The 115,343-nt window shown below is 44.2% G+C and carries 91 protein-coding genes (1 of these 91 running past the window's edge); 54 read left to right on the top strand and 37 right to left on the bottom strand.

All coding sequences use genetic code 11. The features are described from left to right. Window positions 1–138 carry the 3' portion of a molecular chaperone HtpG gene (htpG, locus tag Q0230_RS01155; RefSeq protein WP_298607302.1) on the top strand. Its footprint begins 1,752 nt before the window's first position, so only the last 138 of its 1,890 coding nucleotides appear in the window; its start codon lies off the left edge, out of view; it ends in the stop codon at window positions 136–138. 66 nt (window positions 139–204) lie between these two features. Here htpG and Q0230_RS01150 read toward each other — a convergent pair whose 3' ends face one another. From Q0230_RS01150 to aqpZ, 5 genes are all read right to left on the bottom strand, one after another. Continuing rightward, complete coding sequence (locus Q0230_RS01150) at window positions 205–786, bottom strand: DUF1566 domain-containing protein (RefSeq protein ID WP_298607300.1); 582 nt, start codon at window positions 784–786, stop codon at window positions 205–207. Between the two features lie 51 nt (window positions 787–837). Then, entirely contained in the window at window positions 838–2,892 is a 2,055-nt protein-coding gene (locus tag Q0230_RS01145) for an immunoglobulin-like domain-containing protein (protein WP_298607298.1), read from the bottom strand. A gap of 486 nt (window positions 2,893–3,378) precedes the next feature. Further along, window positions 3,379–3,906: a DUF1566 domain-containing protein gene (locus Q0230_RS01140; protein ID WP_298607296.1), complete on the bottom strand. Its 528-nt coding sequence runs from the start codon at window positions 3,904–3,906 to the stop codon at window positions 3,379–3,381. 93 nt (window positions 3,907–3,999) lie between these two features. Then, window positions 4,000–7,173: an immunoglobulin-like domain-containing protein gene (locus Q0230_RS01135; RefSeq protein ID WP_298607293.1), complete on the bottom strand. Its 3,174-nt coding sequence runs from the start codon at window positions 7,171–7,173 to the stop codon at window positions 4,000–4,002. 461 nt (window positions 7,174–7,634) lie between these two features. After that, the gene (gene aqpZ / locus Q0230_RS01130) at window positions 7,635–8,360 is read right to left on the bottom strand and encodes an aquaporin Z (protein ID WP_298607291.1); all 726 of its coding nucleotides are present in this window, start codon (window positions 8,358–8,360) and stop codon (window positions 7,635–7,637) included. A gap of 695 nt (window positions 8,361–9,055) precedes the next feature. Here aqpZ and murA point away from each other — a divergent pair. The 6 genes from murA to tilS all read left to right on the top strand — a co-directional run bounded on the left by murA (window position 9,056) and on the right by tilS (window position 15,677). Continuing rightward, window positions 9,056–10,315, top strand: coding sequence for a UDP-N-acetylglucosamine 1-carboxyvinyltransferase (gene murA, locus Q0230_RS01125; RefSeq protein WP_298607289.1), 1,260 nt, complete (start codon window positions 9,056–9,058; stop codon window positions 10,313–10,315). Window positions 10,316–10,318: 3 nt separating this feature from the next. Beyond that, window positions 10,319–10,960 carry an ATP phosphoribosyltransferase gene (gene hisG / locus Q0230_RS01120; protein ID WP_298607288.1) on the top strand — a complete coding sequence of 214 codons (642 nt, stop codon included), beginning with the start codon at window positions 10,319–10,321 and terminating at the stop codon, window positions 10,958–10,960. Between the two features lie 2 nt (window positions 10,961–10,962). After that, window positions 10,963–12,030, top strand: a complete 1,068-nt coding sequence (gene aroG / locus Q0230_RS01115) for a 3-deoxy-7-phosphoheptulonate synthase AroG (RefSeq protein ID WP_298607287.1) — start codon at window positions 10,963–10,965, stop codon at window positions 12,028–12,030. A 6-nt stretch (window positions 12,031–12,036) separates the two neighbouring features. Continuing rightward, window positions 12,037–13,335: a histidinol dehydrogenase gene (hisD, locus tag Q0230_RS01110; protein WP_298607285.1), complete on the top strand. Its 1,299-nt coding sequence runs from the start codon at window positions 12,037–12,039 to the stop codon at window positions 13,333–13,335. Window positions 13,336–13,449: 114 nt separating this feature from the next. Next, the gene (locus Q0230_RS01105) at window positions 13,450–14,406 is read left to right on the top strand and encodes an acetyl-CoA carboxylase carboxyltransferase subunit alpha (RefSeq protein WP_298607283.1); all 957 of its coding nucleotides are present in this window, start codon (window positions 13,450–13,452) and stop codon (window positions 14,404–14,406) included. After that, the gene (gene tilS / locus Q0230_RS01100; RefSeq protein WP_298607282.1) at window positions 14,406–15,677 is read left to right on the top strand and encodes a tRNA lysidine(34) synthetase TilS; all 1,272 of its coding nucleotides are present in this window, start codon (window positions 14,406–14,408) and stop codon (window positions 15,675–15,677) included. Before Q0230_RS01105 ends, tilS begins: the two co-directional genes overlap by 1 nt. Here the strand turns inward: tilS and Q0230_RS01095 are convergent. Continuing rightward, window positions 15,674–16,516 (bottom strand): sulfurtransferase, encoded by an 843-nt coding sequence (locus tag Q0230_RS01095; RefSeq protein ID WP_298607280.1) that lies wholly within the window; start codon window positions 16,514–16,516, stop codon window positions 15,674–15,676. The genes tilS and Q0230_RS01095 overlap by 4 nt on opposite strands. 157 nt (window positions 16,517–16,673) lie before the next feature. Here Q0230_RS01095 and Q0230_RS01090 point away from each other — a divergent pair, with 157 nt between their 5' ends. Further along, on the top strand, window positions 16,674–18,125 hold the full coding sequence (locus Q0230_RS01090) for an OmpA family protein (RefSeq protein WP_298607278.1): 1,452 nt from the start codon (window positions 16,674–16,676) through the stop codon (window positions 18,123–18,125). Between the two features lie 110 nt (window positions 18,126–18,235). Beyond that, on the top strand, window positions 18,236–21,433 hold the full coding sequence (locus Q0230_RS01085) for a hypothetical protein (RefSeq protein ID WP_298607276.1): 3,198 nt from the start codon (window positions 18,236–18,238) through the stop codon (window positions 21,431–21,433). On the opposite strand, the gene recG is transcribed toward Q0230_RS01085, so the two are convergent. Continuing rightward, complete coding sequence (gene recG / locus Q0230_RS01080) at window positions 21,434–23,536, bottom strand: ATP-dependent DNA helicase RecG (RefSeq protein ID WP_298607274.1); 2,103 nt, start codon at window positions 23,534–23,536, stop codon at window positions 21,434–21,436. Between the two features lie 98 nt (window positions 23,537–23,634). Between recG and Q0230_RS01075 the strand changes: the two genes are divergently transcribed. Together Q0230_RS01075 and Q0230_RS01070 are read left to right on the top strand one after the other, a co-directional pair. Continuing rightward, window positions 23,635–24,240, top strand: coding sequence for an RNA polymerase sigma factor (locus Q0230_RS01075; protein WP_298607272.1), 606 nt, complete (start codon window positions 23,635–23,637; stop codon window positions 24,238–24,240). Further along, window positions 24,240–25,418 (top strand): formylglycine-generating enzyme family protein, encoded by a 1,179-nt coding sequence (locus tag Q0230_RS01070; RefSeq protein ID WP_298607270.1) that lies wholly within the window; start codon window positions 24,240–24,242, stop codon window positions 25,416–25,418. Before Q0230_RS01075 ends, Q0230_RS01070 begins: the two co-directional genes overlap by 1 nt. Here the strand turns inward: Q0230_RS01070 and Q0230_RS01065 are convergent. From Q0230_RS01065 to Q0230_RS01055, 3 genes are all read right to left on the bottom strand, one after another. After that, window positions 25,415–26,287 (bottom strand): ankyrin repeat domain-containing protein, encoded by an 873-nt coding sequence (locus tag Q0230_RS01065; RefSeq protein WP_298607268.1) that lies wholly within the window; start codon window positions 26,285–26,287, stop codon window positions 25,415–25,417. The two genes, Q0230_RS01070 and Q0230_RS01065, sit on opposite strands and share 4 nt — an antisense overlap. Window positions 26,288–26,414: 127 nt before the next feature. Next, a complete protein-coding gene (locus tag Q0230_RS01060) occupies window positions 26,415–28,853 on the bottom strand; it encodes an FAD-dependent oxidoreductase (protein WP_298607266.1) in 2,439 nt (812 codons plus the stop codon). A 133-nt stretch (window positions 28,854–28,986) separates the two neighbouring features. After that, entirely contained in the window at window positions 28,987–29,913 is a 927-nt protein-coding gene (locus tag Q0230_RS01055; protein ID WP_298607264.1) for a GlxA family transcriptional regulator, read from the bottom strand. A 208-nt stretch (window positions 29,914–30,121) separates the two neighbouring features. Here Q0230_RS01055 and Q0230_RS01050 point away from each other — a divergent pair, with 208 nt between their 5' ends. Then, entirely contained in the window at window positions 30,122–32,350 is a 2,229-nt protein-coding gene (locus Q0230_RS01050) for an NADP-dependent isocitrate dehydrogenase (protein WP_298607262.1), read from the top strand. 68 nt (window positions 32,351–32,418) lie between these two features. Here Q0230_RS01050 and Q0230_RS01045 read toward each other — a convergent pair whose 3' ends face one another. Next, the gene (locus Q0230_RS01045) at window positions 32,419–34,341 is read right to left on the bottom strand and encodes a DUF262 domain-containing protein (protein WP_298607261.1); all 1,923 of its coding nucleotides are present in this window, start codon (window positions 34,339–34,341) and stop codon (window positions 32,419–32,421) included. 121 nt (window positions 34,342–34,462) lie between these two features. On the opposite strand from Q0230_RS01045, the gene tadA reads away from it, so the two are divergent. The 7 genes from tadA (at window position 34,463) to Q0230_RS01010 (ending at window position 41,901) form a co-directional block, all read left to right on the top strand. Beyond that, on the top strand, window positions 34,463–34,993 hold the full coding sequence (gene tadA / locus Q0230_RS01040) for a tRNA adenosine(34) deaminase TadA (protein WP_367274117.1): 531 nt from the start codon (window positions 34,463–34,465) through the stop codon (window positions 34,991–34,993). 53 nt (window positions 34,994–35,046) lie between these two features. Next, window positions 35,047–35,478: a hypothetical protein gene (locus Q0230_RS01035; protein WP_298607259.1), complete on the top strand. Its 432-nt coding sequence runs from the start codon at window positions 35,047–35,049 to the stop codon at window positions 35,476–35,478. 29 nt (window positions 35,479–35,507) lie between these two features. Then, complete coding sequence (locus Q0230_RS01030; RefSeq protein ID WP_298607257.1) at window positions 35,508–36,365, top strand: DUF4743 domain-containing protein; 858 nt, start codon at window positions 35,508–35,510, stop codon at window positions 36,363–36,365. 15 nt (window positions 36,366–36,380) lie between these two features. Next, window positions 36,381–39,020 (top strand): aminopeptidase N, encoded by a 2,640-nt coding sequence (gene pepN, locus Q0230_RS01025; RefSeq protein WP_298607255.1) that lies wholly within the window; start codon window positions 36,381–36,383, stop codon window positions 39,018–39,020. Window positions 39,021–39,153: 133 nt separating this feature from the next. Continuing rightward, the gene (locus Q0230_RS01020) at window positions 39,154–39,972 is read left to right on the top strand and encodes a DUF6502 family protein (RefSeq protein WP_298607253.1); all 819 of its coding nucleotides are present in this window, start codon (window positions 39,154–39,156) and stop codon (window positions 39,970–39,972) included. Then, a complete protein-coding gene (locus tag Q0230_RS01015; protein WP_298607251.1) occupies window positions 39,962–41,212 on the top strand; it encodes a DUF5666 domain-containing protein in 1,251 nt (416 codons plus the stop codon). Before Q0230_RS01020 ends, Q0230_RS01015 begins: the two co-directional genes overlap by 11 nt. A 131-nt stretch (window positions 41,213–41,343) precedes the next feature. Continuing rightward, window positions 41,344–41,901 carry a hypothetical protein gene (locus tag Q0230_RS01010; protein ID WP_298607249.1) on the top strand — a complete coding sequence of 186 codons (558 nt, stop codon included), beginning with the start codon at window positions 41,344–41,346 and terminating at the stop codon, window positions 41,899–41,901. Window positions 41,902–41,983: 82 nt separating this feature from the next. On the opposite strand, the gene Q0230_RS01005 is transcribed toward Q0230_RS01010, so the two are convergent. Beyond that, entirely contained in the window at window positions 41,984–43,594 is a 1,611-nt protein-coding gene (locus Q0230_RS01005; protein ID WP_298607247.1) for a phosphoenolpyruvate carboxykinase, read from the bottom strand. Window positions 43,595–43,836: 242 nt separating this feature from the next. On the opposite strand from Q0230_RS01005, the gene Q0230_RS01000 reads away from it, so the two are divergent. Continuing rightward, window positions 43,837–45,399, top strand: a complete 1,563-nt coding sequence (locus Q0230_RS01000; RefSeq protein WP_298607246.1) for a DEAD/DEAH box helicase — start codon at window positions 43,837–43,839, stop codon at window positions 45,397–45,399. A 65-nt stretch (window positions 45,400–45,464) separates the two neighbouring features. Here the strand turns inward: Q0230_RS01000 and aspS are convergent, their stop codons facing one another. Continuing rightward, on the bottom strand, window positions 45,465–47,243 hold the full coding sequence (gene aspS, locus Q0230_RS00995) for an aspartate--tRNA ligase (protein ID WP_298607244.1): 1,779 nt from the start codon (window positions 47,241–47,243) through the stop codon (window positions 45,465–45,467). 442 nt (window positions 47,244–47,685) lie between these two features. Between aspS and Q0230_RS00990 the strand changes: the two genes are divergently transcribed. From Q0230_RS00990 to Q0230_RS00955, 8 genes are all read left to right on the top strand, one after another. Next, on the top strand, window positions 47,686–48,417 hold the full coding sequence (locus Q0230_RS00990; RefSeq protein ID WP_298607243.1) for a hypothetical protein: 732 nt from the start codon (window positions 47,686–47,688) through the stop codon (window positions 48,415–48,417). A 409-nt stretch (window positions 48,418–48,826) separates the two neighbouring features. Beyond that, window positions 48,827–50,143: a sugar ABC transporter substrate-binding protein gene (locus Q0230_RS00985; protein WP_298607241.1), complete on the top strand. Its 1,317-nt coding sequence runs from the start codon at window positions 48,827–48,829 to the stop codon at window positions 50,141–50,143. Window positions 50,144–50,271: 128 nt separating this feature from the next. Then, complete coding sequence (locus Q0230_RS00980; RefSeq protein WP_298607239.1) at window positions 50,272–51,150, top strand: carbohydrate ABC transporter permease; 879 nt, start codon at window positions 50,272–50,274, stop codon at window positions 51,148–51,150. A gap of 4 nt (window positions 51,151–51,154) precedes the next feature. Then, complete coding sequence (locus Q0230_RS00975) at window positions 51,155–51,988, top strand: carbohydrate ABC transporter permease (RefSeq protein ID WP_298607237.1); 834 nt, start codon at window positions 51,155–51,157, stop codon at window positions 51,986–51,988. A gap of 15 nt (window positions 51,989–52,003) precedes the next feature. After that, window positions 52,004–53,038, top strand: coding sequence for an ABC transporter ATP-binding protein (locus Q0230_RS00970; RefSeq protein ID WP_298607235.1), 1,035 nt, complete (start codon window positions 52,004–52,006; stop codon window positions 53,036–53,038). Beyond that, window positions 53,035–54,429 carry a D-arabinitol 4-dehydrogenase gene (gene dalD / locus Q0230_RS00965; RefSeq protein WP_298607233.1) on the top strand — a complete coding sequence of 465 codons (1,395 nt, stop codon included), beginning with the start codon at window positions 53,035–53,037 and terminating at the stop codon, window positions 54,427–54,429. Before Q0230_RS00970 ends, dalD begins: the two co-directional genes overlap by 4 nt. Beyond that, on the top strand, window positions 54,426–55,211 hold the full coding sequence (locus Q0230_RS00960; RefSeq protein WP_298607231.1) for an L-iditol 2-dehydrogenase: 786 nt from the start codon (window positions 54,426–54,428) through the stop codon (window positions 55,209–55,211). Before dalD ends, Q0230_RS00960 begins: the two co-directional genes overlap by 4 nt. A 25-nt stretch (window positions 55,212–55,236) precedes the next feature. Next, window positions 55,237–56,163, top strand: coding sequence for an AraC family transcriptional regulator (locus tag Q0230_RS00955; RefSeq protein ID WP_298607229.1), 927 nt, complete (start codon window positions 55,237–55,239; stop codon window positions 56,161–56,163). A 57-nt stretch (window positions 56,164–56,220) separates the two neighbouring features. Here Q0230_RS00955 and dsbD read toward each other — a convergent pair whose 3' ends face one another. Continuing rightward, the gene (gene dsbD / locus Q0230_RS00950) at window positions 56,221–58,131 is read right to left on the bottom strand and encodes a protein-disulfide reductase DsbD (protein ID WP_298607226.1); all 1,911 of its coding nucleotides are present in this window, start codon (window positions 58,129–58,131) and stop codon (window positions 56,221–56,223) included. Between the two features lie 242 nt (window positions 58,132–58,373). Between dsbD and Q0230_RS00945 the strand changes: the two genes are divergently transcribed. Further along, on the top strand, window positions 58,374–59,549 hold the full coding sequence (locus Q0230_RS00945; RefSeq protein ID WP_298607223.1) for a low temperature requirement protein A: 1,176 nt from the start codon (window positions 58,374–58,376) through the stop codon (window positions 59,547–59,549). A gap of 26 nt (window positions 59,550–59,575) precedes the next feature. Here the strand turns inward: Q0230_RS00945 and Q0230_RS00940 are convergent, their stop codons facing one another. From Q0230_RS00940 to Q0230_RS00905, 8 genes are all read right to left on the bottom strand, one after another. Next, complete coding sequence (locus Q0230_RS00940; RefSeq protein ID WP_298607221.1) at window positions 59,576–60,274, bottom strand: hypothetical protein; 699 nt, start codon at window positions 60,272–60,274, stop codon at window positions 59,576–59,578. Window positions 60,275–60,399: 125 nt separating this feature from the next. Further along, window positions 60,400–63,225, bottom strand: coding sequence for a valine--tRNA ligase (locus tag Q0230_RS00935; protein WP_298607219.1), 2,826 nt, complete (start codon window positions 63,223–63,225; stop codon window positions 60,400–60,402). A gap of 61 nt (window positions 63,226–63,286) precedes the next feature. Beyond that, window positions 63,287–63,616 (bottom strand): hypothetical protein, encoded by a 330-nt coding sequence (locus Q0230_RS00930; protein ID WP_298607217.1) that lies wholly within the window; start codon window positions 63,614–63,616, stop codon window positions 63,287–63,289. Between the two features lie 45 nt (window positions 63,617–63,661). Further along, complete coding sequence (locus Q0230_RS00925) at window positions 63,662–64,084, bottom strand: DNA polymerase III subunit chi (protein ID WP_298607215.1); 423 nt, start codon at window positions 64,082–64,084, stop codon at window positions 63,662–63,664. Then, entirely contained in the window at window positions 64,085–65,569 is a 1,485-nt protein-coding gene (locus Q0230_RS00920; protein ID WP_298607212.1) for a leucyl aminopeptidase, read from the bottom strand. Between the two features lie 158 nt (window positions 65,570–65,727). Next, entirely contained in the window at window positions 65,728–66,168 is a 441-nt protein-coding gene (locus Q0230_RS00915; RefSeq protein WP_298607210.1) for an RDD family protein, read from the bottom strand. A gap of 68 nt (window positions 66,169–66,236) precedes the next feature. Then, window positions 66,237–66,962 (bottom strand): LrgB family protein, encoded by a 726-nt coding sequence (locus tag Q0230_RS00910; protein WP_298607208.1) that lies wholly within the window; start codon window positions 66,960–66,962, stop codon window positions 66,237–66,239. Continuing rightward, a complete protein-coding gene (locus Q0230_RS00905) occupies window positions 66,949–67,326 on the bottom strand; it encodes a CidA/LrgA family protein (RefSeq protein WP_298607205.1) in 378 nt (125 codons plus the stop codon). The genes Q0230_RS00910 and Q0230_RS00905 overlap by 14 nt, the downstream gene beginning before the upstream one ends. Before the next feature lie 175 nt (window positions 67,327–67,501). On the opposite strand from Q0230_RS00905, the gene murJ reads away from it, so the two are divergent. The 6 genes from murJ to htpX all read left to right on the top strand — a co-directional run bounded on the left by murJ (window position 67,502) and on the right by htpX (window position 75,843). Next, entirely contained in the window at window positions 67,502–69,058 is a 1,557-nt protein-coding gene (murJ, locus tag Q0230_RS00900) for a murein biosynthesis integral membrane protein MurJ (RefSeq protein WP_298607203.1), read from the top strand. Between the two features lie 91 nt (window positions 69,059–69,149). After that, entirely contained in the window at window positions 69,150–70,739 is a 1,590-nt protein-coding gene (locus tag Q0230_RS00895; protein WP_298607201.1) for a DUF945 family protein, read from the top strand. A 12-nt stretch (window positions 70,740–70,751) separates the two neighbouring features. Further along, complete coding sequence (locus Q0230_RS00890; protein ID WP_298607199.1) at window positions 70,752–71,633, top strand: DMT family transporter; 882 nt, start codon at window positions 70,752–70,754, stop codon at window positions 71,631–71,633. A gap of 41 nt (window positions 71,634–71,674) precedes the next feature. After that, window positions 71,675–72,511 carry an alpha/beta hydrolase gene (locus Q0230_RS00885; protein ID WP_298607197.1) on the top strand — a complete coding sequence of 279 codons (837 nt, stop codon included), beginning with the start codon at window positions 71,675–71,677 and terminating at the stop codon, window positions 72,509–72,511. Window positions 72,512–72,638: 127 nt separating this feature from the next. Next, entirely contained in the window at window positions 72,639–74,885 is a 2,247-nt protein-coding gene (parC, locus tag Q0230_RS00880; protein ID WP_298607195.1) for a DNA topoisomerase IV subunit A, read from the top strand. A 76-nt stretch (window positions 74,886–74,961) separates the two neighbouring features. Then, entirely contained in the window at window positions 74,962–75,843 is an 882-nt protein-coding gene (htpX, locus tag Q0230_RS00875; RefSeq protein ID WP_298607193.1) for a protease HtpX, read from the top strand. Window positions 75,844–75,888: 45 nt separating this feature from the next. Here the strand turns inward: htpX and Q0230_RS00870 are convergent, their stop codons facing one another. The 3 genes from Q0230_RS00870 to Q0230_RS00860 all read right to left on the bottom strand — a co-directional run bounded on the left by Q0230_RS00870 (window position 75,889) and on the right by Q0230_RS00860 (window position 77,866). Beyond that, entirely contained in the window at window positions 75,889–76,452 is a 564-nt protein-coding gene (locus Q0230_RS00870; protein WP_298607190.1) for an outer membrane beta-barrel protein, read from the bottom strand. Window positions 76,453–76,530: 78 nt separating this feature from the next. Beyond that, the gene (locus Q0230_RS00865) at window positions 76,531–77,229 is read right to left on the bottom strand and encodes an outer membrane beta-barrel protein (RefSeq protein WP_298607188.1); all 699 of its coding nucleotides are present in this window, start codon (window positions 77,227–77,229) and stop codon (window positions 76,531–76,533) included. Between the two features lie 235 nt (window positions 77,230–77,464). After that, a complete protein-coding gene (locus tag Q0230_RS00860) occupies window positions 77,465–77,866 on the bottom strand; it encodes an FmdB family zinc ribbon protein (protein WP_367274116.1) in 402 nt (133 codons plus the stop codon). On the opposite strand from Q0230_RS00860, the gene Q0230_RS00855 reads away from it, so the two are divergent. The 8 genes from Q0230_RS00855 to Q0230_RS00820 all read left to right on the top strand — a co-directional run bounded on the left by Q0230_RS00855 (window position 77,847) and on the right by Q0230_RS00820 (window position 86,588). Beyond that, entirely contained in the window at window positions 77,847–78,698 is an 852-nt protein-coding gene (locus tag Q0230_RS00855) for an SDR family NAD(P)-dependent oxidoreductase (protein ID WP_298607186.1), read from the top strand. The two genes, Q0230_RS00860 and Q0230_RS00855, sit on opposite strands and share 20 nt — an antisense overlap. Beyond that, window positions 78,695–79,114: a hypothetical protein gene (locus tag Q0230_RS00850; protein WP_298607185.1), complete on the top strand. Its 420-nt coding sequence runs from the start codon at window positions 78,695–78,697 to the stop codon at window positions 79,112–79,114. The genes Q0230_RS00855 and Q0230_RS00850 overlap by 4 nt, the downstream gene beginning before the upstream one ends. A gap of 264 nt (window positions 79,115–79,378) precedes the next feature. Then, window positions 79,379–79,804, top strand: a complete 426-nt coding sequence (locus Q0230_RS00845) for a hypothetical protein (RefSeq protein ID WP_298607184.1) — start codon at window positions 79,379–79,381, stop codon at window positions 79,802–79,804. Between the two features lie 253 nt (window positions 79,805–80,057). Next, on the top strand, window positions 80,058–80,858 hold the full coding sequence (locus tag Q0230_RS00840) for a caspase family protein (RefSeq protein WP_298607182.1): 801 nt from the start codon (window positions 80,058–80,060) through the stop codon (window positions 80,856–80,858). Between the two features lie 93 nt (window positions 80,859–80,951). Next, entirely contained in the window at window positions 80,952–84,209 is a 3,258-nt protein-coding gene (locus Q0230_RS00835; protein WP_298607180.1) for a TIR domain-containing protein, read from the top strand. A 2-nt stretch (window positions 84,210–84,211) separates the two neighbouring features. After that, complete coding sequence (locus tag Q0230_RS00830; RefSeq protein WP_298607178.1) at window positions 84,212–84,643, top strand: hypothetical protein; 432 nt, start codon at window positions 84,212–84,214, stop codon at window positions 84,641–84,643. Window positions 84,644–84,648: 5 nt separating this feature from the next. Then, complete coding sequence (locus Q0230_RS00825) at window positions 84,649–85,902, top strand: caspase family protein (protein ID WP_298607176.1); 1,254 nt, start codon at window positions 84,649–84,651, stop codon at window positions 85,900–85,902. Between the two features lie 11 nt (window positions 85,903–85,913). Next, window positions 85,914–86,588 carry a glycoside hydrolase family 19 protein gene (locus tag Q0230_RS00820; protein WP_298607175.1) on the top strand — a complete coding sequence of 225 codons (675 nt, stop codon included), beginning with the start codon at window positions 85,914–85,916 and terminating at the stop codon, window positions 86,586–86,588. 3 nt (window positions 86,589–86,591) lie between these two features. On the opposite strand, the gene ltaE is transcribed toward Q0230_RS00820, so the two are convergent. The 4 genes from ltaE to Q0230_RS00800 all read right to left on the bottom strand — a co-directional run bounded on the left by ltaE (window position 86,592) and on the right by Q0230_RS00800 (window position 90,708). Beyond that, window positions 86,592–87,653, bottom strand: coding sequence for a low-specificity L-threonine aldolase (gene ltaE / locus Q0230_RS00815; RefSeq protein WP_298607174.1), 1,062 nt, complete (start codon window positions 87,651–87,653; stop codon window positions 86,592–86,594). Continuing rightward, window positions 87,650–88,060 carry a PaaI family thioesterase gene (locus Q0230_RS00810; protein ID WP_298607173.1) on the bottom strand — a complete coding sequence of 137 codons (411 nt, stop codon included), beginning with the start codon at window positions 88,058–88,060 and terminating at the stop codon, window positions 87,650–87,652. Before Q0230_RS00810 ends, ltaE begins: the two co-directional genes overlap by 4 nt. Window positions 88,061–88,168: 108 nt before the next feature. Continuing rightward, complete coding sequence (locus Q0230_RS00805) at window positions 88,169–90,214, bottom strand: VWA domain-containing protein (RefSeq protein ID WP_298607171.1); 2,046 nt, start codon at window positions 90,212–90,214, stop codon at window positions 88,169–88,171. A 188-nt stretch (window positions 90,215–90,402) separates the two neighbouring features. After that, window positions 90,403–90,708: a hypothetical protein gene (locus tag Q0230_RS00800; RefSeq protein WP_298607169.1), complete on the bottom strand. Its 306-nt coding sequence runs from the start codon at window positions 90,706–90,708 to the stop codon at window positions 90,403–90,405. Between the two features lie 294 nt (window positions 90,709–91,002). Between Q0230_RS00800 and Q0230_RS00795 the strand changes: the two genes are divergently transcribed. Both Q0230_RS00795 and Q0230_RS00790 read left to right on the top strand, forming a co-directional pair. Continuing rightward, complete coding sequence (locus Q0230_RS00795; protein ID WP_298607167.1) at window positions 91,003–92,853, top strand: acyltransferase family protein; 1,851 nt, start codon at window positions 91,003–91,005, stop codon at window positions 92,851–92,853. A 99-nt stretch (window positions 92,854–92,952) separates the two neighbouring features. After that, complete coding sequence (locus tag Q0230_RS00790; protein WP_298607165.1) at window positions 92,953–94,359, top strand: MFS transporter; 1,407 nt, start codon at window positions 92,953–92,955, stop codon at window positions 94,357–94,359. 85 nt (window positions 94,360–94,444) lie between these two features. Here the strand turns inward: Q0230_RS00790 and Q0230_RS00785 are convergent, their stop codons facing one another. Together Q0230_RS00785 and Q0230_RS00780 are read right to left on the bottom strand one after the other, a co-directional pair. Next, window positions 94,445–94,921, bottom strand: a complete 477-nt coding sequence (locus Q0230_RS00785) for a hypothetical protein (RefSeq protein ID WP_298607164.1) — start codon at window positions 94,919–94,921, stop codon at window positions 94,445–94,447. A gap of 231 nt (window positions 94,922–95,152) precedes the next feature. Next, window positions 95,153–96,829 carry a glutamine--tRNA ligase/YqeY domain fusion protein gene (locus Q0230_RS00780; RefSeq protein WP_298607162.1) on the bottom strand — a complete coding sequence of 559 codons (1,677 nt, stop codon included), beginning with the start codon at window positions 96,827–96,829 and terminating at the stop codon, window positions 95,153–95,155. A 199-nt stretch (window positions 96,830–97,028) separates the two neighbouring features. On the opposite strand from Q0230_RS00780, the gene panB reads away from it, so the two are divergent. Next, window positions 97,029–97,856, top strand: coding sequence for a 3-methyl-2-oxobutanoate hydroxymethyltransferase (gene panB, locus Q0230_RS00775; RefSeq protein WP_298607160.1), 828 nt, complete (start codon window positions 97,029–97,031; stop codon window positions 97,854–97,856). Window positions 97,857–97,887: 31 nt separating this feature from the next. After that, entirely contained in the window at window positions 97,888–98,763 is an 876-nt protein-coding gene (gene panC / locus Q0230_RS00770; RefSeq protein ID WP_298607159.1) for a pantoate--beta-alanine ligase, read from the top strand. 53 nt (window positions 98,764–98,816) lie between these two features. On the opposite strand, the gene Q0230_RS00765 is transcribed toward panC, so the two are convergent. After that, window positions 98,817–100,772, bottom strand: a complete 1,956-nt coding sequence (locus Q0230_RS00765; protein WP_298607157.1) for a S41 family peptidase — start codon at window positions 100,770–100,772, stop codon at window positions 98,817–98,819. A 160-nt stretch (window positions 100,773–100,932) separates the two neighbouring features. Here Q0230_RS00765 and Q0230_RS00760 point away from each other — a divergent pair, with 160 nt between their 5' ends. Both Q0230_RS00760 and Q0230_RS00755 read left to right on the top strand, forming a co-directional pair. Continuing rightward, window positions 100,933–101,946, top strand: a complete 1,014-nt coding sequence (locus tag Q0230_RS00760; RefSeq protein WP_298607156.1) for a hypothetical protein — start codon at window positions 100,933–100,935, stop codon at window positions 101,944–101,946. A 5-nt stretch (window positions 101,947–101,951) separates the two neighbouring features. After that, on the top strand, window positions 101,952–103,028 hold the full coding sequence (locus tag Q0230_RS00755; RefSeq protein WP_298607155.1) for a hypothetical protein: 1,077 nt from the start codon (window positions 101,952–101,954) through the stop codon (window positions 103,026–103,028). Here the strand turns inward: Q0230_RS00755 and Q0230_RS00750 are convergent. Next, window positions 103,025–103,897 (bottom strand): LysR substrate-binding domain-containing protein, encoded by an 873-nt coding sequence (locus tag Q0230_RS00750; protein WP_298607154.1) that lies wholly within the window; start codon window positions 103,895–103,897, stop codon window positions 103,025–103,027. The two genes, Q0230_RS00755 and Q0230_RS00750, sit on opposite strands and share 4 nt — an antisense overlap. Before the next feature lie 95 nt (window positions 103,898–103,992). Here Q0230_RS00750 and Q0230_RS00745 point away from each other — a divergent pair, with 95 nt between their 5' ends. Both Q0230_RS00745 and Q0230_RS00740 read left to right on the top strand, forming a co-directional pair. Next, a complete protein-coding gene (locus Q0230_RS00745) occupies window positions 103,993–104,376 on the top strand; it encodes a tautomerase family protein (RefSeq protein WP_298607152.1) in 384 nt (127 codons plus the stop codon). 42 nt (window positions 104,377–104,418) lie between these two features. After that, window positions 104,419–105,321 (top strand): Rossmann-like and DUF2520 domain-containing protein, encoded by a 903-nt coding sequence (locus tag Q0230_RS00740; RefSeq protein WP_298607150.1) that lies wholly within the window; start codon window positions 104,419–104,421, stop codon window positions 105,319–105,321. On the opposite strand, the gene Q0230_RS00735 is transcribed toward Q0230_RS00740, so the two are convergent. Together Q0230_RS00735 and Q0230_RS00730 are read right to left on the bottom strand one after the other, a co-directional pair. Further along, on the bottom strand, window positions 105,304–106,272 hold the full coding sequence (locus Q0230_RS00735) for a RimK family alpha-L-glutamate ligase (RefSeq protein ID WP_298607148.1): 969 nt from the start codon (window positions 106,270–106,272) through the stop codon (window positions 105,304–105,306). The two genes, Q0230_RS00740 and Q0230_RS00735, sit on opposite strands and share 18 nt — an antisense overlap. An 80-nt stretch (window positions 106,273–106,352) precedes the next feature. Beyond that, window positions 106,353–107,000 (bottom strand): hypothetical protein, encoded by a 648-nt coding sequence (locus tag Q0230_RS00730; RefSeq protein WP_298607147.1) that lies wholly within the window; start codon window positions 106,998–107,000, stop codon window positions 106,353–106,355. Between the two features lie 485 nt (window positions 107,001–107,485). Between Q0230_RS00730 and Q0230_RS00725 the strand changes: the two genes are divergently transcribed. Continuing rightward, window positions 107,486–108,142, top strand: coding sequence for a lysozyme inhibitor LprI family protein (locus tag Q0230_RS00725; RefSeq protein WP_298607145.1), 657 nt, complete (start codon window positions 107,486–107,488; stop codon window positions 108,140–108,142). A 52-nt stretch (window positions 108,143–108,194) separates the two neighbouring features. Here the strand turns inward: Q0230_RS00725 and mutS are convergent, their stop codons facing one another. After that, entirely contained in the window at window positions 108,195–110,768 is a 2,574-nt protein-coding gene (gene mutS, locus Q0230_RS00720; protein ID WP_298607142.1) for a DNA mismatch repair protein MutS, read from the bottom strand. Window positions 110,769–111,207: 439 nt separating this feature from the next. On the opposite strand from mutS, the gene Q0230_RS00715 reads away from it, so the two are divergent. Together Q0230_RS00715 and Q0230_RS00710 are read left to right on the top strand one after the other, a co-directional pair. Then, a complete protein-coding gene (locus tag Q0230_RS00715; RefSeq protein WP_298607140.1) occupies window positions 111,208–112,197 on the top strand; it encodes an AAA family ATPase in 990 nt (329 codons plus the stop codon). 64 nt (window positions 112,198–112,261) lie between these two features. Further along, on the top strand, window positions 112,262–114,772 hold the full coding sequence (locus Q0230_RS00710; RefSeq protein WP_298607138.1) for a S8 family peptidase: 2,511 nt from the start codon (window positions 112,262–112,264) through the stop codon (window positions 114,770–114,772). Window positions 114,773–114,987: 215 nt separating this feature from the next. On the opposite strand, the gene Q0230_RS00705 is transcribed toward Q0230_RS00710, so the two are convergent. Continuing rightward, a partial coding sequence (locus Q0230_RS00705; protein ID WP_298607136.1) for a transposase family protein occupies window positions 114,988–115,343 on the bottom strand: 356 nt, incomplete at its 5' end.

Genomic DNA, 115,343 nt, shown 5'->3' with positions numbered 1-115,343 from the left:
GCTGAAACGGATGATGAGCGCTTTGCTGAATGGGCGAGTGTGTTGTTAGATCAAGCGATTCTAGCGGAAGGTGGTCAATTAGAAGACCCAGCCGGTTTTGTGCATCGTTTGAATAAATTGATGCTAGCGATGGGCTAAGCCTCAAAGCTAAATTTGGCAAGAAAAACGCCCTCTTTTGAGGGCGTTTGTTTGTTAGCTTCTGAGTTAGTTAGCGGTTAAGTTAGCTGACTCTGGTACGGTACGCACTAAGCGAATCGCTCGGCTGTAAGTTTTCATGTTTTCTGAGATTCCGCCTAAGCCACTAAAGCCTGCTACTAAAGCTCTATCATTGAAATTTCCTGGAGCAAAGTAAGGTGTAGATGACCATACGTCTGCAACATCCGCGGTCACATTCGGGAAGAGCTGTAAGTTAATCGCAGGCGCCATACAACTTCTTTCCATAATAGAGAGTAGCTCTTTGGCATTAGGTAAACGCCAGTCAACAAAACCCGCAAAGCCAGTCGTATTGTTTAAGCTTTCAACACGTTGGAAGGCAGTTTGCCAAGAATAAGTTTGTGTGGTTCCCGTTTCACAGCTAGAACCAGTTTTCCCGTCGACGCATTTTTGCCACATTAAATGGGTTTTAGTATCTATCAGTACGCCATCACCATTATCAATAAAGCGGCTAGCGGGCGTGGTCATCAGCGCGTTTGAATTACACATTTGCGCTAAGCTGGTTAGGGGCAAGAGGCTAGCGAGCGCAAGCACTAGTGTCAGAGCTTGCTGAGTCAATAGTTTAATTTTCATTGTTCACCTTGGCAGAATAGAGTTTGAATACGCTTGCATGGCTGAGGCTGTTTAGGGTTGTCCACGTACTAACCTCACCGGCGAGTTTTGGCCTTTAGTCATGTACTGGATAGAGGTTCGGTCAATTTGCCAAGCAAGATCTGCTGCAGGTGCAAAGGTTTCTGCTCCCCAATAGTAATAGCCTAAATCGGTATTCGGGAAATAAGCAGAATCCAGATTTTGCGTTTGTAAGGAGGTAATACCATATAATTCTTCCGTTGTGGGTAAGCGCCAATCATGGAAGCCGCAGAGATTGCTTGCATTGACCCTTGTTGCATAAGCTGAGGTGTTACAACTGCCTGCTTGATCGCAAGCATCACCTCCATAGGGCGTGGGATAACCGACTAAGCCACCATTTGCACTATTAGGTTGATACCAAGAGTATTTCCAATGCATATCGCGCCAACCGCCATCATTGGTTTTTACTTCCCAGACTAAACCAGTGACTTTGTCTTGCACGCAAGCCCAAGGTGTAGTTGTGTAATCGGTAGTTTGGTCAGGTAAAGCCTGGCCACTCGCATCAAGTTTAGTGAAGCTAAAGCCTAGCTCTCCATCAGTCGCATCATTGTCGGTGAAATCACGCCCATACTCAGCATCTTGATTCGGATAACCGGCTACTGGGCAAGCTAGTAAGTTATTGTTTAGATCCCCACAGGTAAACACGCCAGTGTCATTAAGGCTATAAATTTTTGGTAGCACTACTATTGTTCGTGTAACAGGATCAGCCTGGTTGCCAGCTTGATCCGTGGCGGAATAAACCACGGTATAAGTGCCCGTTTGAGTTGTATCAACTGAGCCAGTGCGGGTTACCGTAACGCTTGCATCCACATCGTCGGTGGCAGTAGCACCTGCCTCGGTATAGGTGTCACCGACAGTCAATTCAATCGAACTTGAACCATTTAAGCTAATCACTGGTTTAGTGCTATCTACCCTCTTAACCGTGATTTTCACAGTAGCTTCAGCCGTGGCTGCTTTATTGTCCGTGACCGTCAGCTTAAAGGTCAGTTCAGTATCAGTGCTAACATCGGGTGCCACAAAAGAGGCTTGAGCTTGAGTAGGATTGCTTAGCTCAACTGTTTCACCACTGATTTGTGTCCATTGATACTGGTCGATAGTTCCATCAACATCTGTGCCAGTACCTAGTAAATTCACAGTAGTTTGTTCATTGACAGTTTGATCCGCCCCTGCATTAGCGGTGGGCGCGACATTAGGAAGTGGCTTAACAGTAACGGTACGAGTGGCAGTGACAGTATTACCGGCTACATCTTTGGCGGTATAAATAATAGTATAAGTACCAGCGGTAGCAGTATCTACCGAACCTGTGGTAGTTACAGTGACTGTGCCATCGAGATTATCCATCGCAGTAGCACTGAGTTCGGTATAAGTTCCGCCTACATTTAATTCGATAGTCGCAGCCCCATTTAAGGTGATCACTGGTGCGGTGGTATCAATTGGTGTAGGCGCGATGACTTTGACTGTACGTGTGATAGTGCTGATATTACCGGAGCGGTCAATAGCTGTGTAGGTGAGCACATACTCGCCTAGTTTATGCGTGTTTACTCGACCCGTACTATAAATTCGCACGACACCACTATCATCTGAAGCTGAAACCCCTAAATCTTTGAAACGACTGCCTTGAAATAAAGTGACTTCAGAGTCACCTAGTAAATTGATACTGGGTGGTGTGGTATCTTTAATGACCGTCACTGTACGTGTAACCGTTGCCGTATTACCGGCACGGTCAGTGGCTCGATAGGTCAAAATATAGCTACCCAAACGGGTTACATTGACTTGGCCTTGTCTAAATACTGGCACACGGCCATCCATGTCATCGACAGCGCGAGCACCCAGATCATTAAAATCAACATATTGGAGGACAGAAACCTTGGTACCTCCATTTAAGGTAATGATAGGGGCGGTGCTATCTCTAGATGGACGCGCTCGTTCAGTTTGAGTTTGAACACCACTAGCCGTTGCTGAGTCAGCGGCTATAGCCAAATAAGGACTCCCTAAGCAGGCAGTCGAACAGGAAATGAATAAAGCTAAACGCTTGACTCGTAGATTCATAGAGATCACTCAATAATTAAATTATTTAATTTAGCGGGGTTATTTTTTAGAAAAAATCAGTTTAATTTTAGAGTGAAAAATGTAAATTGCAGTTTACAAAATTAATAATTTAACAATTATATTTTTTTATAAAAGAAGCAGGTATGATTATTTTATAACGTAGAAATTCAATAATTAATTCAAATTTTTTATTGATTAAAAGATAAATTTAGAAGAATGGTTTATTTATCTGATAAGTGGTCTAAAGTAGATTCAGCTATTAATCATATTTGAGAATGAAATTCTTATCCTTTTTGAACAACCTTGCTCAACATATAATGGATTAGTATTAGGGGTTGATGACTAAAAAATTGATGGTGCAGATAGGCCAGGAAATGCTTTTGGAGGCCTCTATGTTAATTATATTTTTAAATTAAAAATAAAAGAGTCCTCTAATTTAGAGGACTGCTATTGTATTTTTTAAATTAATTGGATCTGCTTATGAATCTACAGGTTACGTACTAAGCGTAACGAACGTGTAGATGTTTTTGAAGCAGCTTCAGGGGTCCCAAAAGTAAAGCTAATTCCGATCACTGATCCAGGGTTGCCGATTAGCGTTGTGGATGTCCAAAATAGTTGATAGCCACCAGTATTAGGGAAGTTTTCTAAATTAATAGCAGGATACATACAACTTCTTTCAACTAGTGTGGAAAGCTCTTTCATATTAGGCATTCGCCAGTCACTATAATTTGCATAATTATTATTATTTAAAGTAACTGCTTTATTTAAAGCATTAAGCCAAGTTAATACTTCTGGCTCACCCGAGCAATCGTTTCCAGTTTGGCCTATAGGGCATTTTTGCCACATTAAGTGAGTTTTTTGATCACTAATAGTGCCATTGCCATTATCTTGAAATTGATTCAAAGAGTTACTGCGTTCCATATTGCTAGAGCAAGATTGTTCCGCATGAACACTATTGGTGATCAATAGAAAAAAAATAAAATTTAGAGCTAGTTTGTGTTTCAGTGTAAACATTGAGTTTAATTCCTATATTGATGAGTTTTCAGCGAGCCTCTACCTATTTTTAGCGGTAAAGGCTCATGAACTAAATTTTGTTGAGATTAAGCTCTAGTATTTAGCTCCCCTGACTAACATAACTCTATTGTTTACGGATTTATCTCCATAAGGATAAGCTGTGCGTGAGCGGAAGTTAATCGTCCACGCATTATTAGAGACACCACCAAATAAATTTGCTGTTGAAGTAGAGGTCCAATAGGTACTTTGTAGCCTGTAAGGGAAATAGTTTGGATCTAGATCAGTAGCCGCTGGTGTATATTGATTGTAGTTGTAGTGGAATAAACTGATCATTTCATTGGCTGAAGGCAAGCGCCAATCATTAGCACCGCAGAGGTTCTCAGCATTCACCGTTTGAACATACTTGAGCGTATCGCAACTAGCAGTATCACTGGTAGTATTGCATACACCATTGGACTCTACCCCTGGATTACGCCCATTCTTGGTGGAGTCAGGGTTGTACCAAGAATAAGTCCAATCGAGGTCGTGTAAACCATCATCATCCGTTTTAATCTCCCAAGTAAGTCCGGTTACATTATCTTTAACACAGCTCCAAGGGGTAGTTGTATAGCTAGCAGTTTGATCCAGTAAAGCTTGACCCTGGGAGTCTAGCTTCGTGAAACTGAAGCCTGCATGTCCATCACTATCATCATTGTGAGTAAAGTCTCGACCCACTTGAGCATCTTGATTTACATGATTACTAGAACAAGTTTCCGTACTAGAGCTTGCACTGGCACATAAAGTAATCCCAGTATCATTTAAGGTAATAGGTGTGATGGTTGTGGAGCTGCCTTTAATTTGTACAAAGGTAGTTTTTGGATCGCTAGCGGTACCTTGATTATCAGTGACTACAAGTTGGAAAACTAGTGTTTGATCTTCAGTTGAGTTGGGTGCTAAGAAACTAGCTTGCGACGTCCCCGCATCGTTTAAGGTTACAGGCGAGCCACTAACTTGTGTCCAAGCGTAGCTCGTGATCGTGCCATCACTATCCGTACTACTACTCCCGTCTAGAATGACTGTTGTATTGCCAGTGACGGTTTGTGGGGAGCCTGTCGCAGCGGTGGGGAGCATATTCGGTGCTGCCACAACTTTTACAAGACGTGTAGCGGTAGTCGAGTTACCTGCATCATCAGTGGCCGTATACGTTAGGGTATAGTTGCCAATTGTATGCATATCAACACTACCTGAGATGGTAACATTAACCTCAGGGTCAATATTGTCCCAACTATTGAATCCTGGTTCGATGAAATTCTCAGAACTACCGACTACAACGGCTTCTTCCTGTGAGCCATAGAGCATTAGATTAGGAGCTGTATTGTCATACTTAACGGTGACTGTTGTACTTGCTTCAGCAGTAGCACCTGCATTATCTGTGACTACTACTTTGAAGCTTAAAATTTGAGGTGGATCATTAGCTGCCATACTAGGTGCTACTGCATGGATCGTATGGGTATTAGCACCTTCTAGAGTAACAGGTGTACCGCCTGTCTGAGTCCAAGCATAGGAGGTGATTGATCCATCGGCATCGTTACTATCTATAGCACTTAGAGAGATATCAGATGCGGCTTCTATGGTGCTCGGCTCACTAATGACAACCGTAGGCGGCAGATTACCAACTGCAATAACGGTAACGGTACGAGTTGCCGTGGCGGTATTACCCGCAGCATCCGTCGCGGTATAGGTAATCGTGTAAGTGCCGGTCGTAGTGGTATTCACTGAACCTGTAGTCGTCACTGTGACGGTGCCATCCACATCATCGGTAGCCGTAGCTCCTGCTTCGGTATACGTATCCCCCACGGTCAGTTCGAGGGTAGCTGCCCCATTTAAACTGATAACGGGTTTAGTACTATCGACGGCTTTAACTAGAACGGTGACGGTATCTTCAGCGGTAGCGCCTTGATTGTCGGTGACGGTCAGTTTAAAGCTCAAGGTAGTGTCGGTAGCCACCTCCGGTGCAGTGAAGCTCGCTTGTGCTTGATTGGGATTGCTTGAGCTTACGGCAGAACCGGCGGTTTGTACCCAAGCATAGCTTGCAATCGTGCCATCGCTATCAGTAGCAGACCCACTCAACGTGACAGCCGTTTGCTCATTCACGGTCTGATCCATACCTGCATTAGCGGTAGGTGCGACATTAGGAAGTGGTTTAACAGTAACAGTACGAGTTGCCGTCGCGGTATTACCGGCTGCATCTTTAGCGGTATAGGTAATGGTGTAAGTACCCGCAGTAGTGGTATTCACCGAGCCTGTAGTCGTCACTGTGACGGTGCCATCCACATTATCCGTTGCTGTGGCACCCAGCTCGGTATAAGTTCCACCCACATTCACTTCGATGGTAGCAGCGCCATTTAGAGTAATCACTGGGGCTACTGTATCAGTAGGGGTAGCGGCGATGACGGTTATTGTACGGGTGGCGGTACTGATATTTCCAGCACGATCTCGTGCTCGATAGGTGAGGGTATAAGTGCCTAAACGACTCGTGTTGACTCGACCATAAGCTGAAATAGTAACTGGTGCAGCACTATTATCAGTGGCGGTGGCTCCAGGATCATTGAAGCTAGATCCTCGAGTGATAGCCATGCTGCTTTCACCATTCAGGGTGATTACGGGAGCTGTAGTGTCTGCAATAACGGTGACAGTGCGGATTGCACGGCCTGTATTACCTGCATTATCAGTTGCCTCATAAGTCAGGGTGTAAGTACCTGGAATATTACGTCTAACTCGGCCAAGCACTCTTAGGCTTGGATAAGCATCTAAATTATCAGTCGCAGTAGCACCCGGGTCAGCAAAAACGCCATTCTCAATCATACTCATGGTGCTGTCACCATTCAGTGTAACCACTGGTGCGATGGTATCTGCAAGGACAATAACTTTACGTTGAACAGTTGCTTTGTTGCCGGTTTTATCAACGGCGCTATAAGTAACTGTATAGGTTCCTGGTCTAGAGGTAAGTGGTGTACCACGAACCGTGACGTTGATAGGGCCGTCTACGGCATCAATAGCTGTGGCTCCCGGATCAATGAAGGCTGTTTCCTGATACACGGTCATGACAGCATCACCATTTAAAGTAATCACTGGCGGTGTTAGATCACGTGGTGGCCTTGCTCTTGCTGCCTGAGTTTGGGTGTTATCTACCGCTGCTGAGTCAGCGGCTATTGCCGAATAGGGGATGCCTAAGCAGGCTGCTGAAAAAGAAATGAATAAAGCCAAGCGCTTGACTTGTGGATTCATAGAGATCACTCAACAATCAAATTATTTAATTTAGTGGGGTTATTTTTTTGAAAAAAATAATACTAAATTAATAGTAGATTGAATTATGTAAACTGAGGTTTACAATTTTTAAAATTATTAAATATTTTTAAGTATATGAAAATTAAAGGTATTTATGCTTATTTTTTATAAGGAAAATAATTAAAATTAATAAATTATTTTTAAGTGAATTCTATTTTTGGATAATAAAATTTAATAAATAAGCATTTTAAAGATTAAATTTTAAAATGAAAGTAGGTAAAGAGACGAGCTAGGACTTGATAATAAGTAAATAAATGGAAGGATTAAGAGCGTAGGAGGATAGGCGGTTAGGTTTTTAAGAGTAGTGTAGTGTAGGACTACAAAGTCAATAACTTTGCTTAGTAACTTTAAGGGAACAACAACCCCCTCTAGCTGCTCACTAGCTAAAGGGGGCTAGATGTTTATGAGTGATCGTTAGCTGTTTGATAATTTTCGACAGCAGGGCTTTCGCTAGCAATAAAGCGATAAGTAACTGCGCCTAAAATACCACCTACAATCGGAGCTACCCAGAACAACCATAATTGTGCAATAGCCCAATTGCCTACAAAGAGTGCCACACCGGTGCTGCGAGCAGGATTGACTGACGTATTTGTAACAGGAATGCTGATCAGATGAATCAAGGTGAGAGCTAAACCAATGGCAATCGGTGCAAAGCCTTTAGGTGCACGTTCATCAGTAGCACCCATAATAATGATTAAGAAGAACATAGTCATGACTACTTCAATCACTAAAGCTGATACTAACGAATAACCACCAGGTGAGTGTTCACCGTAACCATTTGAAGCAAAGCCTTTGGTGACATCAAAACCTACAGCACCACTAGCAATGACATACAGTACTGCCGCTGCTAATACAGCGCCTAATACTTGTGCAGCAATATAAGGGGCTAATTGATTAGTAGGGAAGCGACCACCTGCCCATAAACCAATCGAAACTGCCGGATTCAAATGACAACCAGAAATGTGTCCAATAGTATAAGCCATAGTAAGTACGGTTAGACCGAAGGCTAACGAGACACCTAATAAGCCAATACCAACCTCAGGAAAAGCAGCTGCAAGTACAGCACTACCACAACCGCCCAAGACTAACCAAAACGTGCCGATTAACTCAGCCGCGTAACGTTTCATAGCAAGCTCCTTAATGAATTTATATTAATTAAGTAATAAGAGGGTGAGTGAGCCACCATACTGATCGTTGATTATGATTGATAACGGATCAGTGCCCTGTATATAAGCAAGAGTCACAAAAAATACAAATTAATTTCAATACATGAAGTATTTAGATCACATACTTTAATCAGTCTTTAATGCAAAATTTTCTGAGTATACAAATAGATATTTTAAGTTAAGTGAAAATTTACATTGACTTGGAGTAAACATGCTGATCAAGCAATTAACAAATGCTTAGATAGGTGAATGTAACGCTTTCAAGGCTTAATTCAGGATTAAGATGCATTTTTATTTCCCCATTTTTTTACTTCATGTTGCATCTTAACCCCTAGCAGTTAGGGTAGAGGTCGCGCAGCCTAAGCGCTAAAAGTACCAAGATAAACGGTATTATTCATGCATCAAACGGCAGTAGATCAGGATTAAGTGGTATTCTTATTTAAATAAATTTTGAGATTCAATACTGGCTCGAAAGGGTTACCCCTCAGACTGTTAAGCGGAGAAGGTAAGCTGCACAAGCTTAAGTTTTTAGAAAGTTTTTTGCTTTTTAGCGGCATAAGTTCCGATTCCATGTGAACCTGCAGCAATTTTTCGATATTATGCCATCCTTTCGCTGATACTCAGCATCTTGGACAAGCAGACGGACTAGCCTAACCATGCAAAAATTCATAATCGAAGGTGGCATTGCCCTTGACGGCGAAGTAACCATCTCGGGTGCAAAAAACGCAGTTTTACCTTTACAAGCCGCGACCTTACTAGCTGAAACACCGATGACGATTCGTAATGTGCCACGGCTCAAAGATGTACAAACGCTAGCGGCCGTGATTGAAGGTATGGGAGTCAAGGTTAGTTTTGATGCTGAAAATAATATTCATACTGATACCAGTAGTATTAATCGCTTCAGCGCACCTTATGAATTAGTCCGTACCATGCGCGCTTCGATTCTGGTCTTAGGGCCAATGGTTGCGCGCTTTGGGGAAGCCGAGGTATCGCTGCCGGGTGGCTGTGCGATTGGGACTCGCCCCGTCAATTTGCATATTGCTGGCTTAGAAGCAATGGGCGCGAAAGTAACAGTGGAAGAAGGTTATATTCGCGCGCGTGCGGAGCGTTTGAAGGGTGCGCATATTGTCATGGAAATGGTAAGCGTCACCGGTACTGAAAATATCCTGATGGCTGCAGTCTTGGCGGAAGGTGAAACCATTATTGAAAATGCTGCCCGCGAGCCTGAAGTCACTGACTTAGCGAATTGTTTGAATCTAATGGGTGCGCAGATTCGTGGGATCGGTACAGATAAATTAATTATTGAAGGTGTCAAAAGCCTCAAGGGCATTGACTACACGGTACTCCCTGACCGGATTGAAACGGGTACTTTCTTAGCAGCGGCTGCCATTACCCGTGGTCGAGTGCGCACTACGAAGGCAGCACCAGATACTTTAGATGCAGTCTTACATAAATTCCGTGAAGCGGGCGCTTTAGTACAAACTGGCAAGGATTGGATTGAGGTGGATATGCGTGGCCGCACATTAAAAGCGGTGGATATTCGTACTGATCCTTATCCTGCTTTCCCAACCGATATGCAAGCCCAATTCATGGCGATGAATGCTTGCTCACAAGGGATTGGGGTGATTGTCGAAACCATTTTCGAGAATCGTATGATGCATGTGGCGGAATTAATGCGTTTGGGTGCCAATATTCGCTTGGAAGGGAACACCGCAATTGTAGCAGGGATGCCTTATCTAAAAGGTGCTCCAGTGATGGCAACGGATTTACGTGCTTCCGCTTCCTTGATTTTGGCGGGTTTAGCCGCACAAGGTAAAACGATAGTTGACCGGATTTACCATACTGACCGTGGCTATGAACGCATTGAGCAGAAGCTGGCCGGATTAGGCGCTAATATCCAACGGGTAAATGGTTAAGCGATGAGTAAAACGCTGACAATTGCGTTGTCTAAAGGACGGATTTTTAAAGATACCGTGCCTTTATTAAGGGCTGCTGGCATTGAGCCTTTAGATGATCCTGAAACCAGCCGTAAATTAGTGCTCGATACGAGTCGTAACGATGTAAAAATTGTAATTATTCGTGCCACCGATGTACCGACTTATGTGCAATATGGTGCAGCGGATTTAGGGGTGGCAGGTAAAGATGTGCTGATGGAGCACGGCGGCGATGGCCTCTATGAGATGATCGACCTGAAAATTGCCAATTGCAAATTGATGGTGGCAGGGTTTGCGAATCGCCCTTTACCGGATACCCATTTAAAAGTAGCCACTAAATTTGTGAATTGTGCGCGGCGTTATTTTGCAAGCCAAGGGCGGCAAGTCGACATTATTAAATTGTATGGCTCGATGGAGTTAGCACCTCTAGTGGGTTTGGCAGATTGCATTGTCGATTTAGTTGACACCGGTAATACCTTAAGAGCGAATGGCTTGGAACCGCTAGAACATATGGCTGATATTAGTTCGCGTTTGGTCGTGAATAAAGCAGCGATGAAACTGAAACACGACTCCATTCAAGAACTATTGACCCAGATTCAGTCAGTAGTGGCGCAGAGGAAGCAGTAAGAATGAAATATCAAACCGATGACTTACGGATTATTGGCGTGGATGAATTAGTTCCCCCTCGAGTCTTGCATGAGGAACTGCCACTGAATCAAGTGGCCAGCGAGACTGTGTATAAAGGTCGCCAACAGGCGCATGAAATTATTCATGGCCGTGATGATCGTTTACTCGTCGTGGTAGGGCCTTGTTCGATTCATGATGTAGATGCAGCAATGGACTATGCCCAACGCTTGTCTGAACTGCGCAAGTCTCTCAATAAAGACTTGCACATCATTATGCGGGTTTATTTTGAAAAGCCCCGTACCAGTGTCGGTTGGAAAGGTTTGATCAATGACCCTGATTTGGATAATAGCTTCCATATCAATAAAGGTTTGCGTACTGCACGTAAACTCTTATTAGACTTAGCCAATATGGGGATGCCGGCAGGAACTGAGTTCCTGGATCTCATTAGTCCGCAATATGTCGCTGATCTAGTCAGTTGGGGGGCGATTGGCGCACGTACTACGGAAAGCCAAGGCCATCGTGAGTTATCCTCAGGGATTTCTTGCCCGATTGGTTTCAAGAATGGTACTTATGGCAATGTAAATATCGCGATTAATGCGATTGCCGCTGCTTTACGCCCACATCATTTCTTGTCGGTGACCAAAGATGGCAATACGGCAATTTTCGCAACACGTGGGAATGAAGATTGCCATGTGATTTTGCGCGGTGGTAAAGAGCCTAATTATGATGCGGGCAGCGTAGCCAATACCATATCGGAATTGCGTAAAGAAGGTTTACCCCCTTATTTAATGATTGATTTCAGTCATGCCAATAGTTGCAAGGATTATCGTCGTCAAGTGGATGTTGCCCATGATGTGGCTAATCAAATCGCTGAAGGCCAACGGGCTATTTGTGGCGTGATGATTGAAAGTCATTTGGTGGAAGGCAATCAAAAGGCCGAGGGTAAAACTCGTGAAGAATTAGTTTATGGCCAAAGTATTACCGATGCTTGTATCAATTGGGATACCACGGAACGAGTTTTAAATACTTTAGCGGAAGCAGTGCGCGTGCGTCGGACTAAAAAGGCATAGAGTGTGATGAAGATTCAGCAATTATCCACCCAAGATCAAGGCTTTTGGCAGCAACTCGATACTTTACTGGCTTGGGAGAATGTCTCGGATGATGCCGTGTTTGGCACCGTGAATGAGATTATCAAACAGGTGCGTAGCCGTGGTGATGCCGCTGTGGTCGAATACACCAATCGCTTTGATCGTATGCAAGCAAGTTCTATGCAAGAGCTGGAAATTGCTCCAGAGCGTTTGCAAGCCGCTTTAGCAAAGCTTCCTACTGATCAGCGTATAGCCTTACAACAAGCTGCGGAGCGTATTCGTCGCTATGCAGAACGGCAAAAGCTAGAGTCTTGGTCTTATACTGAGGCAGATGGCACTTTATTAGGCCAGCAGGTGACCGCTTTAGATCGGGTTGGTTTATATGTACCCGGTGGTAAAGCGGCTTATCCGTCTTCTGTATTGATGAATGCAATTCCGGCTAAAGTCGCGGGTGTACCTGAGTTAATTATGGTGGTGCCTACTCCAAATGGGGAGGTCAATGAGTTAGTGCTCGCAGCCGCGGCTACTGCAGGGGTAGATCGGGTATTTGCGATTGGTGGCGCACAAGCCGTTGCAGCTTTGGCTTATGGCACTGAAACGATTCCACAAGTGGATAAAATCGTTGGCCCCGGCAATATTTATGTCGCAACCGCCAAGCGTATGGTATTTGGTGCAGTCGGCATCGATATGATTGCTGGCCCTTCCGAAATTTTAGTCGTTTGTGATGGGCAAACTGATCCTGATTGGATTGCGATGGATTTATTCTCGCAAGCTGAGCATGATGAAGATGCTCAGGCTATTCTGGTCTCCCCAGATGCAAACTTTATTCAAGCAGTGCAGGCGAGTATTGAAAAGCTGGTGCAAACGATGCCACGTCAAGCGATTATTAATACCTCGTTGACAACACGTGGTGCTTTGATTCAGGTGCAAGATATGGCGGAAGCAGCCAAAGTAGCGAATTATATTGCACCTGAACATTTAGAGTTATCCGTCGCTGATCCCCAAGCTTTACTCAAAGAGATTCGCCATGCGGGGGCTATTTTTATGGGGCGCTATACCGCTGAAGCCTTAGGTGATTATTGTGCGGGGCCTAATCATGTATTGCCCACTTCACGTACCGCTCGGTTTTCTAGTCCTTTAGGGGTCTATGATTTTCAAAAGCGCTCATCTTTAATCAATTGTTCAGCACAAGCGGCTAGTGACTTAGGTAAGATTGCTTCAGTACTCGCACGTGGTGAAGGTTTAATCGCACATGCGAACTCGGCAGAGTATCGTATTCAAAACTAATGCTATAAAACAGTGCATGTGGGCGTGAGGGCAGTTAAAATAAACGCCCACATTGCTGTTGAAAGTTTAGCAATGTGACTACAAGTTATTAATTGGTCAGGACTTTTATATATAATGAATCCGGATTTTCTCGACTTTGAGCAGCCGATTGCCGAATTACAAGCAAAGATCGAAGAGCTGCGTTTTGTAGATGATACGCAGATTAATCTCAGCGAAGAAATCGCCAAATTAGAAGAAAAAGCACAAACCCTGACCCGTTCTATCTTCGCGAAACTCAGTCCACGGCAAATCTCTCAATTAGCCCGCCATCCGAAGCGTCCTTATACGCTGGATGTAGTCAAAGCTTTATTCACTGACTTTACCGAGTTACATGGGGATCGTGCTTTTGCCGATGATAATGCGATTGTGGGTGGGATTGCACGTTTCCGTGGGCAATCGATTATGGTCATCGGCCATCAAAAAGGCCGTGATACTGCAGAAAATATTAAACGTAATTTTGGGATGCCGCGCCCTGAAGGCTATCGTAAAGCCTTACGCTTAATGCATATGGCGGAAAAGTTTCAGTTGCCGATTATTACCTTCATTGATACGCCTGGTGCTTATCCCGGTATTGGTGCGGAAGAGCGTGGGCAGAGCGAAGCGATTGCACGCAATTTGTATGAAATGGCGCATTTGCGGACTCCGATTATTTGTACGGTGGTGGGTGAGGGTGGTTCTGGTGGAGCACTCGCGATTGGCGTGGGTGATCGCGTGATGATGCTGCAATATGCGACTTATTCAGTCATTTCTCCGGAAGGTTGTGCGTCGATTTTATGGAAAAGTGCAGAGAAAGCGGCTGATGCGGCGGATGCCATGGGAATTACTGCCGATCGTTTGAAGTCTTTAGGTTTAATAGATCAAATTATCCCTGAGCCTTTAGGGGGTGCGCATCGGAATATGCCAGTCGCCGCACAAGCAGTAGGCGAGGCACTTGAAGCCAATTTACGTGAATTAAAAGCACTGAGTATCGACAAGCTCTTGGAGAAGCGTTATCAGCGCTTATTGAGCTTCGGTCAATACGAAGAGGCCTAATGATTCAGGAAGGCTTACTTTCCTTCCTACAAGCTCAGCCGGCTAATAAGTATTATCTAGCTTATAGCGCTGGTCTCGACTCTCATGTGCTGTTACACGCCTGTGCAGCACTTCAAGCACAATATCCCCAATGCTTCCAATTCGAAGCCATTCATATTCATCATGGTTTACAAGCTGTTGCAGATGCTTGGGTAGAGCATGCTCAGCAGATTTGTACTGGCTTAAACCTGCCTTTAAAACTCATTTATTTAAACCTGAAACCTGTAGCAGGTGAAAGTTTAGAAGCTATTGCCCGTCAAGCTCGTTATCAAGCCTTTAGTTCGTGTTTAGCAGCGGATGAAATCTTGTTAACTGCACATCATCAGGATGATCAAGCTGAAACTTTTTTGTTGAATGCTTTACGCGGTAGTGGTGGAGCGGGTTTGGCAGCGATGCCAAAGGTGCGTAGTTTAGGTTTAGGCCAACTTGGACGCCCTTTACTAGCCTTTAGCCGAGTACAGTTGGAGGCTTATGCTGAACAACATCAATTAGACTATGTAAATGATCCCACCAATGCTGAAACGCAATTTGATCGCAATTATCTACGCCATGAGATTTTGCCGCGTTTACAAACCCGTTGGCCAGCCACTAGCCAAACTTTAAGTCGTGCAGCGGCTTGGCAGGCCGAACAGCAGCAAATTTTGGAGCAGTTACTAGCTCAGCAATTGCCGCCATTCGCGGGTAGCCATGCGCAGACCTTGTCAGTGCAAGCTTTAAAGGCAGTTGATGAGCTTATGCAAAAAGCACTGATTCGACAATGGCTACATAGCTTAAGCTTTACTCTGCCGTCAGCGAAAAAATTACAGCATATCTTAACCGATGTGCTAGGAGCTGCGAGTGACGCTAGGCCCTGTGTGAAATGGCAGGGCTGTGAGTTAAGACGTTATCGCGATGACATATATGCCTTATCACCTTTAAGTCCACATGATCCTAAACAGGTTTTGGTTTGGGAGGATTGGGAACAGGACTTATATATCAGTTCTTTGGATTATTGGCTGAGTAAAGAGTTATTAATACCAAGCTTAAAGCAACAAGCTAAAGCTGAGAATTTACCAATTACAGTACACTTTCGCCAAGGCGGGGAACGCTTGCAGCGAGAGCAAGGCTATTCTTTAGAACTAAAGCACTTGTTCCAAACGGCAGGTATCCCGCCTTGGGAGCGGGAGCGAATACCTTTAATTTATTTAGGTGATGAGTTGCGTCTAGTGGTGGGCATTTATCCGAAAACCTAAGGCTCTCCGGTTGCAATCGGACGTTTTGGATCACGAATCCATTCACTCCAAGAGCCGACATAAAGGCGCGAACCGCTTAAACCGGCAATTTCCATTGCTAGCAAATTATGACAAGCACTCACTCCTGAACCACACATATGCACAATCTCATTAGCTGATTTGCCTGCTAGCTTAGCTTCCCATTCTTGTTTAAGAGTTTCTGCGGATTTGAATTGACCATTGCTTAAGTTATCCGTTAAAGGGCGGTTAAGCGCACCGGGAATATGGCCAGCCATTGGGTCAATGGGTTCTAGTTCGCCGCGAAAGCGTTCTGGACTCCGTGCATCAAGGAGTTGATAAGGATGTGATTGGCTTAAAGCTTCCGTTGTCAGGAAATAATCAGGTTGAATGTGGGCTTTGAAATTACCCATTTGCTCGGGTTTATTTGCTTGATTTTGCTCTAAAGGAGCACCAGCTGCTAGCCAAGCGCTGAAGCCACCATCTAAAACGGCGACAGCTTCATGTCCTAGCCAACGCAAAAGCCACCAAGCCCGCCCTGCGAAAGCTCCACTATTGTCATCGTAAACAATTACTTGTGTATTTCTATTTAAGCCACAAGCTGCTAGTTTATTAACTAATTTTTCTACAACGGGCAGGGGATGTCGCCCAGTGTTAGCCTGAATTGGAGAGGAGAGATCAGCATCTAAATGTAAATAAAAAGCGCCAGGGAGATGGCCAGCTTGATAAGCGCATTCTCCCGCTGACGGATCAGCTAAATTAAAGCGGCAATCAAAAATAATCTGATCTTTTTGCCCAAGTCTTGCGACTAAGCTTTGGGTGTTGATTAAAGTTTTATACATAGGGCTTCACTAGGGTTGAGCTAAATCAATTTTTCTTTAGCTAGCGCTTAAGCTGAGAGTCAAAGTGCTGCTGAGTTAGCTAAGTTTTTATAGAGTGCATTTATCTGCACTATACTTTTAAACAGTTCTTTTGTACGTAATCTATCAAGGAATAGCAATGAGTGAAAAACGTTCGTGTTGTTGTGGTGCATTGCCAGCCTTATGGTGGTGGCTACTCACTTTGTTGGGCTTACCTCTGCTGTTTTGGTTAATGATCCATTCGCGCCAATTGCCAGTAGAAACTGATCTAACAGCCAGAACCACGGACGGTTTAAAGGCAGCCTCTTTAAACGATGTGCAGGTTAATTTAGATCATCGGGGTCGTGATGCACAATTAACCGGAAAAGTTGCTAGTGATGCGGAACGTGAGCAGGCAGTTAAGCTGGTACAAGATACTGACGGGATTCGTGTGGTCGATAATGCAATTGAAGTGGTAGCTCCTGTTGCCACGGCAACGGCTGCAGCTACTGTAGCAACTGAGCCAGTTGCAGCAGCTAATACTCTAGCAGCTACCCCTGCGCCTGCAGCAACTAGTGCGCCCGCTGCTACTCCAGAACCTGTGGTAGCGGCAGCTCCTGTTGTAGTACCACCTGTTGTTGAGCCAAGCTTTGCTTTACTGCCACAAGATGGCAAATGGCTTTTACAAGGCACTTTAAGTTCTCAGGAAGAGATTAAGCAAGCGGTGGCTTCGGCTGAGCAAATGTATGGGGCAGGCAAGGTAGTTAATCAATTAACAGTGGGTACGGTTGCTCCCGCAACTTGGTTAGCTTCGTTAAGTGGTTTAAAAGAGGTATTAGCTGGTTTGGAGCAGTCTGGCTTAAAATTCGCAAATGGGGTTTTTACCTTAATCGGTGTAGCAAGTTCTGACCAAGCTAAAGCAGATGCAGCGGCTAAAATTCAGCAATTATTAGGTAGTGCGCAGTTAGACAATCAACTGACTGTAAAGCTACCTGAGGTCGCCGTAACTGCTCCAGCCGCTGAACCTGCTCCAGCAGCTGCAACTACAGCAACTGCTGCTGTTACACCCGCACCAGCAGCTACTACGACACCAGTAACTACTGAACCTGCAACACCCGTGGTGGCTCCTGTACTCACTGAGCCAGCTGCTACTGCGGCAGCACCGGCTCCAGCAACACCTGAGCCTAGCGCAGCGCCCACCCCCCCAGTTCCTGTACAACTGACCTCTGAGCAGCAATCTTGCCAAGATAGAATGCGTGGCTCTTTAAATGGTCGGCAGATTTTATTTGAGACCAATAAAGCCACTATTAAGGCAGCAAGCCTAGGTTTATTGAATAATCTCGCCAAGGTGGCGAATGAATGCAAAGCGGCTCTGGCTGACAAAGTCATTCGGGTGGGTGGCCACACCGATGATCGTGGCGAAGATGCTTATAATCAAAACTTAAGCCAACAGCGTGCTGATGCTGTCAAGGATTACTTGAGCAAACAAGGCGTGGATGCAGGTTTGATTCAAGGTGTTGGCTATGGTGAAACGCAACCGATTGCTAGCAATGACACTGATGCTGGGCGGGCGCAAAACCGCCGTATTTCCTTTGACATTATTCAGAAGTGAGGCCTTCCCATGATGTATCTATTTTCTAAGTTATTTATCTGGTTACTACTCACCTTTATCTTCGGCTTGGTCATGGGTTGGTTTTCACGTTCAGGCAGAGGGGAATAAACATGACTATGTTCTTAATTCAGTCGCTGTTATGGCTACTGGCTGCTTTTTTCCTAGGTTATGGGCTTGGCCGTTGGCTAAAGGGTAGAGTTTGCAAACACCGTGAAGTTGAGACCCAAACCCAACTTGAAACTCAATCCACTCATTTACGTGTGCCTGTTACTACCGCCGCTGTAGCGGCTGGTACTGCAGCTACGGCGGCTTTAGCGCGCTCACGCGAGCCAGTCAAACCGACAGTTAGCGTTAAAGAACCGGAGATAAAAGCTCCAATAGTAACCGCAAAAGCACCAGAACTTAAAACCACCGTGACACCTTTGAAGGCAGAGATTGAACTGCCAAAAGTTGAGGTCAAAGCGCCAACGGTGAGCGTTACTGTACCTACGGTAGATCTGAAAGCTCCGGAAGTTGATCTACCTAAGTTGGATGTTAATCTGCCGAAAGTTGATGTCAAACTGCCAGCAGTTGATCTACCAAAAGTTGAGCTTGATGTCCCTCCAGTAGATGTAAATCTACCGAAAATGCAGATTCACCCTCCTGAAGTTGATGTGGATTTGCCAAAGCTTGATATCGACTTACCCAAGGCTGAAGTGAAAGCCCCACTGCTGGATTTGCCTAAGGTCGATGTTGAGATTCCAACTATTGATTTGCCTAAAGTCGATGTAAGTTTACCCAAGATTGATATGGATTTGCCGCAAGTGGATGTGAATCTACCAAAGGTAGATTTGAGTTTACCTAAAGCGGATGTTGAGATTCCAACTATTGATTTGCCAAAAGCTGAAGTCAATTTACCTGAAGTCGACACCCCTAAATTGGAAGTGAAAGACATCGCAGCGGGTGTTGTTGGCTTGGGGGCTGCCGCTTTAGGGGTAGTTGCTACTAAAATCAAAGCACCCGATGGTGATATTGATTTAACCGTGAGTGAGCTGGTCAAACCACCTGAAGTGGATGTGGATTTGAAGACGCTGCACTTAGAAGTCCCCGAGTCTAAAGCGAACCTCTCAGCAGTCGAATGGCATGATGCAAAAGCTAGTGTCGATGCGGTAACTGTGAATGTACCTGATGTAGCAGTCGATCTGCCTGAAGCTAAGCTGCCAAATATGGATTTGGGTTTAGCTGCAGCTAATATCCATACCCCAGAAGGCAAAACTGAGCTGACCGCCTTACATGTCGATGTTCCAGCTACCTCGATTCATTTACCTGAAGCGGGTATTGAGCGCGAACAAGTGAAGGTTGGTGCAGGCTTAGTAGAGTTAAATACCCCCGACGGTTTATACACGGTAGAAGGTGCTAAGGTAGAGGCATTGGATTCTCAAGAAATAGCGGCTGCGCTGCGCTTGACTAAGCCGGATGGTAATGTGCAGCTTGCAGGTTTAGCCACTGATCCAAATGGGCAGGTGAGCTTGGCTACTCTAGATAAGACGGCTAGTGGTGTTGAGCTACAGAGTGTTGAACTAGGCACTATGCAAACAGGTTTGGTTAATTCAGATTGGTTAGCAAGCTTAAAAGCCGCTGCTTTAGCGCAAGGAAATAGCATTTTAGCGGGTGCTGCTGAGCAAGCCTTGGCGAAAGCCTCACCATTATCTAGCCTTGAGATTGGCTCAATTGGTGGAGGCTTAAGCGCCGATTTACTGGATACGCTGAAGAAAGCTGCGGTAGGGGTTGGCGTGGGTGCTGTGGCAGCAAAAGCTACTGAGGGGTTAGCAGGTATGCCTAAACCTGTGGATGAGTCTGATTTAATCGAAGTAGGTAAAACACTTAGCGATGATTGGGAGCGCGGTGTCGAGACTACAGCAGTCGGTACGAATCTACCCAGCCAAGTTCCTGCGCAGTTAGCTAGTTTGGATACAACGGCATCTACACATACAACGGTTAAAGAGGTGTTAGCCAACACGGTGGAGCAGACCTTAGCCGCTCAGCCTAAGCCAGTGGATGAATCCGATGTGATTGAAGCTGGTAAAAATGTCGCTGAAGCTGTGCTCAATCCAAGAGGCTTGAGTGTCACTGAGATCGGCAGTTTAGGCCAAGGTTTAAATACGGATGCCCTGACAAGTTTGAAGCTGACTGCTGCAGGTGCTGCGACTGTAGCAGCAGTGCAAGCTAATTTACAATCCGGTGCACAACCAATGATTGTGGATGAGTCCGATGCCATTGAAGCGATTAAATTAGCTTGGGATGGTGAATTGAGTCCTGCTGAATTAGCTGCTTTAGAACACACTTTGATTTTGCGTCTGGGAGAAACAGGGCGCTTAGGCTTGGTGACTTGTTCAGTGCCCGGTACTAATTGCGTGTCCTTAGGGGGCTTGGAAGGTGATTTAAGTGCAGGCGATGCTATGCGCTCGAATCTCTTCAATATGGCGGTTACTCATAATGACGATGGCAATTATGTGTTCTCAAGTCTGTCTAAATGGCTACCCGATTGGATCAAATCAGGTGATTTTTCTGAGCATACTGACGAGCTAGCCAATCTAGTTTGGGATAATGATCCGCAGGCCGTTGAGCATGCTGCAGGTTATCAATTGACCCTCCGTGAAGGTCAATATGGTGATTTAGGTCTAGTATCTTGCGCGGTAAATGAAACCGGCTCAGTCAGTTTAGGCGGGATTGTGGGTTCAATTGCCGAAGGTCAGACAGCTGTCTCAAAACTCTATGGGATTTTTGTCGAGCGCGCCGGTGATGTTTATACCTTTAAACAGTTCTCTAAGCCTAAAGCTACTGGTTCATGGGTAACTAATGCTCAAGCAGCGGTAGCAGCAGTAGGTGCTGGAGTGGCTGCTCAAGCAAACGCTGCTGTCGATGCAGTGCAAGAGATTGTGTTGCCAGTCACTAAATCTCAGCCGACTGATAGGCTTGAGCCGGATCTAGCTTGGACTGAAGATAAGCTACGCATCAATCTGCAACGCTTAATTGAAGAAAGTCATGATCGGCGTGGCTCTAAGTTAGTCAGTCAGCTTTGGGATAGCGACAGTGGTTATGATTGTGGCGTACTTGAAGGTGAGGAAAGCTTAGTGCTTAAACCGGGCTTGTACGGCAAACTTGGTTCAGTACATTGTGGCGTGACTAAGCCTGGACGTGTGGTAGTCAGTGGCGATGTCAGTGCTTTAGCTGAAGGCGAAGGTGTCTTGTTCCATCTGTACAATATTGTTGTCTGTCGTGACGACGAAGATAACTATCGTTTTGAGCGTCTGAAAGATCTAGTCTAGTTAGCTCTGGAAGAAGCGAATTGCGGTATCCCCGCCCGGTTGCTGTAACCAGCGCCGGGTGAGGGCAATTACCTTATCAGGCTCATGCGCCACAATTTGTTTAGCTACTTCTTGCACTAAAGGTAGCCAATGCTGATCCCGTAGTAAGCTCGCCATGCGTAAGCGCACATCCCCCGTTTGTTTAGTCCCCAAAACTTCGCCAGGGCCACGTAGCTCTAAATCAATATTCGAAATTTCAAAGCCATCGGTGCTATTACACAAGGCTTCTAAGCGTTTTTGTGCGGTCTTACCTAAGGGGGCTTGATAAAGCAGTACACAACTACTTTCAGCACTACCACGCCCAACTCGTCCGCGTAATTGATGCAATTGCGAAAGCCCTAAGCGCTCTGCATTTTCAATAATCATAATCGAGGCATTCGGCACATCGACCCCAACTTCAATCACAGTGGTCGCCACTAACAGCTGCAATTGATTGGCTTTAAACGCCTGCATAATCCGTTCTTTCTCACTCGGGTGCAGGCGACCATGAATTAAGCCAATTTCGATACCGGGCAATTCTTCACGCAAGAGTTCGGCGGTATTTTCAGCGGCTTGGCATTGCAAGACTTCAGATTCATCAATCAGGGTACAAACCCAATACACTTGGCAGCCGCGTTGACAAGCTTTTTCAACACGGCGAATCAAACGATCCCGATTGTCATTGCTCAATTGCACCGTTTTGATCGGTGTGCGTCCGGGGGGTAGCTCATCAATAATCGAATAGTCCAAATCACCATAAGCGGTCATAGCTAAGGTACGCGGAATCGGTGTTGCGGTCATGACTAATTGATGCGGATAATAATCGCCTTGTTTACCTTTTTCACGTAGCTCCAAGCGTTGATGTACGCCGAAGCGATGTTGTTCATCAATAATAATTAAACCAAGCTGCAAGAACTCGACTGTGCGTTGAAACAGGGCGTGTGTACCGATGGCAATATGCCCAATACCTAGCAAGAGGTTTTCAACTTGGCGGCGACGTTGCTTAGCCGTTTGATTGCCAGAAATATAAACTACATCCAAGCCTAATGGTTCGAGCCAAGCACAGAAATTCCGATAATGTTGCTCGGCTAATAATTCAGTGGGAGCCATTAAAGCGACTTGATAGCCATTGGTGATCGCATGGAGAGCCGCAGCGACCGCAACCAAAGTTTTGCCTGAGCCAACATCCCCTTGGACTAAGCGATTCATTGGGCTACCCAATTGCAAGTCCCGACTGATTTCCTGGATGACGCGAGTTTGGGCTTTAGTGGGAGCAAAGGGTAACAGTTTAAGCAACTGCTGAAAGAGTCGGTTAGACTCTGGCATGAGCGGCGCTTTAACTTGATTAATTTGATGGCGCGCTTGTTGTACACCCAGTTGATGTGCCAATAATTCCTCAAAAATCAAACGCTGTTGAACTGGATGCTTCCCCTCTAAAAGTTGGCGGCTAGCCACTTCACTCGGTGGTTGATGAAGTAAGCGAATACAATCAGCTAAGGGTGGAAAATTGTACTCACGCACCAGTGGTGCAGGTAGCAGCTCCTCTAATTCATAGACTTGCTCTAAAGCCATTTTAATCAAACGACTTAGGCTACGTTGCTGCATTCCCTCTGTACTCGGATAGGTGGGGGTGAGGGTGTTTTCTAACGGCGGTAAATCCCCTGCATTCACAATCCGGTATTCAGGATGCACCATTTCTAGTTTGCCACCCGCTTGGCGCACTTCGCCAAAACAGCGAATATAAGCACCTTGGCTCAAGCTATGCTTTTGCCCATTGGTGAAGTGGAAAAAACGCAAAGTCAGTAGGCCGGTGCCATCTGAAATATGACAAAGCAGCATTTTGCGCGAGCGATTGACGATTTCAGTCAGCTCAATTTCACCTTCAATAGTGACTTCTTGCTCGACGCGCAAACTACCAATTTGATAGATACGAGTACGATCCTGATAACGTAATGGCAAGTGAAACAGCAAATCGACCACCCGCAAAATCCCTAAGCGCAACAACTTCTCAGCAGTGGCTTCATTCACACCTTTAAGAGCGGTAACGGGTTGATACAAGAGCTTGGGAGCGGCTGATTCAGTCATGGCTAGAGTTTACTACAGTCTGCTGTTTTGGTGTGTATCTGCGTTCTTAGGCGGGTAAAACGGCAGAAATGCGCTAGTATTCAGGCAGTGATTGTTAAATGAGTCTAGGATTGAGCGCGAACCCAACAACAAATGACCTTGTGCAATGCCGTGAAATGCTCTTGCAGTTCGTCGAGCAGCGCGGCGATAAAGGTGCCAAGCTTTTATCCGTACTGACGAGCTATATTCAATCTTGTGCTTATCGCCATTACCCGCTTAGTGCTGAGGATCAGCAGGATATTTTGCAAGAAGTTGCGATTAAAATTCTCAATCATTCTCAGCAGTTACAAGGTAATTGCAGTGCTTGGTTATTTTCAATCGTGCGTAATGAATATATTGATCGTTTGCGTCAATACCAGTCTAAGAAAAAAGTCTTTGAGCCAGATTTAGATGGGACACTGGTGCCTATCGCGGAAGAAAATACCATCTCACTCGCGTTTGCGGATCAGGCCTTATATAACCAAGTCGATTGCTTGGAACGAGTGTTTGATGAAATTGCGCGCCAGCCAACAGGGGAAGCGGATATGGCGATTTATACCGCTTATGTGCAAGGTTTGAGCAATGGTGAAATTGCCGAGCGCACGGGGCGTACGATGGGCGCGATTGCCAAACGTTTATCGGGTTTGCGCGAGCGGGTCTGGCAATTGAAACAGGAGTTGTGCTAATGGCAGGCGAAAATGAGCACGAGCCAAACGATTGGGCTGAAGTCGTATCGGGCAAGCGTTTGCCGGTTGCGGGTAAGCGTGATGATGAAGAGGCTGAAGCGGTGCGCCAAGTTTTATTGTGGCGCCAAGCCCGTGAGCAAACCGCTGTCATTACGCCTGAGCAAGCCGCTACTTTTTATCAGCGCAGTGAAAAGCTACGCCGTGAACGTTTGAAATCCTCGCGTAGCAAAACGATTAGCCTATTGGTTTTAGTCGGGCTTGGCTTATTGGGGGCGGGGTTAGGTTTGGGCTGGTGGTTGTCACATTCTAGTGCTATGCCCATAACGAATGGAGTTAGTTTAAGCAGTCGTGCAATTCCGATTATTCCTCCCGCCACACCACCGACTGATATGCCACAAATGATTGATCTGCCCGCAGGAAGTTTCACCATGGGCTGCACAGCAGGTTGGGATGATCAATTGGGTGGTTGCCGTGAGAATGAGTATCCGGCGCATAGTGTACAAGTGCAGGCTTTTGCCATAGCGCGGCATGAAATTACCGTGCAGCAGTTTAAACGTTTTGCCGATGCGACGAATTATGTGACCACGGCGGAATTTCAAAAGCAGGGCTGTGCCATTCAAGATTTACAGAAACTGAGTGCTTGGGTGATTAGCTCTGAACATAATTGGCGCAACCCTAGTTTTCCTCAAACGCAAGTCCATCCTGTAGTGTGTGTGAGTTGGCAGGATGCGCAGGCTTATACGGAGTGGTTATCCAAAGAAACGGGGCAAGATTATCGCCTACCCACTGAGGCTGAGTGGGAATATGCAGCGCGTGGCGGCAAAATCACCGCATTTTATTGGGGTAACCAGCCGGATCGGCATTTTGCGAATGTGAGTGGAGTAGAGGGTACTGATCAATGGGCACAAACTGCACCAGTTGGTCAATTTGCTGCCAATCCGTTTGGTTTGCATGATATGGCGGGTAATGTCTGGGAGTGGACGGCTGATTGTTGGCAACAAAATTATCAAACCACTGCAAGTACCCAAGATACTTGCAGCCAAAATGCTTTCCGAGCACGGCGCGGCGGTGGATGGGATAATGTGCCCGCCAGCGCTCGGTCAGCAGCGCGCAGCCCCGCATCAGTCTTAGATCGTAGTTATGTATTAGGATTTCGGGTGGTTAGAGTATTGCCTTAACCACCACTACATTGCGCTTGAGTTTTAGCACCCACTTGGCGCAAAGTAGTTATAATTTTTTCATCGCCTCGATCAATAGCTAAATCTAAAGGCATATTAGTTTTACAAGCTTGACCCCGAATATCTAGATTAGGATTAGCCCCTGCACTGAGTAGCAGTTTAATGGCGGGTAAGTTTTGGTGCCTAACGGCTACTGCTAGAGGGGTACCCCCATCAGTGACTTGACTGACTGCATTCGGATCAACGCCATTTTTTAATAGCCATTCAAGCATTTTTAAGTCAGAGGCATTAGCCTTGGGATCAGAGCCGTAACCAATATAGTTTTCTAGTGGATTAGAGCGACCTATATCTAAAGGAATCCCTGCATGCTGTAAAAAGCTTAAGGTTTTTAGTTCGCGAGAACTTAAAGCATAATCCATGATAGTTTCTTGTTGCCCCGCTAAATTAGCCCCTGCTGCAATCAATTGTTGCAAACGCTCTATGGCACCGCGTCCTGCCGCAACTAACATTTCTTGTGTTAGATGGTCACTATCAACAGTTAGGTCATTTTGATTGATGCTGCTGTGTGGATTCATACATTTTAGTAAGAGCTGAGCGCGTGCTTTAGTTTCATTTTCAGTTTCCTTCGGGCGGACTGTGCGACACCAATTATGTTGCCCTGCGCCATCCTCATTCCAACGGGCATCCGCAAAACCACAGTTCAACATTTGTTGGGAGCGAAATTGATAAACCGCTTTAGCCGCATAATCTTTGCAGGGATCATAATTTTCATAAACTTCAGCTGTGCTAGTGCTGCTCCAAATAATGAGGCTGCTGCAGAGCAGTGTATTAGCGATACGGTTTAAGTGTTGGGTAGCTGAGACAAACATAGAAAACTCCTTCGATTATTTGATAGTTGTGCTGCTTAACAGCGCATTCATCACTACAGACGAAGGAGTTTTGAAATCTTTACGGGTGGGATGAAAAAAAATTATATTTTTTCACTTATGCCGTTGTTTAAGAGCGCATTCTTGCACCCGCTGGATCATAGAAGCCTTGTAAAGAAGCTTCCGCTGTAAAGCGTTTGCGGGCAATTTCAAGCTCAAATGAGCCGTTGCGAATTTTCTCAGCGGTTAAATTCGGTAAATTGACATAGCCCATACCGATAGCTGAGCCTAAGCTATGTCCATACATACCTGAAGTTAGATAGCCGACAATTTGATCATCAAGCACAATCGGCTCATGGTGATAGAGCAAGGGTTCAGGATCCTGTAACCGGAATTGCACTAAACGCCGTTCGGATACTCCGGCTGCTTTAGTAGCCAAGAAAGCAGCGCGGCCAATAAAATCCTTAGCTTCTGGTTTTGCCGTAAAGGCTAAACCTGCTTGCTGCAAATTATCCGCAGGCCCTATATCATGTCCCCAATGCCGGAAACCCTTTTCTAAGCGCAAACTATTCACGGCATGCAAACCAACATTGCAGATACCCTCAGCCAGGCCAGCCTGCCATAAGGCTTGGTAAACGCGCGCTGCATTAGAAGCAGGAATCAATAATTCCCAGCCTAATTCACCCGTATACGAAATCCGTTGTAACCAAACCTCAATTCCTGCGACTTTAGTCAAGCAGCCTGTAGCAAAGGCAAAAGCAGGATTAGATAAATCACAATCAGTGACTTTAGCTAATACGTTTCGAGCTTGGGGGCCTTGAATGGCTAGGCAGGCATAGCTAGCACTGACATCTTCAAAAACAGTTTTACCTAAAAGATTTTTGCGTAAATGCCAGCCATCTCGATAAGTCGAGGCTACACCCGTCATCACTAAAAACTCAGTTTCAGCTTGGCGCGCAATCGTTAAATCCGCTTCAATACCGGCACGTTCATTCAGCCATTGGGTATAGACCAACCCGCCCACAGGCACATCAATATCAGCACAAGATAAGCGCTGTAAACTGGCTAAGGCATCCTGGCCAGTCACACGGAATTTACCAAACGACGAAACATCATACAGACCCACGGCTTCACGCACGGCACGATGCTCAGCGGCGGAAAATTCAAACCAGTTCTGACGCTTATAGCTGTATTGATATTCAGGTTTAGCCCCATTACGCGCAAACCAATTCGGGCGTTCATAGCCACCCACTTCACCAAAGCAAGCGCCTGCTGTTTGTAAAGGTTCATGTAAAGGTGAGATGACAGCATTGCGCGCTGTCTTATATTGATAGAATGGCCAATGCATCGCATACGTATGCCCCAGTGCTTCGGGGATACGTGCTTCTACATAAGCTTGGGTGCGTTGTGCAGTTTGGTGGCGGCGTACATCACATTCGAGAATATCTTGGGAGGGATAACCATCGATCAGCCAATCAGCCATGATCTTACCTAAGCCACCACCCGCACCAATTCCTTTGGAATTGAGGCCACAAGCGACCCAGAAATTATCTACTTCAGGGGTCGGGCCAAGTAGGTGCAAATTGTCTGCGGTAAAGCTTTCTGGGCCATTGAAGAAAGTATTAATACCGACTTCACCCAGCTGCGGCACAGTCTCAATGCCTGCCATCAAATACGGTTCAATATGCTCTAAATCACAGGGAAATTCGTCAAAACAAAAATCAGGGCTAATCCGCTCCATTGGGCAGCCTTTAGCATTATGCTCAAACCAGCCGACTAAATATTTACCGGCATCCTCTTTGAAATAGACGCCTTTATCAAAATCGCGCAGCACTGGGCGCTTAGTCAATTCGGGAACCGGCTCAGTGACTACATAGAAATGTTCGCAAGCATACAGTGGAAGTTGCACACCAATTTGACTGGCCAAGGTACGTGACCATAAACCACCAGTGAGCACCACCTTATCTGCCTGAATCACCCCTGTAGCAGTGCGTACACCCACCGCTGTGCCATGCTCAACAAGGATTTCCTCAACGGCCGTATTTTCTAAAATACGTGCACCATAATGGCGAGCACCTTTTGCCAATGCCATGGTGGTATCAATCGGATTAGTTTGCCCATCGGTTTTAATATGTAAAGCACCTAAAACGCCATCCGTACTAATGCCCGGATACAGTTCAGCTAAACGCTCCAAGGAAATCATTTCACATTCGACACCAAAGCCACTGATGACGGAAGCGGTGCGTAATAACTCTTCCAAACGCTCTTCAGTGCGAGCTAGGGATAAACTGCCGGTACGTCGATAACCGGTAGCTTGACCGGTTTCAGCCTCCAGTTCGGCATAGAGTTGATGGCTATATTTTGCGAGATTCGTTAACGTAGGTGTTGGCCATAACATACTCACTAAACCGGCTGCATGCCAAGTTGTTCCACAAGTAAGTTGCTTACGTTCTAACAAAACCACATCTTTGATTCCACGTTTAGCCAAATGATAAGCGATGGAGCAGCCGCTAATACCGCCACCAATGATTAAAACTGAGGCATGTTTAGGAGGGTTTGCAGTTGTCATGGCTAGCTCCGTGCTACTTGAGTGTGGGTAAAATGTTTTAAGAATGGATGCGACAGTTTAAAAAGAGTCAATAGATTTAGAAATATGAAAATTAGACAGATACTTATGAAAATTAGACATAAACTCTATTAGTCTAGTTAGCTTGGGTACGTAATTGTTGCGGAGAGAGTCCATAAAATTGGGAAAAGCAGCGAGAAAAGTTAGTAAGTTCACTAAACCCACATAACTCACCGATCCGTCCCACCGGCCATGAAGTTTGGCGTAAGAGTAGATGTGCATGTTCCAAACGCAGTTGACGATAATACTGCATCGGGCTAGTGGTATAACGCTCAGTGAATTGGCGACTAAAAGTACGTGGGTGCATATTTACCATTTGCGCTAAGGTCGCCAAGGATAAAGGTTGTGCGAGTGTGGCACGCATATAAGCTTCGGCGCGCTCAATACGATTTTGAGTAGGCATAGGGTTAGGGCGTTGAGTGGTATTATGGCTAACCGGGCCTTGGCAATACAAAATCTGATTCACTTCTGCCAATTGGATAGGGGTTAAAGAGTTGGCTAATAAACGTAGCATCATGTCAGCCACTGATAACCCGCCCGACGCACTAAAGAATCTATTGCCACAGGAGACACCCAGGGTAGTCAGCGTTATTTGTGGAAATTGCTGGCGAAAGTTATTTTCGGAATCCCAGTGAATAGCCATCGGGACGGTCGGTTTAATGCCCGCCGCAGCTAGGATAAAAGCACCTGTATCCATGCAACCGACTTGCACACCTTTTTGATATTGCTGGTATAACCAACTAAGTACGGGTGCGTGTAAATGCTGTTCTGGTTCAAAACCGCTAATCACCAAAATACAATCCGGTGGTTGGCAAGTTAACCAAGTGCAGTCGGGCTGAACTACATAAGCATTACAAGAAATGACTGGATTATTGTCGACGCTTAATACTTGCCAGTGAAATGGTGCTGGACTGACTACTCGATTCGCGATCCGCAAAATATCCATTACCAGATCAAGATTCAGCATAATGAACTGGTTAGCTAATAGAATGGCGACTTGCATTAAAATCAGCTCCAAAGATGACTTGTAAGGTTACTTATTACATCGGTTGAGTCTGCGCTATTTTGGTGCTTATTGTGCAAGTATTAATCTTTTTGCTGCGCTTTTGTGTATCTCTTGTTGTATATAGTAGAATAAGCGTGAGGAGATTTTTTATACCAAGCTGTCGCGCGGCTTGCGTTCATTTTACGAGCTATCACCAAGGACAATCATGACGACTAACAATCCAAAAATCATCTATACCCTGACTGATGAAGCCCCGCTATTGGCGACTTATTCCTTCTTGCCGATTATTCAGGCATTCGCGAAGCCTGCGGGGATTGACGTGGTGACGAGCGATATTTCGGTCGCAGCACGCATTTTGGCGGAGTTTCCCGATTTCTTGACTGAGGAGCAGCGCGTTCCGAACAATTTGGCAGAGTTAGGTGCTCTGACGCAAAATCCTGAAACTAATATTATTAAATTGCCAAATATTAGCGCTTCGTTGCCGCAATTGACTGCAGCGATTAAAGAATTGCGCTCTAAAGGCTATATGGTTCCAGAATACCCTGAGAACCCACAAACTGACGAAGAAAAAGCCATTGTTAAACGCTATAGCAAGGTATCTGGCAGTGCAGTGAATCCAGTTTTACGTGAAGGTAACTCTGATCGGCGTGCACCTGCCGCAGTGAAGCGTTATGCGCGCAATAATCCGCACAAAATGGGCAAATGGAGTCACGCCTCACGCACGCATGTAGCGCATATGACGCATAGCGATTTCTATCACGGCGAGAAATCCATGACCATGGAGCGCGAATGTGATGTGAAGATGGATTTGGTGACAAAGGATGGGCGCGTGATTGTGCTGAAAGAGAAAACCCATCTTCTCCAAGGCGAAATCATCGACAGTATGTTTATGAGTAAGCGGGCACTTTGCGAGTTCTATGAACAAGAATTGCAAGATGCAAAAGAAACCGACATTCTCTTCTCGCTACATGTCAAAGCGACCATGATGAAAGTCTCTCATCCGATTGTGTTCGGCCATGCGGTGAAAGTGTTCTATAAAGATTTGTTTGCAAAATACGGTGACTTATTCAAGCAAATTGGCGTCAAACCAAACAATGGTATGAGCAGTGTGCATGAGAAAATCAAAATGCTGCCCCAAGCGCAACAAGATGAAATCTTGGCCTGTATTAAAGAATGTGAAGCTCAGCGCCCACGGTTGGCGATGGTTGATTCTGACAAAGGTATTACCAACTTACATGCGCCGAATGATGTGATCGTAGATGCTTCTATGCCAGCGATGATTCGGGATGGCGGTAAAATGTGGGGTGCTGATGGCAAGATGCATGATACGAAAGCCGTCCAGCCCGAAAGTACCTTCGCACGGATTTATCAAGAAGTGATTAACTTCTGTAAAACCAATGGTTCGTTTGACCCACGGGTGATGGGTACTGTGCCGAATGTAGGCTTGATGGCACAACAAGCTGAAGAATACGGTTCACATGATAAAACCTTTGAAATCACTGAGGCCGGTGAAGCACGCATTGTGGATGATCAAGGCAATGTGCTCATGGTGCAAAACGTGGAAGAAGGGGATATTTGGCGGATGTGCCAAGCGAAAGATGCGGCGATTCGCGATTGGGTGAAATTAGCAGTGACTCGTGCACGCTTATCAAATACGCCAGCAGTATTCTGGTTAGACCCTTATCGTCCTCATGAAAATGAAGTGATTAAAAAGGTTAATCGTTATTTAGAAGATTATGATTTAACTGGGGTTGAAATTCACATTATGTCGCAGTTACGCGCGATGCGTTTCACCTTAGAACGTGCCTTCCGTGGCTTTGACACCATTGCGGTAACAGGTAATATTTTACGCGACTACCTCACTGATTTATTCCCGATTCTCGAGTTAGGCACTAGTGCGAAAATGCTCTCGATTGTGCCTTTAATGGCGGGTGGTGGTTTATTTGAAACGGGGGCGGGTGGTTCTGCACCGAAGCACGTCCAGCAACTAGTTGCTGAAAACTACCTGCGTTGGGATTCCTTGGGTGAGTTCTTGGCATTGACGGTATCCATTGAGGATGTAGCTCACAAGACCGGCAATAAAAAGGCGCAAGTTTTAGCGAATGCGCTAGATCATGCTACCGAAAAACTCCTCGATAACAATAAATCACCTTCTCGGAAAGTGGGCGAAATCGATAATCGTGGTAGTCACTTCTATTTAGCCATGTATTGGGCGCAAGAATTGGCGAATCAAACTGAAGATGCTGAATTGGCAGCTAAGTTTGCACCTTTGGCTAAAACCCTCACTGAGAATGAGCAGAAAATTGTTGCTGAATTGAATGGTGTGCAAGGTAAAGCAGTGGATTTAGGTGGTTATTATTATGTTGACCCCGCTAAAACCAGTGCGGTCATGCGTCCAAGTGCGACTTTGAATCAAGCTATTAGTAGTTTGTAGTTTCTAAAAGCTTATGAAGTAAGTTTTACATCCCCATCCCAAACGATGGGGATTTTTTTGGTAGCTATTTAAGATTTAAGTTTATTATTTGCGGACATGGTTAACTCAATTTCCATAGTTTCGGCATCAAGTTCCATGTCTTCACCTTCTTCCTCAATGTTTGTGTTACTAACATAAACTGCTTTACCCATTGCCTGTTCTATTAGATCCAGTAAGCGCTTCTGCCGATTCTCCATAAAGCTCTCAAATTGATCGGTTTTTAGCAGTATGGGGTCAATTAAGTGGGAGCGAAGATGCTCATCTAAAACCTCGTTAGCAATCGGTGGTGAGTTACGATCTCCCTGCGCTAATTTAGCCAAATATTCAGAAGGGGCTGCTCCGCCAATCATGCGATTAGTCCGATAAGAAAGCGGTGTTTTATTAATAATTGAATCAAAGATGGCTGGTTTGATATTTTGTTTTTTGCACCAGTCTTGCGGGAAAATATGATGAATATCGACATTTTCTCCAAAGAAAGCTGTGTGGTCAAAACGCTGCCCAGAGCGAAAGTCTTTTGCACCTTCTTTCATCAACAGTGCATTCACCCCTTTGTAGGCCGCTGATAAACGCATCCGCATCGTTTTTAAACGATCAGCGCGAAATAAGGTTTCGCTTACTGTAGTGGGTTCAGATCCTCCTGTTAACCAAACTGGAACCTCCATAAAATCCCGCGCAATACGTGAATCCACTGCCGAACCATACAACTCACCAAATACCCCGTTCCAATACCATTTTTCTAATTTTTCACGATTAGCTGCATGATCTATACCATCACCGATATCAGCCAGAATGGCGGCTAATGGAATGATTTGCGATTGATAGGGTAAGTCAAAAATTCGATAAATGTGTAAAGTATTTAAGAATTTTGCGGCTCGGATAAAGCCTTGCTCAACGAGCACTTCATAACGCTTATAAGCATCTAATGGTAAGCTTAATAAGGCTGCACGATTGCCAGTTACAGCAGGTAACTCTTTGCCTTTTTTTCCGAGTTGTTCCGCAGTTCGACGTTTATCACGGGTATGAAAAAGAGAAATCGCTTGTAGAAAGTCTGTGTTAGCCACATTGGCAAGAATACCAGCGTCTGCATCAAAAGCCCTTGAGATGTCAGCAAAACGCTTATGCCGCCCTTTTGTTGCATCATCGCCATACCAATCTTTACGTAATTCATGGCCTGAGGCAGCATACATAGCTGTTACTAATTCAAACGCATCCAGTGGTTTACCTCCAGTATTTACCTTTTCAAATACAACACAAACAGCTTCTTTAGAGGTGGAACGATCAAGAGCAATGACAGGTACACGATAGTATTTAAAGTTTTCTAGAATATTACGCTTGAAGCTTCGAAATAAATCACGTATTTCATCATTGCCACGCCAATACTCATCAAAGCCATCTTGCCAGCTGTCCCAATCAAATACTTTTGCAACAGGGTACATTAAATTGGCATATTCTTTTTCAGCTGAAGATAGGTCTAGTGTTGCAATACGGCCAAAGTCTGTACGGATAATTCGATCCTGTGGGATACTCAGAATAGCCTCTTCACGATCAAGCGAATTATCTAAAGCATTGCGAATATCAATGTAAAACCAGCGTTTAACTTTTTTATTTTTAGGTGTAATGGTTTCAATAACTTTACCGCGAAGTGTAACTTGATAAAGTGAGGTCATACGCTGTTGACCATCTAAGAGTAAGGATTGTGGCTCGGTCAGTTTAGCCTCTTGTGGAGTGCCCTCTACAGGCCGTGGTTTAAAGTTAACTTCACCGCCGCTATCTAAAGTCATTAAAGCCCCCACCGGAAAAGCTCTTGAGATAGAAGCAATAAGACTTCTGATACGATCCTCATCCCAAACCCAACTACGTTGAAAATCGGGTAGCTGAAGAATACCTTTATGACAGTCGGTAAGTAGTTTGTATAAATCGATAGGATTAGTTTGAAAGGTTGAGCCAGCCATAAATTTTGATGAACCTTATTGAATTCGTGCAAGTTAGCTAATTTTTTACCCTTGAGTTTACGTTAAATGTTGTTCTTAATAACTGAGTTTTTTATGGGTTTACACTAAAGCAAGTTCAAAAATGCTTATAAGTTCACAATTTTATACAAACGAATACTGGCTCCAACATGCCTTACAATTAGCCAAGCGTGCTTATCAACAAGGTGAAGTACCGGTTGGGGCAGTCTTAGTCCGTGATAATCAAATTTTAGGAGAAGGCTGGAATCAGTCGATTAGCCAACACGACCCTACAGCTCATGCCGAGATCATAGCTTTGCGTGCAGCAGGCTTAGCGTCTAGTAATTATCGTTTGCCAAGCACGACTTTGTACGTGACTTTAGAACCTTGTGTGATGTGTGCCGGCGCTTTGTTGCATGCGCGAGTGGAGCGGGTGGTATTTGGTGCTTATGACTTTAAGACGGGTGCAGCTGGGAGCGTATTTAATACCTTATTAGATGAGCGGCATAATCATCAAGTACAGTTACTAGGCGGAGTTTTACAGCAGGCCTGTACTGAACAACTTCAAGCCTTTTTCAGAGAGCGTCGTTTAGCGCAAAAAGCCGCTAAGTTAAATGCTACTAGTCCTATTCAACTCAATAACCTAAAAACCTAGCCGTTACTCTAGTAGCTATTAAGTTATTAAATTTATTTATGTTAGGCTATTGCTTGTTAATTAAGGTTGGCGAGCAATTGGGCTATATGATTAAGACCTTTTTGGTACATGCGGTTAAGGCTACTCAAACCTCACCGGGCAAAGGTCAAATTGTTTGGTTAGTAACAGATGAAAACCGTGTGCCGCGTAAAGTAGTGGGCATCACTGATACAGATGATCAAGGTGTCGTCAAGGCTATCAAACCAATCTACAACCGTGAGTCTCCACTGGTAGAAGCACTCACTCCTTTAGTACGCGGTGATCTAGTTACGGTTGATTTTCGGCCTTTCAACCTTACCCAGGATTATGAGGGGCGGATTGCTTATGAACGCTTGGATGATGGTAATCGGCGTTTCCTTATTCCGCGGTTAAGCAAATTAGCGGCTTTGGCAACCTTATCAGTTGCATTGGGAATTGCGTTAGTACTCATCTACCATTATCTTTGAATACATAATTCCTTTAATAAGCGGCATTCATGGCTTATCTCGATTGCATCCGCCTGTGCAACAATGCACAGCTAGCAGATTATATGGCTTGGCGTATTGATGGCCGCATCTATGGCTGGATTAGCCCTAGTTTTGCCGTACACTTACTAACGTATCCTGAGGTTTTTCAACAATCAGGGCAGGAAATTACACTCTCCACTACTTTGCAAACGCCTGAGCAACGTACTCAAGCGCTTGATCAAGTCATGTGGAGCTTACATCAGCAAGGCGTGATTGATACCTGGGTAGGGGAGCGTTATCCGGTTTGTTTGGGTTATCAACAAACAGCTGTCTTAACAGTTGAGCGGGCAGCAGCTGCTTATTTAGGAATCAAAAGCTTCGGCATTCATGTCAACGGTTTGGTAGAGAAGTCTGATGGGGTGTATGTTTGGGTAGGCACCCGCACTTTACGTAAACCCTTTTGGCCGGGGAAACTCGATCAAATGGTTGCAGGTGGCTTGCCTGTTGGTCTGAATTTGCTAGAGAACCTAGTCAAAGAAGCGCAGGAAGAGGCGAATATTCCCACAGAACTAGCCAAACAAGCAGTCGCAGTCAGTACCCTGCATTATCGCCAAAGTTTAAGCCGCGGTTTAGAAAATTCGAGTTTATTTATTTACGATTTGTGGCTACCAAAGGATTTTCAGCCAGAAAATACCGATGGGGAAGTCGAGCAGTTTCAATTAATTCCCTTGGCTGAAGTAGCAGCCTTAACCGCACACGTGACTGCATTTAAAGATAATTGCAATCTAGTCAATATTGATTTGTTGTTACGACACGGATTTATAACCAAAGCTGATCCAGATTATGCCGCTATTCAGCAGGCTTTATATGCTGAGATCAGCGATTAGCGATAGGAAGTCAAAATGAGAGAAGGGCAGCCCACTACGATTTATTTAAAAGACTATAAGCCTCCTGCTTATCAAGTTGAAACCCTTAAATTAAAGTTTGAACTAGGTGACGAATTTACCCTAGTGACCAGTACCGCCCACTATCAGCGCGATGCACGTAATATTACGACGAATAGCCTAGAGCTACAGGGTGAGGATTTAGAACTCGTCAGTATTCAATTAGACGGGCGAGTTTTGCAAGAGGGGGAGGACTATCGTCTGAATGCGGAAGGTATGCAGGTTTTAAACATGCCAGAGCAGGGCACACTCGAAATGACTACCCGCATTTATCCGCAAAAGAATACAGCCTTGGAAGGCTTGTATCAGTCGAGTGGTAATTTCTGTACGCAATGTGAGGCACAAGGGTTTCGCAAAATCACCTATTACCCTGACCGCCCCGATGTGATGAGCTTATTTACTACCGATATTATTGCCGATAAAACTAAGTATCCGGTGCTCTTATCTAATGGCAATCTGATAGCTGGTGGTGAATTAGAAGAGGGTAAGCATTGGGCGCGTTGGGTTGACCCTTATCGCAAGCCTGCTTATTTGTTTGCCCTAGTTGCGGGTCGTTTAGAGCATGTGGAAGATTTTTATACTACAGGCTCAGGGCGCAAAGTAACCCTACGTATTTACACTGAACCGCATAATATCAATAAATGCGATCATGCCCTGCAGTCCCTCAAGCGTGCTATGCGTTGGGATGAGCAGCGGTTTGGTTTGGAATATGATCTTGATATTTATATGATTGTCGCGGTCGATGATTTCAATATGGGGGCGATGGAGAATAAAGGCTTAAACGTCTTTAATTCTAAGTTAGTGTTCGCTAGCCCTGAAACTGCTACCGATCAAGACTATATCAATATTGAATCAGTGATTGGTCACGAATATTTTCATAACTGGACAGGGAATCGAGTCACTTGTCGCGATTGGTTTCAATTGTCCTTAAAAGAAGGCTTAACGGTGTTTCGTGATCAAGAGTTTACGGCTGATTTACATTCACGAGCAGTTAAACGCATCGAAGATGTACGCATGTTGCGTACCTTTCAATTTACCGAAGATGCAAGCCCGATGGCGCATCCAATTCGCCCCGCTTCCTATATGGAAATCAATAACTTCTATACCATGACCGTATATGAAAAGGGTGCAGAAATCGTGCGGCTCTATCAAACCCTTTTAGGTCGTGAAGGTTTCCGCAAGGGGATGGATTTGTACTTTGCACGCCATGACGGTCAAGCCGTTACCACGGAAGACTTCTTAGCGGCAATGGCGGATGCGAATGGCACTGACTTAAACCAGTTCCAGCGTTGGTATGATCAGGCTGGTACACCGGAAGTCAAAGTGACTATGACGTATGATACCGCCGCACAAACCTGCACCTTACATTGCCTACAGACTTGCCCACCGACCCCAGAAAGCCAGCAGAAACAAGCTCAACTCATTCCATTGCAAATCGGTTTATTAGCTCAAGGGGGTACTGACTTGCCGCTGTATTTAGAGGGGCAAACTTGTAATGGTATTTTGCAGTTCACGCAAGCCGAGCAAAGTTTCACCTTTACCCAAGTAACCGAGCAGCCTGTACCTTCACTCTTACGTAATTTTTCTGCGCCCGTGCGCTTAGACTATCCCTACACCGAAGCTGAGCTGATTTTCTTAATGAAGCATGACAGCGATGCCTTCAATCGTTGGGATGCAGGCCAACGCTTAGCGCTACGGGCGATTCAAAATTTATTGTCTGATCTTAAGCAGGGTGATCCTTTAGGTTTAAGTCATGAATTTATCAGCGCTTGGCAAGCGGTATTAACCGATGAAAGTTTAGATCCAGCTTTACGGGCTGAGGCTTTGACGCTGCCCTCGGAGACCGATATTGCTGAGTTGGTTCGTCCTGCTGATCCCGCCGCTATTCATCAAGTACGCGACTTTATCTTAAGCACTCTGGCAAAGACTTTACGCTTGGATTTCGAAGCGATTTTTCAAGCTTACCAAGAGCGTGGTGTCTATCAAATTGATGCAACCAGCATGGGTAAGCGCCGTTTGAAAAATGTCTGTTTAGCGTATCTGGGGTATTTAGAGGATGCGGCAATTCCTGCTTTATGTGCTGAGCAATATGCTCAAGCGAATAATATGACTGATGCGCTAGCAGCGTTAGGGGTATTAAATGATATGGATTGCCCAGAACGCACGGCTGCTTTAGCGCATTTCCTTGAGCGTTGGCAGAATGATCCATTAGTGATGGATAAGTGGTTTGCTTTGCAAGCAAGCTCCTCATTGCCGAATACTTTACAGCAAGTTGAACAACTCTTGAGCCATCCGCTGTTTGATATGCGGAATCCGAATAAAGTGCGTGCGCTCGTGGGTAGTTTTGCGATGCGTAACCCTTGGCATTTCCATGCTGCAGACGGCAGCGGTTATGCTTTCTTGGCAGAACGAGTGTTATGGCTGAATGAGCGTAATCCCCAAGTTGCCTCACGCATGGTACGGCCCTTGATGAATTGGCGGCATTATGAAACAGGGCGGAGTGGGTTGATGAAGGCTCAACTTGAGCGCATTCAAGCTCACCCAGGGTTATCTGCAGATGTGTATGAAATTGTGAGTAAGAGCCTAGCTAATGCTTAGTTAAGCTTAGCTACTTGATGCACATAGAAAACCCTCCAGTGGAGGGTTTTTTGTTATAAACGGGAAAATTTTCCCACCCATTAGTCGTTTTGCTCTTGCCCTATTTGTTATAATGGGAATAAAATCCCATTCCATGAGCAATACACTGCGCGCTGCGTTCTACCAAATCCTCAAAGGCTTAATGCGAATTTTGTATCGCAAGGGCGTGGCGTTTGGTGAATTTACGCAATTAGCCAAGCAGGCTTATATCGATGTAGTAGAGGATGAGTTAAACCAAGTCGGAGAACGCGCTACGACCACACGAATTGCAGTGATTACGGGTTTAACTCGCAAAGAAGTTACGCAACTACGTCAATCTGAACTGAGTGAAGTGCCACCGCGGTTCAATCGGGTGTTACGTGTGGTGAATGCTTGGTTGAATGATGCAGCGTTTTTAGATAGTGAAGGTCAAGCTGCCGTCTTAGCTTTTCGTGGAGCTGAGCCAAGTTTTGAGCAGTTAGTGCAGCGTTATAGTGGCGATATGTCGAGCTTCGCCATGCTGGATGAAATGCGCCGGATGAATTTGGTTGAAAGCTTAGAGGATGGCTCAGTGCGCCTCTTGAGTGCGGTGTATATCCCCGATGCTGAGGATGAAGCTCAACTGCAATTATTAGGTACGGATGTGTCGCTACTAGTCATGACAATTAATCATAATTTAACTGCATCCGCTGATGAGCGCTATTACCAACGCAAAGTCAGTTATAACAATTTGCCGCTTGAAGTGTTGCCTGAGTTTCGAGCCTTTGTCCGCAAGGATGCTCATCAACTTTTGCTGCGTTTTAATCAATGGTTATATGAGCATGATCGGGATAGCAATCCGACGGTGCAGGGTACAGGACGCATGCAAGCAGGGGTAGGTATTTATTATTTTGAGCAGCCAGCTGCTACCAAGGAAGCCAATCATGAAAATTAAATTAACGGCTCTGTTGGTCGGCTCTGCTCTGTTTTTAGTCAGTTGTGGGGACTCACTTACCCTCGCTGAAGGTGGTATGAGTGGAACGGGTATTACAACAGGGCGGATTACTGGCTTTGGCAGTATTTATGTGAATGGCATTCACTACGATGTCGATAATGCCTTATTTTATCGCAACGGCGCACCAGTGACGGATCAAACCAGCTTTGCTGCAGGCGAGTTTATTACTGTGACTGGCTCACTCAATAGCGATGGGATTAGCGGTATTGCTAGCCAAGTAAAGTTTGATGGTTTGGTAAAGGCCACTGTGGAAGCCATCGCGGCTGATGGCAAGAGCATTAAGGTACTGGGACAGACCGTCCAAATTGATTTGTTAACCGTGCTACATGGTTTTGATCAGATTAGTGATTTGCAGCTAGGCAATTTAGTAGAAGTGTCCGGCGATCGTTTACCTAATGCTGCGATTAAAGCCACCAGTATCAGTTTAATAGCAGGTAGCTATCAAACGACGGACGGCTTACAAGTAGTTGGCGCTATCAGTGCTTTGAATCCGCCACAGAAAACCTTCCAGTTGAATGGTTTAACGGTGAATTATGGTGCAGCAAATTTGGTCGGTTGGAATGATAAACCTTTAGCCAATGGGCAAATCGTGCAAGTGAAAGCCAGCGCATTACCAGTGAGTAATGTGTTAGCGGCTAAGCAATTAAGCTTACAAACGACTCAAGGCCAGTATCCAGATAAATCACGTTTGGAGTTGGAAGGGATTGTCAGTGCGATCACTGCAGCCACTCAATTTACCTTAGCAGGGCAAACCGTGATCACGACTGCTAGCACTCAGTTTATTGGTTTAAGTGCGAGTAATTTAGCCCTAGGTTTGACCTTAGAAGTGGAGGGCAATGTGGATTCCAGTGGCAATCTGCAAGCGGAGCGAGTGATCTTACGTGATGTGTCTTCGAGTAATGGCAAGGAATTGGCCGGGCAAATCACTGCGATTGATAAGACACTGAATACGATTAGTTTAGCTGGTTATATTCTGTATTTAGATAATGGCAGCATGCTGCTGAAAAATTCGCAAACTGCTAAACGTTTAGCCCAGCGTAGTGGTCATCATGAGGTGACTAAGTTTGAGGATTTGGTGGTGGGTGATTACATCGAAGCCACAGTGATTCAGTTCGCTGACGGAACTTGGCATGTCTTACGACTGGATCGCGGTGGGCGGCCTGATCAACTGCCTCAGTAGTTTATAAGCAATTTTCAAGGTGCTAGCCTTTTGTTGCTAGCGAATGAAAAAACCCGGTGGTTCAGCACCGGGTCGACCGACTTACCTAAGTTAGGTAAGACTTTTAGAAAAACTTAAATGGAGTTCAGTCCATGCGTATACAAACAGCTTCTATCATTCTGTTAGGCAGTTTATTGTCTATTTCTACGGCCAGCTTTGCCAAAGGTGGCGCTCCTAATCATTCTGGAGTTTCCGGCAAATCTTCTGTCTTTACTGCTATTTATGATACAGACGGTGATGGCGCTGTGACAACTGCTGAAGTCACTGCAGTACGCACTGCTGATTTTAATGCAGTGGATACCGATAGTTCAGCTACTCTTTCTTTAGCTGAATATCAGAACCTCGAAACCAATACACAAACCCGCGAAATCAAAGCGATGTTCAAAGTCTTAGACACTGATTTGAACAGTGCTTTAAGCCTCAGCGAGTTTGCTGCGAATACATCGGTGACAACCGCAGTCAGTAATGCTTTTGCCTTAGCCGATAGTGATAATAACTCAGCGCTGAGCTTAGATGAGTTTACCGTTTTACAAGGCTATAAAACCGGCTCGATCTGGGGCTTTGCAGCTTTAGATACCGATGCTAGCAAAACTTTGAGTTTGACTGAGTTCTTAGCAGGCCGTCCGGCTGGAACTGGTGGGAAGCATTAATCTTAAACAAGAATAGGGCTAGACGGTTGAAACAATCTCCCCCATTTTTGATTTTGCTTGGGGGAGATTATTAACTAGGTGCTTAGCGACCCGCTAAAGGCCCTGCATTACGTACTTCTTCAGTAACATAATCGGCAAAGCGAGCAAAGTTTTGATGGAAAGCTGCCGCTAATTGATTCGCTTTCGCTTGGTAAGCCGCTTTATCTGCCCAAGTAGAAGCTGGATCTAAAACTTCATTGGGGACATCGGGGCAGCTTACTGGAATATTCAAACCAAAAATTGGATCAGTGCGGGTGTCCACATTATCCAAATCACCTTGTAAAGCCGCATTCAGCATGGCACGCGTATGGCGAATTTTCATTCTGTTACCTACGCCATAAGGGCCGCCACTCCAGCCAGTGTTTAATAACCAGCAAGAAACTTTGTTTTGGTTGATTTTTTCGCCCAATAAGTCGGCGTAAACCGAAGGGTGTAGCGCCATAAACGGAGCACCAAAGCAAGTACTAAAAGTAGTCGTTGGCTCAGTCACCCCTTTCTCAGTACCTGCGACTTTAGCAGTGTAACCCGACAAGAAGTGATACATGGCTTGTGAGGTAGTGAGCTTAGAAATTGGCGGTAACACCCCAAAAGCATCGCAAGTCAACATAATAATATGTTTAGCATGACCCGCTTTACCAGGATAAAGCGCATTAGGAATCTGAGTGATGGGGTAGCAGGCGCGGGTATTTTCAGTGAGGCTAGCGTCATCTAAATTAAGTTCGCGGCTATCCATATCCATGACCGTATTTTCTAATACAGTGCCGAATTGGTGAGTGGTGGCGTAAATTAAAGGTTCTGCTTCAGCGGAAAGATTGATGACTTTCGCATAGCAGCCGCCCTCTAGATTGAAGACACCTTGATCGCTCCAACCGTGTTCATCATCGCCAATTAATAAACGCTCAGGGTCTGCGGATAAAGTCGTTTTGCCTGTACCCGATAAGCCAAATAGAATTGCTACGTCGCCTGCTTTACCCACATTGGCAGAGGCATGCATGGACATAACCCCTTGTTGTGGTAGGAGGTAGTTCATAATAGAGAATACCGATTTCTTAATCTCGCCCGCGTAATGTGTGCCACCAATGATGACTAATTTGCGTGCGAAATTGAGCAGAATGAAAGCCCCGGAGCGTGTACCATGTTGCTCAGGATCAGCTTGCATATCAGGCACATGCAGAATCGTAAAACGTGGCTCATCCATGCCTAAGCTACGCTGCAAATCTGCTGGGCGGATAAACATGTTTTGCGCAAACAAGGCATGCCAAGCATATTGAGTAATTACCCGTACTGGCAATTCAGTGGTGGGATCAGCGCCCGCTAATAAATCTTGTACGAAGAGGTCTTTGCCGCTTAAAAATGCTTGAGCTGATTTTAGGACTTTATCGAAATTTTCTTCACTAATCCCTTTGTTAACTTCACCCCACCACACTTTGTCATGGCTGCTAGCTTCATCAACGATAAATTTGTCATTAGGAGCACGGCCAGTAAATGAACCAGTGTAGGCTACCAGAGTACCACCTTTGCCCACATGTGCTTCACCGCGACGCATCGCTGCTTCGTACAGAGCCGGCGCAGATTGATTCCAAAAAATATCCTTGATTTGAGCCAAACCTAAAGTAGCCTCTAGGTGTGCAGAGAGCTTGGTGTTAACCGTCATGATGTTTTCCATGCTAAAAAAATCAACTTGCACTGAAGCCAGCATTTTTAATCGGGCGGCGTTCAGTAGGGCAACGTAGTATAAGCGGTTTTGAGAGTTTTTGCGTTATTTCGACTTGTAAAATAAATACTATAGCTTGTGGATTGCGACATTCTACGCCACTAAACAGTGCGTTTGTCGTCTAAGAGGGAAGCCTATGTGCCTACTTAGCTGTTTTTTATGGTTTGTGGTATGATTACGACATGGAAAATCAATATTTAAGCTCAATACGTTTCGACTCATTTAGCCTTGATGAGCGAATCTTAAAATCTCTGAATGCAGCCGGGTTTGAGTACTGTTCGCGTATCCAAGCAGAGACTTTGCCGATTGCTTTAAATGGACAAGACATCACCGGTCAGGCACAAACGGGCACGGGCAAAACGGGCGCTTTCTTAGTTGCGACCTTTCAACGTTTATTATCGCAACCTTTGATTGATGCGCCGTCTGGTTCTGTGCGTTGTTTGATACTAGCGCCCACTCGTGAGCTAGCTATCCAAATTGCACGCGATGCCGAGGTTTTGGGCAAATATACGGGCTTAAATAATGTTTTGGTTTATGGCGGGGCTGCTTATGAAAAGCAGCGTCAGCAATTTACTCAAGCCGTTGATGTATTGATTGGTACGCCGGGGCGGGTAATTGATTATTGGAAGCAGGGCGTTTTCGATTTTAAACATACGCAAGTGATGGTTTTGGATGAAGCTGATCGTATGTTTGATATGGGGTTTATTCAAGATATTCGTTTCTTGTTGCGGCGTTTGCCCGAACCCACTGAACGTTTGAATATGCTGTTTTCCGCTACCCTATCGCAGAAGGTGCTAGAGCTGGCGTATGAGCATATGAATAATCCGGTGCCAGTTAAAATCGAAACAGATTCAGTGAGTGCGGATAATATTAGCGAGTCGATCTATTTTCCGGCTAACTCGGAAAAAATTCCTTTATTGGTCGGCTTAATTCGTCAGCTTGAGCCGCAACGAGCCATTGTGTTTGTAAACACTAAACATAATGCTGAACGGATTGAGGCTTATTTAAAAGTTAATCAAATCAAAGCCGCGATGATTTCTGGCGATGTGCGCCAAAACAAACGCGAACGCTTTTTGAAAGATTTTGGTGAAGGCCGCTATCAAGTCTTAATTGCGACGGATGTGGCCGCACGGGGTTTGCATATTCCCGCCGTATCACATGTATTCAATTTCGATTTGCCACAGCTCGCTGAGGATTATGTACATCGGATTGGCCGGACTGCACGTGCAGGTGCTTCAGGTGAAGCACATAGCTTTGCGTGTGAGGATACCGCCTTTTATTTGCCAGAGATCGAAAACTATACCGGTAAAACCTTGCCTGTGATTGCAATTAGCCCAGACTTATTGCCGGAAATTCAACGTCCGCAACGTGGACATCAAACGCGCTCTGTTGTGCCAGCTGAGCGTCATGAACGTGAACAGCGTAAGAAACCTCGGGAAAAGCAACCTATTCAACAGACATCTAGCCCAACTGATGAGCCATCCACTCTAGAAAAAGATGCATCAGTAACTTCACAAGTTCCAGTCATTGACTCTGCACTGCCAACGGTTGTTGCAGTTGAGGCTGTTGTGGCTGACTCCTCAAGTTCGAGTGTGCCACGCCCACGACCTACCGCTTCGATAGCGTATATGTTTGAAGAGAACAATTTAGAGCGTGTTGAACCTGAGCCTGATCCTAATGCTACTAATCAGACGAAGCGGTCGCATCAGCGGTACCGTGGCTCAGCGCATTCTAAAAGTCATTAAAACGATCTAAATTAAATAAAAAAGCCACCATTTAGGTGGCTTTTTGTGTCTTAAGATCGAGCTACTTAAGCACCATCTTTCTCAGGCAACTTCACCCGAATATTCAGCTCACGTAGTTGGCGCAGTCCGACAGGGGCTGGTGCATCAGTCAATGGGCAAGCGGCTGTTTGCGTTTTCGGGAAAGCCATCACGTCGCGAATCGATTGGCTGCCCGTCATCAGCATGATTAAACGATCTAAACCGAAAGCTAAGCCGCCGTGTGGAGGGCAGCCGTATTTGAGGGCATTGAGCAGGAAACCGAATTTTTCTTCGGCTTCTTCTTTGCTGATACCCAATAAGCTAAAGACTGCGCTTTGCATTTCGGGGCGATGGATCCGCACTGAGCCGCCACCGACTTCCGTGCCATTCAAGACCATATCATAAGCAATCGACAGTGCTTTACCCGGATTAGCTGCTAACTCTTCAGGTGAACACTTAGGGGCGGTAAAGGGGTGATGTAAAGCGACCCAGCGTTTGTCTTTGTCATCGTATTCAAACATCGGGAAGTCAACAACCCACAAAGCCGCCCATTCCGAAGTGAGTAATTTACGGTCGTGACCTAATTTAATCCGTAAGGCACCAATCGCGTCATTTACCACTTTGGCTTTGTCTGCACCGAAGAAAATCAAATCGCCAGTTTGTGCGCCAGTACGCTCTAAAATGCCTTTTACCACCTCTTCGGGGAGGAATTTCAGAATCGGTGATTGTAAGCCTTCTAAGCCAGCCGCAAGATCATTGATTTTGATATAAGCCAAGCCTTTCGCGCCATAACGGCCTACGAAAGCGGTGTAATCGTCGATTTCTTTACGGCTTAGATCGCCACCATTGGGTAAGCGTAATGCAACGATACGGCTATCAGGATCTTTCGCAGGTGCTGCGAATACTTTGAATTCTACCGCTTGCATCAGATCACTGACTTCGACAAATTCGAGCGGAATACGCATATCCGGTTTGTCAGAACCGAAGCGGAACATGGCTTCTTCATAGGTCATGTGCGGGAATTGCGCAGGCAGCTCGACACTTAGCAAGCTTTTAAACATGCTACGAATCATTTCCTCCACCATACCCATGATCTGGTCTTGGGTCATAAAGGAGGTTTCGATATCAAGCTGGGTAAATTCAGGCTGACGGTCGGCACGTAAATCTTCATCACGGAAGCAGCGCGCAAATTGGAAATAGCGATCCATGCCCGACATCATCAGCAATTGCTTAAACAATTGGGGGGATTGCGGCAGGGCAAAGAATGAACCCGGATGAGTGCGGCTTGGTACTAAGTAATCGCGCGCCCCTTCAGGTGTGGCTTTAGTGAGCATCGGCGTTTCAATATCGAGAAAGCCATTTTCTTCCAAGTAACGACGCATAAAGCCCGTGGCTTTGGCACGTAATTGCAAACGTTGCTGCATTTCTGGACGGCGCAAATCAATATAGCGATAAGTTAAACGCTTTTCTTCGCCAACGCCGGTTTCATCTAATTGGAAAGGTGGCGTTTCCGCAGCGTTCAACACGGTCAGCTCTAAACCTAAGACCTCAACTTGACCACTGCGTAAATTATCATTGGTCGTACCAGCAGGGCGGTTACGCACGCGACCTTTCACTTGTAAGACATATTCATTTCGGACGCGCTCAGCCGTGGCAAACACCTCTGCCCGATCAGGATCGAAAACAACTTGTACCAGTCCTTCGCGGTCGCGCAGGTCAATGAAAATGACCCCACCGTGATCACGCCGCCGGTTGACCCAACCACAGAGAGTAATTTTCTGATCTAGCAAGGATTCATCAACCTGCCCGCAATAATGACTACGCATAATTATTATTCCTGAAATCTGATATGTCTTAGCAAAGGCCGAAATGTTAAGCCCTGACAGGATTCTGCGCAAGCAAGAAAGCGGCCTAAGCACTTGAGATACTCTAACTGAATAATGAGTCTCAGCAATTTCAACTAATAACTATTCAATACGTCTAGGTAGCTTTCCATTACTATCTGGCAGGGTTTTACTGCCTCGTATGATAAGCAAAGCTTAAGCAATACCGTAAAAGATAAACAGGGCTGCCACGGACAAGAAATGAACAAGATCGTCCATAGTTAAATAACTTTAATGCCGCAATGTCAATCAACTGAATTAATTTCGTCGATATTGGTATTAGCAGGATTTTAGGTGCTTTCGTCTAGTTAATAGCCGACTGACAAAGCTTAGCTTAGCTAGTATAAAGCGCATCGAGTGTTAATACTTTAATGAAGGCATGCTGATGAAATTCTTGAAGCGCAGCTTATGGGCGAGCTTGATAGCCTCTATTTGTTTTTCCTCCACGGTGCTAGCGACAAGTTCACTAGAACTCACTCTAGCTTTGAACGAACCTGTCACGAGTGATTTAATTGCTAAAACTTTAAAAGCTACGCAAACAGCTGCCATTAATACCAATAGCAATTTGTTTGTCCAAGAAGCCACAGCTTTAATGGCTCAGCTTGAATACACGCCCTCTTTAGAGCGCCGCCAAACTAACTTAAGTGAATTGGCTGAGCAGCGCCAAGTTAAAAATTTGGAAGGGGCTAAAGATTTAGAGGAGTTACTGAGTTCAACCCAGATTATTGATGCAGTTCAGCAAACGATTGAGCCTTTTGGCTTGAAAATCAATAATATTGCAGATGCTTATACTTTATGGTGGATTACTGCTTGGCAAGCTTCCGAGGGCAGCACTAGCTATGTTGATAAACAAACTGCACAAGCGGTTAAACAACAAGCAGTAAAAATTTGGTTAGCGAATCCCAAGCTTGCACAAGCAACTGATACAAATAAACAGGCCTTGGCAGAGGCTTTATTAATTCAAGCCTTATTGACTCAAGCCGCTATGAATCGTGCAGGACAAGATCAAACTAGCCAACAAGCCGTACAAGCAGCGGTACGGGAAGGTGCTGCAGCCAGTGGTTTAGCTTTAGAGCAAATGCAATTAACTGAACAAGGTTTTGTCCTTAAACCTTGATTGGATCTTTCAAATCTAGCTGAGTAGATACTGATTTACTCAGCTTTACGACCTTATTTTTTATTTAATACAGCTCTACTAGTACTGGCTTGCTTCCAGATCCAATTTTGGTGAATTTAATAACCTAAATTGATACTTTTTTGCTGCACTGCAAACTAAGTAATTTAGATTTTTCGATGATTTTATATTAGAAATAATAGTTTCATGCGAAATTATAAGGGTTTTTTCTATAAAAAATGCAATAAAGTATCTGATCTAATCGAATTGGTATATTCCTTTCTAAATAGCTAATGCTACTCTATTTCGCAAGAGAGAGGGGGAAGGCGGATAAAATCTGCAATAAAATACCATTCTCTCCTCAAGCTAGTTATTTGCGGGCAGTTAGCCCATCCATTGGAGGAGATGAGAGATGAAATTAAATCGTATGTTAGCTGCTATTGCGGGCAGCCTCGTTCTGTGTGCAGCAGCTACTACTCAAGCAGCGACCGAATTAGTCATCGCTACCGTCAACAACGGCCACATGATCGAAATGCAAAAACTCAGCAAGCATTTCGAAGAAGCGAATCCTGATATTAAACTCAAATGGGTAACCCTCGAAGAAGGCGTATTACGTCAACGTGTGACTACTGATGTGGCTACTAAAGGTGGTCAATTTGATGTGATGACCATCGGTATGTATGAAACACCGATTTGGGGGAAGAAAGGTTGGCTGAAAGAGCTGAAATTCGATGACAGCTACAAAGTTGATGATTTGTTACCAGCCATGCGTGATGGTCTTTCTTCTGAAGGCAAATTGTATGCAGCCCCCTTCTATGGCGAAAGCTCGATGCTGATGTACCGTGCTGATTTAGTCAAAGAAGCTGGGATGGACATGCCAGCGAATCCCACTTGGGAGCATGTTGCTCAAGTCGCTGCCAAAATTCATAACCCAGACAAAGGTGTTTATGGTATCTGCTTACGTGGTAAGCCAGGTTGGGGCGATAATATGGCCTTCTTAACCACCTTAGTGAACACTTATGGTGGTCAGTGGTTCAATATGGAGTGGAAGCCACAGTTAGAAAGTCAACCTTGGAAAGATGCGATCAATTTCTATGTTGATTTGTTAACCAAATACGGCCCTCCTGGTTCAGCGAACAATAGCTTCAATGAAATTTTAGCTTTATACAATGAAGGCAAATGCGGTATGTGGGTAGATGCCACGATTGCAGCATCTTTCATTTCTGATCCTAAGCAAAGTAAAGTGGCTGACAAGGTTGCCTTTGCTCAAGCACCTACTGCAAAAACGCCAAAAGGTGCTAACTGGTTATGGGCTTGGGCTTTAGCGATTCCAGAGTCTTCTACTAAATCCGCAGAAGCACAAAAGTTCATTCAATGGGCAACTTCTCAAGACTATGTCAATTTAGTCGGTAAAGAAGTAGGTTGGGGCAATGTGCCAACCGGTACACGTCAATCCACTTATGACAACGCTGATTTTAAAGCCGCTGCTAAATTTGCGGATGCTGAATTAGCTGCAATTAAAAGTGCGAATCCACATGATTCGACTTTAGAAAAATCGCCTTATACGGGTGTACAGTTCGCTGCTATTCCTGAGTTCCAATCCATTGGTGTCACAGTGGGTCAGCAAATGAGTTCAGCTTTAGCAGGTAAGGAAACGGTTGATGCTGCACTGAAAACCAGTCAAGAAGCTGCTGATCGTGAAATGCGTAAGGCAGGTTACTACAAGTAACTACTAGGTTCCTCCAAGTCGGGTAGCAAAGCACCACTGTTGCCCTTTAAGTGCCGCCATTTTTCTGCTGGTAAGTCCAAATGGCGGCCTTTCTTACATGATAGCTAACACCACAGACAGGTCTCGTTATGGCAGAACATACACGTGCAGGTTCTCGGTCGTTACCCCGCCTTTTGATGTCGCCCGCAGTGATAACTTTGTTTCTGTGGATGATTGTGCCGCTGGTGATGACTATTTATTTTTCTGTAATGCGCTACAACTTAATGCAGCCAGATCAAACTGGCTTCGTTGGTTTAGAGAATTACAGCTATTTTTTAACTGATCCCGATTTTTGGCCATCTATTTGGAACACCTTAATTCTATTAGGTAGCGTCGTATTCATCACTGTTGGGCTAGGTTTAGCCATCGCCCTGTTAATTAATGATCCATTCCCGGGGCAAGGGGTAGTACGTATCCTGTTAATTTCTCCATTTTTCGTCATGCCGGCTGTGAATGCTTTATTGTGGAAGCACATGATGATGAATCCTGTCTATGGAGTCTTAGCACAGATATGGACCTTCTTTGGCTTACAGCCGATTGATTGGCTCGCTGATTATCCCTTGTTTTCCATCATCATTATGGTGAGTTGGCAATGGCTACCCTTTGCTTGTTTGATCTTCATGACTGCTTTGCAATCGATGGATCGTGAGCAATTAGAAGCGGCTGGGATGGATGGCGCGACTTATCTACAAAAACTTTGGTATTTGTATATGCCGCACATGGGACGATCCATTTCGGTGGTTATTATGATTGAAGTGATCTTCTTATTAAGCATCTTCGCTGAAATTTATACCACTACTAGCGGCGGCCCCGGTAATGCTAGCACCAACTTAGCCTTCCTGATCTTTAAGCAAGCCCGTTTAAGCTTTGATATTGGGGTTGCTTCAGCAGGTGCCTTACTTGCGGTAGTACTCGCCAATATTGTGGCGGTATTTTTGATTCGTATGATCGGCAAGAACTTGGACTAAGACTATGCAATCTTCACCTAACTCTAGCTCTACCCAACTGATTGTTCGTACCATTGCAGCTTGGACTGTGGCTTTAATCTTATTTTTCCCACTGTTATTTTTAGCGGTTACTGCGTTTAAGACCGAAGGGCAAGCAATAGCAGTGCCGTCTTTGTGGATTTTCACACCGACTTTAGAAAACTTCCATGAAGTACAAGCACGTAGTGATTATTTTACTTATGCTTGGAACTCAATCGTTACTAGTGTGGTGTCGACTATTTTAGGCCTACTGATTGCTGCACCCGCAGCGTATAGCATGGCCTTTAGTCCCACCAAACGCACCAAAGATATTCTGATGTGGATGCTATCCACCAAAATGATGCCAGCAGTAGGTGCTCTGGCACCCATCTATGTGCTTTATCAGTACACACACTTATTGGATACCAAGTTTGGGCTGATTATTCTGTTCACAATGAGTAACTTGCCGATTATGGTATGGATGCTGTACTCCCATTTAAAAGATATTCCGCATGAAATTCTAGAAGCTTCCAGAATGGATGGTGCTAACTTATGGGATGAATTCCGCTATGTATTATTACCTTTAGGAATGGGTGGCCTAGCGTCCACCGGCCTATTGTGCTTGGTCTTAGCTTGGAATGAAGCTTTCTGGGCATTGAGTTTAGGGGCGGCACAAGCAGGTACTTTGGCTACCTTGGTTGCTTCTTACTCCAGCCCTGAAGGTCTGTTCTGGGCGAAATTATCCGCTGCTTCATTAATGGCGATTGCCCCGATTATTGTCTTCGGTTGGTTCAGTCAAAAGCAGTTAGTACAAGGCTTGACCTTTGGCGCAGTGAAATAAAGGAAGGAATAGATTATGGGATTTTTAGACTTAAAAGGTGTTGAGAAGTTTTACGGCAAACTCCGTGCGATCAAAGGTGTGGATTTAACGATTGAAAAAGGTGAGTTCATTGTCTTTGTCGGACCTTCTGGCTGCGGTAAATCCACGCTGTTGCGCATGATTGCAGGCTTGGAAACCATTAATGGCGGCAAACTGATGTTAGACGGCAAGGATATTACTGATGCGCCTTCCTCACAGCGTGACTTGGCTATGGTCTTCCAATCTTATGCGCTCTATCCACATATGACGGTGGAAGAGAATATGTCCTTCGCGTTGCGCTTAGCAAAGGTCGCACCGGATGTGATTAAGGATAAAGTAACGAAAGCGGCGGATAAGCTTAATCTGACCTCTTATTTACAGCGTACCCCCAAGGCTTTATCAGGTGGTCAGCGTCAACGGGTAGCGATTGGGCGTGCGATTGTCCGCCAGCCAAAAGTGTTCTTATTCGATGAGCCTTTATCCAACTTAGACGCTGCTTTACGGGGTCAAACTCGCGTAGAAATCGCTAAATTACACCGTGAATTAGGTGCAACGACGATTTATGTTACCCATGATCAGGTAGAGGCAATGACCTTAGCGGATCGGGTGGTAGTGTTGCGTGATGGCATGATCGAGCAAGTCGGTACGCCACTGGAGCTATATGATAGCCCGGCGAATCGTTTTGTGGCGCAATTCATCGGTATGCCACAAATGAATGTTTTGCCAGCGAGTATGTTCCCGAAAGCAGGCGGTGCACACGAGATTGGTGTACGCCCTGAGCATTTAACTATTGTGGCTGCGAACGAGGGGCAACTGCGGGGTACTGTGGAGTTGATCGAAGCGCTGGGCAATGAAACCTTGATTCATGTGAATTTAGGCAGCGCGATGATTATTGTACGTCAATATGAGCGCACCCGTTCACAACTGGGTGAGCAAGTGGGTGTGCAGTTTGACTCTGTGCATTTGCACCGTTTTGACAAAGATGGCAAGGCGATTGCTAGCCTGAATCAATTTTCAGGAGTTGCAGCATGAGCGCCGCTATTTTAACTCAACTGCATTTAGGTTTAGGCTCTTTCCATCGCGCCCATCAAGCGGTGTATATGCAAGCTTTGCACGATCAAGGCGATCAAACTTGGCGTATTGTTGGAGGCAATTTGCGCCCCGATATGCTCGAAACGGTAGCGGCACTGCAAGCCAGTCACGGGGCTTATACTTTAGAAACGGTGAATACCGCTGGTGAGCGTTTTTATCAGTCTATTAGCTCGATTCAAGAGGTGATTAGCTGGGATAAAGACTTGAGTGGTTTAGTTAAGATCGCCTCAGACCCTAATACTCGCATTATATCCTTTACTGTGACCGAAGCAGGCTATTATCTGGATGCGCACAATCACTTAGATGAAGGCTTTGCGGATTTGCGTTCTGATTTAGAGGGGAAAACCTGTTCGACTATTTATGGCGCTTTAAGCAAACTTTTGCATGCACGGATGCAAGCAGGGGCAGGTAAAGTCACCTTGCTCAATTGCGATAATCTACGCAGTAATGGTGAACGTTTCTTTGGTGGCTTAAAACAATTTTTAGGCAAACGTGACGATCAAGCTTTATTAGCTTGGGTGTCTGCGAATACGACCGCGCCTAACTCAATGGTGGATCGTATTACTCCACGCCCTACTGCCGAGATTCGTGAGCGTGTTAAAGCCGCTACCGGCCGCGATGATCCAGCCGCTTTAATGGGTGAAACCTTTATTCAATGGGTGGTAGAGGATCATTTCGCTAACGGTCGACCTGCATGGGAAAAGGTTGGCGTGGAGATGGTTGAGGACGTGATGCCCTATGAGGAGGCGAAGATTCGTCTGCTGAATGCGCCTCACAGTTGTATTGCATGGGCTGGTACTTTGCGCGGTTATCAATATATTCACGAGGGCACGCTCGACCCTGAAATTCGCCAAATGGCTTGTGATTATGTCACCGATGATGTCATTCCTTGCCTTGAGGATACCGCTAAGCCTTATCCGCTGGATTTACCTAAATATCGGGATGTGGTGCTAGATCGGTTTAGTAATCCGAATATTCTGGATACCAATCAACGGGTGGCAATGGATGGCTATTCGAAGATTCCGGGGTTTATTCAGCCGACTTTACGGGAGGCTTTGGGCGCGAATCGGAGTATTGATGCGGTCGCAATGCTGCCTGCACTGTTTTTGCGCTTCTTACAGCGTCAACAACGTGGTGAAATTCCCTTCAAATACGAAGACCAAGCGATGGCTCCAGCCAGTGCTCAAGCGATTTGCTCTTCTAGCGACCCTATTGCGGCCTTTGCGGCTGAACCTGTGTTGTTTGGGCCGATAGCGGGTGATGAGCGCTTGGTAATAGCCTTACGCAAAGCAGTACAACGTGTGGACGAGTTTGTGAGTAAACATTCATGAGCCTACAACGTCTCCAAGATAAACACGCGCTCATCACGGGCGCGAATGGTGGCATTGGTTTAGCAGTCACTGAGGCTTTCTTGAAAGAGGGTGCAGTTTGTACTGCGATTGATTTGGCCGCTGAGCCAAGTGCTGAGCTGAAGGCTTTAATGCACAACTTCAGCCGCTTGCAATATCATAGCTTGAATGTGGTAGATACGGCTGCAGTTAAAGCGTTGGTAACGCAAGCGAATCAGCGGTTAGGCACGATTAATGTCTTATTTAATAATGCAGCGATTTTCGATATGGCTCCCTTATTGGAGTCTAATGAAGCCATGTATGACAAGATCTTTGCAGTGAATGTCAAGGGCATGTTCTTTGTCATGCAAGCGGTGTTGCAGGGGTTAGTGGAGGCCGGCCAAACGGGCAGCATTATTAATCTTGCTTCGCAAGCTGGGCGGCGGGGTGAGGGTTTAGTGTCCCATTATTGTGCTTCTAAAGCCGCTGTGATTAGTTATACCCAATCAGCTGCTTTGGCAATGGCTCCACATGGCATTCGCGTCAATGGCATTTCCCCCGGAGTCATTGATACGCCGATGTGGGGGCATGTTGATGGCCTATTTGCTAAATATGAAGGCCTACAGCCCGGTGAAAAGAAAATTGCAGTCGGTAAAGCGGTACCTTTAGGGCGGATGGGAGTGCCACAAGACATTGCCGGAGCAGCGGTATTTTTAGCAAGTGATGAATCAGCGTATATTACAGCACAGACGCTTAATGTTGATGGCGGCAATGTGATGTCGTAGAGAGTGGAGTGGGTAGGAGAGAATTATGGGTAGTCTAGCTCGACAAAAAATTTCGCCACGCTCACCAGAGCTTGAGCGTGATTTTCAGCGCGATCCGGTCTTGGGTTATGAACCTGAGGGTTCGTATGGCTATATCCGTTGCCTTGAGCATGGAGCACCCAACCCCTTGATTCGCTGGCATTATCACGAAGAATATGAGCTACATCTCATCGTCGAAACGACCGGCAAAGTTTTTGTTGGTGATTATATTGGACGCTTTGAGCCAGGGCATTTAGTGTTGACTGGGCCACGTTTGCCGCATAACTGGATTTCGAGTGAGCTACCCGCAGAAGGCGTGCGCGTACGTGATTTAGTCCTGCAATTTTCTGATGAGCCACTGCGTCAAGCTAGTGAACATTTATCCGAGTTGCGTGAAGCGCTACCGCTTTTAGAGCGGGCTAAGCATGGCATTGAGTTCATGGGCTTAAGCGAACAAGCTTATGAAAGTATTGTAAAAATTCGCCAATCCTCCGGCTTGCAGCGTTTCAGTGAGTTTGTGGCTTTATTGAGCTTACTAGCGCGCCACCATGACTATCGCTTGCTCTCCAATGTGCAGTTACAAAGCTTTGAGGACGATGCTTCCTTACGCCAAATCAGCGAAGTCGTAGATTATATTACGGCGAATTACTCGAATCAGTTTGCTCTGATCGATATTGCTAAACGAGTCAGTATGAGTGAAAGCCGGTTTTCACGGTATTTCCGCCGTGCTACGGGGAATACCTTCACCGACTTTGTGAATCGCCTACGGGTCAATCGTGCCTGCCAATTATTGATGGAAACCGATCAATATGTGAGTACGATTTGCTATAACGTGGGCTTCAATAATATCGCTAATTTCAATCGGCGTTTTATGGAGCTAAAAGGCATGACACCCAGTGATTTTCGCCGCCAAGGTGAAGCGCGTTATGGTTAAAGCTTAAAAGCTGTAAATGGCTTACAGCTTTGTTATTTCGCTTTGCTAAGTAATCGATTACGGCGCTTGAATTTGACTGACATGCTTCGCAAATGGCTCAGCGCGCATAAAACCTACCACTCGCAAATTTTTACGCTCTTGGCCGCTGGTGTCGAAGATAATAATCCCTGGTGGCCCATACAAATTAAATTGCTTTAAAAGTTCACGATGGGCTTTAGTGGTAGCAGATAAATCCGCGCGTAACAATACAAAGTTTTGCAAGGCCGTTCGTACTATTGGATCAGTGAAAGTATATTTATCCATTTCACGGCAACTCACACACCAATCAGCATAGAAATCAAATAAGACTGGCTTCCCTTTAGCCTCTGCTAAAGCTTGATTAAGTTCGGTAGGGCTATTTATTGGGCGGAAAATCAATTCATTCGCTTGTTCGCCACTAAAGACACCTTTTAAAGGTTGTATTAGGCTCGTACTACCCGCAGCAGCGCCAATAGCGACTAAGCTGCCATGCAGTAAAAATAAGACCGCTAAACCTTTCCACAAGGTACGCCAACCTGTGCTATTCGCAGGCAAGGGCGAGAGTGCACCCATATAGACTGCAGAGATAATAATCAGTGCCGCCCATAAGAACATACTGACCATTTCAGGCAGAATACGCTCTAGCAAAGTGAGTGCTACGCCTAGCAACATCACCCCGAAAATAGCTTTAACACTTTCCATCCATGCACCAGCACGTGGTAAAAATTTACCGGCTGAAGTGCCAATAATCAGAAGGGGAATGCCCATCCCCATACTGAGTGTAAATAAAGCAGCACCGCCTAACAGTGCATCGCCGCTTTGCCCGATATAAATTAAAGCACCCGCCAAAGGAGCAGCCACACAAGGGCCAACAATTAAAGCAGAGAGCATGCCCATAATCGCAACCCCGATTAAGTTGCCACCCGTTTGTTTATTGCTTAACTCGGTTAAGCGTTGCTGGAAGGCAGCAGGCATTTGTAGCTCATAAAAGCCAAACATGGATAAAGCAAGTAAGACAAAAACAGCGCTAAAAACTCCTAAAATCCAAGGATTTTGAAACAGGATTTGTAAGTTGCTACCAAATAAACCGGCTAAAACACCGGCTAAGGTATAAGTTGCAGCCATTGCAAGTACATAAGTTAAGGACAACAAAAAAGCACCGCGCGTACTTAGATTTTTTTGCCCAGCAATAATACCTGACAAGATCGGAATCATCGGGAAAATACACGGCGTAAAGGCTAGCAATAAGCCAAACCCCAAAAAGGTCAGTAAAGTCAAAGCCCAGTTGCCATAAGCCAGCGTATCTGCAATCTGTTCTTGCTCGGATTTAATGACTGCAGGTGGTAAATTGGTGGGGGTTGCTTGGCTGGGGTTAGCGACTGTACCGGTTGCAGGCGGCTCGCTAGGTTCGAGAATAAAGCCTTGTGCAAGCTGAGCAGGGTCGCTAGGAATATTAGCACTGTAGTATTTTAATTCGGGCGGATAACAAACCCCTAAATCACTGTCGCAGCCTTGCCAGCCCACTTCAACTTGTAAATTGCCACTAGTTTTTCCATTTAGATCAATCGGTAATTTCAAATCAGCTGAATGGTGAATGACATGTACATTACCAAAAAACTCATCTTGTTTAAGTTCTCCAGCAGGTAGTTGTAGTTCACCCACTTTCAAGTCAGGGGTTAAGACCCGAACTTTGAATTTTTCTTTGTATAAATAAAATTTCGCCTCTGGCAAGTCCCAACGTAAGAGCAACTGTTTGCCATCATAGAGCGGCGGAGTAAGTGCAAACGCTTGTTCCGGTGGCAGAGGGTCACCTTGTTGAGCGGTTTCTTGATTGGCCGTATTGGTATCAAAGGGAAATAATTTGCTGGCTGCTTGGGTATTCGTGCACAGCAGGACTAAGACTATTAAGCCTAGAATACGCATCCATACCTGCAACACTGACTGTTTCAAAGCTCTAGCCCTCTAGCTAATCATTATTTTACAGAGATTAAATGCAGTATATATAAACTGCCGTTGTTTTAGATGAACTGGTATCCGCGCATAATAGCATGCTTTCCGAAAGCTGTGGTTTAAGGAATGGTAAGGGGGAGTAGTAGGTTTAAGGGAAAGCGTATGTATGATCAGGTGAAATTTATGGTAGTTTTTGTACCCATAATTCTTGAACTTATTACAAATTTCAGAAGGCAAAGATAATGATGAGATCACTCTTTAATATGACGGGGCGTTCGCCAGATCAGCATCACCGTGCTTCGACTCCTCTTGAGTTGTTTTTTGATTTGGTTTTTGTAGTGGCAGTGGCTTCAGCGGCAGCACAATTACATCACGGGTTTATTGCGAATCACGCATTGGAAGCTTCCATCAGTTTCATCATGGTATTTTTTGCTATCTGGTGGGCATGGATGGGCTTTACATGGTTTGCCTCGGCATTTGATGTAGATGACGCCCCTTATCGAATTTTGGTATTTGTTCAGATGTTTGGTTCGCTAGTCATCGCATCAGGCGTGCCAGATGTGTTTGAGGAGCATAGTCTGAAACGAATTACCATTGGTTATTCTATTATGCGTTTGGGGCTAGTGGGATTATGGTTGCGTACTTATTATTCACAGCCAGTCAATTCGCATTTACGCACCAATGCCCTGCGTAATGTTATTGGCATTTTATTGTGCCAAATCGGCTGGTTAAGTCTTTTAGCGCTACCTTATACGCCGATTTGGGTGTTTTTTATTATGGTAGCCTTAGAGTTATCGGTTCCGGTTTGGGCGCAAAGTGCAGGGCGTACTCCTTGGCATCCTGAACATATTGCCGAACGCTATAGTTTATTAACTTTGATTGTATTGGGCGAGTCAGTTTTATCCTTATCCTTAGCTTTACAAGCGACCGAAAGTTTTAGCGATATAAGCCTGCAACGTGGTTTATTTATGTTGGCCGGTTTAGCTATTTTATTCTGTTTGTGGTGGCTTTATTTTAATGAGCCTGTGCATGACCTATTAAAAGAAAATAAAAATATCGCTTTTGCATGGGGTTATGGGCACTATGTGATTTTCTTTTCAGCCGCTGCTGTGGGTGCTGCTTTAGCGGCTACTGTAGATATATTAGATGGCAAGGCTAGTTTAAATGACACTCTATTAGGTTTGATTCTGACCATTCCCCTAGCCTTTTACCTGCTTGGCTTATGGTATTGTCATGAGCAACATCGCATGCAGACACCTCAGCAAAAAATGGCTTATCCCATCGCAGCTATTCTCTTATTATTAAGTAGTGTTTTGCCACAAACTATGTTGTGGTGTACGGTAATTTTAATTGGTTTATTGATTTGGCGAGTGAGGTTGAATCATAAAACAGTGGTTTCAAACAGCCATATTGTCTAAAAAAACCGGTGCAAGGGATCTAGTCTTTAATTGATCTTAGCGGCCTTTTTATATTTTTGGCAGGCTTGGTCTCTGGCTCTCTCGTCACTAGCACTTTCCGATATTTTCGCTTTGAAAATTAGGTCATTGCAGCTTGTGCGTAATCTTTGAACTTTATCAGTATTATCAGCTTGGCTACGCGAGATTTGTGCAATTGTAGGTTTAAAATCAATTGCAGCTTGGCAATACATGCGTTTCAACTGCTGATTGCGTGGGTGTGTATTGGGTAGTTCATTGCACATAGTTTGAAATAACGCTTTAGCCGCTTGGGTACATTCTGAAAATTGCATGGCGTTGAGTTGGGCTTGAATACAGACTGATTGATGTTTGATTTTCCACACTTGATACTGAAAGGTAATATGCTGCTCATTAAATTGGGTATCAATACTTTGTAATTCAGTTCCCATAATATCTAATAAATCTTGTTGTATAGGGGCTGTGATGGTTTTAAGTGATTGATCTACCGCAAGCTGCAGGTCATTACGTGGATAGATACTGGTATTTTCCTGTTGATGTTGATTCAGGAGAGCTACATTGGAGCTAAGCTCCGCTTGAGGTAAGCTAGATTTTGCTGGTAGTGTATTAGCGGTCGATACAGTATTTAAGGGTGGCGGTGATGTAGTATGAAAATTTTTATCTTCGCAGCCCGCTAATAAAACGAAAGTAAGTAAGAAGTAGCGCTTCATAAATTATCTTATAGTTTTCTATGAGAGCTAATCTTACAGAAAGCGATAAATTAAGCTCTAATAAAAGTGCTAAGCGGCTGTGATAAAGTAGGGCGACTTAAAAAAATCGCCCTAATTAAATAGAGTTACAAACTCCTCATCTTCTCCAATTGCCCCTGCAATTGCTCTAGGGCTACGCGTTGTTCTTCAGCTTGCTTTTTTGCTGTTTCAATCACTTCCGGTTTGGCTTTTTCCACAAAGGCTGGGTTATTTAAACGCGATTCCACACCAGCTAAATTCTTTTCGATTTTTTCAATTTCTTTCGTCAAACGTGCAATTTCAGCATCTTTATCAATCAAACCCGCTAAAGGAATCAGAATCTGCATTTCACCCACTAAAGCAGTAGCTGATTCAGGTGCAGTTGCATCCTTGGACAACCAAGTCACATTGCCCACTTTGGCGAGGCTTTGAATTTCTTTTTCGGTATTCGCGTATTGTGCTTTGTCTGATTCACTCCAGTGTTGCAGCAGAATATCCAACACTTGTCCGGGTTTAATATCCATTTCAGAGCGAATGCGGCGAATACCCATAATGAAGGTTTTGAGCCATTCAATTTCAGCCAGTGCCTCATTATCAATCTTACTTTGATCGTTAGTAGGCCAAGTTTCCAGCATAAGCGTAGGGCCAGTTTTACCCGCCAAACCCTTGATACTTTGCCAAATTTCTTCAGTAATGAAAGGCATAATAGGGTGGAGCATGCGCAAAGTGACTTCTAAAACGCTGACTAAAGTTTGGCGTGTGCCACGTTTTGCGGCTTCATTGTTATTATTTTTGCTCAAAACTGGCTTGGTGAGTTCCAAATACCAGTCACAATATTCATACCAAGTGAATTCATACAAGGCTTGCGCGGCCAAATCAAAACGATAATTGTCGAAGTGATCTTTTACTTCACTGGCAACAGTTTGCAGTTTACCAATAATCCAACGATCCGAGCTTGAGAGTTCAGTTGGCAAGCTGGCATCTAAACCCGTATCTTGGTCTTCACACTGCATCAAGACATAACGCGCTGCATTCCAGAGCTTATTACAGAAGTTACGATAGCCTTCCAAGCGCTGTAAATCGAAGCGAATATCCCGCCCAGCCGTGGCAAAAGAAGCAAAGGTAAAACGTAGGGCATCAGTTCCATGAGCTTCAATCCCATCAGGGAATTGTTTGCGTGTAGCCTTTTCAATTTTGGCCGCGTCCTTAGGATTCATCAGACCAGTAGTGCGTTTTTTCACCAAGGTTTCCAGATCAACCCCATCAATCAGATCCAAAGGATCCAGCACATTGCCCTTGGATTTGGACATTTTTTGGCCTTCAGAGTCTCGCACCAAACCATGAATATAAACATCGTGGAACGGGACTTCCCCCATGAACTTTTTGCCCATGATAATCATGCGCGCGACCCAGAAGAAAATAATGTCAAAGCCTGTGACTAAAGTGCTAGTGGGGTAGAAGGCTTTTAAAGCAGGATCGTCGCTATTTGGCCAGCCTAAAGTGGAGAAAGGCCAGAGTGCTGAGGAGAACCAAGTATCTAACACATCTTCATCTTGGCGTAATTCAAGATCAGCCGCTAAATGATACTTGCTGCGTACTTCGGCTTCATTGCGCCCCACATAAATATTCCCTGCCTGATCATACCAAGCTGGGATTTGATGTCCCCACCAAAGTTGGCGCGAAATACACCAATCTTCCAGATTATTCATCCACTGGTTATAAGTATTGATCCAGTTATTGGGAATGAAACGTACTTGCCCATTGGCCACCACATCAATCGCAGGTTGTGCCAAAGCTGCTTTTCCACCCAAACGATCATCCGGCAGTGTGTCGCGTGTTAAGTCGATATACCATTGATCGGTGAGATACGGCTCAATCACCGTGCCAGAGCGGTCACCGCGCGGCACCATGAGTTTATGTTCTTTAATTTCCGCCAATAAGCCTAAAGCATCCAAATCGGCCACGATTTGCTTGCGTGCTGCGTAACGCTCTAAGCCGCGATATTTATCTGGCGCGACTTCATTAATATGCGCGTCTTTGGTGAAAATATTAATCAGCTCAAGATTATGGCGTTTGCCGACTTGATAGTCATTGAAATCATGGGCAGGGGTGATTTTAACGCAGCCCGTGCCTTTTTCGGGGTCAGCGTATTCGTCGCCCACAATCGGAATTAAGCGTCCTACTAAAGGCAGTACGACTTGCTTGCCGATCAGATGCTTATAACGCTCATCCTCAGGATGTACCGCGACCGCGCTATCACCTAGCATGGTTTCGGGGCGCGTGGTGGCAACGATTAAGTAGTCCGTTGTGGCTTGACCCTTCGCATCCGCAATAGGGTAACGGAAATGCCACATCGAGCCATTTTCTTCCTCAGAAATAACTTCCAAATCCGAAACGGCGGTATGTAACACGGGGTCCCAGTTGACTAAGCGTTTGCCGCGATAAATCAAACCTTCTTCGTGTAAACGCACGAAGACTTCAACCACAGCCTTGGATAAGTTCGCATCCATCGTGAAGCGTTCGCGGCTCCAATCAGGAGAAGTACCTAAACGGCGTAATTGGCGGTTAATGGTATCGCCAGATTCGCCTTTCCATTCCCAAATTCTCTCGATAAAGGCAGCGCGGCCAAAATCATGGCGTGTTTTACCTTCAGCATTGACGCGGCGCTCAACCACCATTTGCGTGGCAATCCCTGCGTGATCCGTACCGGGTTGATACAAAGTATTATTACCCTGCATCCGATGATAGCGCGTGAGAATATCAATCACGGTTTGATTGAAGCCGTGCCCCATATGCAAAGTGCCGGTGACATTCGGCGGGGGGATCATGATGCAGAACGGCTGACCTACGCCACTGGGCTTAAAATAGCCCTGTTGCTCCCATTGTTGGTAGAGGCGTTGCTCGATTGCTTGAGGTTGGTAGGTCTTATCCATGTCCGCTCTTTTATCAAAAATACTGAAAAGAGCGGATTATAACGCGATTAGGAGAAAATTTTTACTTTAACATCGAAGACAATTCGCGCAGTAATTCTTGGCGACGTTGATCCATTTCTTGTTCATAACTTTGATTCAGGTTTAACACATTGTCGCTATCCTGTTGCTCAGAGCGAATCGCATGAGCACGGGCTAAACCAGTATATTCATCCTGGCCTGTCGCCGATTGTAGCTCTTCGATCCGTTGTTTTAAGCGACGCTCAAAGTGTTTTTGGTATTCTGCATTCGTGCCTGCTTTCGCGCGCTTAATCACTTCACTGTCGCCGGGGCGCACTAAGTCGGTTATCACTGGAATGCGTATGGTGCTTTCTAAATCTTGTCTGCTACTCATCTCGTATGCCAATAGTATTTTTTATGCAAGCAGTCTCTCTGATCATCACAACTGATGATAGTCTAGATTATAGCCTTGCTTGCGATAAATTTGGTAACGTTTGCGACCAGCGACTAAAATAGTTTCTTCCTGATCCAGCACTTCGGCCATACGCTCAAAGCGTTCAAGGAAGCTCGGTATCTCGTTGGAAAGATTAATCAAAAACTCACAAGGTTCTGGCGGTTCGTTATCATGCCCAATTAAGACTTTTAAGCCTTGTTCGGTGTTGGGTGTGATGGCATGGGGGATAAAGCTTAAATCGCTATAAGTCCAGAGTAACTCATCCATGCGAGTACTGGTGGTGAGATGATCGGTATGAATATAGATGTGTAGGTCTTGGGCGAGTGCTTTTTCCACCAACTTACAGGCCAGCAGTAGCCGTGCCTGTAAATTACTGGATTGCCCAACGTAAAAAGCGATGCGCGTCAATTATTGCGCCCGATTAATCAGCCATTGGCATAACAAGGGTACAGGGCGTCCGGTTGAACCTTTGGCGGCACCACTTTTCCATGCTGTACCAGCAATATCCAAATGTACCCAAGGATAGCTTTCGGTGAAGCGCGCCAAAAAGCAAGCCGCTGTAATCGTTCCAGCAGGTGGGCCACCAATATTCGCCATATCGGCAAAATTACTTTTCAACTGATCTTGATATTTTTCACCCATCGGTAAACGCCAAGCCTCATCATTCGCTTGTTTACCAGCAGCTAAGACTTCATTCGCTAGCTCATCATTATTACTGAGTAAGCCAGAAATATGATGACCTAAAGCGGTAATACAAGCGCCGGTTAAAGTCGCAATGTCAATCACCGCTTTAGGCTGATAGCGCTCTACATAAGTCAGAGCATCACACAATACTAAGCGACCTTCCGCGTCGGTATTCAGGATTTCGATGGTTTTACCGGCCATACTGGTGACAATATCACCGGGCTTACTGGCTTTACCGCTGGGCATATTTTCAGCCGCAGCTAAGACGCCAATGACATTAATCGGTAATTGCATAGCCACACAAGCGGCGAAAGTCCCTAAGACGCTCGCTGCACCTGTCATATCAAATTTCATCTCATCCATTGCAGCACCTGGTTTGAGTGAAATCCCACCGGTATCAAAGGTAATGCCTTTGCCTACAAGTGCAACCGGTGCATCTTCAGCTTGGCCTCCTTTATAGTGTAGGATAATCATCTTGCCCGGTTCTTCACTGCCTTTGGAGACTGAGAGGAAAGAACCCATTCCCAATTCAGCCATATGGGCTTCTTCGAGAACTTCTACTTCAAGATTTGCTTGTGAGTGACCTAATTTAAGTGCCGTTTTGGCCAAATAGGTCGGCGTACATTGATTACCCGGGCTATTAGCGAGATCACGGCAAAGCTTCATACCTTCAGCAATCGCAGCGCCCTGGCGGGTTGCTATCTCTAAATTAGCTTCAGTATGATGAGCAAAAATCCAATTTTCCAAGTTCGGAGCTGGAATATCTTCTTTATTGCTTTTGAAGTCATTAAAGCTATAAAACGTATCAGCCACTGCAACCACTGATTGGCGAACCGCATTTTCGGCTATTTCTTGAGCCGCTTCATCAGTTAAGAAGGAAACAACTTGATGGGTCTTAGTTGCTTTTAAACTGGCTGCAGCCAGATGAGTGGCTTGAACCAGCGTGTCTACATTGAGCTTGTCGCGTTCACCCAAACCTACTAATAAAACACGCTTAGCAGCCACACCAGGTAGTTGATATAACATACTAAAGCGTTGTTTATCACCTGAAAAATCACCTAATTCTAAGTGCTCCGTGATAGCACCTGAGCTAGCCGTGTTTAATTCTTGAGCTGCAGCTGACAGTTCATTCGATTTATAAATACCGACCACTACGCAATCTGCATTGACCTGTGCGGCTTGCGCATGGGTCTGAAATTGATAATTCATGCCGAATCCTTACGGTTTCTTTATTCTAAGTTAAGGGTCTATGAAAAAATTAAAGCAGGTGTAGTATAACGCTAATTAAGTCTAGGACGTGTAGTACCTCTATTTGGGTATTATTAACAGTTTTAATGCTTAAAAAATTAACTGGTTGCTTGTTAAGCTTAACGAGCTGTGCGTACTAAATAAGTGCGTGAAAATCGATCATGCCAAGTGAGTTTGTGCGGATCAAAAATAGCAATCCAATAACCTACTCCGAGCGCCATCCAGCTCAATAAAGCACCAACATAACGAAAAAAGGCATGGGTCCACAAAAAAGGTGAACCATCTTCGGTGATCACTTTAATTTTCCAAGCGCGCATGCCTAAAGTTTGCCCACCATGTGTCCAAAACCAGCCGAATAAACCAAAGGCAATAATCAAATCTAAAATAAATAAAGCATTAGATAGAGGAGAGCCTGGTTGTAACTGAATACCGCTTAAATGCGCAATGCTAGTTGCTATAATGCCACCAAGAATAGCGGTAGTGACGCCGATTAGCAGAGTGTCATAGAAAACAGCGGCCATACGGCGTGGAAAGCTTACAATTTCAGCAGAGACACTCATGTGTGGGTTTCCAAGGCTCAAAAGGTGGGCATCACTTTAGACGCTTCACTTTAATCAGGCAAGTTTTGCTAAAAGGGTAGCCAGCTCACAATCCACGGTAAAAGTAGGGCATTAGCTAAAGCCGCAAGAGCCATTGATAAACCGGCGAAAGCCCCCATTTGTGCAGATAACTGGAAAGCTCTTGAAGTACCAACTCCATGTGAAGTTACTCCTAAAGCCACTCCCATCGCGCGTGCATCGTCGATTTTTAAGGCTTTCAATAAGCTTGGGCCAAATACTGCACCGACAATGCCGGTAGAAACGACTAAGGCCGCAGTAAGTGAAGGTAAGCCTCCAATATGCTCGGCAATACTCATAGCAACGGGTGAGGTCACGGATTTAGGTGCGAGTGATAATAAAGTTGGTTTAGAGGCACCAAATACCTTGCCAATGTAAATAGCAGTCACTGCACCTACCAACACGCCGATCAGTAAAGACAGTAGTAGTGGTAACATGACACGTTTAATCGTTTCTAGCTGCTTATATAAAGGGATAGCTAAAGCGACTGTCGCCGGGCCAAGTAAAAAATGGACAAATTTTGCCCCATCAAAATAATCTTTATACGGAGTTTTAGTGAGTACCAATAAGCTAATCAACATAGCAATAGCGATTGCAACTGGATTGGCGAGTGGTGAAGCATTACAACGTAAGTAAAATCGATGAGCCAATACATAAGCTAGCAGAGTGGCAGTCAAACCTAATAAGGGTGACGTAGAAAGATAAACCCAAATCTCTAAAAGCTCAGTTTGACTCATCGTTTGGCTCTGCTTTAGGTTTAAACCATTTCATCAATTGCTGCATACTTAAACCAATAAGTGCCATGCTGATTAATGTGCTTGCCACTAAAGTAACTAAAATCGGCAGCCATTCTTTAGATAAAGCATCGAAATACAGGATTAGCCCAACACCAGCCGGAATAAACAGCAAAGATAAATGGCTGAGTAAAGCGGCTGAGGCTGTTTCCAAGGCTAGTGGCACCCGTTTATAGAGGAGCAAACTAATGAATAATAAAGTCATACCCAGTACAGGCCCCGGAATAGATAGCTTAAGCCAGCGTACCAGCACTTCGCCAATTAACTGATAAATCAATAAAGCGGTAATTCCATTTAAAAAGGGCATAAAGCAACCCCACCTTCTTAAAAACGGGCAGCTTGCCTGATCTAGTGTTTAGCTGCAATTGTTCATCGATGCGCTTGTGTACCTAGTCACAGAAAAAATCACAGGTTCTGCATGACCTTTGCACAGCTTTGATGCAGAATCAGCGCCTTCAATTGAAAGGACTGGCTGCTATTTTATGAGTCGCTTATTGCGTTCGGGTGCGGTAATTAGCGCGATGACTATGATCTCGCGGGTCTTGGGTTTATTGCGGGATGTAGTGGTCGCGCGCTATTTTCCGGTCGATGGTGCTACGGATGCCTTTTTCGTAGCCTTTAAAATTCCCAATTTATTAAGGCGTTTTTTTGCAGAAGGTGCATTCTCTCTTGCTTTTGTACCGATTCTGGCGGAATACAGAGAAAAACAAAGCCGCGAAGCACTGCAAGATCTGATTGATTATGTCGCCGGTACTCTAGGCTTAATTTTGCTCGTCATTACGTCTTTAGGGATGATTGCCGCACCTTTAGTGGTCGAGATTTTTGCTCCAGGCTTCTCTAAGCAAGCTGATGCTCGTCCTGAGCTGGCTGCAGAGATGCTTAGGATTACTTTCCCGTATATTTTATTTATTTCCCTAGCCGGCTTAGTAGGCGGCATCCTGAATACTTTTAGTAAGTTTGCCATTCCTGCTTTAACCCCTGCTTTGTTGAATGTGGTGATGATTGCTTTTGCTATTTGGGGACCCCCCTATTTTGCTGAGCCTGTGGTGGCTTTGGCTTGGGGGGTGTTCTTTGCTGGGGTAGTGCAGTTCCTGTTTCAAATTCCTGCTTTAATGCGCCTAGGTTTGTTGCCTAAATTTAAAGTACAGCGTGCGCATGAAGGTGTTAAACGTGTAATGCGTTTGATGATTCCAGCCTTGTTTGGCTCTTCGGTTGCACAACTGAATTTAGTCATTAATACGATTATTGCTTCTTATTTGGTGGTGGGGAGTATTTCGTGGCTTTATTATTCTGATCGCTTTGTGGAATTGCCTTTAGCGATCTTTGGGGTGGCTTTGGGTACAGTCATTTTACCCAAACTGTCTAGTGATCATGCCAAAGCAGATGCCAGCCAATTTCGTAGTACTATGGATTGGGCCTTGCGTTTAGCTTTGCTCATTTCAATCCCCGCTACCTTAGGTTTAATGCTCCTAGCTGAGCCAATCTTGGCAGCCGTAATGATGCATGGTGCCTTTAAATGGAGCGATGTGGAAATGTCGGCCTTAAGTTTGATGACCTATTCATTTGGCTTACCAGCATTTATTTTAGTAAAAGTCTTAGCGCCCGGTTTTTATTCGCGCCAAGATACTAAAACACCCGTAAAAATTGGCATTATTTCAATTTTTGCGAATATGGCTTTGAATATACTCATTGTTCTACCTTGGTTTTTTTCTGGTATTGCCGGAGCGCATGCTGGCTTGGCCTTAGCGACGGCTTTAGCAGGCTATGTGAATGCAGGTTTATTGTTCCAGACTCTGTATAAAGAGGGTATTTTTGCCACGCAAGGTGGTTGGCTCAAACATCTACTGCGGATTGCTCTTGCCTCTGTAGTCATGGGGGTAACGGTGTGGTTAGTCTTGCCAGATGCATCTTGGTGGCAGAGTGCAAGTACCAGCCTGCGTTTAAGTGCCTTAGCAGGTTTAATTGGTTTATCGATGGTCAGTTATTTTCTGAGTTTGCGTTTAACCGGTTTATCCTTCCGGCAAATGCTTGGACGTTAATGTTTGAGTGCGCCGCCCTCAGGATCAAAACGAGCTGAATTATTTTCAGCTTAAGTAATTCAATTAATATTAAAAATTCGGAGATTAGTGAATGAAAAAGTTAGGTATTGTTATTGCTGCTTTATTAGCAGCGGGTGGGGCTGCTTGGTTAGGTGCCACTTGGTATATCGGTGGGGAAACTGAAAAGCTTGTACGCGCCCAAATTGAACAAGCGAATAAAGCGAGTGCCGCTCATGGGGTTAGCCAAGAATTGGTCAGCTATGAACGCTCACTTTTCGGTGCACAGGCAGTGACTCGCTTGACGGTTACTGAGCCTGTTACCGGGCAATGGTCTGCGCAGTTTGCTCACAAAATCCAGCATGGTCCGCTCTTATTAGCTAGTGGGCAAGGTATGGGCTTATCGTATTGGCAGTCTCATTTAGATACGGCAAGTTTGCCCGCTGAGTCTAAAGCGTTTGTAGAACAAGCCTATGGTAACAAAGAGGCCTTTGTGGCTACTACCAAAATTGGTTTTGATAATACTATGCATACCACGATGCTAGTTAATCCAATGGAAATGAGCCTTAAAGAAAGTGGTGGCAAATTAAAGTTTGCAGGCGCAACCCTAACAGCAGATATTTCAGCAGCACAAAATGCTGGGCCTTTTAGCCTTAAAACAGACGCACTTGAGGTGCGTGATGCGGATATGACATTTACTGTGCCTAGTATTGAACTGGAGGGTAAAGTAGGTTCAGTGGTCGGTGGTTTAGAAAGTTTTAACCTCAAAGCTCCTAGTATCAGTATCCTCACAGCGGGGAAAACTGAACCTGTCAAATTAGACTTGTCCGCACAATCTACCACTAGTGAGCAAAATGGTAGTATACAAGGAAATGGTTCTTTCCAAATCGCTAATATTCAAGGGGCACCTGAAGTACCTGTTAAACAAGCTGATCTAAAAGTTGACTATGCGGGTTTCAAATTGGACGGCTTAAAAGAGATTCAAGCCTTACAAGCAAAAATGCAAAGCTTGCAAGAGCAAATGAAAGTGGATGAATCAGCTACAGAGTTACCTGAGGGACAAAAGCAACAACAGCAATTAGCGCAAGAAATGCAGCAAACCACTGAGCAATTATTGGATATTATCCTGAATAAAGTGTTGCAAGCTGGCCAATCTAAACTACGTTATGACTTAAGCCTGACTTTAGATAAGGGCAAGGTAAATGGCTTGGCAGATTTGACTTATACAGGGAGTGCTAAACCACTCACCTTGAATGATCTGATGCTGTATGGCCCACAAGATTGGGGACGTTTAGTAAAAGGTAGTTTAAGTTTGGCTGCTGATAAAGCAGTTGTGCCTGAAGAGATGGGGATGATGCTAGCTGCTCCACTTGAGAACAAAACCATAGTGGAAGCGAATAATCAGTATAAACTCGATTTAAAACTATTAGGTGATAAAGCTGAGTTAAATGGTAGTCCTATTGAGTTTGCTGACTTACCTGCAAAGTTTTTCCCACAAATGCCTAGTATGCCGCAAAATACGGCTGCTGATTTAGGTATCCCTGCTGATCTGATGAAGCAAATTCAAGAGCAAGGGATGACGCCGGAAATTATGCAGCAGTTAGAAGAAAGTGATGATGTGCCAAAAGAAACGCTTGAAATGCTCAAGCAATTGCAGCAAATGAATGGGCAAACACCCCAATAAAGGATTTAGGGATTGAACACTCGCTTACATCGCGTCTTTATCCAAGCTATTCCATTTCTTTTCGTATTTTTATGGAGTACGGGTTTTATTGGCGCGAAGTATGCGTTGCCCTTTATTGAACCCTTCTATTTATTGTTTATTCGTATGCTCTGGACCATAGCAGTATTTTTACTGCTATGTGTGGTGCTGCGAGTGCAATGGCCGAGTTGGCAACAGGCTGGACATCAAATGGTGACCGGCTTATTGCTGCATGGTTTATATTTAGGTGGCGTGTTTGCAGCGATTAAATGGGGGATGCCTGCGGGTATTACTGCCATTGTAGTTGGGATTCAGCCCTTATTGACTGCTGTTCTAGGTTGGCGCTTATTTGGTGATCGCTTGTTACCGCGCCAATGGCTAGGTTTGGCCTTAGGTCTAATCGGCGTGACCCTTGTGATTCTTAGTACGCGCGGTTATGGCAAGTTTGATTTAACTTGGCCAGCGATAGCAGCCACATTAATTGCTTTGGCCGCGATTGCCCTCGGTACCATTTATCAAAAGCGGTTTGGTGGTAGTGTCAATCTAGTAGCTGGTTCACTTTGGCAATATGTGAGTACCGCAGTCTTTATGGGAATTCTGGCATATAGTTTTGAAACTCGCGTAGTGGTTTGGGATCAACAACTCATTTTTGCTTTGGCTTGGTTAGTCTTAGGTTTATCTGTCAGTGCGATTTTATTACTTATGTATATGATTCGTGAGGGCGAAGCCGCTAAAGTGGCTAGTTATTTTTATTTAGTACCTCCTGCTACCAGCATTGAAGCTTGGTTATTATTTGATGAGTCTTTACCATTCCTAGCGGTTGCAGCCATTGGTCTCACTGTGGCTGGGGTGTATTTGGTTGTCAAAAAAGCTTAAATCTCGCTATGCTTAGGTCTGTTTATTCTTAAGGATGCGCCATGTCGCCCAGTCATCATTTTCTTAACTGTCAAAATTTTGAAATTCACTACACCGAATGGGGGCAAGTGGATGCTCCGGTGGTAATTTGTTGGCATGGTTTAACCCGTACAGGGCGGGATTTTGATGAGTTGGCGGAGGCTTTAGCCACACGTTATCGAGTAATTTGCCCCGATACCCCCGGCCGTGGTTTGTCACAATGGAGTGATTCACCCCTAGAGCATTATATTGTGCCGTTTTATGCGCAAATTGCTTTGGATTTAGCCAATCAATTAGGTATTCAGCAGTTTAAATGGGTCGGTACTTCGATGGGGGGCTTGATCGGTATGGTCGTAGCCGCAATTGCTCCAGAACGTGTCCAAAAGTTGGTGCTCAATGATGTAGGGCCTGAAATTCCAGTGGCTGCCGTGGAGCGCATTCGTACTTATGCAGGCTCACAACCTAGTTTCAATAATGTCAGCGAATTAGAGGCTTGGTTACGCCAAGTTTATATTCCGTTTGGCGAAAATACTGACACCTTCTGGCGGCGGATGGCGATGACTTCAGCGCGGCGGACGGGTGCTGGGAAAGTCACTTTGCATTATGATGTGCGCTTAGTGGAACCATTTAATCATTACAATGGTGAAGTTACTTTATGGCCGCTTTGGGAACAGATTATCTGCCCAACTTTAGTGATTCGTGGTGAGTTGTCCGATTTACTCTCGGCTGAGCAAGTTGAACAAATGTTGGCACGAAAACCTGAAGCGAATGCACAGGCAGTCACCTTTACTAAGGTAGGACATGCGCCGACTTTGGCAATGCCTGAGCAGATTGAAGTGGTGGCTGATTTTTTGGTGTAGCAATAGTTTTAATCGTTGAAAAATTAAGAACAAATCACTTGTCAATCAGCTGTAATCGTCTAAGCGTGTTCGTTGTCTAACCTTAGTTTTGCTATAATCTGCACAGCCAAAAATAAGCAGGATTAGCATGAATTACGACGGGATCGAGACTTTACCGCTACAAACTTATACCGAAAAAGCCTACTTAGATTATTCCATGTATGTCATTTTGGATCGGGCTTTGCCGCATCTGGGCGATGGCTTAAAGCCGGTGCAACGCCGGATTGTGTATGCTATGTCTGAATTGGGTTTGTCGGCCGCTTCCAAGCACAAAAAATCAGCGCGTACTGTGGGCGATGTGTTGGGTAAATATCACCCTCATGGTGATTCAGCTTGCTACGAAGCCATGGTTTTGATGGCGCAGCCGTTTTCGTATCGCTATCCCTTGGTGGACGGACAAGGCAACTGGGGTTCGCAGGACGATCCCAAATCCTTTGCGGCGATGCGTTATACCGAATCGCGCCTCACGCCCTATGCGAAGGTTTTATTGCAAGAGTTAGGGCAGGGTACGGTTGACTGGCAGGCCAATTTTGACGGCACTTTAGAAGAGCCAGTGACTTTGCCAGCACGTTTGCCAAATGTGCTATTGAATGGTGCAACGGGCATTGCGGTCGGGATGGCAACCGATATTCCACCGCACAATCTACGCGAAGTGGTGAATGCTTGTATTCATTTATTAGATCACCCAACGGCCAGCTTAGCGGATTTATGTAAGTTTATCCCTGCGCCTGATTTCCCGACTGAAGCTGAAATTATTACGCCTGCTGCTGATTTCCTGAGCCTTTATGAAAAGGGCAATGGCAGTTTCAAAATGCGCGCGCGTTATGAGGTGGAAGATGGCGATATAGTCATTATTGCGTTGCCGTATCAAGTGTCTGGCTCAAAAATTCTGGAGCAAATCGCCCAGCAAATGCAGGCTAAAAAATTACCCTTGGTGGAAGATTTGCGCGACGAGTCGGATCATGAGCAGCCGGTACGTTTGATTATTGTGCCACGCTCCAATCGGGTGGATGTGGAGCAGCTCATGTCGCATTTATTCGCCAGCACCGACTTGGAAAAAAGCTATCGGGTCAATATGAATATGATTGGCTTGAATGGTCGCCCGCAAGTCAAAGACTTGCTGCAGATTCTAAATGAATGGTTGCAATATCGTCGCCAAACTGTGACGCGCCGTTTGCAGTGGCGTTTGGATAAGGTCGAAAAGCGTCTACATTTATTGGAGGGTTTGTTAATTGCTTTCCTCAATTTGGATGAAGTGATTCGGATTATTCGCGCGGAAGATGAGCCAAAACCCAAATTAATCAAACGCTTCAAACTTAGCGATATTCAAGCCGAATATATTCTCGACACCAAATTGCGCCAATTAGCGCGCTTGGAAGAAATGAAAATTCGTGGTGAACAAGCGGAGTTGGAAAAGGAGCGCGAAGAGATATTAGGTTTACTTGGCTCTGACAAGAAGCTCACCAGCTTGATCCGCAAAGAGTTAAAAGAAGATGCGAAACTGTATGGCGATGAGCGCCGTTCACCTTTGATAGAGCGGGAAGCAGCACAAATTTTGGATGAAACTGCGCTGACACCCGCTGAGCCAATCACGGTTATTTTGTCGAAAATGGGCTGGATTCGCGCTGCTAAAGGCCATGATATTGAGCCAGAATCCTTGAGTTATAAGCAAGGCGATGGCTTTTTAGCGGCTGCTTATGGGCGTTCGAATCAGCAACTAGTGTTACTGGATAGTACGGGGCGCACTTATTCCTTAGCGGCCAATACCTTACCGTCCGCACGCGGTCAGGGAGAACCTTTAACCGGCAAGCTCACTTTACCAAGTGGGGCACGTTTTATTAATACCTTGCTGGGTAAAGAAAGCGATCAGTATATACTCGCTTCCGCTGAGGGTTATGGCTTTATTTGCTCGTTTGAAGATATGCAAAGCCGCAATAAAGCTGGCAAGGTGACGCTAACAGCAGGCGATAATGCAGCAATTTTGCCACCCATTTTAGTGCGTGATGTGGAAAAAGACTGGCTCGCGCTCGTTTCGACTTCAGGCTATTTACTGCTTATTCCAGCTAAAGAGCTGCCGGTTTTAGCAAAAGGTAAGGGTAATAAATTAATTAACCTGAAAAAAGGTGGTTTGGGTATTGCCGATGAAGCGTTAGCCCTCATGTTGGTATTAGCGGAGAATGATCCTTTAGTAGTACAAGTGGATAATCGTAAAAAACCTTTGGTACTGAAAGGCGCTGAATTAGCTGAATATCGTGGTGAGCGTGCACAGCGCGGCAAGCTACTACCTAAGGGATTTCAACAAGTAAGTGCTTTAGAAAGCCAGGGGCGTGGATAAGGGATACTTGCATCTGTGCAAGTTAACCCTATGATTGAGCCTAAGTATAAGTCTTAATGAGAGGTATTAATTAAAAATGATGCGAATTATTCTATTAGTGCTCACTAACTTCGCTGTCATGGCAGTGTTGTTTGTGACCATGAACGTGCTCGCAGCGCTCTTTGGCATCAATATGTCTCAAGGCAGCATGGGCGGTATGCTTTTCATGGCCTTGATTTTTGGCTTCGGTGGTTCGTTTATTAGCTTGCTCATGTCCAAATGGATGGCGAAAAAAAGCATGGGTGTGCAAGTTATTGAGCAGCCTAGCAATAATCAAGAACGCTGGTTAGTTGAAACCGTGCGTCGCCAAGCGGATAAGGTCGGGATCGGCATGCCTGAAGTAGGTATTTTTTATTCGCCTGATCCAAATGCCTTTGCTACTGGCGCTAATAAAAATAATGCTTTAGTTGCTGTCAGCCAAGGTTTACTCCAAAACATGACGCCCGATGAGGTTGAGGCAGTATTGGGGCATGAAATTGGACATATTGCGAATGGCGATATGGTCACTCAAACCTTATTGCAGGGTGTGTTGAATACCTTTGTGTTCTTCTTCGCACGTGTCATTGGTATGTTTATCGATGGCTTGCTACGTGGAAATAATCAAGAAAATAGCGGCCCAGGGATTGGTTATTTTATTGGTTCAATGATCGCTGAAATCTTATTGGGCTTCTTGGCGATGATTATTGTGATGTGGTTCTCACGCTATCGTGAATTCCGCGCTGATGTAGCTGGAGCGGATTTAGCGGGTCGCCAAAAAATGATTGCTGCCTTACAACGCCTCCAACGTGTACATGAGCCGCATGATTTACCTGGAGAAATGAAGGCCTTTGGGATTGCCGGTGGTCAGGGTTTAAGTCGTTTGTTTATGACCCATCCCCCTTTAGAAGAGCGTATTGCTGCTTTACAAGCCGCTCAATAGCTTTTTAAAAGCCAAGAAAAATTTTCTCTTGGCTTTACTTCTAGTTTAGAAAGTTGAATAAGTCAGTCCTGCACTATAATTGGTGCTATCTAAATCACCACCTACATATTCAACCTCGCCACGTAGCCCTAGGTTATCGTTAATCTTGCTTTGAATGCCGCCACCTAAAAGCATATCGGTGCCATCTGCTTGGGCAGTTCCATTAATGCGTCCTTCCCAAGCTAGGAAACCGAGCTTACCAAAGAAGTCTAGATTGTCTTTTAAGGGCATAATGCCTAGAGCAGAGGCGCTAAGTCCTGTGGATTCTACTTTATAGCTATTACCGTCTTCTCCAGTGAAGCGGCCACTAAATAAATTCTGGTAAGCACCTTCGATAGCAAAGTTCTCTAAGGGACGATAACCAACAAAGGTTTTCCACGAGGTACAGTTTAAATTTCGAGCATCACAAACATCGGCAGCGTCACCGCCTAAGACACCAAGACCTGCACCGACATAAAAATCAGCGGCACCATCTTTAGAGGTATTTTCAGTATAGGAATAGTCATAGGCGAAGACACTACTTTGCGCCAAAAGCAGAGTTAATGCACTGCTCAGTACATACTTGTTCATATTTTTTCCCTGTGTGGTTTTAATTATGGGGTAGGGAGAGGTGTTAAGCGGGGTGGCCTAACACCCTGAATCTAGTTTTTATAAAGTTGAGAAGGTAGCTCCAACCGACATGATACCCACTGCACGATCTTTGTCGGTGACATCTTGGCGTTGAAAATACTCATACTCGCCACGAACTCCAAAGTTATCGTTTATTTTATAGCTGGCACCCACACCAATTAAAGGACTAGTACCGTTTTTGTCGGTAGATAATGTGCAGTTAGCTGCAGGACAAGTGACACCCGTTGCGTTATTAGTAATCGAATCAGCCTTAACTGTAGCCTCAGATTGCCAAATCATTGCTCCCGCTTTACCAAATACTTCGAAGTTATCCACTACAGGTACAGAGGCTACTGCAGTAATCCCTAGGCCGGAAGCTTTGCCCTCTGCAGAAGGATTGGTTACAGTGTAGTCTCCTTTAGTGACACTACCAGAGAGAGATTCTTTAGAACTACCAAGGTTGTAATAACCACCTTCAATCGAGATAATATCAGTGGCTTTATACCCACCATAGACTTTCCAACCAGGATTACGGCAATCCTTATCGCCCTCAATTAGTTTACCGTCATTCATCATACAGTTAGTGCTAGCTTGGCCAGCGCTGATACCACCATACATGGTGCCGACTTCCATATTGCTGCCACCTGCACCACCTAAGAGGCTACCGCCGCCAGCAAATGCACTACCTGCTGTCAGCAGAGCTGCTGAGAACAGAGAGAACATAGAGAGTTTTTTCATGTTAGTTGACCCCGTTTTTGTTTATTTTTAATTATTAGTTAAATTGGTCTATCAAAAATATTGATGATAGTAATTCTCAGTGGGTTTGCAGCAATTTGCAATCTTATGCAGGTTTGAAGGTAAGACTTTCCGATGAGTGGGGGAGCTAAAAACACTGGAAAAATAAAGCTAGTAGCCAACAATCCGCCTGTCTGTTTTAATGAAACTCGACAGGCAGTTTTAAGTCAGAAACTGCTTATTGACAAGCAGGGCAGGCACCCGTCCCGCAAGCAGGTGAAGGGGCAGCACTTGTGTCAGAGCTAGTTTCTTTAGTTGCTAAATTCTTTTTGTTGTCACTTTTGAAGTCAGTTTCATACCAACCGCCGCCGCCTAAACGAAATGCAGCTGCAGTAATCTTTTTGTTCAGATTAGCAGTATGGCAACTAGGGCAAGCCGTTAAAGGGGCATCGCTCATTTTTTGCAGCGCTTCCATTTCGTGACCACAAGAACTACATTGATAAGCATAAATAGGCATAATCAGTCTCTCCTGATATTCAAGTGCGGCAATAATAGGGACGCTCATCACTAAATTCAAGATGGCTAAGGATGCTTTACCCCGATATAAATAGGATGCAAACATGCGCAATGTATTAGTCACTGGCTGCTCAAGTGGTATTGGCTATTGTGTAGCTAAAGGCTTGCGTGAGCGTGGTTATAAAGTCTTTGTGACGGCTCGCAGACCTGAGGATATACAACGCCTTGAAACAGAAGGCTTTAAAGTTATTCCTTTGGAGCTGGCTGATCCTAAAAGTGTAGAGGCTTGTGCCCATGAATTGATGCTGCGGACTAATAGTGAGTTGTATGCAGTTTTTCATAATGGGGCTTATGGGCAAGCAGGAGCGTTGGAGGATTTAAGTCGCGAAACTTTAGAGCGGCAATTTGCGGCTAATGTGTTCGGCTGGCATCAACTCACCAACTTATTACTGCCCCTCATGCGCCATCAAGGTTACGGACGCATTATTTATAATAGCTCACTACTGGGTTTTATAGCCCTACCTTTTCGGGGGGCTTATAACGCTAGTAAGCACGCTATTGAAGGCTTAGCCGATACTCTACGTTTAGAGCTTTATGATACTGAGATTAAAGTTTGTTTGATTGAGCCAGGGCCAGTGGAAAGCCGCTTTCGGGCGAATGCCCTGAAATCGCTCCTAGACCATGTGGATATTGAAAAAAGCGTACATCGTGACAAATATAAAGGCGCAATTAAGCGCTTAGAGAAAGTCGGCCCTGCTGCGCCTTTTACCTTGCCTCCTGAAGCGGTTTTAGCCAAAGTGATTCACGCTTTGGAAAGTGCATCTCCTAAAGCGCGGTATCGAGTCACTTTTCCCAGTAGCTTATTTTATGTTTGTAAGCGCTTATTACCCACAAGCTTACTCGACAAGGTTTTGCTGGCAGTGTCGGGTAAAGAAAATAGAGGGAGCGAATCATGAGCGATGTTTTAGAGTATCTCTTTTTTACCAGAGCGATAGCTGATCAATTTGCTTCTGCTTTGAGCGAGCACTCTGTTGATTACCAAGAGGAAATTGAAGCAGTACAAGAGGCCATAGTCTTTAAAATTCCTGAATCAATTGGGCAGCCACTTTGGGATGAGTTAGATGATTTATATGATGAACTCTCGATTGCTGACCAAGCCTTATTAGAAGAAGCGGTCGAGGATGAAAATGCACAAACAGCCGCTGGCCTTTATTTGCAATTAGCTAATGGCCAGCAAACGATTGCACAAGTCGACCCCGCCTTAGTCAATCGAATTCTTTCAGTGCTCAGCCTTGAGGAGTTTAATCAGTTCCTTGACACGATTGTGAAAAGTGTTGAGCAGCCTAATGATTCGGCTATTTGCCAGCGCTAAAGTTAGTGCTGTTTCTTAAAGTTGCCTTATTTTTCTGTACTCGCCTTCCTTCACCTAAGTAGAATTTAAATTGATCAAGTCTAGTTAGCTGCTGAATAAGCCTCCCTTAAATAAGGGGTGTTTTAAGATGGCTGTGCTGCTTAAAATAAATCCATAATAATTAGAAAAAGCCTCTAAAGTTAGCTAGGGTAAGGGTGATCTACTCCCATTCCTAGATTTTTTAATACTAAATATGATTTTTAATCAGCTTTTACTAGGAGATATTTGTATGCTAGGGAAGGTTTATTCTTGGTTTGTGCTGCGGGTTCTTTGATGGCTAGTTCTACTTATCCCATCAAAAGCGTCACCCCCATTTCTAAACAAGAAGTTGCAGCTTTTAATGCGAAATTAGATGCCGCTGTAATGGCTAATCCTAATGCGGCTGCTTCACCTTTAAGGATTCTGCAAGCGATGCCGAATGAAAACGAAGGCAGTAAGGCTTACAGCTGGTGTGCAAAAAAAGTAAAGGATACTCAGATTTGCACCTATCGCTTGGAAGGCGTGAGCGATGATTCGATTGCTGCACAGCTATATCAATTAATGTTCAAAGCTGGTGAAGCGAGTTGGAAAATTACTAAAGGTAAAAAAGCTTGGCGCTGTCAGCAAGGTCGTGGTGATTCTACTGCCTACCATACGAAAAAATTTAAGTAGATTTTTGATTTGATAAATAATTTTATGAGGAGATAGATTGCTATCTCCTTTAAGTTTTTACACACTAAGAAACCTACTTAGTCCTCTCAAAGTGCTCTAAGTCATTGAACTATCTGTTTTTTGCTCAGTAATTGTTAAATTTCATTTAAAAAACCTTACATAAATTATGCTTTTTTTCAACAAAAAAGCTAATTTTTATTCTATACAATAAAAAGGCTGGGATTTTTTGGACTTTATTTGGAAGGGGAGCATCATGGCACAAGGACTTACTTTAAATATTGGCGTGAACTTTATTGATGCCAAACATTATGGATCAGATGGTGCTTTAAAAGGCTGTGTAAACGATGCTAAAGCTATGAATCACTTAGCTTTAGGGCAGGGATTTAAAGGGCAAATTCTTCTTAATGAAAGCGCTAAGCGCGAAAATGTAATTCGCGCTATCAACCAAGCAGCAGCTAGCTTGCAGGCAGGTGATATTTTTTTTATTTCCTATTCTGGGCATGGGAGCCGTGTGCCTGATACCAATCGTGATGAAGATGACGGCATGGATGAAAGTTGGTGTTTATATGATGCCCAACTCCTTGATGATGAGTTAAATGTGTTTTGGTCTCGATTTAAAGCCGGTGTAAGAATTTTAGTGGTGTCAGATAGTTGTCATAGTGGCACTATTACTAAACCTGCTGAAGCTGAAATAACTTATACCCAACAAACCCCACGATTTTTACCGCTCAAGCAAATGCAAGAAACTTGGAAAGCGAACGAAAGTTTCTATGCCAGTTTAGTGCGTGATTTGCCACGAGCTACACCTGATATCAAAGCTAGTGTGCGTTTATTATCAGGTTGTCAGGATAATCAATATTCTTATGATGGCGATCAAAATGGTGCTTTTACCACGCAGCTTTTACAAGTCTGGGCAGATGGGCGTTTTCAGGGTAACTATCAGCAATTTCACAAGAAAATTCTAGCTCGCATGCCAGCTATTCAATCACCGAACCATTCAGTAGTTGGTATGAGCGATCCTCATTTTGATCAACAAATACCATTTGAAATTTAGTACTAGTTTTCACTTTTCTTGATCAAGGATTAATTCAAGAAATTTAATACTCATGGATGAACTTTAAAGCAGCTTGAAGGGTTTAGTTGTTTTATGGGTAACACTGCTGAAAATACCAAATATGATTTTTTTATTTCCTTTGCGGACGATGCAAAGGAATGGGTACATGGTGTTTTAGTTCCAAAATTGGAGCGTAGTGGTAAGACTTTTGTTTTAGTAGGAGAGATCACGGGCAATGCATGGATCGATGATTTGCAGGCTAATATTGAAACTAGTGAGAAAATACTCGTCGTTGTTACCCCGCAATACTGTACAAGCCAGCGCCATCATTTATTGCAATTAATGGCTTTTACCAAAGGTGTAGAGCGCAGAGAGTGGCCTGTTGTACCGCTTTTACTGAAATCGGTTGATTTAGAGTTATTTTTACGTTTTATCAATGGAGTCAATCTGACTCAGTATCAAAGTGAAGAGCAATTAGATGCCTTATTTGCTGTTCCGCCACGTAGTCAAGAAGAACAACAACAGTTAGATGTATCGCCTTATCCAGGTATGCAAACCTTTGAAGAAGAAGATGCTAGTCGATTTTTCGGGCGAGAAGAAGAAATTGACCAATATCTTAAAGCCCTAAGGAATGAACATATTTTAGTGCTAACTGGTGCTTCTGGTTGTGGTAAATCCTCTTTAGCCCGAGCAGGTATCATTCCTCGCTTAAAAGCTAAACATCACTTTTTGGTTAAAACGGTTCGACCAATTGATAATGATTTAGATAGCTGGTTAGAGCAAGCTGAAGCTGCTTTAAAAAATGGTGATGAACTAATCAAGCAATTTCTTTCTTTAGAGCAGCCTGATCAGAGCTTTTTATTGTTTATTGATCAGTTTGAAGAGTTATTTTCTGTCGAGCCAGATGATCGATCAAACTTCATACTCAGTATAAAAGCTAAGCAGCTACTAAGTTTGCTAGTAAAATTGAAAAAGCAAGTTCCTGGTTTTTATTTACTAATCACTTTACGCGCAGAGTTTTACCCCCAACTTGCGTTCTGTCAAGTTTATATTGATTTTGATAATTACTTACAGCGAATTAATGCATTAAGTCGTGAGGGTTTAACTGATGCCATTACTAAACCAGCCTTAAAAAAATATGTATATATTGATGAACGTTTAGTGGAGCGCTTAGTAACTGAAGCTGGTGATGATCCAGGGATTTTACCGTTTGTGCAAGAGACCTTGCGTGATTTATGGGAGAAGCGTTATGAGAATTATATTGGCTTGGAAGCTTATGAAAATTTAGGAAGAAATTCAGGCTCAGGGTTAAAAGCTTCAATTGCTGCGAAAGCAGATGCAGCTTATAAGGCTTTAATTTCGATAGATAAAGAACATCGTTTTGAAGAAGAGAATATTACTAAGCGAATTTTTTTACGTTTAATTCAGTTTAGCCAAGGAAAACCTAACACTCGACGACAACAGTCTATTTCAGACTTACGAAGTGATCAAGATAATCAAGCTGTATTTGAGGGGATTTTAAAGCATTTATCTTCAGAGAATTATCGGCTATTAACTATTAATCGTGGGGAGGAAGATGACGATTCTACGGTTGATATTGTGCATGAATCTTTAATAGATGCTTGGCCCATGCTGACTAAATGGATAAAAGAATATAAAGATTTTGAAATTAAAATTAGATTGCTTAATTTTAAACTTATGGAATGGAAAAGATTTGGTAAAAATGAGGGTGGTAGTTTAGATAAAAAAGAATTAAAAGAAGCAGAGCTGATAGTAGGTGATTCGCTTTTTAAAATTTTTGGCTCTGGAGTTGAAGTAGAAGAATTTTTATTTTTTAGTAAGAAATTAATTGATCCGGGATGGAATTCGCTAGGATTGATTAATATTTTTATTATAAGTCTTGAGTTTATTTTATTTATTATTATCTTTATTTCTTTTGTCATAAATTTATCAGATTTTTATATTAAAATTATTTTAATAACACTGTTCTTTTTTTGTTTGGTATTAATTGCTGTTATTTGGTTTCAAGGAAGAGATAATGTATATAGATTTAAGAAATATAGTCATAAAATAAATAAAAAGAAAATTTTTTATTTCGGGTTAGCTCTATGCATGATTAGTTGCTCAGTTTTGGTGTTGGTTTCCTATAAAAAAATAGAAAATAGAAACTTTTGTGATAAAAGTGGTTATATAAGGAATGATGAGGTTAGTAATTTAAATATTGCTTTTTTAGATGATGAAAATAAAGAGCAGTTAATAACTAATTTGTTGGTAACACAGGCATTAGGTTTTTCTAATAAAATTAGTTATAGTATTTTATCGAATTCAGATTATGCTAAATGTTATTATTATTTTGATTATAGTGTTAGTTTTAACAGGGTTAATCAAGATGATCAAGAAGGTTTTAAAGTAAGTATTAAGAATTTAAATGAAAAGGAAGAAAAAAATATTGAATTTTTTCACTCAATTGATGAGAGAATGCCTGTTTGTGTTTATAGTTCAGAATTAATTTATAGGGTGCTAGAAAAAATTCCAAATTTAAATAAATTAGGGGTTATTCTTAACGATTATACAGAGGGGGTATATAGTGAGGCTTTTTGTCAAGCGTATACTAAAAACACACAAGCTTTAGAGGTTTACATTAAAGGCGATCTAGATTACGCAGAAAAATTGGCTAATGAATCCATTGCCTATGAAAAAAATTATGCAGAGGCTTACTCTACTTTAGGTACAGTCCTCCTTAAAAAACATCAATATGATAAAGCAGTTAAATCATATAAGAGAGCTAGTGAGTTAGTGCCCAGTTCATTGCTTTTAGGATTGTGGGCTAATGCAATGCACAAACAAAATATGGCGACTGGTAAAGACTCTTTATCTGTAGAAGTAGAAAGCGTGCTTAATCTAGCTATAGATAAAGATCGTAATTTATTTGGAAATTATAATTTTTTAGTGAATGCTTATCTCGACTTTTACCTTAACGAAAAAGCATATCCTTTCTTAGAAAAGATGGAGGATTTTTTGAATTTCAATCAAGTTAATATTATTGACGAAATTTATTTTTATAAAAATATGGGCAAGTATTACCTAAATATAAAAAATATTGATAAGGCAATTTATTTTTTAAGAAAAGCTAATGATAGTATTTCACTTGATGGAGGAATTGGTATTTATGAGATGGAAGTTGATATTTTTTATTTGCTAGGGTTAGCTTATGAAGATAAAAAAGACAGTAAGAGTGTTTGTAACTTTTGGAATGGTTATTTAAAAAATTTGGAATATGATTATCTTGCTGAAAAAAGAAAAATGTATATAGATGGCTTAAATATTGATTGTTTGAAAAAGGGTGAATAAAAATGAGTGATTGTAATCGGGGTGACGGTGAGTCAATAAAGGATTTTTGTAGAAAGCTGGTAAATAAAAATTATAAGTGCTGCAAATTGGATAGTGTAGTTGTTGTAAGCTCGAGGGGGCTGACTCCTCAAATTATTAAAGTAATAACCGATGAATTAAATGGAATCATTGAAAATGAACAAGTTCCTTTAGAGGAGTTAATAGAATTTGCCGTTGAGTTAAGGAAAGAGAAAAGGTTAACTGAAGCTAATGTTGTTCATCAATTTATTAATAATAAGCTTAATGAAATTAGTATTATTAATAACAATTTGGAAGTTGATTTATATAAGATGAACCTTTCAGAGCAAATAATTACTTTGCAAAAAACTAGAAAATTTTCAGAATTAGAGACCACAAAAAATATGCTGCAAGTAATAGAATTAAACGAGAGGTAAGTGTTATGGTGAGTAATTGCGCTCTAATCATTGGCATCTCCGCCTACCAACATATCAAGCCCCTATCAGCTAGTGTGACCAATGATGCTAACAGCATCCATGCTTTAATCTCTAATGGAAGCTTAGGTTTATATGACTCGGCTAATGTCCTGTATTTAACAGATACTGAGGCAACAGGTTTTGCTATCCGGGCGGCTTTAGCTAAATTAGCAAACAATTGCTTAACGGATAGTACCGTCTTAATTTACTTCTCGGGTCATGGCGCGCAGATTCTTGCTGGCGATCAGGCCGGAGCTTATCTTTTGCCCGTCGATGTACGTTATGGCTCAGATGAGGAGTTGGCAGCTACTGCTATTTCGGGTAAGGAGTTTAGCGAGGCTTTGCGTCAATTACGCTCAAGAAGGGTTTTAGTTATTTTTGACTGCTGTCATTCAGGCGGTATTGGTGAAACTAAAAGCCCTTATGGTACTGAAGCAAAAGCGGGTTTGCCGGAGGAGTATTATAAGGTTCTATCTAAAGGTTGGGGGCGGGTGATTATCGCATCTTCCCGACCGAATGAGGTTTCTTATGTGTATCAGGGCGATAAAAATAGTTTGTTTACTAAGCATTTATTAGAGGGATTGCAGGGTAAGGCTTTAGTAACAGGTCAATATGTACGTGTCTTTGATTTATTTAGTTACCTCCAGCCCAAAGTAACAGCAGAACAGCCTAATCAGAATCCACTCATTAAAGCTGAAGTCGAGGAGAATTTTCCAGTAGCTTTGGTTACCAATTTACCTGTAATGGTACTACCCAAAGCCCAAGGTGATGATTATAGATATGATCTATTTTTAAGTTATCGGCATGTTGATCCCGATCAGCAGTGGGTGAAGAAGACTTTAGTTCCTGCTTTAACGAATGCTGGATTAAACGTCTGTTTCGATGGTGATTATAAGTGTTTTCGTGCTGGTGAACCCATTGTGAAATCTATGCAAGCAGCTGTCGAAAAGAGCCGCTATACCGTAGCCATTTTCACTCCCGATTATGAGAATAGCGGTTTTACTGAGTTAGAGAATTTAATGGCTCAGCATTTAGAGACAGAAGCTAGCCAAGTTGCTGGTAAAAATAAGCGTTTAATTGGGGTTTTATATCGTGACTGTGATATGCAGAAGCTTTCCTTACGTCTACGTTATAAGCGTTTTGTGGATATGTCAGATCCAACAGAGTTTGATGAAGGTATTAAGCAACTTGTTTATGAGTGTAGAGAAGCTCTTATTTAGTGGAGAAGAATATGGACAGAAAAGTATTTTTCGATTGTGCACGCACTTATCCCTCAAATGGCAAATTAAGTAAGCGCCAAGTGCATGGCATGGAAGTTATCTTAAATGAATGGCAGCAGCGTCAATTACAGGATATACGTTGGTTAGCCTATATTTTGGCGACCGCTTACCATGAAACGGCTTTTACCATGGAGCCAATTGATGAGTATGGTCAGGGACATGGACGTGAATATGGTACACCTGATGCTGAAACAGGGCAGATTTATTATGGTCGTGGTTTTGTACAAGTAACTTGGAAAGCAAACTATCTGCGTTTTAGTGAGTTGCTTGGGATCGATTTGTTGAGCCAACCTGAGTTGGCGCTAGAGCAAACTGTTGCAACGAGCATTTTGTTCGAAGGTATGATTAATGGCTTATTCACAGGCAAAGCTTTGCGGCATTATTTTCGTGAGGAAAGCGACTGGTATAATGCCCGCCGCATTGTGAATCGTTTAGACCGTGCTGAACAAATAGCTCGCTATGGACGTGCTTTCTGGTATGCATTGCTGATGTCAGAGGGTAAAATCGAGCAGGCTTTGCTAGTGCCTAAGAATCCAGAACATAATGAGTCAGAGAGTCTAGCTGTTGAGGTGCAGGAATTAGCACGTCAATTTAGGCATGCTAATGAAATGGATCAACTAGAGTAGGTTTCAGGATTGATAATAGCGCCTAAACAACTCAATAATTCTTGTCACATCCTCCGCTGAAACACCTAAATGCAGCACACAACGCATCCAAGGTTGTTGCCAGCCAATACGCACACCATTTTCTGTCATGAAGGCTTGTAAAGGTGCATGGTCTTCAGGGCGTGGCTTAATAAAGAACATATTGGTTTGTAAGCGCTCTTGATCGACTTCTAGCTGGGGTAGCTCAGATAAAGCCTCTGCAATGATTCGGGTATGTTCATGATCAGTGGCTAAGCGCTCAATATTATTTTCCAAAGCATAGAGACCGGCACCTGCTAACATGCCGCTTTGACGCATGCCACCACCTAAAATCTTACGTTGGCGTTTCGCATAACGAATCAGCTTCTCTGAACCTACTAAAACTGAGCCTGCGGGTGTGCCTAAGCCCTTGGATAAGCAGATGGAAACTGAGTCCATTGGTGCGGCTAATTCGGCGGGCGTTTGGTTTTGTTTAACTACCGCATTAAAAAAGCGTGCACCATCCAAATGTACAGTTAAACCGCGTGCATGAGCCGCTTCAGCCAGTGCATTCAAGTGAGCTTGCTCTTGTACACAGCCAGAAACGGTATTTTCTAGTGCGAGTAATTTACTAATCGGATCATGAATGTCGTCAGGCTTAATAGCCGCTAGCATATCTTCAATTTCAATCCGTCCTAGCTTACTAGTAGGGAGTGGATGCATGGCAATCCCACCCAGTACCGAAGCCCCCCGCGCTTCATGTAAAAAGGTATGATATTGCTCGCCGACTATGACTTCTTCCCCGCGTTGGCAATGGCAGAGTAAAGCTGCTAGGTTGCTTTGTGTGCCACTAGGAAAGAATAGAGCCGCTTCTTTATTCAGCATACTGGCCAAGCGTTGTTCAAGGGCTTTGACGGTCGGATCTTCTTCGTAAACATCATCACCCAAGGGTGCATCAACCATGGCTTGCTTCATGGCTGCAGTTGGTTGAGTGACTGTATCACTGCGCAAATCAATCATACGTTTATGCGAATTTAGTAGCTGTGGGCTATGTGCATATTGGCTCATTGAACCGCTCCGGGAGGAATCGAATAAGTACCGACGACATGAGCCACTGGCTCAGCATTACCAACTGAGTAAATATAGACTTCGCCTATGACTAGACGCTTACCAAGCTTTAAGAGCTTACACTCGCCAACAAGATCCGTATTAGCAGCAGGCTTGTTAAGGAAGTTAATCGACAAATTAGTGGTGACTGCTAAGGCTACTGGGCCGAGTTCATGCAGGATGGCTATATAGATGGCAATATCGCCGACCAGCATTTGAGTCGGGCCAGATACCGTGCCACCAGGGCGCAAATGGCTATGATCCACTGGTTGACGCACACGACAGGTTTTATTACCTACCGCTTCAACTACCACATTAGTCTGTGGAAACTCTTGGGCAATAAAGGCGCGAATTGCGGCTAAATCCATGCTTTTTCCTCTAGCAGTCTGGAAGCGCAACTTAGTTATGAACTAAGCTGGCTACTTGATCATGCCAAAGGGCTAGAGCTAATGCAATTTAGTGATCTTAGATAAAGTCTATTCGCTAATTTGTTCCACAACTTGTAAGGGTGCTTCGGCGAGTACTTCATTGCGCTCGGTTAGCCAACGCAAGGTGTAGTCACCGAGTTGATCTGGCACGGTTAAAGTCGCTGGCTCATAGCCTTGGGTGCTATTCGCGCGCACATAACCATAAGTAATACTTTGGTCTTTACCTTTCGCGAACAGATGCACATGCCCCGTTAAACCATCAGGGCCTTTGAGTGCAATTTGGATTTCAGTGGATTTTTGCACTTGCTCAGGCGCGGATAGGCTAATTTCTGCATCGGTGACCTGAATAGGTGCTGAGGCCAGCACTTCATTGCGATCAGAGATCCACTTCAGTTCGTAATCACCAGGCTGAGCGGGCAAACTGAGTTCAGCCGGATCATAACCCTTAATGGCATTTTCCCGCACATAGCCGTAGGTGATGCTCTCATCTTTACCTTTAGCAAAAATATGTACATGACCTTCCAAACCATCAGGGGCAATTAAGCCTATTTTGAGTGAAGTGCCTTTGGGAGCAGAACTAGGCGCTTCGAGCTTAATTTCACTGTCAGTCACTTGAATCGGAGTAGCAGCAAGCAATTCATTACGATCCGATAGCCATTTGATTTCATAATCACCCGGTTCAGCAGGTAAGCGTAATTCGGCATCCAAGTAGCCACCTTGAGGATTGGGGCGCACATAACCATAAGTGATGCTTTGGTCTTTCCCTTTCGCGAAAATATGCACGTGGCCTTCAAGATGCGCGGGGGCAGTTAAGCCGACTTTTAACAGAGTAGCTTTAGAGGCTGAAGCAGGCACTGTAAGCTTAATTTCACTATCAGTGACTTGAAGGGGTGCTTGCGCTAAGAGTTCATTACGATCAGTGAGCCATTTGATTTCATAGTCTCCTGGTTCAGCAGGTAAGCGGAGTTCAGCATCTAAATAACCGCCTTGCGGATTGGGGCGCACATAACCATAGGTGATACTTTTGTCTTTACCTTTCGCGAAAATATGCACGTGGCCTTCAAGATCAGCGGGGGCGCTTAAACCCACTTTTAGGAGCGTACCTTTGGGCGCGGATTCAGGCGCTTTCAAAGCAATACTCGCTTCAGTCACGTTAAGCTTAGTTTCTGCGAGCAATTGTTCCTGACCATCTTTCCAACGCAGCACATATTCACCCACGGTGGCTGGTAAACGTAACTCCGTGGGTTTATAACTCTCGCCATCGGGATGTACAGAGCTATAAGTAATGCTTTGCTCTTTGCCCTGCGCATAAATATACACATGGCCTTCAATCCCCGGCTTCTCAGCCTGATGCTCAATCAAAATCAGAGTGCCTTTTTCAGCACTAGCTGGGGCAGTAATGCTTGCCTTGGGGGGCGGCGCTGGTTCGGGCTTGGGTGGTTCAGGTGGGGGAGCAGCGGCTTCAACGACGGGGGCTTGAACTGTTTCAACCAAGGCTTTATTGAGTTCGCTGGCATTGGCAGCGGCGATAAATTTCCCGCCGGTATTTTCAGCTAAGCATTTTAAGCCCGCTTGATCCTCGACTTTAGCTACATCAAAGCCAATTACATGTGCAGTAAAATTTACGCCCGCTTTTTCCAGTTCAGTCCCAAGTGCGCACGGATCCATAGCGCAGGTTTCTTTACCATCGCTGATGAGGATGACGGTGGCTTTTTCTTCCGTGTATTTAAGCGCTTCGGCGGCTTGTTTGACCGCAGCGGATAAGGGCGTTTTACCTTTAGGGATTAAGCTATCGACGGTTTTGCCCATTTTGGCAGCATCGAGTGGGCCAACAGGAATAAGGGTTTCAATATCCTTACAGTCGCCTTTGCTGCGATGCCCATAAGCTACTAGACCTAACTCTTGGTCAGCAGGCCAATCCGCAAGAATCGATTTGAGCGCTTGACGGGCAATTTCAATTTTGGGCTTGCCATCAATTTGCTCCCACATACTGCCCGAGGCATCTAAAACTAAAATAGTTTTATCGCTGGCTTGAACCGCAAAACTGCTTAAACCTAAGAATAAAGCAGTGCTGAACGTGAAACGCTTATTCATTGGTCTGATCCCCTCGCCGAATCATTAGTTAGAATACTTTACTTAAGTGTAGCCTAGGCTGATTGGTATTTTATTGGCTGATTGGCATAAGACCAAGATAAGCAGATAGACGTTTAAATGGCATAAAAAAAGGCAACCCGAAGATTGCCTAAAATGCAGAAAGAGACTGTGTAGGTCGTTAACTAAGCTTAACGATGCCGATTAGGTACATGGCGAATCTGTGTGTAGCCACCCTGCCGTGGCATTGGGCGTTGATAATGACGGTTACTTAAACAAGTGCGTTCCGCTCGTGTAACTCGTCCATCAACTCGTACACAACTATTCCGATAGTTAACGACGCGATGATTTTGACGCTGATAATGCACCACCGCAGCACGGGTAGGAGCAGGACGATGATAGCCTGAATAACCTAGGCCACATTGCGAGGCCATAGCCCCCGTACTACCTAGCAGTAAACTGGTGCTGAAAATAGCTAGAGATAAGAATTTTTTCATGCAAATACTCCTTGGTTTGTGGTTGGGTAAGCTTAATAACGCACAAACTGTCTTATTGATATACAAGTCTAAAGAGAAATTGCGTAGAAAATGCGCTAGGCAATGTGCAAATAATAAGGAAGTTAACAATCGGCTTAGGCCTTTGATCTGTAAAATTTCCGCTATTTTTTCAATCATCTTAAAGCTTAAGCCACAAATCGGAGTTATTTTCTAAGCTGATTTAATTCAAGCTAGCTTAAGCTCTAAACTAAATTGCTTGAATTTATAATTAACTAACGACTAAGGTCTAGCTTAGTGAACTATCGCCCTGAAATCGACGGCCTACGCGCGCTTGCAGTCGTAGCTGTGATCTTATTTCATATGAGTTTTGATCTATTCCAAGGTGGTTTCATTGGGGTGGATATATTTTTTGTGATTAGTGGTTATCTAATTACGAGTTTAATTATTAGTGATTTAAAACGTAATCAATTTAGTTTAGCAAGATTTTATGAAAGGCGGGCACGGCGTATTTTACCAGCTTTATTAATTGTGCTTTTAGCCACCTATGCTTTTTCATGGTTGTTTATGCTACCTGATGAGCACCGTGCTATTGGGCAATATGTAGTTAGTAGCTTGGTATTTTCTTCGAATATTCTCTTTTTTATTCAAAATAAAGACTATTTCAAGTTAGGTGAGGAAGAAAATCCACTACTCCATACTTGGAGCTTAGCGGTTGAGGAGCAATATTATATTTTATTTCCCTTACTGCTTTTATGGCTGTGGCGGAATAGAAATAAACTACTCATTATTTTAGTGAGTACTTTTGTTATCAGTATCTTAGTCGCCAACTGGCAACTTGCTCAGCAACCTCTGGCCGCATTTTATCTCTTACCCGCTAGAATTTGGGAGTTATTAGCAGGCGCTTTAACTGCATTTTATCTAAGTGGTCAGGTAATAAAACCTAAACCCATGAATGATTGGTTGAGTATGCTAGGCTTAATGCTCATTGTGGTACCTATTTTTCTTTTTAATGCCAGCACGCCTACGCCCGGCTTGTATACGCTAATTCCCGTCTTAGGCTGTGTATTAGTGATGGTATTTGCGCAAGAAGGTGCTTGGGCACAGCGTTTTCTCAGTCAACGCTGGATCGTAGGGCTTGGTTTAATTTCATATAGTCTGTATTTGTGGCATCAGCCGATTTTAGTGTATACACAGCTTATGCTCGGCTCGCTCAGTACATTTGCCAAGCTCTGTGTATTACTACCGATTATGTTGGTTTTAGCTTATCTAACTTGGTTGTTAATAGAACGACCGTTCAGAAATAAACAACAAGTTTCGCTCAAGCAATTAGTTGGCTGGCTAGCACCTGTGAGTATTGTTTTAATGAGTTTAGGGGTATTGGGGCAATTTACGAATGGTTTTGAAAATCGTAGTCAGCTGTTCCAACGCTTAGCAAGCAATGTAGGCTTTGGTAAGCAGTGTAATGGTAATGTTCAATATCAGGCTGACTGCGCTTCTACTCAAGCCCCCGAAGTAGCCACTCTTGGCAATAGCTATATGATGCATTTTTCGAAAAATCTAACTCAACAATATGCAGAGGCTGGGGTTTTACAACTAACTAAGGAAGGTTGTGAGATAGGCCTGATTGAGAAGGATCCTGCCTTAAATCAAAATACCTGTATCGATTTTTATAAACAAGCCCTCCAGACTATTAAAAGCTTACCGAGTATTAAATTAGTCGTTATGTCCTCGCCTTTTAATGGAGTCTTAGATGAGGATTATTATGCTTCGCTAAGTAGTATTATTCATAATCTCAATGAGCAAGGTTTACCTGTATTGCTGCTTGGCCCTACTCCTGATGCTCCCTTTAATGTTGGGCGCTGTTTAGTCAAACAATATTACTTGCCACTATTGACTGCTAAACAGGAATCCTGTGACTTTGCAGTCAGTGCTAAGCAACTTAAAAAAGTGGCTAGACTCCAAGAACTTACTAAACAAGCTAAAGCGGCCAAATTTGTTGATCTGACCGAAACAATTTGCCCGAATGCTAAATGCCAAATGCGTCGAGAAGATGGGGTGTTGATGTATACCGATCAAGGGCATTTAAGCGTCGAAGCGTCTAGTTATGTGCTGAATAAGCTTAAGCACCAACTACCTAAGCTTTAATAAAAAAATAGCTAGCATCTAAACGGAGAAAGCCTAGAAACCGTGTGCTTGTTAGACTCATGTTATGATGCGCGTTTATGTTTTTGCTGAGCTGGTATTTTGGATAGTCAACAAACCGAGCGCTACTATCAAGAAAATCCTGCAGCCCGTTATGCAGTCTTAATTATTGTATGTATTAGTAGCTTTTTAACCCCTGTTTCTTTATCAGGCTCTTTTGTCGCAGTGCCCGCTATTTCCGAAGACCTGCATGTCAATGCGGTCTATGCCAGTTGGATTCCGGCCGCTTTCCTCTTAAGTAATTTATTAATGATGCTACCTGCTGGACGTTTAGCGGATCAATATGGCCGCAAACGAATTTTTTTAATTGGTGGGGTGTTATTTAGTATCGGCTGTTTAATTGCAGGTTTCGCGCAAAGCATTGAAGTCTTGTTATTTAGCCGCGTCGTGCAGGGCATTAGTAGTGCTATGTTCTTCACAACTGGTATGGCGATTATTACCAGTGTATTCCAACAAGGGCGTGGTGCGGCTTTAGGCTGGTTAGTGTCGTCGATTTACTTAGGTTTAACTTGTGGGCCTTTATTAGGTGGCTGGGTAACGGAACATTTTGGCTGGCAAGCAGTTTTTTGGTTTCCGCTGCCTTTAATGCTGATCGTACTTTTGCTTGCTAGTTTGAAAATGAAAGGTGAATGGCGAAATGCTCAGCCTGAACGCCTAGATTTTATCGGCACTTTGTACATGGCCTTGGGAATGATTGGTACGTTTGTCGGGTTAAGCACCTTACCGGATTGGAAGTCGGTTCTTTGGTTAGGACTAGGACTGAGCTTTATAGTGATTTTTGTACGTCATTGCTATACAGCCGTTAGCCCGTTAGTACGTTTAAAATTGGTACTTGGAAATAAACCGTTTTCGCGCGCTTTGGGTGCATCGATTATGGTGTATGCGAGTAATTATGGCTTGGTGTTTTTATTGAGCCTGTATTTGCAGTATAACCGCGGTATGACACCGACTGAGGCAGGGCAGGTCTTAATGGTACAAGCTATTGTCATGACCATTTTAGCTCCCTTGGCTGGACGTTTATCGGATCGTTATCGCCCCCGGTTGCTGGCAACTTTGGGTTGTCTATCGATGGTGGCTGGCTTAGCTTTACTGATGGTAACAGTAGGGCCAACTACCCCGATTTGGATTATCTTAATTTGCTTAATCGCCTTCGGAATTGGCTTTGGGATGTTCTCCACTCCGAATAGCAATAGTGTATTGGGTTCTGTGCCACCAGAGCGTTTAGGCATGTCTTCGGCTTTATTAAATTTATCGCGCCTATTAGGGCAAATGTTTGGCACAGCTATCATTACTTTGCTGATGTCACTGATGATCGGGCAGGCAAAAATTACTCCTGAACATTACGCCGGTTTGATGGAAGTGGTGCGTTGGGCAGTGGGTCTATCCTTACTGTTTGCTTTGGCAGCAGCTTTCCTTTCTAAAGAACGCCCAGTCATTGTTAGTGCTTAAACGCCCGATAAAATAAAAAAGAGCCAGCTTCCTCATGAAAGCCGGCTCTAGCCCCTCAAACGTCCCTAAGTTGCCCTTGTTTGTATTACTTTACATAAACCATTGAACCATTAGGTACTGCACTAATACTTACAAAAGTATTGTCGTTTTTAGCGCCGCGATAGCTGCTGTGCTGGTCGTCATGGCCGCGTTTATTATCGTCATAACGGTCATGGTGACGGTCATTATCATAACCACGTGCCACAATCCGATTATTGCTTAGTTTATAAATATTGCGTTTTAGGCTGCTTTCCTTGCGTTCTAGCGAAGTACGTTCTTTGTTAGTCAAACGCTGGTCTTTTAAAGCCATTTTCAGTGAATAACGTAAACTCTTTAATTCAGAACGAAGTACACGTTCTTCACCACGCGTTAATTTGCCGGTTGCGACACCGCTATCAATCCGGGCTTCTAAAGCACCTAAATTGACAGTGTTAGAGTGAGAGCTTGGTGATGCCATGGCTGCAGAAGAGCCTAGTACTGCGCCCACAACTAATAAACTTGAGAGTAGAGCTTTAAGTTTCATGATGTTTCCCTTGTAATTTGGTTTAAAGTTTTCTTGTTTCGACAGGGATAAAGATACGCACTGAATTTGTGGCAAAAATGCGCTAAATGTGGAAAGAAAACGGAAGGCTGCTCCCTTATTTAGGGGATGCTGAGTGAATCTTTATTCAGGTTTTGTAAGCTAGGGAGTTTTGTGAGTGAGTGTTTATTTATATAAGCCACCTAAACTAAATCAGGTGGCTTAATGCAAGGTTTAAGCCTCTTGCTCGCTCTTACCCCAAGTATCTTTCAGGCCAATAATCCGATTAAACACGGGCTTACTTGCACTGGAATAACGTGAATCGAGAATAAAATAGCCTTCACGTTCAAATTGATAACGATCTGCTACAGTGGCTTTGGCTAAACCAATTTCACCCTTGCAGCCTTGCAGAATGTCTAAACTATGTGGATTCATAAAGTCCAAGAAGTTTTTATCGCCCGCATCGGGCGCGGGATCAGAGAATAAGCGGTCGTATAAACGCACTTCACACTCAAGATTCTCACGTGCAGAGACCCAATGAATCACACCTTTAGCTTTAACTCCATCAGCGGGATCTTTGCCAACGGTATCTTCAATCACCCGCGCGCGCACTTCGATAATTTTACCGTTAGTGTCTTTAAGCGCTTCATCCGCTTCAATCACATAAGCATTACGTAAACGTACCCGTTTGCCGAGCACTAAACGTTTATATTGTTTATTGGCTTCTTCACGGAAGTCATCTTGATCAATATAAATTTCCCGGCAGAACGGCAGTTCACGATGGCCCCAATCTTCCCGTTGTGGGTGAATCGGCGCGAGCATGGTTTCGGTTTTATCTTCAAGATAATTCGTTAAAGTCACTTTGAGGGGGTGCAGCACACACATCGCACGCGGTGACAGCGCATTTAAGTCTTCACGCAGAGCATGCTCTAACATACTAATATCGACCACACCATCGACTTTAGTCACGCCAGCCATTTCGCAGAAGTCGCGTAAAGCTTTTGGGGTGAAACCACGACGACGCATTCCGGCAATCGTGGGCATGCGCGGATCATCCCAACCATCCACATGCTTTTCATCGACCAATTGTTTGAGTTTACGCTTACTAGTGACCGTATAATTCACATTCAGGCGCGAGAATTCATATTGATGTGGCTTGGCAGGCACGGGCAAATTATCAATACACCAATCATATAAAGGCCGATGCGCTTCAAATTCTAAAGTACAAATCGAGTGGGTAATGCCTTCAATCGCATCACTTTGCCCATGTGCATAATCGTAAGACGGGTAGATACACCATTTATCCCCAGTTTGATGGTGCGCGGCATGCTTAATCCGATACAAAACCGGATCACGCAGATTGATATTCGGTGAGCTCATATCAATTTTGGCACGCAAGGAACAATGCCCATCAGGAAACTCACCCGCGCGCATTTTTTCAAATAGAGCTAAGTTTTCTGCAATTGAACGCTCCCGATACGGGCTATTTTTGCCTGGTTCAGTCAGAGTGCCACGATATTCGCGCATTTGTTCGGCATTCAAGTCGCAGACAAAGGCTTTACCTTGTTCGATTAAATACACCGCCCAGGCATGGAGTTGATCAAAATAATCCGAGGCATAGCGTACTTTGCCATCCCATTGATAGCCTAACCATTGCACATCTGTTTGAATAGACTCGACATATTCTTCGTCTTCTTTAACCGGATTGGTGTCATCCATACGCAGATTGCATTTACCCCCATAACGTTGGGCTAAACCGAAATTCAGCCAAATCGACTTAGCATGGCCTAAATGTAGATAGCCATTGGGTTCAGGGGGAAAGCGCGTTTTGATTTCACTCACCACTTGGTTAGCGAGATCATCTTCGGCGATGCGCTCAATAAAATTCAGGGGTCGGCTGGTATCGCTCATAATTTTTTAGCTTTTTTCAGTTATTGCAATGCAAGAATTAGACTATGTGCTCGTTAGGATGTCTAGTGCAACAGTTTCGAGCAATTTTTATTGACGCCAGACGGTAGAAAACCTCTAGTTGTGCGGCGCAAAATAGCTTGAATAGTAGCAGATTTTTCGGGTTATACTGTGCCTCCATCGTTCGGAGGAAGTACCTACTATGGATCAAAAAGATAGCTCAAGCGCTAAAGTTATTAAGCGCCGTACCGTCACTACACTACGCAAGATGAAGCAAGATAACGAAAAGATTGTCATGCTCACGGCTTATGATTCCAGTTTTGGGCGGGTTTTAGATGAGCAGGGGGTCGATGTGATCCTAATTGGGGACTCGCTCGGCATGGTGATTCAAGGCCATCCGACGACTATTCCGGTCACTGTTGATGACATGATTTATCACACCCGTGCAGTGTCTGCGGTAGCGCAAACGGCGTTAGTCTTAGCCGATTTACCTTTTATGAGTTATACCTCGCCAGAAATGGCTTTACGCAATTGCGCACGCTTGATGCAAGAAAGTGATGCGCATATGGTGAAGTTAGAGGGGGGCGCACCGCAAGTCGAAACGGTCAAACAGCTCACCCATCATGGTGTACCTGTTTGTGCGCATTTAGGTTTGCAACCGCAATCAGTCCATAAACTCGGTGGTTACCGCGTGCAAGGCCGTGAAGATGCGGTGGCTAAACAGATGCAAGCCGATGCCCTAGCTTTACAAGATGCAGGTGCCGATATGATTCTGCTGGAGTGTGTACCGGAAGTCTTAGCCACTGCTATCACTCAAGCGGTTGAAGTACCCGTAATTGGGATTGGTGCAGGGCGTGGCTGTGATGGGCAGGTTCTGGTGTTACACGATATGTTAGGCATTACCCCACGTGCACCCCGCTTCTCGCAAAATTTTATGCAAGAAGGCCGAACTATTCCGCAGGCTATTCGTGCTTATGTGGAAGCGGTAAAAGGTGGTCATTTTCCTGCTGATGCACATTGTTTTGTTTAGTAAATATTAAAAAGATTGAGGAGGACTTAGCATGCAATTAGTGCATCAAATTGAAGAGCTACAAGCACAGATTCGCGCTTGGCGTACTAGCGGGGAAACCATTGCTTTTGTACCAACGATGGGGAATTTACATGGTGGGCATTTAACTTTAGTGCAACGGGCTAAAGCAATGGGGACGAAAGTTGTCGTCTCGATTTTCGTTAATCCCGCTCAATTTGATCGTGCTGAAGACTTGGCGGCGTATCCCAAAACTTTGGATGCTGACTGTGGTTATTTAGCTAAACTAAATACCGATTTAGTATTTGCACCGACCCCAGAAAGTATGTATCCCACTGGCAAGCTTCGTACTAAAGTCGAAGCGCCCGGGATTAGCGATATTCTCGAGGGTGAAAAGCGCCCCGGCCACTTTACTGGGGTAGCAACAGTGGTCTGCAAGCTATTTAATTTAGTGCAGCCTGATATTGCGATCTTTGGTGAAAAAGACTTCCAACAATTGCTAGTAGTGCGGCAAATGGTGAAAGATCTCAATATCAATGTGCAAATTGTTGGTGTCACCGCAGTACGTGAAACGGATGGTTTAGCGATGAGCTCACGTAATGGCTATCTCACGCCTGAACAGCGTCAACAAGCACCGTATTTACATCAAACTCTGCAAGAGGCGGCTCAGCAAATTGTCGCTCAGGGTAAAGTGACTGAAGAAGGATTTGAGTCGATTCAGCAAATTATGATCGGGCATTTAGCCGAACATGGTTTCCGCCCTGAATATTTTGAAGTGCGCCGTGCCAATGACTTACAAGTTCCGAATAAAGGTGATGAGGATTTAGTGATTCTGGCTTCGGCTTGGATGGGAAAAGCTCGTTTAATTGATAATGTGCAGGTTTTCTTAAAAGACGGGCGTATTGTCTAGCTGAGTTAGAGGCTGGGCTAGTCTTATTGAATAGCCCAGCTTATACCAACCAGTTAGCTGCTACATTTTAAGCTAACACTAGTAGCAGCCACTTTCACATCCTTAGCGAAACCCTCCACCCGAACTCTCCGTTCACCAGTTGCTTTCGGCAGGGTGATAGTTAATGCATTATTGCTCACATCCTGTGAACCAGCCGGACGATTGTTGAGATACCAATCCACCCGATCAATCGCCTCCGTAGTGACTTGTAATTCACAATTCGCTGCATTGGTTTTAATGTTGAGTTGATAATGTGATTGAGCCACTAATAACTTAGCTGCGTGATTAATCAAATCTTGATTGGTACTTAGAAGATCTGTGCGCGTCATATAGTGGCGTTCATCGGGTTCTACACCAAAATCTTCGAGAGGTAAGCCAGCCTGCTCACCAACTCGTAACATCCGCCGGCTAGACACACGAAAATCAGCCATACGTGGTAATTCAGTAAAAATGTTTGTGAGAGCATTCGTTTCAGCTCGCCCAGGCGCTTCGGCTAAAACACGTAAAACTAAATGCTGCCAAACATTCGCCCCACCTGCACCTGTATTATCGTTTGCCCCTAAAATTTTGCCGACTTTATTGTCTCTAAATCCCGCTGCAAACATATCGGTAGCGCTATAGCAGTGCGCATCAGTGATCAAAACCACAGGGCCAGTATAAACTTGCCCAATATCATTGGCCTCTTCCACAGAAGTGATGGCATGCGCGGTGGAGTAAAGCGTCCCAGTCACAGGGGCTTGTTTGAGGGACGGCACCCAATCTTTGAGATTAATCTGCGGTGCAAGCGGTGAGGGTGAGTTACGGATACAGAGTTCACGAACCAGTGGGGTACTAATAAATTGCGCTTTTTCGGGTTCCACCGGATGTGGAGTGAAAATTTGCAGCAAGCGCTCGGCCGCGGTAATTAAGCCGCCCGGATTACCACGCACATCGAGAATCAAGCCAGTTTGTGGTAGGAGCTGTAAAAGGCGAATAATCTCATTAATAAAGGCTTGATCGTCTTGCACCATAAACGAAAATAAGCGCAGATAAGCAAAATTCCCACTCGGAGTCGTCACTGAGCGCGCAGTGATGTCCTGCAATAAGGATTTTACTTCGGTGCTATCCGCTGCTCGCCGCCCTGAAACTCTGCGTTCAGCACGCTTCATTTCGACAAATAGTTTCTTACGCGCTTGATTGATGTATTCGCCTTCAAGCTGATTCCCTAGCAGAAAGTCGCGATAAATCGTGGATGGATCAGGACGAATGGGTAGTAAAATATCCGGGCTAGGGGCTGCCCCTAAATCAACGCCTAAACCGCTACTGGGTTTAATCAATAACCACTCAAAAGAAGTTTCGAGTAATTTGTCATCTGCAGTTTTATATTGCAGATAGATACGTGTTTCTAAAGGTGGCAGATTAATCGCTAAAGGCCGAATCGTCAGGGAGCGTAAACCTACAGCATAACGTGCTGCTGGATTACTCCCACCCCCCTGTTCACCATTTAAGCGAATGGCCTCCACAATGGGCAAACCATTCCAAGCGATTAATTCCACCCCTGCTTTAAAGGTATCGGAGGCTGGAGCTGCACTACTGATTTTAGTGACTAAATAATGGGCTTGTTGTCGATCATCAAAATACTCTTCCACTAAGAAAGGTAAAATCGCCGTCAATGAATTATAAGGCGCGGGTAAGACATAATTCGTATGTAAATCATGCAGGCTAGTGAAAATGGATAAGAGTTCACGATGAAATTCCAGCTCATTTTTCACGACGGGATCGCTGGGATTTTCAAGGCGATATTGCAATAGAGTTAAACGCTGTACTGGATCAATCGCATATAAGGCTTTTTTTAGATAAATATGTGCGTAGACCTGCTCAATCAAAATCTTGGCTTGGTCAACGAGTATGCGTTTATCAGTAAGGGTTAGGCCGGCATCTTTGGGTAAATTGTCGGCTAAACGTGGCAGCCCGGCGGCAAGTTCTACCATGATATGCTCCCCAGCGTGTTGTTGATTTCGTTTAGACAGTATACGCTGCCTGCTCAAGAAACAATGTGAAATTCAATTAAGCTTAGACTAGTTTTCAGCATTTAAAGTGGATTATTCAGCCACTGACAGTTTAAAAAAATCAGTTAAATAAGGGGCGGGCATGCAAAAGCAGGTTAAATTTAATTACTTATGGCTAGCTATATTAGGACTTGGATTATCAGCTCAAGCTTTGGCTGAGCCTAATCAGCGCCATTATCTAGCGCTCAGCCAAGAACAGGGACAGATTTTGTGGTTGCAGACCGGCGCTAGCCCTAGTATCAACACTTTCAATGGACAGACGGGCGCTTTAGAAAAGAGTGTAGATTTAACTATTAAGCCTGAGCAGTTAATTATGGGCTTTACACCAGATGGTTTTAAACTGGCCTTATTGGAGGCTGCAGGTCTAAGTATTCTACATCGAACCGGCAAAACTTTACGCACTTTACAAGTGCCGAATTTACCTAAACCCGCTAGTAGTTATCAGCCGGCTATGGCTATTACCAATGCATCGGGCACTGCTCAAGTTTTTTATGCTGCTCAAACCCAACAATTACATGTGATTCACACGGGCAATGGCAAAGAACTCGCCACCGTCGAGCTACCTAAAGCTCATTTATTGGCTTTAGGTTTAGATGCGAATATGAATAAACTGGCGTTTGTCACACAGGGCAAGGTAGGTAAAGCCGATTTACAGGTCTATGATCTTTTCAAAAAGACTACCGTGAAAACCTATGAGATCCAAGCACCCGCCGCCTTTAGCCAGCCAGTGGTATTCAGTCAGGATGGCAGGTATGTCGCTCTGTTGCCGCAAGTGATTAATCTACAAACTGAAGCAGTGTTTAACGTGAAGGGCGCTAGCGGTTCGGCGGTTTTTACGGCTAATAATGAAGCCCTCTTATTTGCCAGCAAACAAGGGCTGCAGCGTTTGGATTTAAGCACTCAGCAGTCACAGCCTTTGGCCTTAAATTTACCTGCCAATTGCCGCACCATTGTCGCTGATGACATCAGTGCTGATCAACAGCGTTTGGCCTTTGCCAGTTTATGCAGCAATGATCCCCAAACCTTGGCGGTGGTGTCATTCCTAGATGCCCATACAGGCCAATGGCAACGTAATGTAAATCTGGCGAAACCTTAGTCCTTATGCCGCATTTAGTCGTGGATATTTCTGCGCATGGTTTTGGCCATTTAGCGCAAACTACTGCTGTGCTTAATGCTTTAGAGCCATCGAATTTGCGCCTGACCATTCGCTCAAAAGCCCCCTTAGCGATCCTGCAAGAGCGTATCCATTTGCCCTTTGAACTAATTCCTTATCAGCAAGATAATGGCATGGTGATGCTAGATGCTTTGAAAGTAGATGTGCCGAAAAGTTTTGCTTGGTATCAAAATTTTCACGCTAATTTTGTCGCTAGAGTAGAGCAGGCAGCTATTGATTTAGTGGTTTTGCAAGCTGATTTATTGTTTGCCAATGTGCCTTATCTGAGCTTAGCGGCAGCACACAAATTAAACTTACCAACGCTGGCTTTATGTTCTTTGAACTGGGCTGATATTTTTCAAAGCTATTGCGGGCATTTAACAGGTGCAGCTGCGATTCATGCAGAGATTTTACAGTCTTATCAAGGGATAAACTGTTTTCTACAGCCTACACCTTCTATGCCCATGCCAAGCTTAGCCAATAAACATAGTATTGCTCCGATTGCTAGCTTAGGTAGGAGGCAGTCTGAGCACTTAAAGGCTGTAACGCATGGACAGTTTCAGCAGTTTGTTTTAGTTGGTTTAGGTGGGATTGGGATGCGCTATCCCTTAGAAACTTGGCCAAAGCTTAGCGGTATCGCTTGGATTTTTGATGACCAAAGTTTGCATGTACAGCGGGAAGATTTGTTGCCAGTTTCGTCCTTTGGTTTGAGTTATATCGATTTACTAGCTTCTTGTGATGTTGTTCTCACTAAAACGGGTTATGGTATGCAAACAGAGGCAGTGGTTAACCAAATTCCAGCGCTCTGTGTGCAGCGTGGTGATTGGCCAGAAGAACCTTATTTATTTGCTTGGCATCAGGAGCATGGTGAGGTGGCTTTTGTGGATTGGCAAGCGATTCAAACCGGTAAGTTTGTTGGACAGCTACAAAGTTTACTGGCTACGAAATGGACTAAAGCGAGCGTAGTACCTAGCGGGGCAGCGGAGGCAGCACAAATTATTCAACAAATACTAACAAAGTGTTAAACAATCTTAAAAGCTTGCTTAGTTATGATCTCACTGACTAAGCGTTGGGCATCAGTAAGATTGCGATTTCTTAAAACGATTTTAATTTTCGGTAAGCTTGGTAAATTTAGGCGTGGGGTGAGAATCTCAGTTTCTGCAATGACCGTATGACTTGCACGCACCGTAATCGCTAAGCCCAAACCTACTGAGGCCATTAAGCTATTTAAACTATTCGCACTGTAAATCATCTGCCAAGCAATCCCTGCTTGGTCGAGTGCTTGAGTACAAGCATCACGGAATTGACAAGGGGGAGCATAAGCGGCTAGTGGTAAGGGTTTTTGCTGATTCCATTCATAAGCGGTTCGCCCAATCCATACCATACTGTCTTCGCTTAGAATTTGCCCATCTTTAGGTTCACGCTCTAAAGTCACTACTAAATCATACACACCATTGTGGTAGCCTTGAATTAAGCTGTAGCTATGTCCGGTATCAACTAATAAGCGTAAAGCAGGATAAGTTTGGGCAAACTGTGCCAGCAGTTCCGGAATAAACTGTTCGCCCATACTCATAGAAATGCCAATCCGGACTTCACCTTCAAGCATCGTTTGTGCAAGGGCTAATTGAGCTTCTTCTTGCAGTTTCAGCCAACGTTTTGCATAGACTAAGAAAATTTCACCGTTAGGTGTTAGAACCCGTTTGCGTCCTAGAGGCATGAATAAGGTGGTGTTCAGTTCTTGTTCTAAGCGCTGAATATGTTGGCTAATGGTAGATTGGGTTTTAAATAAGTAATCAGCTGCCCGAATAAAACCATCTTGTTCTACCACGGTAACAAAACTACGCAATACTTCAGTACTGAGGTTGGCAAGCTTAAAGTGAGCTGAGTTATTCATTGGATTTTGCGATTAAATTAATTAAAATACATCGTTAGATAAGATCATAAATCTCCATTAAGGTAAAGCCATCGTTTACTACTAGGATGAAGCTGATGCCTTATATCACTGTCAAACTCGCTCTAGCACAACCTTTGAGTAGCATGCAAACTCAGGAATTGATAAAAGGGGTAACTGATGTCATGGAGCATACTTTGCGTAAGAAGCGCCATTTAGTGGCTGTTTCAGTTGAATATTTACCGCTTGATCAATGGTTCATTGCTGACCAAACCATCGCTACGCAAACTGCTTTTATGCAGGCTTATATAACAGCGGGGACGAATACAGAAGCTGAGAAAGAACAGGCCATTCTGGAGTTGCATAGCTTGCTAGCAACTGTTCTGGGCGGAATAGAGGAAGCAAGTTATATTGTTTTAAGTGACACACCCGCTACAGACTGGGGCTATGCAGGCAAAACGCAAGCACGTCGTTATTTTTAAAATCCTTAACAAATCACCCACACTAGCAAGAGAGAGTTAGCCATGTCCCAAACTAAGCCTACCACTCGCCTCAATATCATAGGTTGCGGCCATCTGGGTCAAACCCTAGCTTATCTTTGGGCACAAGTTGGCTTAAACATTGGACAGGTTCTGAATACTTCGTTGCTGAGTAGCCAAGCAGCTGTCAGGTTTATCGGTCAAGGTCAGGCTATAGAAACTATTTCCGAATTAAAACCAGCAGATTTATATCTGCTTGGTTGCCCTGATAAAGCTTTAGAAACTTGCTGTGCTGAGCTAGCTCAAACTCAGGTGCTGCGCGAAGGCACTATTGTATTTCATTGTAGTGGGGCAATTGCCTCAGATATTTTGCAGCCTTTGAAAGAACAGGGTGCTTATATTGCGAGTGTGCATCCGATTAAAAGTTTTGCTCAACCCAAGCAAGCGGTGCTTTCGTTTCAACCAACCTACTGTGGGGTAGAAGGGGATGCAGAGGCTTTAGCTGTCTTAGAGCCTTGGTTTCAGCAAATTGGTGGCATTAGTTTTAAAATCGATGCGAGGCAAAAAACGCTCTATCATGCTGCCAGTGTGTTTGCGTGTAATTATTTGGTGGCTTTACAGAGTATCAGTTTGCGTGCCTTTGCGTTGGCAGGTGTGGAGCAAGAGCTGGCTTTAAAAATTTTACAACCGATTGTGCAAGATACCGTAGCCAATCTATTTAAGCTTGGCTCAGTTGACGCGCTGACAGGCCCGATTGCACGTGGTGATGCTGGAGTCGTGGCTAAGCAATTAGCTGCCTTAAAGGCTAGTTTGCCTTTAGAAGCTGAAGTTTATCGTTTGTTGGGTTTAGAAGCCTTGCAATTGGCTAGAGAGAAGCAAACAACACCAGAAGCCTACTTACAAGAAGTGGCTAAAGTCTTAGCAGTGCCTTCAGCTCGCGTTGACTAAGGCCATACACAAAGCCTCCGTAATTGGATGTTTGAGTTTATATTCGACATCCAAATAAATAGGGCTGGAGTTGCATTCGAGCAGATAATATTCGCCTTTTGGTGTGAGCTTAATATCAATGCCGGTATAGCGTAGACCAAGTAAAGCGGCTGCACGTCTGCATTGCAATTCAATCAAGCGCGGCAGACTAACTTCGGTATAGGTGATCTTGCCTTGTTGGTAAGTTTGCTCACCACGAAAATCAATGGTGCCTTCTGGTACACCCACTGCGGCACAAGAGACAACCGCATCATTCACTACTACTATCCTTAAGTCTTCACCCTGAATGCGTTGTTGAATAATCGCAGGTGCCATCACTAAATTGTCTAAATTATTTTGCTCTAATAGCTGATTAGCCGACAGTGTCAGAGAACCGCCCGCTGCTGGTTTAATGATGCATTCGCCTTGTTCAACGATAAAACGTTTCGCTTCAGCAGGGTCATTAGTGACTAAGCTAGCTGGCAAGTGACAGCCGGCTGCTTGTAATTGTTGTAGTTGATAAGGTTTTCGTCGTGAAAGCAAAGTTTGGGAGGGCGGATTAAACATCGGGACGCCAGCCTGTTCATATAGTAATAACAGGCTTAATAAAGTATCGCTACGGTCACGCTGTAAACCATAATGCTGAAACCAAGTTTCCCAATTCAAATGCTGCTGTTCGCTACTACGAAAGGCTGCTTCGGTGGGAATATCAGGGGCTTGCGCACAAACTAAGACGGCACCGATTGTGCGAGGGCTAATATCTTGTCCTTGCCAAGTAATCTGTTGGCCTTGCCAAGTCAACGGTGCGTAGCGACCGTCTTGCCCATAGGGATCTAAAGTGATGACTTGAGCACCTAAGCTTTGCAGCGTCTTAATTTGATGTGCGGTTTGGATTTGCTGTGGATAACCAATAATTAAGATATTTATTGTCATAGTTTGTTTATCTAACTAGGCATAAAGAGGAGCACTTAGGCTCCTCAATTCAAGCTCTATTTAATTACTTGAGTAGATGCTCACTCTTTACAAGGCGAGCTTGGGAGATAGCACCCGCCGTCTTCACCAAAGGCTTTAGTTGTACCTCCGCCATCTTCTTCGCCCACTGCTTGAGTGGTTAGTCCACCGTCTTCTTCACCTAAAGCTAAGGTAGTGACCGTGGGTGGATCTTTGATCCCACCATCTTCTTCACCGACAGCTTGAGTGGTTAGTCCACCATCTTCTTCGCCTAAAGCTAAGGTAGTGACCGTGGGTGGATCTTTGATCCCACCATCTTCTTCGCCTACTGCTTGAGTAGTTACTACTCCACAATTAGGTTTGCTACCATCATCGCATTTTGGCGGTGTGTTTTGTGCGCCATCATCGCACTTTGGCGGTGTGTTTTGTGCGCCGTCATCACATTTTGGCGGTGTGTTTTGTGCGCCATCATCGCACTTTGGTGGTATAACTGGAGTTTCACCACTACCTAAACCTAATTTTTGGAGGATGCCTTGTAAGAGGCTCATAATGAATGACTGAATATTAGTCAGTTGTTCTGAATTACTGTTAGTGCTGCTTTGAAATTGGGCACTAGTGCTAGCTGAGACAGGCGTATTTTTAGTGGTATTCGTTTCATTCGTGCTAGGTGCTCGTCCAGGCACCTGATAATTAAAAATTCCCTTCATCATATTCTGATTCCTTATTCTTTAGTGCTCTAGAAAATGTCAACTAAAAGTTTAAAGGTTACAGAACGAGCCTCACAGACGAAAAACTATAAGTGGCAGGGCTAAGTCGATAATAGTGCTTGGGTTTTGAACTTAAAAGAAAATGGAAGCCTGAAACCTCTGAAATTAACGCTTAGGAGACTACGTTCTTGATTGGAGGAGGAATCAGTTCTCGCGGGTAACAGGCTTCCTGAATGCTCAGTTATTTTTATTTGAGCCGTTTCCCATGGAAACACTTACTATTATGCATAAGCTAGCTTGCTGAGAGCTTAGCACCTTGATATTTATAAATATATTCTATCTCGTTTCTAAGACTTCATGCGATTTTCTAATTTTAGTTGAAGCTTTAAGCTCATCAATACGCCAATTTGCCAGTTAATCTGCAGGTACTCCGGCTCAAGACTTAAAGCGTTATAATAGCTCGCTAATAAAAAAATTTTGGAGTTCCTATGTCGAAATTTACAGTGCTGCGTTTTAGTGCTGGCTTAGGCTTAGTGTTAATGAGTGCGACGAGCTTAGCCGCTAGTTTTGATTGCAAAAAAGCCGCGACTTTAGTGGAAAAAGCCATTTGTGCGAATCCCAAATTATCGCAATTGGATCAGGCTTTGGGCAAAGCCTATACCCAAGCTTTAAGCAGAACGAGCGATAAGGCTAAGTTGCAAGCTGAGCAAAAAGACTGGCTAGCTAAAGTGCGTAACCCTTGCCGAACTGAGTATTGTATTCAAGAGGTTTATCAAATTCGTTTGGCTGAGTTGACTGCAGATTTACAAACTATTCAAAGCACTATCTTCGGTGAATATCAACGCTATGATCAAGGTAAACCCGATGAGCATACAGCTACCTTAAAAATTATAGCAGTGGATAAGCATAAAGCGAAAATTACGGGAGATAGTATTTGGATTGGCAATGCGGCTAGTGGCAATGTGAATTTAGGCAATATTGAAGGCGAATTTCCAATTAGCAATAACAGGCTTTATTATCATGATGAATACGCCTGCAAATTTACTATCGTGTTTAAAGCAAACGGATTAGACGTTAAAAATGATAATAATCGTTGTGGTGGTTTGAATGTGAGTTTTAATGGATTCTATAAAAAGGTACATTAACTCAAAATTTGTGTCTACCCTAGAGCTATCTTAGCTAGGGTAGACTGGCTAACTAGTTCAACATCCTTTTTAAAAGGTATAACTCCTCTAGTGCTTGTCGTGGCGTCATTTCATCTGGTTCCAAAGCTTGCAAAGCAGCCTTCACTTTCTGGGCAGTTTCATCTTTCGGCTCGGTGGGAGCGCCAAATTGCAGCGCCAAACTTTGCCCAACTGGTGGTGTATTCGCTGAGTTCTTTTCCAGTGAAATGAGTTTTTTCTTGGCCTGCCCAATCACTGTTTTCGGTACACCTGCTAATTGCGCAACTTGCAGTCCATAACTTTGATTCGCAGGGCCATCTTTGACCGCATGTAAGAATACAATCTTGTCGCCATGTTCAATTGCGTCAATATGTACATTAGCAATGGTGCTAATCTGTTCAGCTAAATGCGTCAACTCAAAATAATGAGTGGCGAATAGAGTAAAGGCTTTACGTTCACGTGCGAGATAATCAGCAAATGCCCAAGCCAATGATAAGCCGTCAAAGGTGCTAGTTCCGCGCCCAATTTCATCCATTAATACGAGGCTATGTGCGGTGGCATTATTGAGAATATTCGCGGCTTCGGTCATTTCGACCATGAAGGTGGAGCGTCCGGTACTCAGGTCATCGTGTGCACCAATGCGCGTGAAAATCCGATCAATATTGCCCAACCGCGCGGATTCAGCAGGCACATAACTGCCAATATGCGCCATCAGCACAATCAGCGCGACTTGGCGCATATAGGTCGATTTGCCGCCCATATTCGGGCCGGTGATCATCAACATGCGCCGCCGTGCATCCATGTATAGATCGTTCGGCACAAAGGGCGCATCCAGCGTGCGTTCGACCACTGGATGGCGGCCACCCAGAATTTCAATGCCCGCACCTTCCACCAATTTCGGGCAGTTGTAATTTAAAGTATTAGCGCGCTCTGCAAAATTAGCCAGCACATCTAATTCAGCCACCGCCTGCGCCGTTTGGCGTAGTGGAATGAGATGCTCAGCAAGTTGTTGCAGCAGCAATTCGTATAAAGCTTTTTCACGCCCTAGCGAACGTTCGCGGGCTGATAAAACCTTATCTTCAAACTTTTTCAGTTCGGGCAGAATAAAACGCTCCACGCCTTTTAGGGTTTGGCGGCGAATATAATCGGCGGGTATGCGGTGCAATTGGCTTTGCGGAATCTCCACGTAGTAACCGTGCACGCGATTGTAAGCGACTTTGAGTTTATCAATGCCAGTACGTTGTTTTTCGCGGGTTTCCAAATCCAGCAAATATTGATCCGCGTTTTCGCTTAAATTACGCAGCTCATCCAAATCGGCATCATAACCCTCGGCAATCACGCCACCATCACGAATTACTACGGGCGGATTTTCAATAATCGCACGTTTTAATAGCTCATGGAGTTCGTGGTGGGTATCGAGTTGGCGCTGTAATTGCGCCAGTTGCAAATCATCGAGTTGCACAATGGCTTTATGCACTTCTGGCAAGACCGCAAGCGAATCGCGCAAAGTCGATAAATCACGCGGACGTGCGGTGCCCAAAGCAATGCGCGAGGCAATGCGCTCCATATCACCAACACTACGCAGGGTACTTAAAATACCTTCGTAGCGATAATTTTCTAGTAGTGTACCGACAGCTTGATGGCGCAGGCGCAACTCGTGACGATCACGCAGCGGTTTATTTAGCCACCGGCGCAATAAACGACTGCCCATACTGGTGGAGGTTTTATCTAGCACCGAAACCAGCGTATTTTTATGCTCACCACTTAAACTATGTTCCAGCTCCAAATTACGCCGACTAGCTGCATCCAGAATAATGCCTTCGTCGCTTTGTTCAACCTTTAGGCTATTTAAGTGGGGTAGGGCGGTGCGCTGGGTTTCTTGCACATAATTGAGCAAAGCGCCCGCTGCGGCGATAGCCAAAGGCAGATTTTCGCAACCAAAACCACTTAAATCATGTACAGCAAATTGCTTGAGTAATAAACGTGTGGCGGTTTCTAAATCAAAATGCCAAGCGGGGCGTGCAGTAGTGACGCGATTGCGCACAAATTCCAAACGCCAATCCTCTTCATGCAAAATTTCAGCGGGTTGTAGGCGCTCGATTTCATTTTGCAGCGAGCTTAACCCATCGATTTGCTGCACGGTAAAACGCCCACTGCTTAAATCAATTGCAGCTAAACCAAATTGTTCTTGATTTTTATGCAGTGCGATCAACAGGTTATCGCGCCGGTCTTCTAGCAAATAGTCATCGGTTAAAGTACCTGGTGTGAGTAAGCGCGTGATCTTGCGTTCTACTGGGCCTTTCGATTTGGCTGGATCACCAATCTGCTCACAAATCGCGACTGACTCACCTGCCTTCAATAGACGCGCCAAATATTGCTCCACCGCATGATAAGGTACACCCGCCATCGGAATTGGCTCACCCGCCGAATTACCGCGCGCGGTTAGCGTGATATCCAACAATTGCGCCACCCGCTTGGCATCCTCATAAAACATCTCGTAAAAATCACCCATGCGATAGAACAGCAGAATTTCGGGGTATTCGGCTTTGAGACGCAGGTATTGCTGCATCATCGGGGTGTGTTGATTTATTTCTTTAGAATCAATCATTTATATGGAAAACTGTCTAATATGCAGAGGAGCTGTCTAAAACTCGGCTATTTTAGCGCAGTTTAGGATGGGTAGCAGTTTTAGTTCGTCGTTAGTGTAAATAGCTTTCAGTTTGGCGTGTGCACATGTGAGGTTCCCTACCTGCGAATCGTGGTAAGAATTTAGTAGACGGTTTTGTAATGCTTACTTCAAAACGCATCAGAAATTTAGGAAAGGAGTTTTACTAAATCTAGGAATAAAACACCATGCTGAGTGAGCTTTACAGAGTTCAAAATCCAACTTTCGTTTTGCTGAGAGGAGCAGTTAGCTTGTCAGCTCAACATGCTCAAACAACCACAAAGCTCCATAAGAAAATCGACTGAATGTACAAAAAAGGCTATTATGTAAGCTGACTGGAGGGGTTTTTTTCATCATCAGCAAGGTATATTTTTACTAATCTATGGCCACGTCGCAGCAACTTAAAGCTTTGCTACGCTCACACATTGAAGGTGACGATGCACAGTTTTATTCAATTGCTATGCAACTTGCTGCACATGAGGCCAAGCAAGGTCACAGTCAGTTAGCAGCCGAAATACGTGACTTGATTGATCAGGCTAAACGTAATCGCTATAAAAAAGAACTAGCCATTGTTCCTTTAGTAAAACCTAAGGGTGAGCTTTCTGAGCTTCTTGTGGCAAGTTATCCAAAACAACGCCTAAGCGATATTATTTTGCCACCTGATATAGAAAAGCGTCTTAATCGTCTAATTAATGAACATAAACAAGTACACAAGCTACGTTCCTATAATCTTTCTCCAAGAAAGAAAATCCTCTTAGTAGGTCCTCCTGGTACAGGGAAAACGCTAACTGCTTCTGTATTAGCAGGTGAGTTAGGGCTTCCTTTATTCGTTGTTAGGCTAGATAGCTTAATGACTAAATTCATGGGTGAAACCGCCTCTAAGCTAAGATTGATTTTTGATGCTGTTCAGCAGGTGCGTGGCATTTATTTGTTCGACGAGTTTGACAGCATTGGTTCGCATCGCGGCCTGAGCAATGATGTTGGGGAAATTCGTAGGGTCTTAAATAGCTTTTTACTCATGTTAGAGGGGGAACAGTCTGACAGCATTATTGTTGCTGCCACTAATTATGTTGATCTACTCGATCATGCGCTCTTCCGTCGATTTGATGATGTAATTGAATATCATCTTCCAACAGAAGAAGAGATCATTTTTACTTTAAAAAATAAACTCACAAATATTCCAAAGGGAAGAATAAACTGGAAAGCTTTAGCAGAAACAGCTAACAAACTAAGCTTTTCGGAAATATCACAAGCGTGTGATGATGCCATTAAACATATTTTAATCAATGATAAAAGCAAAATATCCCAAGCTGATATCATAAATTCCCTTGAAGATCGAATAATTTCTACTCATTATACTAGCTCACGGTAAATTCTTGCTGCTCAAATGTTGCATTGTCATTTGGGTAAGAAGCACATTGAGTTGAGAGTAGTACATGCCTGAAATTAACCCTAATCTTCCGCATCTAATTATACCTATCAAAGCTCAAAAGGAGCGATTTAAAACCCCTAAAAAGGGGGGCAGTGGTGAGGTAGAGTTACCAACCCGAGAGCGCGAGGCTCATGCTCATAAACTTATTGTACAACTTGAACAGCTTAAGCTGAAAGAACGAGGGTTGATTGATGAGCAGCGTGCTCATGGCATTGAAACAGGTGGCATTCAAATTGAGTTTCTTAGTGATCCAGGACTGACTTTAAAATTAGAAAGCCTAGAGTTTCAGCAACGTGGAATTGAATTATGTTCAACCCATCAGAATGATGAGGGAGCAACAACAGCTACAGTATTTATTCCTGAAGGTAAAATTGATTATTTCCTTAAAAAAGTCATTGATTATAAAGATAAGAACACTAAACCACGTGAAAACGGCACGGTCAGTCCTCAGAATCAAGATCTGGTGGAGAGCATTACTGACATTAAGTTAGCAGTTCTAGATGCTTTATGGACAGATGTATCTGCTCTACTACCTGTAAATTCAAATGAAGCTATTTGGTGGGAAGTTTGGATAAGACTATCTGACAGCTCAGATAATGTGGCTTTATTTCAAGAGCATGCTAGGCGACTAGGACTTAGGCTTAAAGATAATACAAGGGAGATCGTTAAGTTCATAGATCGAGCAATTATTTTGGCTTATGGCACGAAAGAGGCTATGGCTCGCTCCATTCTATTATTGGGGGTCATGGCTGAATTACGCAGAGCAAAAGAGGTTGGTGGTTTTTTCACGGAATTGACCATTTTAGACCAAAGTGAGTGGGTTGATGATCTCTCTTCTAGGGTTCAAGTAAATAAAAAGTCAGATGTCTATGCTTGTTTATTAGATACAGGAATTAATCATCCACATCCACTGCTAGCTTTGGTGGCTGATGCTGGGGATATGCACAGTTATGAACATTTTTGGGGAACTTATGATGGACATCGCAGTGGACATGGTACACCAATGGCGGGTCTGGCAATTTATGGTGATTTGACGGGTGTTCTAGTTTCTAATGGATCTGTCGAACTAAATCATAGACTAGAATCTGTAAAAATACTGCCTAATTCGGGCAGTCCTCAAAATGATCCAAGGCTATACGGTGCTATTACTCGTGAGAGTATTTCGAGAGTAGAAATAATACCCGAACGCAAACGTGTATTTTGTATGGCAGTCAGTTCCGATGGAAGAGAACGTGGTAAGCCATCCTCATGGTCAGCTACTGTTGATAATTTAACATCCGGTGCAGACGATGAAACTCAGCGCCTTATCATTCTCGCTGCTGGTGATGCAGATCCTGGATATTATGTAGATTATCCTTGTAGCAACTATACGAGTTCTGTACAAGACCCTGGGCAAGCATGGAATGCCTTAGTAGTTGGCGGCTATACGGAAAAAATTCATATTGAAGACCCTAGACTTGGTGGTTATCTACCATTAGCGTGCTCAGGTGATTTAGCACCAAGTAGCTGCACATCAATGACATGGGATAGCAAAAATTGGCCATTTAAGCCGGATATTGTCATGGAAGCAGGCAATATTGGTATAGATCGAGCGTTGAACTTTGCCTCCTGTATCGATGACTTAGAGCTGATTTCTACACATCATGATTTTAATAATAAATTATTAGTAAATTTTAGAGAGACCAGCGCGGCCACAGCATTAGCTACTCGTTTGGCAGCAATGGTCTTGGTTAGATACCCGAGTTTTTGGCCAGAAACAGTGCGTGCCTTAATTGTTCATTCCGCCGAATGGACTGGATCAATGCTAAAAACATTTGTAATGAACAAAAACCTTCAAAAGAATAAAAAAACTACATATAGGCCATTATTGCAGTGCTATGGGTACGGAGTTCCGAATGAGGAGAAGTTATTTTGGAGTGCAAGTAATAGTCTTACTCTAATTGCTCAAGATACTTTACAGCCTTTTTTTAAAGGTAAGAAAGATATCGAAACTAAAGATATCAATTTTCACAGAATACCTTGGCCAAAAGAAACATTGGAGGAGTTAGGAAATGTCATCGTAGAAATGAAAGTAACATTATCTTACTTTATTGAGCCGAACCCAGGGCAACGTGGTTGGGGAACAAAATACTCCTATGCTTCACACCGCCTACAGTTTGATGTTAAACGCTCACTAGAAACTCTTGATGCATTTAAACAGCGTATAAATAAACAAGCCAGAGACGAGGAATTTAATAGTAAAAACAACGTGGAAGAATCAGGACACTGGATACTTGGAAGTAATTTACGAAAAACAGGTTCAATTCATTCTGATACTTGGATAGGCACAGCCGTAGAGCTTGCCTCAAGAGAGTATATAGGTGTTTATCCGTTGAGTGGTTGGTGGAAAGAACTTAAAAAGCATCAAGGGTGGACTAAAAGTGCTAGGTACTCACTCATTATTTCTTTAACTACTCCCGAGACTGATATTTATACTGAGATTGAGAGCCAAATTAAGACTTTTGTAGAGGTTTGAGATGCAGTAGCTTCTTTCTCTCATTTTGTCTGTTGACATGGTAGAGTTTTACAGTAATTTTTAGAACAATATCGTGCTTTTTGCCTTAAAAAGCTGTCTAAAATGGATTTTATTTATTCAGTAAAAACAACACATTAAAAAAGTTTTTTGTTGCTCTTATTTTAGATAGTGGCTTTTATTTATAATTAATAATCAATAGACCTCTTGCGAAAGTTTTATTGAAGGATCATGCGATTAACGAGTCCTGCGATCAAGCGTAACTGCCGTTCAAACCGCCGCCGCCGTCCGCGATAAACCCCTTTCAAGAGTCGAAAAATCTTTAACGAACGAATACGGTGTTCCACCTTGACCCGAAGGCGAGCCACGCGTTGATTAAAGGCCTTCTCTTCTGGCTCCAGCTGACGTGTTTTCGGCTTCTTAAACGGCCACACCACCCGACACCCTTCTAGGGCTAAACCTTGATAACCTAAGTCAACCACACCTAAGGCGTTCTTCGCTAAACGAGGCGGCTGTTGTCGCGCGAGGGTGAGGTCATGTTCATGCTGCTGAGCGACCGCCAGGTGTTGGATCT

This window comes from uncultured Thiothrix sp. (assembly GCF_937876535.1).
Lineage (GTDB): Bacteria > Pseudomonadota > Gammaproteobacteria > Thiotrichales > Thiotrichaceae > Thiolinea.
Note: the sequence above shows the minus strand (reverse complement) of the source record. Positions and strands in the feature narration are given on the sequence as shown.

What these genes read in the sequence shown, in the direction of transcription:
- Q0230_RS00945 (WP_298607223.1), top strand. Translation starts at nt 58,374, where the DNA reads ATGATGAGATCACTCTTTAATATGACGGGGCGTTCGCCAGATCAGCAT.
- Q0230_RS00760 (WP_298607156.1), top strand. Translation starts at nt 100,933, where the DNA reads ATGCAAAAGCAGGTTAAATTTAATTACTTATGGCTAGCTATATTAGGA.
- Q0230_RS01020 (WP_298607253.1), top strand. Translation starts at nt 39,154, where the DNA reads ATGAGCAATACACTGCGCGCTGCGTTCTACCAAATCCTCAAAGGCTTA.
- Q0230_RS00765 (WP_298607157.1), bottom strand. Translation starts at nt 100,772, where the DNA reads ATGGTAGAACTTGCCGCCGGGCTGCCACGTTTAGCCGACAATTTACCC.
- Q0230_RS01050 (WP_298607262.1), top strand. Translation starts at nt 30,122, where the DNA reads ATGACGACTAACAATCCAAAAATCATCTATACCCTGACTGATGAAGCC.
- Q0230_RS01145 (WP_298607298.1), bottom strand. Translation starts at nt 2,892, where the DNA reads ATGAATCTACGAGTCAAGCGTTTAGCTTTATTCATTTCCTGTTCGACT.
- Q0230_RS00960 (WP_298607231.1), top strand. Translation starts at nt 54,426, where the DNA reads ATGAGCCTACAACGTCTCCAAGATAAACACGCGCTCATCACGGGCGCG.
- Q0230_RS00870 (WP_298607190.1), bottom strand. Translation starts at nt 76,452, where the DNA reads ATGAACAAGTATGTACTGAGCAGTGCATTAACTCTGCTTTTGGCGCAA.
- htpX (WP_298607193.1), top strand. Translation starts at nt 74,962, where the DNA reads ATGATGCGAATTATTCTATTAGTGCTCACTAACTTCGCTGTCATGGCA.
- Q0230_RS00755 (WP_298607155.1), top strand. Translation starts at nt 101,952, where the DNA reads ATGCCGCATTTAGTCGTGGATATTTCTGCGCATGGTTTTGGCCATTTA.
- Q0230_RS00830 (WP_298607178.1), top strand. Translation starts at nt 84,212, where the DNA reads ATGAGTGATTGTAATCGGGGTGACGGTGAGTCAATAAAGGATTTTTGT.
- Q0230_RS00920 (WP_298607212.1), bottom strand. Translation starts at nt 65,569, where the DNA reads ATGAATTATCAATTTCAGACCCATGCGCAAGCCGCACAGGTCAATGCA.
- pepN (WP_298607255.1), top strand. Translation starts at nt 36,381, where the DNA reads ATGAGAGAAGGGCAGCCCACTACGATTTATTTAAAAGACTATAAGCCT.
- Q0230_RS00865 (WP_298607188.1), bottom strand. Translation starts at nt 77,229, where the DNA reads ATGAAAAAACTCTCTATGTTCTCTCTGTTCTCAGCAGCTCTGCTGACA.
- Q0230_RS01065 (WP_298607268.1), bottom strand. Translation starts at nt 26,287, where the DNA reads ATGTTTGTCTCAGCTACCCAACACTTAAACCGTATCGCTAATACACTG.
- mutS (WP_298607142.1), bottom strand. Translation starts at nt 110,768, where the DNA reads ATGATTGATTCTAAAGAAATAAATCAACACACCCCGATGATGCAGCAA.
- Q0230_RS01045 (WP_298607261.1), bottom strand. Translation starts at nt 34,341, where the DNA reads ATGGCTGGCTCAACCTTTCAAACTAATCCTATCGATTTATACAAACTA.
- Q0230_RS00745 (WP_298607152.1), top strand. Translation starts at nt 103,993, where the DNA reads ATGCCTTATATCACTGTCAAACTCGCTCTAGCACAACCTTTGAGTAGC.
- Q0230_RS01055 (WP_298607264.1), bottom strand. Translation starts at nt 29,913, where the DNA reads ATGCAAGTCGCCATTCTATTAGCTAACCAGTTCATTATGCTGAATCTT.
- recG (WP_298607274.1), bottom strand. Translation starts at nt 23,536, where the DNA reads ATGACTGAATCAGCCGCTCCCAAGCTCTTGTATCAACCCGTTACCGCT.
- aspS (WP_298607244.1), bottom strand. Translation starts at nt 47,243, where the DNA reads ATGCGTAGTCATTATTGCGGGCAGGTTGATGAATCCTTGCTAGATCAG.
- murJ (WP_298607203.1), top strand. Translation starts at nt 67,502, where the DNA reads ATGAGTCGCTTATTGCGTTCGGGTGCGGTAATTAGCGCGATGACTATG.
- Q0230_RS00885 (WP_298607197.1), top strand. Translation starts at nt 71,675, where the DNA reads ATGTCGCCCAGTCATCATTTTCTTAACTGTCAAAATTTTGAAATTCAC.
- Q0230_RS00715 (WP_298607140.1), top strand. Translation starts at nt 111,208, where the DNA reads ATGGCCACGTCGCAGCAACTTAAAGCTTTGCTACGCTCACACATTGAA.
- Q0230_RS00910 (WP_298607208.1), bottom strand. Translation starts at nt 66,962, where the DNA reads ATGAGTCAAACTGAGCTTTTAGAGATTTGGGTTTATCTTTCTACGTCA.
- Q0230_RS00935 (WP_298607219.1), bottom strand. Translation starts at nt 63,225, where the DNA reads ATGGATAAGACCTACCAACCTCAAGCAATCGAGCAACGCCTCTACCAA.
- Q0230_RS00750 (WP_298607154.1), bottom strand. Translation starts at nt 103,897, where the DNA reads ATGAATAACTCAGCTCACTTTAAGCTTGCCAACCTCAGTACTGAAGTA.
- Q0230_RS01085 (WP_298607276.1), top strand. Translation starts at nt 18,236, where the DNA reads ATGACTATGTTCTTAATTCAGTCGCTGTTATGGCTACTGGCTGCTTTT.
- Q0230_RS00980 (WP_298607239.1), top strand. Translation starts at nt 50,272, where the DNA reads ATGGCAGAACATACACGTGCAGGTTCTCGGTCGTTACCCCGCCTTTTG.
- Q0230_RS01030 (WP_298607257.1), top strand. Translation starts at nt 35,508, where the DNA reads ATGGCTTATCTCGATTGCATCCGCCTGTGCAACAATGCACAGCTAGCA.
- aqpZ (WP_298607291.1), bottom strand. Translation starts at nt 8,360, where the DNA reads ATGAAACGTTACGCGGCTGAGTTAATCGGCACGTTTTGGTTAGTCTTG.
- Q0230_RS01060 (WP_298607266.1), bottom strand. Translation starts at nt 28,853, where the DNA reads ATGACAACTGCAAACCCTCCTAAACATGCCTCAGTTTTAATCATTGGT.
- Q0230_RS00740 (WP_298607150.1), top strand. Translation starts at nt 104,419, where the DNA reads ATGTCCCAAACTAAGCCTACCACTCGCCTCAATATCATAGGTTGCGGC.
- ltaE (WP_298607174.1), bottom strand. Translation starts at nt 87,653, where the DNA reads ATGAGCCAATATGCACATAGCCCACAGCTACTAAATTCGCATAAACGT.
- Q0230_RS01070 (WP_298607270.1), top strand. Translation starts at nt 24,240, where the DNA reads ATGGCAGGCGAAAATGAGCACGAGCCAAACGATTGGGCTGAAGTCGTA.
- Q0230_RS00820 (WP_298607175.1), top strand. Translation starts at nt 85,914, where the DNA reads ATGGACAGAAAAGTATTTTTCGATTGTGCACGCACTTATCCCTCAAAT.
- Q0230_RS00810 (WP_298607173.1), bottom strand. Translation starts at nt 88,060, where the DNA reads ATGGATTTAGCCGCAATTCGCGCCTTTATTGCCCAAGAGTTTCCACAG.
- Q0230_RS01095 (WP_298607280.1), bottom strand. Translation starts at nt 16,516, where the DNA reads ATGTATAAAACTTTAATCAACACCCAAAGCTTAGTCGCAAGACTTGGG.
- Q0230_RS00850 (WP_298607185.1), top strand. Translation starts at nt 78,695, where the DNA reads ATGAGCGATGTTTTAGAGTATCTCTTTTTTACCAGAGCGATAGCTGAT.
- Q0230_RS01015 (WP_298607251.1), top strand. Translation starts at nt 39,962, where the DNA reads ATGAAAATTAAATTAACGGCTCTGTTGGTCGGCTCTGCTCTGTTTTTA.
- Q0230_RS00840 (WP_298607182.1), top strand. Translation starts at nt 80,058, where the DNA reads ATGGCACAAGGACTTACTTTAAATATTGGCGTGAACTTTATTGATGCC.
- Q0230_RS00930 (WP_298607217.1), bottom strand. Translation starts at nt 63,616, where the DNA reads ATGAGTAGCAGACAAGATTTAGAAAGCACCATACGCATTCCAGTGATA.
- Q0230_RS01010 (WP_298607249.1), top strand. Translation starts at nt 41,344, where the DNA reads ATGCGTATACAAACAGCTTCTATCATTCTGTTAGGCAGTTTATTGTCT.
- tilS (WP_298607282.1), top strand. Translation starts at nt 14,406, where the DNA reads ATGATTCAGGAAGGCTTACTTTCCTTCCTACAAGCTCAGCCGGCTAAT.
- Q0230_RS00805 (WP_298607171.1), bottom strand. Translation starts at nt 90,214, where the DNA reads ATGAATAAGCGTTTCACGTTCAGCACTGCTTTATTCTTAGGTTTAAGC.
- Q0230_RS00825 (WP_298607176.1), top strand. Translation starts at nt 84,649, where the DNA reads ATGGTGAGTAATTGCGCTCTAATCATTGGCATCTCCGCCTACCAACAT.
- Q0230_RS00780 (WP_298607162.1), bottom strand. Translation starts at nt 96,829, where the DNA reads ATGAGCGATACCAGCCGACCCCTGAATTTTATTGAGCGCATCGCCGAA.
- Q0230_RS00735 (WP_298607148.1), bottom strand. Translation starts at nt 106,272, where the DNA reads ATGACAATAAATATCTTAATTATTGGTTATCCACAGCAAATCCAAACC.
- Q0230_RS00975 (WP_298607237.1), top strand. Translation starts at nt 51,155, where the DNA reads ATGCAATCTTCACCTAACTCTAGCTCTACCCAACTGATTGTTCGTACC.
- Q0230_RS01000 (WP_298607246.1), top strand. Translation starts at nt 43,837, where the DNA reads ATGGAAAATCAATATTTAAGCTCAATACGTTTCGACTCATTTAGCCTT.
- Q0230_RS00905 (WP_298607205.1), bottom strand. Translation starts at nt 67,326, where the DNA reads ATGCCCTTTTTAAATGGAATTACCGCTTTATTGATTTATCAGTTAATT.
- Q0230_RS01105 (WP_298607283.1), top strand. Translation starts at nt 13,450, where the DNA reads ATGAATCCGGATTTTCTCGACTTTGAGCAGCCGATTGCCGAATTACAA.
- Q0230_RS00985 (WP_298607241.1), top strand. Translation starts at nt 48,827, where the DNA reads ATGAAATTAAATCGTATGTTAGCTGCTATTGCGGGCAGCCTCGTTCTG.
- panC (WP_298607159.1), top strand. Translation starts at nt 97,888, where the DNA reads ATGCAATTAGTGCATCAAATTGAAGAGCTACAAGCACAGATTCGCGCT.
- Q0230_RS00800 (WP_298607169.1), bottom strand. Translation starts at nt 90,708, where the DNA reads ATGAAAAAATTCTTATCTCTAGCTATTTTCAGCACCAGTTTACTGCTA.
- parC (WP_298607195.1), top strand. Translation starts at nt 72,639, where the DNA reads ATGAATTACGACGGGATCGAGACTTTACCGCTACAAACTTATACCGAA.
- Q0230_RS00710 (WP_298607138.1), top strand. Translation starts at nt 112,262, where the DNA reads ATGCCTGAAATTAACCCTAATCTTCCGCATCTAATTATACCTATCAAA.
- Q0230_RS01140 (WP_298607296.1), bottom strand. Translation starts at nt 3,906, where the DNA reads ATGTTTACACTGAAACACAAACTAGCTCTAAATTTTATTTTTTTTCTA.
- Q0230_RS01135 (WP_298607293.1), bottom strand. Translation starts at nt 7,173, where the DNA reads ATGAATCCACAAGTCAAGCGCTTGGCTTTATTCATTTCTTTTTCAGCA.
- Q0230_RS00955 (WP_298607229.1), top strand. Translation starts at nt 55,237, where the DNA reads ATGGGTAGTCTAGCTCGACAAAAAATTTCGCCACGCTCACCAGAGCTT.
- tadA (WP_367274117.1), top strand. Translation starts at nt 34,463, where the DNA reads ATGCTTATAAGTTCACAATTTTATACAAACGAATACTGGCTCCAACAT.
- Q0230_RS01075 (WP_298607272.1), top strand. Translation starts at nt 23,635, where the DNA reads ATGAGTCTAGGATTGAGCGCGAACCCAACAACAAATGACCTTGTGCAA.
- murA (WP_298607289.1), top strand. Translation starts at nt 9,056, where the DNA reads ATGCAAAAATTCATAATCGAAGGTGGCATTGCCCTTGACGGCGAAGTA.
- aroG (WP_298607287.1), top strand. Translation starts at nt 10,963, where the DNA reads ATGAAATATCAAACCGATGACTTACGGATTATTGGCGTGGATGAATTA.
- Q0230_RS00730 (WP_298607147.1), bottom strand. Translation starts at nt 107,000, where the DNA reads ATGATGAAGGGAATTTTTAATTATCAGGTGCCTGGACGAGCACCTAGC.
- Q0230_RS00915 (WP_298607210.1), bottom strand. Translation starts at nt 66,168, where the DNA reads ATGAGTGTCTCTGCTGAAATTGTAAGCTTTCCACGCCGTATGGCCGCT.
- Q0230_RS01090 (WP_298607278.1), top strand. Translation starts at nt 16,674, where the DNA reads ATGAGTGAAAAACGTTCGTGTTGTTGTGGTGCATTGCCAGCCTTATGG.
- Q0230_RS00855 (WP_298607186.1), top strand. Translation starts at nt 77,847, where the DNA reads ATGCGCAATGTATTAGTCACTGGCTGCTCAAGTGGTATTGGCTATTGT.
- Q0230_RS00990 (WP_298607243.1), top strand. Translation starts at nt 47,686, where the DNA reads ATGAAATTCTTGAAGCGCAGCTTATGGGCGAGCTTGATAGCCTCTATT.
- Q0230_RS01150 (WP_298607300.1), bottom strand. Translation starts at nt 786, where the DNA reads ATGAAAATTAAACTATTGACTCAGCAAGCTCTGACACTAGTGCTTGCG.
- Q0230_RS00725 (WP_298607145.1), top strand. Translation starts at nt 107,486, where the DNA reads ATGTCGAAATTTACAGTGCTGCGTTTTAGTGCTGGCTTAGGCTTAGTG.
- hisD (WP_298607285.1), top strand. Translation starts at nt 12,037, where the DNA reads ATGAAGATTCAGCAATTATCCACCCAAGATCAAGGCTTTTGGCAGCAA.
- Q0230_RS00970 (WP_298607235.1), top strand. Translation starts at nt 52,004, where the DNA reads ATGGGATTTTTAGACTTAAAAGGTGTTGAGAAGTTTTACGGCAAACTC.
- hisG (WP_298607288.1), top strand. Translation starts at nt 10,319, where the DNA reads ATGAGTAAAACGCTGACAATTGCGTTGTCTAAAGGACGGATTTTTAAA.
- dalD (WP_298607233.1), top strand. Translation starts at nt 53,035, where the DNA reads ATGAGCGCCGCTATTTTAACTCAACTGCATTTAGGTTTAGGCTCTTTC.
- Q0230_RS00940 (WP_298607221.1), bottom strand. Translation starts at nt 60,274, where the DNA reads ATGAAGCGCTACTTCTTACTTACTTTCGTTTTATTAGCGGGCTGCGAA.
- panB (WP_298607160.1), top strand. Translation starts at nt 97,029, where the DNA reads ATGGATCAAAAAGATAGCTCAAGCGCTAAAGTTATTAAGCGCCGTACC.
- Q0230_RS00785 (WP_298607164.1), bottom strand. Translation starts at nt 94,921, where the DNA reads ATGAAACTTAAAGCTCTACTCTCAAGTTTATTAGTTGTGGGCGCAGTA.
- Q0230_RS00895 (WP_298607201.1), top strand. Translation starts at nt 69,150, where the DNA reads ATGAAAAAGTTAGGTATTGTTATTGCTGCTTTATTAGCAGCGGGTGGG.
- Q0230_RS00835 (WP_298607180.1), top strand. Translation starts at nt 80,952, where the DNA reads ATGGGTAACACTGCTGAAAATACCAAATATGATTTTTTTATTTCCTTT.
- Q0230_RS01005 (WP_298607247.1), bottom strand. Translation starts at nt 43,594, where the DNA reads ATGACGGTTAACACCAAGCTCTCTGCACACCTAGAGGCTACTTTAGGT.